The following is a 115,343-nucleotide window of genomic DNA, read 5'->3' on the forward strand; positions in this document are numbered from 1 at the left end:
GGGGGCTTGCCCTCGTGCACGATGCCGACGACCGTCTCGGTGAGCGGCATGTCGACGCCGTGCCGGCGGGCCAGATCCAGCACCGACTCGCAGGACTTGACGCCCTCGGCGGTCTGCTTGGTGACCGCGACGGTCTCCTCCAGCGTCATGCCCTTGCCGAGGTTGGTGCCGAAGGTGTGGTTGCGCGACAGCGGTGAGGAGCAGGTGGCCACCAGGTCGCCCAGGCCCGCGAGGCCGGCGAAGGTCAGCGGGTCCGCGCCGAGCGCGGCACCGAGCCGGGTGGTTTCGGCGAGCCCGCGGGTGATGAGCGAGCCCTTGGCGTTGTCGCCGAGCCCCATGCCGTCCGCGATGCCGACGGCCAGCCCGATCACGTTCTTCACGGCGCCGCCCAGTTCGCAGCCGACGACGTCGGTGTTGGTGTACGGGCGGAAGTACGGCGTGTGGCAGGCGGCCTGGAGCCGCTGGGCGACGGCCCCGTCGGTGCAGGCGACCACGGCAGCGGCCGGCATCCTGGCGGCGATCTCCCGGGCGAGGTTGGGTCCGGTGACCACGGCGATCCGGTCGGCGCCGACTCCGGCGACGTCCTCGATCACCTCGCTCATGCGCATGGCGGAGCCGAGTTCGACGCCCTTCATCAGCGACACCAGGACGGTGTCCGGGGCGAGCAGCGGCTTCCACCCGGCGAGGTTGCCGCGCAGCGTCTGGGAGGGGATCGCGAGGACGGTGAAGTCGGCGTCGCGCGCGGCCTCCGCGGCGTCCGTGGTGGCCCGCAGGTTCGCCGGGAGTTCGACTCCGGGCAGGTAGTCGGGGTTGGTGCGAGTGGAGTTGACCGCTTCGACGAGTCCCGGGCGTCGCGCCCACAGCGTCACGTCGCACCCGGCGTCGGCGAGCACCATCCCGAAGGCCGTACCCCATGATCCGGTGCCGAAGACGGCCGCCTTGACCGGCTTGCTCACGTGTTCAGCCCCTCTTCCCGCGCGGTGGCCCGTTTCCCGGCCCTCCGCTGTTCGTTCTGTCGTTCCTGGTGCCGGTCTTTCCGGTACTGCGGGTCCCCCTGCGCCCCGTCCACCGGCGAACCGTGCGCGGACGACCGGCGTTCGGGCGAACGGTCGTGTCCCCTGCGCCGGGGCTGGGCCCGGGTCTTGCGGCGCTGCTCCACGCGTTCGCGCTGCGGATCGTAGGGCTCCTTGGGGGCCCTCTCACCCCGGATCTCCTCCAGGTGGCGGGTCACCGCGGCCATGATGGCCTCGGTCGCCTCCTTGAGCAGCTCCGGGGTCATCTCCCGGCCGTAGAAACGGTCCAGGTCGACCGGCGGTCCGGCCAGCACACGGTGCGTCTTGCGCGGGAAGAGGCGGGGCCTGCCGGCGTACGGCGGCAGCACCTCGTTGGCGCCCCACTGCGCGACCGGGATCACGGGGCACCTGGTCCGCAGGGCGACCCGCGCGGCGCCGGTCTTGCCGGTCATGGGCCAGCCGTCCGGGTCACGGGTGAGAGTGCCCTCGGGATAGAAGGCGACGCATTCGCCGCGCTCCACGGCTTCGATCGCGGCCCGGAAGGCGCTGAGCGCGTCCGTGCTTTCGCGATAGACGGGGATCTGCCCGGTGCCGCGCATCATGGCGCCGACGAATCCCTTGTTGAAAAGACCGCTCTTCGCCAGGAATCGCGGAACACGACCGGTGTTGTACTGAAAGTGCCCGTAGGCGAAGGGGTCGATGTGCGAATTGTGGTTCACCGCGGTGATAAATCCACCTTCAGCCGGAATGTTCTCCATTCCGTGCCAGTCCCGTTTGAGGAGAACCACCAGCGGAGGTTTGCAGATCACCGCGGCGAAGCGGTACGCGAAGCCGATTCTGCGGCGCGGCACAGAGACACCTTCCTCTAAGTCCTGGACCCGGGGGCCAGGCGGGCCGCACAAGTGTCGCCCCCGGCTGCCGGTCTGTCGAGAACACCGTACGCCCCGCGCCCCCGGCCACCGGGTGCCGCGGGGGACAATGACGACGACGAGAGAGGGACGTAACACGCGTGCAGTGGACCTTGGTGGTACCCCTGAAACCGCTGGCCGAGGCCAAGAGCAGACTTTCCGACACCGCGGACGACACCTTGCGTCCGGGGCTCGCGCTCGCCTTCGCACAGGACACGGTCGCGGCCGCCCTGGCGTGCCGCGCGGTGCGGGAGGTGGTGGTCGTCACAGACGATGCCCTGGCCGGCCGCGAGCTGGCCGCGCTGGGTGCGGGAATCGTCGCCGACGAGCCGGGCAGCGGCCTGAACCCGGCACTGGCCCACGCGGCCGCCGCCGTGCGGTCCTCGTGGCACGCGGGTCCCGTGGCAGCTCTCAACGCCGATCTGCCGGCGCTGCGCACGGCCGAACTGGCGCGCGTACTGGAGAGAGCGGCCGCGTTCCCGCGCGCGTTCCTCCCCGATGCGGCGGGCGTCGGCACCACACTGCTCACGGCGGCGGCGACGGAGGAACTGCGGCCGTCCTTCGGCCCCGGCTCCCGGGCCCGGCACCGCGCGTGGGGAGCCGTCGAACTGCGTCTCGACTCGGTGGATTCCGTACGGCAGGACGTGGACACGGGGGACGATCTCCGGGCGGCGCTGGCGCTGGGGGTGGGGCCCCGCACGGCCGCCGCCGCCGCGCGGCTGCTGATCGCGGAGCAGTAGGCTGCGGCCATGCAGGCGACCGCGTACACCTACGACCCCGAGAGCCGCAGCGGCCAGGTGCTGCTGGACGACGGCACTCCGGTGCCCTTCGACGCGCCGGCGTTCGACGCGGGAGGCCTGAGGCTGCTGCGTCCCGGGCAGCGCGTGCGCATCGAGACCCGGGGCGAGGGCGAGGCCCGGCGGGTCACCCTGGTGACGCTCCAGACGTTCTGACCTGCGCGTTCCCACCTGCGCGTGCCGAGCGACATGTGCCGACCGGCGTGGCCATGGGCGGCCGGTCACCGGCCCCGGCACGGGATACGTGGACCGGCACACCGCGGGCCGGACTCCGTGACGGAGTCCGGCCCGGCGCGTGAGTACCGCTTCGCTGCCGCTACTTCTTGCGGGCGCTGGTCTTCTTGGCGGTGGTCTTGCGTGCGGTCGACTTCTTGGCGGGCGCCTTCGTGGCCGTCGCCTTTTTCGCCGGGGCCTTCTTGGCAGTCGTCTTCTTCGCGGCGGTGGTCTTGGCGGTCGGTGCGGCCGTCTTGCCGGTGGCCTTCTTGGCGGTCGTCTTGGCGGCGGTCGTCTTTCCCGCGGCCCGCTTCGCCGTCGTCTTCTTGGCGGTGGCCTTCTTGGCGGCGGCCGACTTCGCGGTCTTCTTGGCGGCGGCCTTCTTCACCGTCGCGGAAGCCCCGCCGGACAGGCTGCCCTTGGGCGCCTTCTTGACGGCGACCTCACCACCGCGCGGCAGCTTCTTCGAGCCGCTCACCAGGTCCTTGAAGCCCTGGCCCGCGCGGAAGCGCGGCACCGACGTCTTCTTGACCCGAACCCGCTCACCGGTCTGGGGATTGCGGGCGTAGCGGGCGGGGCGGTCGACCTTCTCGAACGAACCGAAGCCGGTGACCGAGACCCGGTCGCCCGCGACCACGGCGCGGACGATGGCGTCCAGGACCGCGTCGACGGCGTCGGCCGCCTGCTGACGACCGCCCATCTTGTCGGCAATCGCTTCTACGAGCTGCGCCTTGTTCACGTCTTCCCCTTCGGAGACATCGCCCGAACGAATCCGTTCAAGCGTTTTCGCACGCTAGGCAGATATATACCGCAAATCAAACACGAAACGGGCTTATCACCCTTGTGCCGCAACGAACTCGGCCGCCTCGAGCGGTTCAGCGTTCCTCTTCGGGAAATCGGCCCTCGTCGAGGTCCGTGATGAACCGTTCCAGCCGCTTTGCCGCACCGGCGAGATCGTGCTTGGCCGCAGCCGTAATGACCAGCAGCTTCCGGGCCAGCGCCATCCGTACGCCCTCCGGGACTTGCAGTGCGCGCACTCTTGCATGCGCTTCTTTGAGCCGGATCGCGACTTCCGTGTAGAGCTCGAGTTGGCCGTCGCGTTCCATGCACAGATTGTGCCATCTGGGGCGAGTTGTCGCCTGCGCAGGGGGCAACTGCAGCCTCGGACGGCGGTCCGAGCAGACTCCGGGGTCACGCGCACGTGACACGTGTACCCCGGCAACCACCTTCATAACGTGGGAAGTTGCACGGTCTCAAGAGGACGCGCGGGTCCGAATGGGTGCAGACACGGCCGTACCCCCGATCAGACCGATCGGGGGTACGGGAGGGGGTGAGGGTGGCCGAAAGTCGACCTGCCGCCTGGACTTCGCCTCAGGCGTTCTACGCCGAGAGCGTCCGCGGCTTGAACGACGGGCGCTTCGCCTCGTACGTGGCGATGTCCGCCTCGTTCTGGAGGGTGATGGAGATGTCGTCGAGCCCGTTCAGCAGCCGCCAGCGGGAGTTCTCGTCGAGCTCGAAAGCGGCGGTGATGCCCTCGGCGCGCACCTCGCGGGTCTCGAGGTCGACGGTGATCTCGGCCTGCGGGTCCCGCTCGGTGAGCTCCCACAGGGCGTCCACGATCTTCTGCTCGATGACGACGGTGAGCAGGCCGTTCTTCAGCGAGTTGCCACGGAAGATGTCGGCGAAACGTGAGGAGATCACGGTCTTGAAGCCGTAGTTCTGCAGCGCCCAGACGGCGTGCTCACGGGAGGAGCCGGTACCGAAGTCGGGGCCGGCGACCAGAACCGTGGCGCCCTCGCGCTCGGGGCGGTTGAGCACGAACTCCGGGTCCTTGCGCCAGGCCTCGAACAGCCCGTCCTCGAAGCCGTCCCGCGTCACCTTCTTGAGCCAGTGGGCGGGGATGATCTGGTCGGTGTCGACGTTGCTGCGGCGCAGCGGGACGGCCCGGCCGGTGTGCGTGGTGAATGCTTCCATGGTTATCGGACTCCAGCGGGCGTACGGGTGTCGGCGGCGAGGTCGGCCGGGGAGGCCAGGTGGCCGAGGACCGCGGTGGCGGCGGCCACCTGCGGGGAGACCAGGTGGGTGCGGCCCCCCTTGCCCTGCCGGCCCTCGAAGTTGCGGTTGGAGGTCGACGCGGAGCGCTCGCCGGGAGCGAGCTGGTCGGGGTTCATGCCCAGGCACATGGAACAGCCCGCGTGCCGCCACTCGGCGCCGGCCTCCTTGAAGACCACGTCCAGTCCCTCGGAGACGGCCTGCAGACCCACCCGCGCGGAGCCCGGGACGACCAGCATCCGTACTCCGTCGGCGACTTTGCGGCCCTTGACGATGTCCGCGACGGCGCGCAGGTCCTCGATCCGCCCGTTGGTGCAGGAGCCTACGAAGACGGTGTCCACACCGATGGAGCGCAGCGGCTGGCCGGCTTCCAACCCCATGTACTCCAGGGCCTTTTCGGCGGCGAAGCGCTCCGAGGCGTCTTCGTACGAAGCGGGGTCGGGGACCGCCGCGGAGAGCGGCGCGCCCTGGCCCGGGTTGGTGCCCCAGGTGACGAACGGGGACAGCTCGGTGGCGTCGATGACGACCTCGGCGTCGAACGCGGCGTCGTCGTCGGTGCGCAGCGTCTTCCAGTAGGCGACGGCCGCGTCCCAGTCCTCGCCCTTCGGGGCGTGCGGACGGCCCTTGAGGTACTCGAAGGTGGTCTCGTCGGGGGCGATCATGCCCGCGCGGGCGCCGGCCTCGATCGACATGTTGCAGATGGTCATGCGGGCCTCCATCGAGAGCTTCTCGATGGCCTCGCCGCGGTACTCCAGGATGTAGCCCTGGCCGCCGCCGGTGCCGATGCGCGCGATGACCGCCAGGATCAGGTCCTTGGCCGTGACACTGTCGGGCAGTTCGCCGTCGACGGTGATCGCCATGGTCTTCGGGCGGGCCATCGGCAGCGTCTGTGTGGCCAGGACGTGCTCGACCTGCGAGGTGCCGATACCGAAGGCCAGTCCACCGAACGCGCCGTGCGTGGAGGTGTGCGAGTCTCCGCAGACCACGGTCATGCCGGGCTGGGTCAGGCCCAGCTGGGGTCCGACGACGTGCACGACGCCCTGCTCGACGTCGCCCAGCGAGTGCAGCCGGACGCCGAACTCGGCGCAGTTCGCCCGCAGCGTCTCCAGCTGGATGCGGGAGACCGGGTCGGCGATGGGCTTGTCGATGTCGAGGGTCGGGGTGTTGTGGTCCTCGGTCGCGATGGTGAGGTCGGTACGGCGCACCCTGCGGTCGCTCTTACGGAGGCCGTCGAAGGCCTGGGGGCTGGTCACCTCGTGCAGCAGGTGCAGATCGATGAAGAGGAGGTCGGGCTCGCCCTCGGCGCGCCGGACGACATGGTCGTCCCAGACCTTCTCCGCGAGTGTCCTACCCATCGCTTTCCCTCCGGCCGGCAAAGATGCGCCGGCCCAACTAGAGATTCTTCAGGAGACGGCGCCCCACCCCCGATTCCGGGTCGTCGCCGCCGGACCCGGTGATTCACGGGCCCTTGTGTTGATGACTGTGTACGTCAAGAGTGGCGCGTTCCATGGAAAATTGAACTTGCGTTTCACAGAGTGAGACGCGAGTATCGTTGCATGGACAACAGTAGCGGCGTCGGCGTTCTGGACAAGGCGGCCCTCGTCCTGAGCGCTCTGGAGTCCGGTCCGGCCACCCTCGCGGGGTTGGTCGGCGCCACCGGACTGGCACGACCCACGGCCCACCGTCTGGCCGTGGCCCTGGAGCACCACCGGCTGGTGGCGCGCGACATGCAGGGCAGGTTCATCCTCGGCCCGCGCATGGCCGAGCTGGCCGCGGCGGCCGGTGAGGACCGGCTGCTCGCCACGGCGGGCCCGGTGCTCACGCACCTGCGCGACATCACCGGCGAGAGCGCCCAGCTCTACCGCCGGCAGGGAGACATGCGCATATGCGTGGCCGCGGCGGAGCGTCTGTCCGGCCTGCGGGACACCGTTCCGGTCGGCTCCACGCTCACGATGAAGGCCGGTTCCTCCGCGCAGATCCTGATGGCCTGGGAGGAGCCGGAGCGCCTGCACCGCGGCCTGCAGGGCGCCCGTTTCACGGCGACGGCCCTGTCGGGCGTCCGGCGCCGCGGCTGGGCGCAGTCGATCGGCGAGCGCGAGCCCGGTGTCGCCTCGGTCTCCGCGCCGGTGCGCGGCCCGTCGAACCGGGTGGTGGCCGCCGTCTCGGTCTCGGGGCCCATCGAGCGCCTGAGCCGCCACCCGGGCCGGATGCACGCCCAGGCCGTCATCGACTCCGCGACCCGCCTCTCCGAGGCACTGCGCCGCTCCTGACCACTTCTCCGTCGTCCCGTGGGGAACGGGCCCGCCCCAACGCCGCGGCAGGCCCTCCCCCGGACCCACGGAATCGCGGTGGACGTACCTGCACGAAGAAAGCCCTCCACCGAAGTGGAGGGCTTTCTTCTCTGTACCCCCGACCGGATTCGAACCGGCGCTACCGCCTTGAGAGGGCGGCGTGCTAGGCCGCTACACAACGGGGGCCTGGACACTGCGTTACCGCAGGCCCGAGCTGGTCTACCTGGACTCGAACCAAGACTAACTGAACCAGAATCAGTCGTGCTGCCAATTACACCATAGACCAATGATGGTTTAGACCAGTCGTACCCCCGACCGGATTCGAACCGGCGCTACCGCCTTGAGAGGGCGGCGTGCTAGGCCGCTACACAACGGGGGCCCTAGCGATCCTCACCCGGCCGGAGCCGGGTGGTGTCACCGTGAGGACGTGGGAGCTACCCGGTCGCCCTCGCGGGATGGATCTGTACCCCCGACCGGATTCGAACCGGCGCTACTGCCTTGAGAGGGCAGCGTGCTAGGCCGCTACACAACGGGGGCTCGCGGATGAGATCCGCGCTTTGCAGATGAGCTCTGCGAGCTGGCCTACCTGGACTCGAACCAAGACTAACTGAACCAGAATCAGTCGTGCTGCCAATTACACCATAGGCCACTGGAACGCAATCCCCTGAGGGTTCTTGTTCTAGTTGTGCGCTTGAGGGCTTTGACCTTCCGGCCCGGACCACCGCGGCGCAGGAAGAACATTACCCGATGCCGGACCCGGCTCCAAAACGGGTATCCGCGCCGAGGAGCGCGGGGAGTTCGCCGAGGGAGACGATCCTGCGCGGCCCGACGGGCGGTTCGGCGGTCGCGTACGCACCGCTTCGGTCGATCCACACGGACAGCAGCCCGGCCTCCGCGGCGCCCCGGCCGTCGATCTCCGGATGGTCACCCACGTACGCGACCTGGTCGGGCGGCAGGGCCAGGGCCTCGCAGGCCGCCAGGAACGCGCGGGCCTCGGGCTTGGACACGCCGAGCTCGGCGGCGCACAGGATGACCTCGAAGCGGTCGTGGACACCGAGGGCGCGCAGCTTGGGGTCCTGGACGTGGAGGCTGGAGTTGGAGAGCACCGCGTGGCGGTGGCTGGCGGCGAGCGCGTCGAGGACCGGCAGGACGTCCGGGAACAGGGACCAGGCGGCCTCGTAGTGCACCAGGTAACGCCCGAACCAGTCGTCGGCCTCGGCATCGGTCAGCTCACGCTCCAGGAAGACCCTGATGCGGTCGCGCCGCTGGGTCTCGAAGTCGACCTCGCCCGCGGCGAACCGGGCCCACTGCACATCGGTCACCTCCCGCCAGTGCGCCAGCGCCTCTTCCACGGAGGCGTACCGGGCGAGCAGTTCCTCGGCGAGGAGATACGCCCGCATGCCTTCGCGGTCGGCGGAGGTGTAGTCGAAGAGTGTGTCGTCCACGTCCCAGACAACTGCTCGGATCGCCATGGGACCGACGGTACCGGGGACGGCCGAGGGGCGGCACCCCGTACTTCCGGGTGCCGCCCCTCACCGTGCCGCCGCGCGAGCACGGTGCGGCCGCGCGCCGTGCTGCCGCGCAAGCACGGTGCGGCCTGCTCCGGAGGCCTGCTCCGGAGGCCCGCTGGGGGAACTACGCGGCGAGCTTCGCCAGGGCCGCGTCGATGCGGGCCAGCGTCGTCTCCTTGCCCAGGACCTCGAGGGACTCGAAGAGGGGCAGGCCGACCGTGCGGCCGGTGACGGCGACGCGGACCGGGGCCTGCGCCTTGCCGAGCTTGAGGCCGTGGGCCTCACCGGCGGCCAGGACGGCCTCCTTCAGGGACTCGGCCGACGTCCAGTCGGCGGCGTCCAGCTTCTCGCGGGCGGTGCGCAGCAGGGCGTCGGAGCCCTCCTTCATCGCCTTGGTCCAGGAGGCCTCGTCGAAGACCGGCTCCGGCAGGAACAGGAAGTCGACGTTGTCCGTGATCTCGGAGAGCACCTTGAGGCGGGTCTGCGCGTGCGGCGCGATGGCCTGCCACTTGGCCTCGTCGAAGGCTTCCGGGGCCCAGGGGGCCGCAGGGGCCTTCAGCCAGGGGCGGCAGCGCTCGGTGAAGTCCTTCACGTCGAGCAGGCGGATGTGGTCGGCGTTGATCGCCTCGCACTTCTTGAGGTCGAAGCGGGCCGGGTTGGGGTTGACGTCGCTGACGTCGAAGGCCGCGACCATCTCCTCGATGGTGAAGATGTCCTGGTCGGCGGAGAGCGACCAGCCGAGCAGGGAGAGGTAGTTGAGCAGGCCCTCGGGGAGGAAGCCGCGCTCGCGGTAGAGGTTGAGCGACGCCTGGGGGTCGCGCTTGGAGAGCTTCTTGTTGCCCTCGCCCATCACGTACGGCAGATGGCCGAAGGCCGGGGTCCGCTTCGCGATGCCGAGCTCGGTCAGCGCCTTGTACAGCGCGACCTGGCGCGGGGTGGAGGAGAGCAGGTCCTCGCCGCGCAGGACGTGGGTGATGTCCATCAGGGCGTCGTCGACCGGGTTGACCAGGGTGTACAGCGGGGCGCCGTTGGCGCGCACGATGCCGTAGTCCGGGACGTTCTCCGGGGTGAAGGTCAGCTCGCCGCGGACCAGGTCGGTGAAGGTGATCGTCTCGTCGGGCATCCGGAAGCGGACGATCGGCTCGCGGCCCTGGGCCTTGTACTCCTCGACCTGGGTGTCGGTCAGCTCGCGGCAGTGACCGTCGTACCCGGAGGGCTTGCCGGCGGCGCGGGCGGTCTCGCGGCGGGTGTCCAGCTCCTCCTGGGAGCAGTAGCAGCGGTAGGCGTGGCCGGCGTCCAGGAGCTTGCCGGCGACGTCGGCGTAGATGTCCATGCGCTGGGACTGGCGGTACGGCGCGTGCGGGCCGCCGACCTCGGGGCCCTCGTCCCAGTCGAAGCCGAGCCAGCGCATCGAGTCGAGCAGCTGGGTGTAGGACTCCTCGGAGTCGCGGGCCGCGTCGGTGTCCTCGATGCGGAAGACCAGCGTGCCCTGGTGGTGCTTGGCGAACGCCCAGTTGAACAGGGCGGTGCGGACCAGGCCCACATGAGGGTTGCCGGTGGGCGACGGACAGAAACGGACGCGTACGGGGGACGGGGAACCTGCTGCGCTAGCCACGCTTGACAACCTTGTTGGTGAGAGTGCCGATGCCTTCGATGGTGACGGCGACCTCGTCGCCGACGTTGAGGGGGCCGACGCCGGCCGGGGTGCCCGTGAGGATCACGTCGCCGGGGAGCAGCGTCATCGCCTCGGAGATGTTGACGATCAGGTCCTCGATGGAGTGGATCATCTCGCTGGTGCGGGCGAGCTGTCGCTGTTCGCCGTTGACCGTGAGCTGGAGGGTGAGGTCCGAGGCGGCGGCGAGGTCCAGGCCCGTCTCCACCCAGGGGCCGAGCGGGCAGGAGGTGTCGAAGCCCTTGGCGCGCGCCCACTGCGTCTCGCGCCGCTGGACGTCGCGGGCGGTGACGTCGTTGGCGCAGGTGTAGCCGAAGATCACGTCCTTGACGCGCTCGCGCGGGACCTCGCGGCAGAGCCGGCCGATCACCACGGCCAGTTCGGCCTCGTGGTGCACCTCCTGGGAGAAGGAGGGGTACTGGATCTCGTCGCCGGGGCCGATCACCGAGGTGGCGGGCTTGAAGAAGGCGAACGGGGTGTCGGGCACCTCGTTGCCCATCTCCTTGGCGTGCTCCGCGTAGTTGCGGCCGAAGGCGACCACCTTGTTGGGGAGCACCGGGGGCAGCATCCTGACCTTGCTCACCGGGACCTTGGTGCCGGAGAGTTCGAAGTCCGTGAACGGGATGCCCTTGATGATGTCCAGGACGAGCTCGTCCTGCTGGTCACCCTCGACCGCGCCGAAGGCGACGTTCCCGTCGATGGAGAATCTGGCGATGCGCACGGGATGCTTGGCCCCTTGACTGAGCTGGCTGGAGTCTGACGCTCCAGGCTAACGCGGCAGGGGGCGCGTGCCCCCGCGCATTGCCCCGTCCGCCGCCTCTGCGCACTCGACGCGCCTCGGCCGGGCGCGGCGACGGGGACAGCAAAGAGCGGCGCCCCCTGGGGAGGGGACGCCGCGGGGCCGATCCGGCCGCTCCGGGCCGCTGTGGACATCTCCGGGGCCTTTGAGCGTTCCGGGGCCGGTGCCCGTACCAGTCGGTGCCGGTACCGAAGGGGTGCCGGCGACAGGCCCTACTGGTTCGCGGCGCCGGCCGCGACCGGGATCTCCATGAGGATGGTGCGCCTGGGATTGGCAGTCTGGGCCGGGAGTTCGACGGTGTGCTCCTGGTGGACCGGCGTCTGCAGTTCGGCGGCGCCGTCGAGGTGCGCCAGCGTCGTGCGTCGCGGGTTGGCGATCTTGTGGAACATCGTCGTCGTCTTCACTGTTTACTCGACCCTGTCCTGTCGACGGGCGTCCGACGGGGTCCGGGGACCGCCCCTCGGGCGCGGGTTGTCTGTTGTGCCATCTCTGTAAAGCGCCAGGCTAAACATGCGATTCCCCGCCGACTGCCATCGGAGGCCGCGCCGCGCGTGTGAGTTTGCTCACGGATCAACGGTCAAACCATCTCAATCCGGGCCGGTGACCCACTCACCCGAAACGGGCATTGCCCCCTGAAGCCATCATTCCGCTCCTGATCATCGCGACTGGGGCATCGGATCGCCCCGGCGGAATCACCCCCCTTCACCCCCTTTGCTCGAGATCACTTTCTACGCCGAGTGACCTCCCCCTCACGTGGCGTCATGTAAGTCACGGCATACCCCATGGGCCTTGTTGGGAGATCCCGCACTGTGCTGGAATTCCAGCGACCGCCGCAGATTCCGATCCGGCGCACAGGGGGCGCACGAAAGCGCCATCGTGGCGGTGGACAAGGGGGAACCCGCGCCGGTCACTCACGACCACCATGGGGGCGTATTCAGGGCGCCCTTATGACGCCGACACCGTGTCCCGCCGTTCACTCGGAGGGGCGCCTGGTCCAGAGGTTGCGACGCTAGTGCAGGGACGTTTCAAGAGGGATGGCAGCGCTTCGGCGGAGCCGGAGCACGGCGGGAATGGCCCCAAGGCCGTCGGCTCCTCGCCCCAGCACGCCCAGAACCAGGGGCCGTCGGCCAACGGTGAGGGCACAGACCGGCCCGGCCGCCCCGGCGCCGCGCCCGCGGGACCGGATGGTGCTCCCTCGGCCACTCCGAAGCCCCCGAAGAACCCCACCGGCCCGGGGTCGCGCGTAGCCCTGCGCAACTGGCGGATCTCCACCCGACTGGTGTCGCTGCTCGCGCTCCCGGTGGTCGCGGCCACCTCGCTGGGCGCCCTGCGTATCAACCAGTCGATGGACGACATCCAGCAGCTCGACAACATGAAGCTGCTGACGGACATGACCCAGGAGGCCACCGAGCTCGCCGCCGCGCTCCAGGAGGAGCGCGACCAGTCGGCCGGCCCGCTGGCGCACGGGGGCAAGGCCACCGACTTCGGAGTCAAGGGCCACCGCGAGAAGACCGACCGCGCCCGGAAGAACTTCCTCGACAGTTCCGAGGAGATCAACAACGCCAGCCGGGACGGCAACCTCACCGGTGTCCGTGACAACCTGGTCCAGTTGGCAGGCAACCTGGGCGACCTCGAGAAGATCCGCAACACGGCCTATGTGTCGGAGGACAACTCCACCCAGACCGTCGAGGCGTACCACCGTCTGATCGAGAACCTGATCGGCCTCTCCCAGGACATGGCCGAGGCGACCAGCAACTCCGAGATGATCCAGCGCACCCGCGCCCTGGGGGCCTTCTCCGCCGCCAAGGAGTACGCGTCGATCCAGCGCGCGGTCCTCGCGGCGGCACTGCCCGCCAACAACACCAGCTTCGGCAAGCTCACCGAGAACGACCGGCTCTACGCCGAGTCGGCGCTGGAGAGCCAGAAGTCCGAGGTGCGCAGCTTCAAGAGCATCTACGGCGAGGACTCGGCCACCGAGCTGCTGGCGCCCATCGAGGACGGCAACGACACGATCCAGGCCACCGACAAGTACGCGGGCCGTGCCCTGGTGTCGGCCGACGGCCTGGAGTCGATGGGCAAGCGGTCCTACCGCGACTGGCTGGACGACAGCTCCACCAAGATCCAGCAGATGAAGAACGTCGAGCACACGCTGCTCGAGGAGATGGAACAGAAGGCCCGTGAGCTGCGCAGCGCCACCGAGCGCGACGCGATCATCTCCGGTGTGCTGATCCTGATCGTGCTCGGTGTCTCGCTGGTCGGCGCCTTCGTCGTGGCCCGCTCCATGATCCGCTCGCTGCGCCGCCTCGAGGACACCGCGACCAAGGTCGCCCAGGAACGTCTGCCCGAGTTGGTCAAGCAGCTGTCCGAGTCCGACCCGCAGGACGTCGACACGTCCGTGGAGTCGGTGGGTGTGCACTCCCGGGACGAGATCGGCCGTGTGGCCGCGGCCTTCGACGACGTGCACCGCGAGGCGGTCCGCCTCGCCGCCGAGCAGGCCCTGCTGCGGGGCAACGTCAACGCGATGTTCACCAACCTCTCGCGCCGCTCCCAGGGTCTGATCCAGCGCCAGCTGTCGCTGATCTCCGAACTGGAGTCCCGCGAGGCCGACCCGGACCAGCTGTCCTCGCTGTTCAAGCTGGACCACCTGGCCACGCGTATGCGCCGTAACGGTGAGAACCTGCTCGTCCTCGCGGGTGAGGAGCCCGGACGACGGTGGACCCGCCCGGTTCCGCTGGTCGACGTGCTGCGTGCCGCCGCGTCCGAGGTGGAGCAGTATGAGCGCATCGAACTGACCGCCGTGCCGACCACCGAAGTGGCCGGCCGGGTCGTCAACGACCTCGTGCACCTGCTCGCCGAGCTGCTGGAGAACGCGACCTCGTTCTCCTCCCCGCAGACCAAGGTCAAGGTCACCGGTCACGCGCTGCCCGACGGCCGGGTGCTGATCGAGATCCACGACACCGGTATCGGCCTGTCCCCGGAGGACCTGGCGGCGATCAACGAGCGGCTCGCCGCGCCGCCCACCGTGGACGTCTCCGTCTCCCGCCGCATGGGTCTGTTCGTGGTCGGCCGGCTGTCGCAGCGGCACGGCATCCGCATCCAGCTCCGCCCGTCCGACTCCGGCGGTACGACCGCGCTGGTCATGCTGCCCGTCGACGTCGCCCAGGGCAAGAAGCCCCCGGCCAAGCCCGGACAGCCGGGTGTCGGCGGCCCCGCCGCCGCGCAGGCCGCGGCCGGTGCCGCGGCGGCCCGCCGGTCCGCCGGTGGCGGTCAGCCCGGTGGCGGTGCTCTCGGTGCCGGTGCGCCCGGCGGTGGCCGGCTCCCCGCCGGCCAGGGTCCGCGGGCCGCACTGCCCGGACGGGACGGCCAGGGCCGCCCGGGTGCCCCAGGCGGGGCGCGTGGTCCGCAGGGCCAGCCGGGCAGGTCGTCCGCTCCGTCCCTGTTCGAGCATGGCGGCGCCCCCTCCGCTCCGTCGCAGGGCCGTCCGGCCCCGGCCGGCGCGGGTGCCGGATACGGCGGCCAGGCCCCGGGTGCCCCGCAGGGGATGCAGTCCGCGGGTCAGGGCGGTGCGCAGGGCCAGGACCTGTTCGGCGGCGGCCGGAGTGACGTACCCCAGCAGCGGGGCAACGCCGAGCGCGGCCGTCGTCCTCAGCTGCCGCCGCGCGGCAACGCTCCGCGCGCAGAGCTGCCCGGCGGCGACCAGCAGCAGCCGCGGGTGCCCAGCTGGAGCGACGAGAACGCCCAGCCGCCGGTATCCAGGGCTCCGCTGGACGCACCGCGCGGCCACGACGAGCCGGATGCCGCCCGGACGAACGCCATGCCGCGGTTCGACGACCAGCACGGCGCCGGCGCCACGTCCGAGATGCCCCGGTTCGACGACCGGCAGGGCCACGGCGCCCCCGGTGCCGGCCCCCCGCAGCACACCGGCCAGTACGGTGGGCCCGGCGCGAACGGCGCCCAGGACACGGGCCAGTTCCGCGGCGACCTCTACGGCGCCCCGGCGGACCGCTACAACGGGCAGGGCAACGGGCAGAACCCGTCCCACACCGGCCAGTTCCCGGCCCCGCAGGGCTACGACACCGGCTCGTACCACAACGGTTCCGCCGGTCAGTACCCGGGCCAGGGCGAAGGCGCTCCCGCGCGCTACCCCGCCCCGGAGCGGCCGAACCACGCGGACCCGGCCTCCACCGGCCAGTTCGAGCGTCCGCAGATGAACGGGGCGCAGGAACCCGGCCTCGGCAACCGGCGTCCTCCGGCTCCGCAGCAGCGGCCGGACCGTCTCCAGCCGGGCCAGTTGGGTCAGCCGGGCCAGCCGGCCGCCCCGCAGCGGCCCGACAACGGCCGCGGGCAGAGCGACGCCTGGGCACTGCCGCCGGCGTCCGGTCCCGGCGACGGGCGCACCCCGCTGTACGACACCCTGGAGACCAACTGGTTCCACGGTGCGCAGGAGGAGCAGGGCAATCCCCCGGCTCCGGCACAGCAGCCGCAGCAGCATTCACCGCAGCAGCAGCCGCAACAGCATTCACCGCAGCAGCCACAGGGGCCGACCGGTCCGCAGCGGTCCGCTGCCACCACCTGGCGCAGCTCGCCCAACGACGAACTGGTCCGGCAGGCCGAACGCGTCCGGAAGCCGGCCGCGGGCGGCGTCACCACATCCGGCCTGCCGCGCCGGGTGCCCAAGGCGAACCTCGTCCCGGGCACGGCTCAGCAGCAGTCCCACCAGAGCGGTCCGCAGGTCTCCCGTGCACCCGATGACGTGCGTGGCCGGCTGACCAATCTCCGTCGAGGTATCGCACAGGGTCGTCAGGCCGGTTCGTCATCCCAGACCGGCAGCTTCCCCCGACCCACTCACCAGCAGGAGCGTTAGTTGAGCCCGATGAGCCAGGCGGCACAGAACCTCAACTGGTTGATCACCAACTTCGTGGACAACACCCCCGGGGTGTCCCACACCGTCGTCGTGTCCGCCGACGGTCTTCTCCTGGCGATGTCGGAGGGCTTCCCGCGCGACCGCGCGGACCAGCTCGCGGCCGTGGCGTCGGGACTGACCTCCCTGACCGCCGGCGCCTCCCGCATCTTCGAAGGCGGCGACGTCGCACAGACGGTCGTCGAGATGGAGCGGGGTTTCCTCTTCCTCATGTCCGTCTCGGACGGCTCGTCCCTGGCCGTCCTCGCCCACCCCGATTGCGACATCGGTCTCGTCGGCTACGAGATGGCGCTCCTGGTCGACCGCGCGGGGGCGGTCCTCACCCCGGACCTGCGCGCCGAGCTACAGGGAAGTCTGCTCCACTGACCGGCACCGGCACCACCCGTCTCACCAAATCACCGTCCGGCCGCCACAATCCCCCCACCGGCCCCTCAGACGGCTTGACCGACCGACTTGCTGTCCCCGCCCGGAGGATCCATGACCCCGCCCAACGCTTCTCATGATCCGTACGCGGAACCGTACGAGGACGAGGGCGACCAGCCACTGGTACGTCCCTATGCGATGACCGGTGGCCGGACCAGGCCGCGCTATCAGCTGGCCATTGAGGCACTGATCAGTACGACGGCCGACCCGGCAGCGCTCATGGGGCTCCTTCCGGAGCATCAGCGCATCTGCCACCTGACCCGTGAGGTGAAGTCGGTCGCCGAGGTCTCGGCGCTCCTGAACATGCCGCTGGGCGTGGCCCGGATCCTGGTGGCGGACCTCGCGGAAGCGGGTCTCGTGGCCATCCATCAGCCGGGTGGCGACGAGACCACCGGCGCACCGGACGTGACACTGCTCGAAAGGGTGCTCAGTGGACTTCGCAAGCTCTAGCGGCGGGACGGTTTCCGAGAACCGTTCCACCACCTCCGCGAAGATCGTGGTGGCGGGCGGCTTCGGCGTGGGCAAGACCACGTTCGTCGGTGCTGTTTCGGAGATCAACCCGCTGCGTACCGAGGCCGTCATGACGTCCGCTTCGGCGGGCATCGACGACCTCACCCACACCGGGGGCAAGACCACCACCACGGTGGCCATGGACTTCGGCCGTATCACCCTGGACCAGGACCTGATCCTGTACCTCTTCGGTACACCCGGCCAGGACCGCTTCTGGTTCATGTGGGACGACCTGGTACGCGGCGCCATCGGCGCGGTCGTGCTCGTGGACACGCGGAGGCTGGCGGACTGCTTCCCGGCCGTCGACTACTTCGAGAACAGCGGACTGCCGTTCGTCGTCGCCCTCAACGGCTTCGACGGACAGCAGCCGTACCAGCCGGAAGAGGTGCGTGAGGCGCTGCAGATCGGGCCCGACGCCCCGATCATCAGCACCGACGCCCGGCACCGCTCGGACGCCAAGAGCGCGCTGATCACTCTGGTCGAACACGCCCTCATGGCACGCCTCCGGTAACCGAAGGCAACCACGGCATACAGCAGTTGTCGTAGATACACCGGGGTCGGCTGTGTCCTTGGACACGACCGACCCCGGTGTTCATAACGTTTCGGCAGAGGAATCGGCCGGGGTCGACACGCGACGCGTTCGATTGGTGCCCCTGTGCGTACGGCCGCCCCGCCTTTTGGCGGGGCTCATTCTTTTTGACCGTTTTATCTGCGGCTTACATCACGCCGGAACCTCCTCTTCCGCTGTTTGGAAGAGGACTGGTGGACATGCTGGAATGCCAGGACTGCCCATTGGTCAAAGACGCACTCAGCAGTCGTTGGCCCGCCGGGCTCTGAGACACTGCGGCACACCGTTGGTGCCGACCGCTGAGAGGTTGTTGGTCGAGTGAGGCGAAGCACGAGCAGTCCCGAGCCGTCGGCCCGGGGCAACTTCACCCCGCCGCCGCGCGCAGCGGCTCCCGCCCCCGTACACGACACGGAACCGACGGCCTCGCCCGCCCCGAGCGGCGGCCGTTTCTCCCCCCGCAACTGGCGGGTGGCCACCAGGCTGAACGCGATCCTGCTCATCCCCGTGCTGGTCGGCCTGGTCATGGGCGGCTTCCAGGTGAAGGGCTCGATCGACACCTGGCAGGAGGCCGAGGACGCGGAGAACACCGCGCGTCTGGTGCGGGCCTCCCTCAGCTACGCCAACGCCCTCTACCTCGAGCGGGACCTCACCGCCGCCCCGCTGCTGCAGGGCAATGGCCAGGACGACCCGGCCGTCGTCAAGGCGCGTGCCGCGACGGACAAGGCCGCCGACAACTTCGACGTGGCGGCCCAGTCCATGCCCGCCAAGGGGGGCCTGGAACGCCGGCTGAAGCTGCTGCGCGAGGCGGAGCCCAAACTCACGCCGCTGCGCCAGGCCGCGTACACCGCCAAGCTCAAGGGCGTGGAGACCGAAGAGGGCTACGTCCAGATAGCCAACCCGCTGATGCAGTTCGCCAACGAACTCGGCCTGGGCACCGGCAACGTCACCAGCTACGGCCGTACGGTCTACGCGATCTCGTTGAGCAAGGCGGCCCTGTCGCTCCAGCGGTCCATCGGTACGCATCTGCTGGTGAAGCCCGGCCCCACCGACAGCCAGCTCGCCAGCCAGCGGGTCGCGCTCTCGTCCTACGCCTACCTCGAGGGCATCGCCATCCAGGAGTACCTCGGCGGCGGCACCGAGGCCGACACGGCCAGGCTGAAGCAGCTCGAGCAGGAGATAAAGGCCGACGGCGCGGACCTGGCCAGGGAGAAGGCCGCCTCGGACCCGGACTACGTACCGCCGCCCGAGAACCCGATCACGTTGATCTCGGAGGTCGCGCGGCTCAGCACCACGGATCCGGCCGCCCGCACCGAGATGGCCGGCCGCGGCATCACCGTCGAGAACTACTGGGCGGTCAACACCCTCAAGTACGACGGCTACAGCGAGATCGAGTCGGACCTCGCCGACGCCGCGGTGGACGAGGCCTCCGCCATCGCCGGTGACGCCCAGCGCGACGCCTTCATCACCGGCGGCGCCGTCGTGATCGCCCTGCTCGCCGCGTTCATCCTGGCCGGCATGGTGGCCCGCCAGATGAGCCGCTCCATGCGCCAGCTGCGCAACGCCGCCTTCGGCATCGCCGAGCAGCGCCTGCCGATGCTGGTCGACCAGCTCTCCCGTACCGACCCCGGCCGGGTCGACACCCGGGTCGCCCCGATCCCGATCAACTCCACGGACGAGATCGGCGAGGTCGCCCGCGCCTTCGACCAGGTCCACCGCGAAGCCGTCCGGCTCGCCTCCGAGCAGGCCCTGCTGCGGGGCAACATCAACGCGATCTTCACCAATCTCTCGCGCCGCAACCAGTCGCTGATCGAGGGCCAGCTGACCCTGCTCACCGGCCTGGAGAACAACGAGGCCGACCCGGACCAGCTGGAGCACCTCTTCAAGCTGGACCACCTGGCCACCCGTATGCGCCGCAACGGCGAGAACCTGCTGGTCCTCGCCGGCGAGGAGCCCGGCCGCCGCTGGGACCAGCCGGTGCCACTGGTCGACGTGATCCGCGCCGCCTCCTCCGAGGTGGAGCAGTACGAGCGCGTCGAACTGTCCGGTGTCCCCGAGGCCGAGATCCACGGCCGGGCCGTGACCGACCTCGTGCACCTGCTGGCCGAGCTCCTTGAGAACGCCACCACGTTCTCCTCCCCGCAGACCAAGGTCCGGGTCACCGCGACCCGTCTTCCCGACGGCCGCGTGATGGTCGAGATCCATGACAAGGGCATCGGCCTGACCCCCGAGGACTTCGCGGACATCAACCACAAGCTGGCCAACCCGCCGACCGTGGACGCCGCGATCTCGCAGCGCATGGGCCTGTTCGTGGTCGGCCGGCTGTCCGACCGGCACGGCATCCGGGTCCAGCTGCGCCCCTCGGGCGAGCAGGCCGGTACGACCTCGCTGGTCATGCTGCCGGACGCGATCACCCGTGGTGGCGGTGGCCAGACGCAGCCCGAGCGCGACGAGTTCACGGTCTCCCAGATCATCCCTGAGCAGAACGCCTACCCGGGCGAGGACTTCAGTCAGCCGCAGCAACAGCGGCCGCTGCGCACGGCGGCGGAGCTCGGCTTCGACGACAGCCGTTACGAGGTCCCGGACGACCTCCGCGACCTGGACCCGGTCGGCCGTTCGCTGATGCGCAAGGAGCGACGGGCGGCCATGGACCCGCAGGGCCAGCTGCCCGCGCTGCCCGACCCCCAGGCACCCGGTGACCAGAACGGCTCCGACCAGGCTGCCTACCCCGACGAATTCGCCGCCGTCCCGCAGGGCTACGACGACGGCCGGGGCGCCGGTGACACCCGGAACTTCGAGGGCGCACCGGCCGGTTACCCGGAGCAGGAGCCCGTCGGTTTCGACCAGCAGGCGTACGGCAACGGGCAGCAGGCGCCGTACGAAGGACAGCAGCAATCGGCGTACGATGAGTCGTATTACGCGCCGGGCGGCCACCTGCCGCAGAACGACTCCTTCTCGTCGAACGGCGGCTACCCGGACGGCTCCTACGCGGAGCCGGCCCAGGCCGATCGGACGACGGGCGGCCCGGCCGGCCCCGGGGCGTTCCCGGGCTTCGGCGAGCAGCGTCCGCAGGACGACTGGCCGCAGCAGGACGGCTACCAGAACGGTTACCCGGCGCAGTACCCCGCAGCGCCCCCGGAGGCGGAGTCCGCACCGGCCGCTGACGCAACGGCGCAGGACAGCGTAGGCTTCGAGCGTCCGGGTCCAGGCCACTCCACCTCTCACGAGCTGACCGACGCCGGGCTTCCGCGTCGTGGAGCTTCCACGGGCGGCGCCGGTGAGAAGCAGCGTGCGAACCAGGGGCCCCCGGCTCCCGCTGCCGCTTCGGTTCCGGCCCAGCAGGGCGACGGCGACAGCTCCTGGCGTTCGGCGAACGACGAGCGCTGGCAGCAGGCGTCCTCGCTGCGGAGGCCCAAGGCGGGCGGGGTGACCTCATCCGGGCTGCCGCGGCGTGTTCCCAAGGCCAACCTGGTCGAGGGCGCCGCCGAAACCACCCCTCAGGGAGGCCCCCAGGTCTCCCGCGCCCCGGAGGACATCCGGGGCAGGCTGAGCAACCTGCGGCGCGGCGTCCAACAGGGCCGCAACGCAGGCAGTGAAACGAACGGCCAGGCCACTGGGAATCACCACAGTGGTCCTGACAGCACCTACAACCAGGAGCGTTAGTGTGAGCCCGATGAGCCAGGCGGCACAGAACCTGAACTGGTTGATCACCAACTTCGTGGACAACACCCCGGGGGTGTCCCACACGGTGGTGGTCTCCGCCGACGGACTCCTTCTGGCGATGTCCGAAGGATTTCCCCGCGACCGCGCGGACCAGCTCGCGGCCGTGGCCTCCGGGCTGACGTCGCTGACGGCAGGCGCCTCCCGGATCTTCGAGGGTGGCAGCGTGAACCAGACGGTTGTGGAGATGGAGCGGGGATTCCTGTTCCTCATGTCCATTTCCGATGGTTCCTCACTCGCCGTTCTCGCGCATCCCGATGCGGACATCGGTCTCATTGGGTACGAGATGGCCCTCCTGGTCGACCGTGCCGGTACGGTCCTGACCCCGGACCTTCGCGCGGAGCTCCAGGGGAGCCTGCTCAACTGACAAACGGACGGTGCGGTTTCGCGTCCCGGGGCCGTAAGGTCTTGGGACGCGGCTTCCACGTGAGGGATGCCAGGCACATTCGGAGGAGGAGAAAGTGGCTACACCACCAGACGGATCGTCTACGGGCAACTGGTCGTACGACCCTGCGCAGGGTCGCAACGACGGTTCCCAGAACCGGTACGGCTACTCCTCCCCGCCGAACCACGGCCAGCCGTACGTGCCGCAGGGCCCCGGTCCTTCGCCGTACGAGCAGCCGCATGCGCCGCGCATCCAGCCCGTGCAGCCGCAGCGCCGCACCCCAGAGCCGGCGCCCGCCGGGACGTCGAACAACCCCCTGGTGCGCCCGTACGCAATGACGGGCGGCCGCACCAGGCCGCGGTACCAGCTCGCCATCGAGGCACTGGTGCACACCACCGCGCAGCCGCACCAGATGCAGGGCCAGTTGCCCGAGCATCAGCGGATCTGCAACCTCTGCCGAGAGATCAAGTCGGTGGCCGAGGTCTCGGCCCTGCTGACCATCCCTCTCGGTGTGGCCAGAATTCTCGTCGCCGACTTGGCGGAGGCAGGACTGGTCGCCATCCATCAGCCCGGCGGCGACGAGAGCGCCGGCGGCCAGCCAGACGTGACACTGCTCGAAAGGGTGCTCAGTGGACTTCGCAAGCTCTAGCGGCGGTCCTTCCCGCTCCACCACCTCTGCGAAAATCGTGGTGGCGGGCGGCTTCGGCGTGGGCAAGACCACGTTCGTCGGTGCTGTCTCGGAGATCAACCCGCTGCGTACCGAGGCCGTCATGACGTCCGCTTCGGCGGGCATCGACGACCTCACCCACACCGGGGACAAGACCACCACCACGGTGGCCATGGACTTCGGCCGTATCACCCTGGACCAGGACCTGATCCTGTACCTCTTCGGTACACCCGGCCAGGACCGCTTCTGGTTCATGTGGGACGACCTGGTACGCGGCGCCATCGGCGCGATCGTGCTCGTGGACACCCGGAGGCTGGCGGACTGCTTCCCGGCCGTCGACTACTTCGAGAACAGCGGACTGCCGTTCGTCGTCGCCCTCAACGGCTTCGACGGACAGCAGCCGTACCAGCCGGAAGAGGTGCGTGAGGCGCTGCAGATCGGGCCCGACGCCCCGATCATCAGCACCGACGCCCGGCACCGCTCGGACGCCAAGAGCGCGCTGATCACTCTGGTCGAACACGCCCTCATGGCACGCCTCCGGTAACCGAGGCGGCCGGACCGTACGGTCGACGAACAGGGGAACGCCCCCTCCGGTCCGGAGGGGGCGTTCCCCTGTTCGTGGTGCCGCCCCGGCCGTGGGCGGACGTGTGAAGGGGGCCCACCCGGCGGGTGGGCCCCCTTCAGGGCGTGCTGCGGGCTCAGCGCCAGCTGTGCGGGGCGCGGAAGCCGGGCTCACGCTCGAGGCGGCGCCAGCCGGCCCTGGCGCGGCCGGGGCGGGCCGTGGCGTCGTGGGCGGGGCGGGCGGCGGCGCGGGCGAGGAGGATCGCGGTGATGGCGGCGACTTCCTCGGGCCCGGCGTGGCCCTTCTCGACGCGGATGTCAGGTGTGCTCATGGGTGTCAGTCTCCCTGGGAGAGAGGTCCGCGGGGTTGCCGCGAGGAGTCCGCCGGGTTACCGGGCGGATCGCTTCGGTCGGTCGGCTACTGCGGCGGGTTGCCGTGCTTGCGGGAGGGCAGGTCGGCGTGCTTGGTCTGCAGCATCGCCAGGGAGCGGATCAGCACCTCGCGGGTCTCGGCGGGGTCGATGACGTCGTCGACCAGACCGCGTTCGGCCGCGTAGTAGGGGTGCATCAGCTCGGACTTGTACTCCTTGACCATGCGCGCCCGCATGGCCTCCGGATCCTCCGCGTCGGCGATCTGGCGGCGGAAGATGACGTTGGCCGCGCCCTCCGCGCCCATCACGGCGATCTCGTTGGTCGGCCAGGCGTAGGTGAGGTCGGCGCCGATGGACTGGCTGTCCATGACGATGTACGCGCCGCCGTACGCCTTGCGCAGGATCAGCGAGATCCTGGGTACCGTCGCGTTGCAGTAGGCGTAGAGGAGCTTGGCGCCGTGGCGGATGATGCCACCGTGCTCCTGGTCGACGCCCGGGAGGAATCCGGGGACGTCCAGGAAGGTGAGGATCGGGATGTTGAAGGCGTCGCACATCTGGACGAAGCGGGCGGCCTTCTCGGACGCCTCGATGTCCAGCACGCCGGCCAGTGCCTGGGGCTGGTTGGCGACGATGCCGACGACCTGGCCGTCCATCCGGGCCAGTGCGCAGATGATGTTCCGCGCCCAGCGTTCGTGGACCTCGAGGTACTCGCCGTCGTCGACGATCTCCTCGATGACCTTGGCCATGTCGTACGGGCGGTTGCCGTCGGCCGGGACCAGGTCGAGCAGGACGTCGCTGCGGCGCTCGGCCTCGTCGGTGTTCTCGGCCCTCGGGGGGTTCTCACGGTTGTTCTGCGGGAGCAGCGAGAGGAGGTAGCGCACCTCGGCGATGCACGTCTCCTCGTCGTCGTAGGCGAAGTGGCAGACGCCGCTGGTCTCGGCGTGCACGTCCGCGCCGCCCAGGCCGTTCTGGCTGATCTCCTCGCCGGTGACCGCCTTGACGACGTCCGGTCCGGTGATGAACATCTGCGACGTCTCGCGGACCATGAACACGAAGTCGGTGAGGGCGGGGCTGTAGGCCGCGCCGCCCGCGCACGGGCCGAGCATCACGCTGATCTGCGGGATGACACCGGACGCGCGGGTGTTGCGCTGGAAGATGCCGCCGTAGCCGGCGAGCGCCGAGACACCCTCCTGGATCCGGGCGCCCGCACCGTCGTTGAGGGAGACCAGCGGCGCGCCCGCCGCGATGGCCATGTCCATGATCTTGTGGATCTTGGTGGCGTGGGCCTCGCCCAGCGCGCCGCCGAAGATCCGGAAGTCGTGGGCGTAGACGAAGACCGTGCGGCCGTCCACGGTGCCCCAACCGGTGATCACACCGTCGGTGTACGGCTTCTTGGTCTCCAGACCGAAACCGGTCGCGCGGTGCCGGCGCAGCTGCTCGACCTCGCGGAAGGACCCCGGGTCCAGCAGCAGTTCGATGCGCTCCCGGGCGGTCAGCTTGCCCTTGGCGTGCTGCGCCCGGGTCGCCTTCTCGCTCGGGCCGGCCAGTGCCTGCGCACGGATCTCGTGCAGTTCGGCAACACGTCCGCGCGCGTCGGTCGGCTCACCCGGTGCGTCATCCAAAACGGTCATGCTGTGACCTTACGAAGCTCACCCGGGAATGCGAGCCGTCGACTCCTCACAGTCTCGAGGCCGTTTTCCTGGTGCGACCGAACAGAACCGTGGCGGCACGCAGGCGTTCCGACTGCTCAGAGGGCGTGCGCGTTGTAGGGGTCCGACAAACTCCGAGACTGAGACGCCCCTCACAGCCACATGCCGGGCGGACTCCCCACGGGTGTCACACCCGTCGGATCCCGCGCCCGGCGTCCACCGATTTCACCGGACCGGCGACCCTTCCCCACCCCCGCATCCGGTCGATCCCAGATGTTCTCCGGGGGTTCACCCGTTCGGGTCGGTCCGCACCGCAGAGGGTAACGGTACGACCCGCGAACCCCGTGAACCCCGCAAGCCCCTCGAGGCCGATCGGGCCGCGACGGAAACGAGTCGGCACGGGGTGTGGAAGTGAGCGGCCCGGGGGACCCGCCTTCGATACGGTCGAACGAGCGAACCCTCCCGCCGGTCCCGTGCACCACTCCACGAAAGATGTTGAACTTTAAAGGGAATGCATCTACAGTGAGTCTCGTTGAAAGTGATTGAACATTCAACGGGATCATCCGATCTCCCCCGTCCCCAGGAGGAACACACCATGGGCATCTTCAGCCGCAAGAGCAACGAGACCGCCACCGCGACCGCCCCGGCCGCCGTGAACCCGGACCTGGCCGCCCTGACCGGCGACTACACGATCGACCCCTCGCACACCACCCTCGGTTTCGTCGCCCGGCATGCGATGGTCACCAACGTCAAGGGCAGCTTCCAGGAGTTCACCGGCACTCTGCACCTGGACGGCTCCGCCCCGTCCAACTCCACCGCCACCCTCGACGTGGAGATGGCCAGCATCGAGACCGGCAGCGCCGACCGTGACGGTCACCTGAAGAGCGCGGACTTCTTCAAGATCGAGGAGTTCCCGAAGATGACCTTCCGCTCCACCAAGGTGGAGGCTCTGGGCGGCGACGACTACCGCATCACCGGTGACCTGACGATCCTCGGCACCACCAAGCCCCTCGCCATCGACCTGGAGTTCAACGGCTCCGCCAAGGACCCCTTCGGCAACGAGCGCATCGGCTTCGAGGGCAAGGCCGACATCCTGCGCTCCGAGTGGGGCCTGACCTGGAACGCCGCGCTGGAGACGGGTGGCGTCCTGGTCTCCGACAAGATCAAGCTGAACTTCGACATCTCGGCGATCAAGAACGCCTGAGCCGACGGCCCAGCCCGTCCGGCACCGCTGAACGCGCGCCCGCCTCCTCCGTACCGAGGAGGGCGGGCGCTCGGCGTCCCGGCGCCGCGGGCTCACTCCCCCGGCATCAGCTTCGCGACGGCCGTCTCCGCCTGCATGGACCGGCCCCCGGCGTACGGGTCCAAAGGGCGCCGAGCATGGCGCGACACCGCTCCGTCCTGCCCAGTGCCTCGAAACGGGCCTTGTCGCGAGGCCCCCGCTCCAGCACCGCCGCGAGCTCTTCTCGGGCACCATCGGTCTCCTGCCGCGACACGCGGGCCGCCGTCCCTCACCCGTCCGCCTCGGCGGCGCCGGCCTCCGCGAGTCCGGCCGGCGGCATCCGTCCCATCCGTCCGGTGGCCGTCAGTTCCTCGACCCGCCGGACGTCGACCGGGGGATCAGAGGCTGCCGCCGGGCCTGCGGGGAATCAGCCGGAGGAAGTACGCCCCGTTCAACGCCGTGCGGGTGCCGGTGAGCCGGCCGTGGCACAGGGCGACGTCATTGACCTCGGCGGCCGTGACGGAGGGGGCGCCCGCCCTCTCCTTGCCCGCCTTCACCCAGCAGAGCCCGGCACGCGGAGCCGGGTGGGCCAACGGTCAGGCGTCCGGCTCCGCGGTGGACGGGAAGGCCTGCGGGGCAACGGGATCCGACGGCGTCGTGGAAGGAACGCAGGCCCACCGGCCCCTCGCCGTCGCGCAACGGCCGGGCGGCAGCACGTCAGAACCCGCCGCCGAAGTCCCCTCCGCCGCCGAAGCCACCGCCACCACCGAAGTCACCGCCCCCGAAACCACCGCCGAAGTCCCCGGGGTCGAAGTCGGCGCCGGAGATGTCGCCGCCGCCGTACCCACCGAAGTCGCCGTAGCCGGCGCCGTAGTCGGCCCCGTAGGCGGGGCTCGCCATCATGCTGCCCAGCATGGTGCCGACCAGCAGGCCGGGCAGCACGCCACCGCCGAAGTAGCCGCCCGCCCAGGGGCCGTAGGCCGGGCCCGCCTCCCAGTAGGGCCGTCGGCCGGAGTCGGTGTCGACCTCGCGGACGGCCGGCTCCAGGCCGTCGGTGAGGCGGGTCCGGTCCGCCGCGCAGACCGGGACCTCGCGCGCGGTGCCGCTCGGAGGCGTCCAGTGGGCGTCCGCGACCGAGGGACCGTGGCGCGGGTCGAAGAAACAGGGCGGACGGCGCTCCGGCAGCGCCCGGCCCTCGCGACGGGCGGCGAGCACGGCCAGCGCGAAGCGGCCGTCCTCCACGGCCTGGGTGACCGCCCGGACGTCCTCCGGCCGGTCCGCCCGGTCCATCAGCTGCTTGGACAGTTCGTAGGAGTCCAGCGCGCGTTCGTAGTCCGTGCGCATGGCGTCGTCGGCGCCGGGCTCGCCGGGGTGGAAGTCGAGCCGGTCGAGCTCCTCGCCGAAGGCGGTGATGTCCTCGTCGACCACGACCCGCAGCTTCTCCAGCGCGGCCCGCTGCTCCTCCTCGTGGCGCTTGCGGTTGCGGCGGACCACGGCGTAGGCACCCGCACCGCCCACCGCCACCACCGCACCGACGGTGATCAGACCGCCGAGCGGCACCTCACCGCCACCCTCGTTCCAGGAGGCCGGCGCCGAGCCGCCGATGTTGCGCAGGGCGTCGTCGACGAAGTCGTTCAGCTGGGCCTTGGCGTCGCCCGCACCCTGCGCGGCCGTGACCAGGTTCCCCACACCCTGACGGCTCAGCACGCTGCTGTCGGCACGCGCGTCGAACTCGTCACCGAGACGGACGCCGTACAGACCGGTGATCCCGGTCTCGGTGCGCAGGTTCCGGAAGAGGCCCTCCGTGGGATATCCGGCCGGGAGAACCGCGACGAAGACGGGTTTGTCCGCGTCCTCGATCTTGTCCGCGAGAGCCTTGGCGTCCGACTCGGACAGGACGCCGGTCGCCTCGGGATCGACGTAGACGGGGCTCTCGCGCAGTGCCTGCGCCACGGTCGAGAGGTCGGTGTCCGCGCGCGCGCCCGGCGCCCCGGCCATCAGGACCGCCAGAGCGGCGGCCACCGGCACGATCAGCAGGCGTACGAGGGTACGCGTCAGCGCGTCCTTCATAGGTTCGAAGCTACCCGAACCGGGGCGGAAACGGGCATCCGGTCCGGCATGGACCTCCCGTACGGCACGCGCGGCTCGCGCGTCACCACGGATCGTCCCTGCCGGACCGGTTGGGGTCAGGCCGCCGGTTCGACCCCGGCCCGCAGCAGCCCGTACGTGTACGCGTCCTCCAGGGCCTGCCAGGACGCGGCGATGACGTTGTCCGCGACACCCACGGTCGACCACTCCCCCGCACCGTCGGACGTGGAGATCAGGACCCGGGTGGTGGACTGCGTGCCGTGCTTGCCCTCGAGGATGCGGACCTTGTAGTCGACGAGCTCCAGCTTGGCGAGCTGCGGGTAGATCCGCTCCAGGGCGACGCGCAGGGACCGGTCCAGGGCGTTGACCGGGCCGTTGCCCTCGGCCGTGGCGACGATCCGCTCGCCCTTGGCCCAGAGCTTGACCGTGGCCTCGTTGGCGTGGGTGCCGTCGGGGCGGTCCTCGACGATCGCGCGCCAGGACTCGACGTCGAAGTACTTCAGCGGCCTGCCCTCGGTCTCCGCGCGCAGCAGGAGTTCGAAGCTCGCGTCGGCGGCCTCGTACGTGTAGCCCTTGAGCTCCCGTTCCTTGACCCGCTCCACGACCCGGCCGACCAGTTCGCGGTCGTCGCCGAGGTCGATGCCGAGTTCCTTGCCCTTGAGCTCGATGGAGGCGCGGCCGGCCATGTCGGACACCAGCATCCGCATGGTGTTGCCGACTTGCTCGGGGTCGATGTGCTGGTACAGGTCGGGGTCGACCTTGATGGCGGAGGCGTGCAGGCCGGCCTTGTGGGCGAAGGCGGAGACGCCGACGTAGGGCTGGTGGGTGGAAGGGGTCAGGTTGACCACTTCGGCGATGGCGTGCGAGATGCGCGTCATGTCCCGCAGCCGGCCCTCGGGCAGGACCTTCTTGGCGTACTTGAGCTCCAGCGCCGCCACCACCGGGAACAGGTTGGCGTTGCCGACGCGCTCGCCGTAGCCGTTGGCCGTGCACTGCACGTGGGTGGCGCCCGCGTCGACGGCGGCGAGGGTGTTGGCGACCGCGCACCCGGTGTCGTCCTGGGCGTGGATGCCGAGCCGGGCGCCGGTGTCGGCGAGCACCGTGGAGACGACGGCCTGGATCTGGGCGGGGAGCATGCCGCCGTTGGTGTCGCACAGGACGACGACGTCGGCGCCGGCCTCCCGGGCGGCGCGGACGACGGACTTGGCGTACTCGGGGTTGGCGCGGTAGCCGTCGAAGAAGTGCTCGCAGTCGACGAAGACCCGGCGGCCCTCGGCCTTGAGGAAGGCCACGGTGTCGCGGACCATCGCCAGGTTCTCGTCCAGGGTGGTGCGCAGGGCTAGCTCGACATGGCGGTCGTGGGACTTGGCGACCAGGGTGATGACCTGAGCGCCGGAGGCGAGGAGTCCCCTGACCTGCGGGTCCTTCTCCGCGGTCGTGCCCGCGCGGCGGGTGGCGCCGAAGGCGACCAGCTGGGCGTGGCGGAAGTCGATCTCCTGCTGGGCGCGGGCGAAGAACTCGGTGTCCCGCGGGTTCGCGCCGGGCCAGCCGCCTTCGATGAAGCCCACGCCGAAGTCGTCCAGGTGCCGTGCGATGGCCAGCTTGTCGGCGACGGTGAGGTTGATGCCCTCACGCTGGGCGCCGTCGCGCAGGGTGGTGTCGAAGACGTGGAACGAGTCGTCGGGCTCGCTGGGTGCGGTCATGGTCTGAAGGCTCCTGATGTTGGATCTCGGTCTACCGGAATGACCGGTTCCACCGTCCCCCCATGGTCCCTCGCGCCCGGTCCCCGGCTTGAGGTGGGCCAGGAAACAGAAAAACCTCTCGCGGGTGCGAGAGGTCTGCGCGCGGGTCGAGGACGACGGTGTCCGCCCGTACGTTGTCGTACGTGCGGTCACTGCGGACCGGCGCGCCTGCTGCCAATAATCGTGGCGAACGAGAGCACGGGGGAAGTCTGACACAAAGCGGTCCCGCGATCACCGTCCGTCTCAGGATGCGGGCGTTGGGTGTCCGGCCCGCGGCGACCGGAAGGCCGGGCCGGCGATGAGCGGGGTCCGGCCGCGGTGACCCGAGGCTTCCGGCCGGCGACGACCGGGTAATCCGGCCCCGGCGAACGGGTGCCCGGCAAGCGGAGAGCCGGGCCGACGGTGACCTGGGGTCCGGCCCGCGGCGACCCGAGGCATTCGGCCGGCGACGACCGGGGAATCCGGCCCCGGCGAACGGGTGACCGGCCCGCAGCGATCCGGGTGACCGGCCCACGGCGTCCGGGCGGGGCCACGCGAACGCGCGGCCCCCCACGGACCTCCGTGGGGGGCCGGCCGTACACGTCGTCGTCGGGGCCGGGCGCTCAGCCCAGCGGGTGCATCCAGCCGTGCTTGTCCTCGGCCGTGCCGCGCTGGATGTCGAGCAGGGCCCGGCGCAGGCGCTGGGTGACCTCACCGGGCTCGCCACCGCTCTGCTTCCACTCGCCGCCGGCCCGCTTGACGGTGCCGACGGGCGTGATGACGGCCGCGGTGCCGCAGGCGAAGACCTCGGTGAGGATGCCGTTCTCCGTGTCGCGCTGCCACTGCTCGACCGAGACCCGCTCCTCTACGGCCTCGTAGCCGAGGTCGCGGGCGACGCTCAGCAGGGAGTCACGGGTGACGCCCTCCAGGATGGAGCCGGTGAGAGCCGGGGTGACGATCTTGTCCCCGTAGACGAAGTACAGGTTCATGCCGCCGAGTTCCTCGACCCAGGTGTGCTCCACGGCGTCGAGATAGCAGACCTGGTCGCAGCCCTTGGCGGCGGCCTCGGCCTGGGCGAGCAGGGAGGCCGCGTAGTTGCCGCCCGTCTTGGCGTCGCCCATGCCACCGGGGACGGCACGGACGCGGTCCTCGGAGACCCAGATGGAGACCGGCTTCACACCGCCGGGGAAGTAGGCGCCGGCGGGAGAGGCGATCACCAGGAACAGGTACTCGTTGGCGGGCTTCACACCCAGGCCGACCTCGGTCGCGATCATGAACGGGCGCAGGTAGAGGGATTCCTCGCCACCGTGCGCCGGAACCCAGGCCTTGTCCTGCCCGACCAGGGCGTCGCACGCCGCGAGGAACGTCTCCACCGGCAGCTCGGGCATCGCGAGGCGGCGGGCGGAGCGCTGGAACCGCTCGGCGTTCTTCTCGGGGCGGAAGGTGGCGACGGACCCGTCGGGCCGGCGATAGGCCTTCAGGCCCTCGAAGATCTCCTGTGCGTAGTGCAGGACGTGGGTCGCCGGGTCGAGGGGGATCGGCGCGTACGGGACGAGCTGTCCGTCGTGCCAGCCCCGGCCCTCGGTCCACTTGACCGTCACCATGTGGTCGGTGAAGTGGCGTCCGAACCCCGGGTCGGCCAGGATCGCCTCGCGCTCGGCGTCGGAGAGCGGGTGGGCGGAGGGCTTGAGCTCGATCGTGGGCGTGGTCATGAATGGTTGTCCTTCACCGGTTGTAGTGACGGGCCGCGTTCACGCCCGTACGGCCGGTGGCCAGTGGTAGGACGTCCGAGTATTCCCTCATTCGGCGGCTCCGCGTTCGATTATCGCCCGGAGGCGGCGGAGGTGGGAATACGGGGTGAATGCGGCCCGGTGGTCGATGGTGGCACCCGGCGGGGACATGGGGAAGCCGCCGGGCGGTCGCGACCGGCGGCTTCGAATGGTGTCGAGTGTGCGCGCCCGGTCAGCCGGCTACGCGTACGGCGAGCGCGTCGCCGATCTCGGAGGTGCTGCGTGCGGGCAGGCCGACGCGCTCCGCGAGGTCGACGGAGACGGCGTCCTCGATGCGGGCGGCCTCGGCCTCGTGGCCGAGGTGGCGCAGGAGGAGGGCGACGGACAGGACCGTGGCGCTGGGGTCGGCCTTGCCCTGGCCCGCGATGTCCGGGGCCGAGCCGTGCACGGGCTCGAACATGGACGGGAACGCGCCGGACGGGTTGATGTTCCCGCTGGCGGCGACGCCGATGCCGCCGGAGACGGCCGCGGCGAGGTCGGTGATGATGTCGCCGAAGAGGTTGTCGGTGACGATCACGTCGAAGCGCTCGGGCTGGGTGACGAGGTAGATCGTCGCGGCGTCGACGTGGATGTAGTCGGTGGTGACCTCGGGGTACTCCTCGGCCACCTTGTTGAAGACGTTCGTCCACAGGTGGCCGGCGAAGGTCAGCACGTTGTTCTTGTGGACCAGCGTGAGCTTCTTGCGGGGGCGGGCCTGGGCGCGGGCGAAGGCGTCGCGGACGACGCGCTCGACGCCGAACGCCGTGTTCACCGAGACCTCGGTGGCGACCTCGTGTTCGGTCCCCTTGCGGATGGTGCCGCCGTTGCCGGTGTAGGGGCCCTCGGTGCCCTCGCGGACGACGACGAAGTCGATCTCCGGCTGCCCCGCGAGCGGCGTGGCCACGCCCGGCAGGAGCTTCGACGGCCGCAGGTTCACATGGTGGTCGAAGGCGAAGCGGAGCTTCAGCAGGAAGCCCCGCTCCAGGACGCCGGAGGGGACGCTCGGATCGCCGATGGCGCCGAGCAGGATGGCGTCGTGCCGCTTCAGCGCGTCGAGGTCGGCGTCGGTGAGGGTCTCACCGGTGGCGTGGTAGCGCTGGGCACCGAAGTCGTACTCCCTGGTCTCCAGCTTCACATCCTGCGGGAGGACGGCGGAGAGCACTTTCAGGCCTTCGGCCACGACTTCCTGGCCGATGCCGTCACCGGGGATCACTGCGAGATTGATGCTGCGAGACATGCGGGCACCCTACTCCTCGTCCCATGCTCTGACATGAACCGTCCGGGATACGGACATCCGCACGGGAGGGGAGGTCTCGGTCCGGTGCGCGCGGCGCGGATCAGTGGCCGGTCGAGCCGCCGTTGTCGCGGCGGTCGAGGGCGCGCTGGAGGGCGGCGGCGGCGTTCTTGCGGTCGGACTCGCTCGCGCGGGAGGTGTGACGGACGCGGCGGCGGGCGGTGGTCTCGGCCATGGGGAATCGACTCCTTCGACAAGCCGGGAATGCGGAGGGGGGAAACGCGTCACCGGAAGGGGCGGGGAACGGGGCCGCAGGGGTTGCCTGCACGGGGCCCGGCTCGCTACCGCCGTTCGCTTGATCGAGCGAGACGTTCGGCTCCTACAAAAATAAGGGGGCCCGGCGCATCTGTCTGCACAATTACTCGGACTTCCTACTATCTGAGACGGTGAACTCGGTCCCACCGCCGCGACCTGCGAAAACGCCGGACGGGCCAGGTCGTGACGACCTGGCCCGTCCGGCGGGGCTGCGGCAGCGGTACGGGGGCCCGGTGCCGGGAGGGGTCAGCCCATGTGCGGGTACGCGTAGTCGGTCGGCGCGACCAGCGTCTCCTTGATGGCACGGGTCAGGGTCCAGCGCATCAGGTTCTGCGGGGCTCCGGCCTTGTCGTTGGTGCCGGAGGCACGGCCGCCGCCGAAGGGCTGCTGGCCGACGACGGCGCCGGTCGACTTGTCGTTGATGTAGAAGTTGCCCGCCGCGTAGCGCAGCTTCTCCATCGTGTACGCGGCCGCCGCGCGGTCGCCCGAGACGACCGAGCCGGTCAGCGCGTAGTCGGACACCGACTCCATCTGGGTCAGCATCGCGTCGTACGCGTCGGCCGCGCTGTCGTCGTACACGTGCACGGCGAGGAACGGGCCGAAGTACTCGGTGCGGAAGACCTCGTTCTCCGGGTCGGAGCACTCGACGACGGTCGGGCGGACGAAATAGCCGACCGAGTCGTCGTAGGAGCCGCCAGCGACGATCGTGCAGGACGGGTCCTCCTTGGCCCGGTCGATGGCGGCCTTGTTCTTGGCGAAGGACCGCTCGTCGATGACGGCGCCGACGAAGTTCGACAGGTCGGTGACGTCACCCATGGTGAGGTAGTCGACCTCGGCGGCGAACTCCTCCTTGAAACCGTCGTTCCAGATCGACGCCGGGATGTAGGCGCGGGAGGTGGCGGAGCACTTCTGGCCCTGGTACTCGAAGGCGCCGCGGGTCAGGGCGGTCTTCAGCACGGCACGGTCGGCGCTCGGGTGGGCGACCAGGAAGTCCTTGCCGCCGGTCTCGCCGACCAGGCGCGGGTAGGTGCGGTACTTCTCGATGTTGTTGCCGACCGTCTTCCACAGGTGCTGGAAGGTCTTGGTGGAGCCGGTGAAGTGGATGCCCGCGAGATCGCGGTGCTCCAGGGCGACCTTGGAGACCTCGATGCCGTCGCCGGTGACGAGGTTGATGACGCCCTTGGGCAGGCCGGCCTCCTCCAGGAGCCGCATCAGCAGCACGGCGGCGTGGGTCTGGGTCGGGGACGGCTTCCAGAGGACCACGTTGCCCATCAGGGCCGGCGCGGTGGGCAGGTTGGCCGCGATCGCGCTGAAGTTGAAGGGCGTGATCGCGTAGACGAAGCCCTCCAGCGGGCGGTGGTCCATGCGGTTCCACACGCCCGGCGAGTTGGCCGGGGGCTGCTCGGCCAGGATGCCGCGCGCGTAGTGGACGTTGAACCGCCAGAAGTCGATCAGCTCGCAGGGGCTGTCGATCTCGGCCTGCTGCACGGTCTTGGACTGGCCCAGCATGGTGGAGGCGGCGATGGTCTCGCGCCAGGGGCCCGACAGCAGTTCGGCGGCGCGCAGGATGATCGCCGCGCGGTCGTCGAAGGACATCGCGCGCCAGGCCGGGGCGGCGGCCAGGGCTGCGTCGATCGCGTCCTGGGCGTCCTGCTGGGTGGCGTTGGCGTAGGTGCCCAGGCGCGCCTTGTGGTTGTGCGGCTGTACGACGTCGAACCGCTCGCCGCCGCCCATCCGCTTCTCGCCGCCGATGGTGCAGGGCAGGTCGACCGGGTTGTCGGCCAGTTCCTTGAGCTTGGCCTCCAGCCGGGCGCGTTCGGGCGAGCCGGGGGCGTAGCCGTACACCGGCTCGTTGACGGGCGTGGGGACCTGGGTCACAGCGTCCATTGTTTCCGTACTCCTTGACTTGAGCGGTGGGTGCTTGAGCGGTGGTGCTCGGGCTCAGCCCTTGCTGACCATCGAGCGCAGGAAGAAGCGCAGGTTCGCCGGCTTCTCCGCCAGACGGCGCATGAAGTAGCCGTACCAGTCGGTGCCGTAGGCCGTGTAGACGCGCATGCGGTGGCCTTCGGCGGCCAGCCGCAGGTGCTCGTCGCCGCGGATGCCGTAGAGCATCTGGAACTCGTACTCGTCGAGCTTGCGCCCGGCGGTGCGGGCCAGTTCCTGGGTGATGGAGATCAGACGCGGGTCGTGGGACCCGATCATCGGGTACCCCTCGCCCTCCATCAGCGTCCGCAGGACGCGCACGTACGCCTTGTCGATCTCGTGCTTGTGCTGGTGGGCGACCTCTACGGGCTCCTTGTAGGCGCCCTTCACCAACCGTACGCGACTGCCGTTCGCGGCGAGGCGGCGCGCGTCCTCCTCCGTGCGGAAGAGGTAGGCCTGGATGACGCAGCCGGTCTGGGGGAAGTCCTTCCGCAGCTCGTCGTGGATGGCGAACATCGAGTCGAGGGTGGTGTGGTCCTCGGCGTCGAGGGTGACCGTGGTGCCGATCGCGGCGGCGGCCTCGACGACCGGGCGGACGTTGGCGAGCGCCAGGTCGTGTCCGCCGGGAAGCGCCTGGCCGAACATCGACAGCTTCACCGACATCTCGGCGCGGGTGCCGAGTTCCAGCGGGCCGAGCCGGCCGATCAGTTCCAGGTAGGCGTCGCGCGCGGTGGTGGCCTGCTCGGGGGTGGTGATGTCCTCGCCGACGACGTCCATCGTCAGCTCCAGGCCGTTGCCGGTGAGCTCGTCGATGACGGGCAGGATCTCGTCCACGGTCTCACCGGGGATGAAACGGTCGACGACCTGCTTGGTCACCGGGGCCGCCGAGACGAGGCGACGCATCCGGTCGCTGCGTGAGGCGGCGAGAATCACGGGACCCAGCACGGGGACCTCCACAAGCTGCTGAATGACCGCGACCCGACGCTTCGGGTACGGCACGGGGAACCACCGTGAAACCTAAGGATTCATCCGATCGTGGGCCATCGACAGCTGTCACGCATCAGTGCCACCGATCTCAGACAGATGTATGAAGGCTTCGCGGTTCTGCGGGACAATGCGGGGGTGACGTCGGAACACAGGTCGGAACACAGGGATGACTACCAGGAGCTGGTGGACGAGATCTCGGAGCTGCTCGGCGCTCCGGCGACCCTGGAGAACCGTGACTTCGAGCTGCTCGCGTTCGGCGCGTACGACAGCGAGGGCGAGCTCGATCCGTCCGTCCTCGACCCGGTGCGCACCCGCTCGATCCTCACCCGCCGCTCGACGGCCGCCGTCCGGTCCTGGTTCGAGGGGTTCGGCATCACCCGCGCGACGGGCCCGGTCCGCATCCCGCGCACCCCCCAGGCGGGCGTTCACCGGGGCCGTGTCTGTCTGCCGGTACGTCATCGGGGCGTCGTCCTCGGCTACGTCTGGCTGCTCGACTACGACCCGGGCCCCTCCGAGGAGCAGTTGGGCGCGGCGATGGGTGTGACCGCCCGGATCGGGGCGCTGCTCGCCGACGAGGCGCAGCACGGCGCCGATCTGACCCGTGAGCTGAGGGCGGTGCTGGGCGCGGAGCGCGACGGGCAGCGGGAGTCGGCGGTCGCCGAGTTCCGCACCGCCCTCGGCAGTCGCGCCGACGGGCCGTACACGCTGGTGTGCGTGGCCCCGTGGCCCTCCGCCGACCCCGGGGACGCCCCGTCGGTGCGTACGGTGCCGGGCGCCACGGCCCTGTGCACCCTGCCGTGGGGGGCCTCGGGCGTGTCGCTGGCCCTGCTGCTGCGGCTGCGCGCCTCGGACGTCCTGACCCCGGCGACGACGGCCGCCGGCCGGCTCCTGGAGCGGGCCCGCGCGAGCGGCGCCGGGCACCGGCCCGCCGCCACCGGCACGGCCACCGCGACTTCCCCGGCCGCCGCCGGGATCGCCACGCCCCGCTTTGGGCTCGCCGGACTGGGCGCCGCCTGGGACGAGGCCTCGGCGGCGGCCCGCGCGGCCCTGGCCGAGCCCCGCCTGGGCCCGGTCGCCCGCTGGTCGTCGATCGGTCCCTACCGGCTCCTGACCGCGCTGCCCCGCCAGGCCGCCCCCGACCCCGCCGTCGGACCACTGCTCCTCCCGGCGCACCGGGAACTCGCCCGTACCGCCGAGACCTACCTCGACCACGCGGGCCAGGCCGGCCGTACGTCAGCCGAGCTGGGCATCCACCGCCAGACCCTGTACTACCGCCTGTCCCGGATCGAGCAGATCACGGGCCTGGACCTGGACGACGGCGAGGCCCGGCTGCTGCTGCACATGGCCCTGAAGGCACACCGGCTGTGAGGGACGCCCCCTGTCGGGGGCGCGCGCCGTGCGGCACCCGGGTTCGTACAGGCGTGCCCCGCTCCCCGCTGGGGACCCTTCACTGACACGAACGGGGCCGCGCCGCACGGCGGGCGACCACGATGAGGGAAGCCGTCCGGCCGAGCTCAGGGAGCGCATATGGACACGTACGACATCGTCATCCTCGGTGCCGGGGCGGGGGCGAAGCTGATCTGGGGCTCGGTGGGCGGCCGGTCCGTCGCCGTGGTCGAGGAGGCCCGGGTGGGCGGGGACTGTCCGTTCGTCGCCTGCGTCCCGAGCAAGGCGATGCCGCGTTCGGCCGATGTGTGGCGGACGACGGAGAATCCGGACTGGGCCGGTCTGCTCCCCGACCGGGTGCCGCCATCGGTCGCCTACCGGGAGTCGGTGCGCCGTCGCGACCGGATCGTGCACGGCCGCGACGACTCCGGGAGCGCGGCGGCACTCGCCGCGACCGGGGCGACCCTGCTGCGCGGCCGTGGCCGCCTGCGCGGGCCCGGCGTGCTCGAGGTCGCCGGTGACTCCGGCACGACCGCGATCGGATTCCGCGACCTCGTGCTCAACACCGGTTCGGAGCCGGTCCGGCCGCCGATTCCGGGGCTCGACGCGATTCCGGTCTGGACGAGTGACCAGGCCCTGAGCACCTCGGAGCGGCCGGGGTCGATCGCCGTGATCGGCGGTGGGCCGGTGGGCTGCGAACTCGCCTTCCTGTTCGCGGCGTTCGGCAGCCGTGTGGAGCTCGTGCAGCGCAACCCGCGCCTCGTGCCGCGCGAGGAACCCTAGGCGGGTTCCGCCCTCGCCGACACGCTGGCCGGTCAAGGAGTGGCCCTCCGTCTCGGACGCCAGGTCGTCCGCGCGGAGCCGCAGGGCTCCGGGGGGCGTCTGACCCTCGACGACGGGCAGCACCTCGACGCCGACGTGGTCGTCCTCGCCACCGGACGCCGGCCGCGGTCGGCGGATCTCGGCCTCGACGGACTCGGTGTCGCGCTCGGACCGGGCGGCGCGGTACCGGTCGATTCCCGCTGCCGGGTCGTCGGCGCCGAGAACCTGTGGGCCGTCGGCGACGTCACCGGCCTCGCGCCGTTCACCCACACCGCCCACTACCAGGGCCGCGTCGTCGCCGCGAACCTGACCGGCAGGGACACCGGGGCCGACTACCGCGCGGTGCCCCGCGCCGTCTACGTCTCCCCGACGCTGGCCTCGGTAGGTCACACCGTGGCGTCCGCGCGGGCCGACGGCCTCGAGCCGGTCGTCGCCCGCGGCTCGATCGACCAGACCGTCCGCGCGGCGACCGAGGGGTCCGACGAGGGCTGGCTCATGCTCCTCGCCGATGCCGGTTCGGGCACGCTGATCGGCGCGACCGCCCTCGGCGGACACGCCGAGGAATGGATCTCCGAGGTCTCCCTCGCCGTCCGGGCCCGGATTCCCGTGCAGGTCGCCGCGGACGTCGTGCACCCCTTCCCCACCTTCAGCGAGGTGCTGGAGAACCCGTTGTGGGAGCTCGCCGCGAAACTCACCGGCTGAGCGCACCGGACAGGGGCCCGGGAGTCACCGGCCGACGGCCTCGATCACCTGGCGCAGTCCCTCGGTGAGCCGGTCGGCGGCGGGTGCGTGCTGCCGGTCGAACGACCACTGGACCATCAAGCCCATCAGCAGCGTGAGGGAGAAACCGCCGGGTGTGTCCACGGTCTCCTCCGGGACGTCCGGTCCCCGTGCGCGAGGAGGGCCCGCCAAGGAGGCGGCGGCCGTCCGAGCCCGACGCGAAAGGCGCCGGGTGACCGGGAGGACTTCCCGGTCACCCGGCGCCTTTCGGAGCGAACGGGGTCCCGGGAGCGGGGCTCCCGGGGACGGTGGTCTCAGACCAGTTCCACCGAGCGGGCCGACGTGGCGCCGATCTCCGCCGCGAGCTCGGCCAGCACCGCGGGGGGCACCGTGTCGTCGACCGTCAGGACGGCGAGGGCCTCGCCGCCGGCCGCGGCACGCGCGACCTGCATGCCGGCGATGTTGATGCCGGCCTCGCCGAAGATCCGGCCCACGGTGCCGACGACACCCGGACGGTCCTCGTAGCGCAGTACGGCCATGTGGTCCGCGAGCGCGAGGTCCACGTCGTAGTCGCCGACCGCGACGATCTTCTGGACGTTCTTGTGACCGGCCAGCGTGCCGGAGACCGCGATCTCCTCGCCGTCGGCCAGGGTGCCGCGCACCGTGACGACGTTGCGGTGGTCGGCGGACTCGGAGCTGGTGGTCAGCCGGACCTCGACACCCCGCTCCTGCGCGAACAGCGGCGCGTTCACGTAGGACACCGTCTCGTCGACGACGTCCTCGAAGACGCCCTTGAGCGCGGAGAGCTCCAGCACCTTCACGTCGTGCTGGGTGATCTCGCCGTACACCTCGACGTCGAGACGGACCGCGACCTCGCCGGCCAGCGCGGTGAAGATCCGGCCGAGGCGCTCGGCGAGCGGCAGGCCCGGCTTGACGTCCTCGGCGATGACCCCGCCCTGCACGTTCACCGCGTCCGGGACCAGCTCGCCGGCGAGCGCGAGGCGCACCGAGCGGGCGACGGCGATACCGGCCTTCTCCTGCGCCTCGTCGGTGGACGCGCCGAGGTGCGGGGTGCAGACGACCTGGTCGAACTCGAAGAGCGGGGAGTCCGTGCAGGGCTCCTTGGCGTACACGTCGAGGCCGGCGCCGGCGACGCGGCCCTCCTTGAGCGCCGCGTACAGCGCCTCCTCGTCGACGATGCCGCCGCGCGCGGCGTTGATGACGCGCACGCTCGGCTTGACCTTGCGCAGCGCCTCGTCACCGATCAGGCCGAGCGTCTCGGGGGTCTTGGGCAGGTGGACGGTGATGAAGTCGGAGACCTCGAGCAGCTCGTCCAGCGACAGCACCTTGACGCCCATCTGTGCGGCCCGCGCGGGCTGCACGTAGGGGTCGTAAGCGACGATCTTCATCCCGAAGGCGGACATGCGCTGCGCGACGAGGGCGCCGATCCGCCCCAGACCCACGACTCCGAGGGTCTTCTCGGCGAGTTCCACGCCCGTGTACTTGCTGCGCTTCCACTCGTGGTTCTTCAACGCGGCGTTGGCCTGCGGAATGTTGCGCGCGGTGGCGATGATCAGCCCGCACGCGAGTTCCGCGGCGGTCACGATGTTCGAGGTGGGCGCGTTGACCACCATCACGCCGGCCTTGGTGGCGGCGGAGACGTCGACGTTGTCCAGGCCGACGCCGGCCCGCGCGACGACCTTGAGCTTCTTCGCGGTGGCGATGGCCTCGGCATCGACCTTGGTGGCCGAGCGGACCAGGATCGCGTCCACGTCGGCGAGGGCGGGCAGCAGATCCGCCCGGTCCGCGCCGTTGCAGTGGCGGATCTCGAAGTCCGGGCCGAGCGCGTCCACGGTCGCGGGCGACAGCTCTTCGGCGATGAGTACGACAGGTTTCGAGCTCACGTGAGTCCTCACATGTCCAATGCGGCGGCCGTCCCGACGGCCGCATGCGGTGGAGGGGAGCGGCGCCGGGGTGTGCCTGCAATTCCTCGGTGTCGCTTAGCCGCGTGGAAGACGCACGACGCTGTGGGCCTGACGCGTATGGTGCAGCAGTCTAGTGGCGCCGGGGTGTCGTCCTGCGTCACTGCGGAAGGATCATCCGGAAGTGGCCTCACCGGCCTGCCGACGAAAGATCCAGCCCCTGTGGCGATGGTGGAGCGGCGGTGGAGCGGGGTCGGGCACGGGCCCCGGCGGGGCCCCTCCGACAAGGCTCCGCGACGGTGCCGGCCTCAGCGCGCGGCACCGCCTCGGAGCGCTCGGCTCACGCCTCTTCGTCGACCCAGCTCATGAGCTTGCGCAGCTCCTTGCCGGTGGTCTCCAGCAGGTGCTCGCTGTCCTGCTTCTTGTACTCGTTGTACTTCTTCAGACCGCCGTGGTATTCGTCCATCCACTGCTGGGCGAAGGTGCCGTCCTGGATCTCGGCGAGGATCTTCTTCATTTCGGCCTTGGTGGCGTCGGTGATGATCCGCGGGCCGGTGACGTAGTCGCCCCACTCGGCGGTCTCGGAGATCGACCAGCGCATCTTCTCCAGGCCGCCCTCGTACATGAGGTCGACGATCAGCTTCAGCTCGTGCAGGCACTCGAAGTAGGCGATCTCCGGCTGGTAGCCCGCCTCGGTCAGCGTCTCGAAGCCCGCCTTGACCAGCGCCGCGGTGCCACCGCAGAGGACGGCCTGCTCACCGAACAGGTCGGTCTCGGTCTCCTCGGTGAAGGTCGTCTTGATGACGCCCGCGCGGGTGCCGCCGATGCCCTTGGAGTACGACAGGGCGAGCGCGAAGGCGTTGCCGGAGGCGTCCTGCTCGACGGCGGCGATACAGGGAACGCCGCGGCCCTCCTCGTACTGACGGCGCACCAGGTGGCCCGGGCCCTTCGGGGCGACCATGCAGACGTCGACGCCGGCCGGGGGCTTGATGAAGCCGTAGCGGATGTTCAGGCCGTGACCGAAGAACAGGGCGTCGCCGTCCTTCAGGTTGCCCTTGATGTGCTCCTCGTAGACCTGGGCCTGGATCGGGTCCGGAACCAGGATCATGATGACGTCGGCCTCGGCGGCGGCCTCGGACGGGTTCACCACGCGCAGGCCCTGCTCCTCGGCCTTGGCCTTGGACTTCGAGCCCTCGTGCAGACCGACGCGCACGTCGACGCCGGAGTCGCGCAGCGACAGGGCGTGGGCGTGGCCCTGGCTGCCGTAACCGATGACCGCGACCTTGCGGCCCTGGATGATGGACAGGTCGGCGTCGGCGTCGTAGAACAGCTCGGCCACTTTGGGTTCTCTCCTTGTGTGCAGGTGTCGCGTCCCACCGTATGACGGTGAGGGGAGGGGAAGTTTCGGAGTCTCGGAATACGGGCGGCCGGTGTGTCGCGGCCGCCCGTTTCCTGTCTTACGCCGACCGGTCGAGCGCACGCAGCGATCGGTCGGTGATCGAACGGGCACCACGTCCGATCGCGATCGTGCCGGACTGGACCAGTTCCTTGATGCCGAACGGTTCCAGCATCTTCAGCATGGCGGACAGCTTGTCGTTGCTGCCGGTGGCCTCGATGGTCACGGCCTCCGGGGAGACGTCCACGGTCTTGGCGCGGAACAGCTGGACGATCTCGACGATCTGGGAACGCGTCTCATTGTCGGCCCGCACCTTCACCAGAACGAGTTCGCGCTGGACGGCGTGCCCGGGTTCGAGCTCGACGATCTTCAGCACGTTGACGAGCTTGTTGAGCTGCTTGGTCACCTGCTCCAGCGGGAACTCCTCGACGCTCACCACGATGGTGATGCGGGAGATGTCGGGGTGCTCGGTGACGCCCACGGCGAGCGAGTCGATGTTGAAGCCGCGGCGGGAGAACAGCGCGGCGATCCGGGCCAGGATGCCGGGTGTGTTCTCCACCAGGACGGAGAGCGTGTGCTTGGACATGTCGTGTTTCCTCTTCGCTCTTCCTGGCTCAGTCGTCTTCGTTGTCGCCGAAGTCGGGGCGGACGTCGCGGGCGGCCATGACCTCGTCGTTGGAGGTGCCGGCGGCGACCATCGGCCACACCATGGCGTCCTGGTGGACGACGAAGTCCACGACGACCGGGCGGTCGTTGACCGAGTTCGCCTCCTCGATGACCTTGTCGAGGTCGGCCGGGTCCTCGCAGCGGATCGCGTAGCAGCCCATGGCCTCCGACAGCTTGACGAAGTCGGGGACGCGGGTGCCGACGCTCCTCTGCGCGCCGGGGCCCACCGCCGAACCGCCGTTCAGGTCGGTGGGGGCGCCGCCCGCCTCGATGGGGCCGGAGTGCAGCACGGTGTTGGAGTAGCGCTGGTTGTAGAACAGGGTCTGCCACTGGCGGACCATGCCGAGGGCGCCGTTGTTGATGATGGCGACCTTGATCGGGATGTTGTTCAGGGCGCAGGTGGTGAGTTCCTGGTTGGTCATCTGGAAGCAGCCGTCGCCGTCGATCGCCCAGACGGTCCGGCCGGGCTGTCCGGCCTTGGCGCCCATGGCCGCCGGGACGGCGTAGCCCATGGTTCCGGCGCCGCCGGAGTTCAGCCAGGTGGCGGGCTTCTCGTACTGGACGAAGTGCGCGGCCCACATCTGGTGCTGGCCGACACCGGCGGCGAAGATCGTGTCCTCGGGCGCCAGCTGTCCGATGCGTTCGATGACCTGCTGCGGGGAGAGCGAGCCGTCCTCGGGCTGGTCGTAGCCCAGGGGGTAGGTGTCGCGCCAGCGGCTCAGGTCCTTCCACCAGGCGGTGTAGTCGCCCCGGTGGCCCTCGGCGTGCTCCTTCTGGACGGCCTGGACGAGGTCGGCGAGGACCTCGCGGGCGTCGCCGACGATCGGCACGTCGGCGGCCCGGTTCTTGCCGATCTCGGCCGGGTCGATGTCGGCGTGGACGATCTTCGCGTAGGGGGCGAAGCTGTCCAGCTTGCCGGTGACGCGGTCGTCGAAACGGGCTCCGAGGGCGACGATCAGGTCGGCCTTCTGCAGCGCGGTGACGGCGGTGACCGCACCGTGCATGCCCGGCATTCCCACGTGCAGCGGGTGGCTGTCGGGGAATGCGCCGAGTCCCATCAGGGTGGTGGTGACGGGAGCCTCGGTGAGTTCTGCCAGGACCCTCAGCTCCGCGGTGGCGCGGGCCTTGATGACGCCGCCGCCGACGTAGAGGACCGGCCGCTTCGCGGAGGTGATGAGTTTGGCGGCCTCGCGGATCTGCTTGGCGTGCGGCTTGGTGACAGGCCGGTAGCCGGGCAGGTCCATGGTGGGCGGCCAGGAGAAGGTGGTCCTCGCCTGGAGGGCGTCCTTGGCGATGTCCACGAGCACCGGGCCGGGGCGGCCGGTGGCGGCGATGTGGAAGGCCTGCGCGATCACCCGCGGGATGTCCTCGGCCTTGGTGACCAGGAAGTTGTGCTTGGTGATCGGCATGGTGATGCCGACGATGTCCGCCTCCTGGAAGGCGTCCGTACCGATCGCCTTGGAGGCGACCTGCCCGGTGATCGCGACCATCGGCACGGAGTCCATGTGCGCGTCGGCGATCGGGGTGACCAGGTTGGTGGCGCCGGGTCCCGAGGTCGCCATGCAGACGCCGACCTTGCCGGTGGCCTGCGCGTACCCGGTGGCCGCGTGGCCCGCGCCCTGCTCGTGCCGGACCAGGACGTGACGCACCCGGGTGGAGTCCATCAGCGGGTCGTAGGCGGGAAGGATCGCACCGCCGGGAATGCCGAATACCGTGTCGGCGCCGACCTCCTCGAGCGAGCGGATGAGGGACTGCGCGCCCGTGACGCTCTCGGGGGCGGACTGCTGTCCTCCGGATCGGGGCCGCGGATGCGGGTGGGCCCCGGTGGCCTGCTCGGTCATCGGCTTCTCTTCTCGATGCTGAGGGTTTTTGCGAGGTTCGCGCGGTGTGCGTGGACGGTGCGACAGGTGTGAGTGCAACAAAAAACCCCTCGTGCCATGAGGCAAGCGAGGGGAGCGCGTCGGGCGGGGGCGGTGAGCAGACAATGCTCAACGTCAGCCGACGCGCTGTCCAAGTACGAGAATTCGGGTGCGCATGGCATTGACCCTCCCCCCGGCGCACACCGACTGTCAAGTGGGTGGGACGGGAGTCTCATCATGTGAGCGCAGGACCGCGCCGCTTCGGAGCATCGAGGCCACCCCCGACGCATACCCGCCGGCACCGCCGCAACCACCCGGACCGCCACCCGCGTACACGGGTTCGACCGGTCCGCTCGGCACCGGATAGCGACCGGTGCAGAGCGCCCTGCGCAGCCGGTACTCGTCCAGCGGCCCGGAGAAGGCCATGCCCTGCCCGTGCGTGCACCCCATCGCGCGCAGGGCGACGACCTGCTCGGGCAGGTCCACCCCGTCGGCCACGGACTGCATGCCCAGGTCGCCGGCGATCCGCAGCAGCCCACTGGTGATCTTGTGCAGCCGCGCGGACTCGACCACGCCCTCGACCAGGCTGCGGTCGAGTTTCAGTACGTCGACGGGGAGCCGTCGAAGGGCGGTGATCGCCGCGTAGCCGCTGCCGAAGCCGTCCAGTGCGATCCGGACGCCGACCCGCTTGAGCGCGGTCAGCCGTCGCTCCAGCTCGTCCAGGCAGACCCGCGGGTCCGTCTCGGCCACCTCGACGACCAGTGAGCCGAAGGGCAGTCCGTGCCGGGTGAGCAGTGCCTCGATCGAGCCGAGCGGCAGCGACCGGTCCAGCAGCCGGCGCGCGCCGATCCGGACCGCCACGGGCACCGACACCCCCGTCGCCTGCCGTTCGGCGGCCTGTTCCACGGCCTCTTCGAGGAGCCAGCGGCCCAGCTCGGCCGTCTTCTCACTGTCCTCGGCGACCCGCAGGAACTCGGCGGGGGTGAAGAGCACGCCCTGCGAGGAACGCCAGCGCGCCTGGGCGCAGACCGAGGTGATCCTGCCGTCCTGGAGGGACACCACCGGCTGGTGCAGCAGTGCGAATTCGCCGTTGTGCAGCGCGGCGCGCAGCCGGGTGGCCAGCTCCGCCCTGCGGGCGACGTCCTGCTGCATCTGCGGCCGGTACAGCTCCACCCGGCCCTTGCCGGCGGCCTTGGCCCGGTACATGGCGAGGTCCGCGTTGCGCAGCAGCTCACCCGCTCCGAGGGCCGGTTCGGCGAAGGCGACACCGATGGAGGCGTTGACCCGGACATCGTTGCCGTCGATGAGGTAGGGCTGGGAGAGGGTCGCCCGGAGGCGGTCGGCGAGCTCCAGGATGTGCCGCTCGCGGGCCTCCCGGTCGCGGGCGCCGTCACCCACGATCAGGGCGGCGAACTCGTCTCCGCCGAGCCGGGAGGCGGTGTCGCCCTTGCGGACCGCGTCCCGCAGTCTGCGGGCGGCGTGGATCAGCAGTTCGTCACCGGCCTGGTGACCGATGGTGTCGTTGACGGCCTTGAAGCCGTCGAGGTCGATGAAGAGCACGGCCGTGCCCCTGAGGGCGGCGCCCCGGTCGGAGGCCCGGCGGCCGGACAGGGCCTGCTGGACGCGCCGGGTGAACAGGGCGCGGTTGGGCAGGTCGGTGAGCGGGTCGTGCTCGGCGTTGTGCTGGAGTTGTGCCTGGAGCCGCACGCGCTCGGTGACGTCCCGGCTGTTGAAGATGAGGCCGCCGTGGTGCCGGTTGACGGTCGATTCCACGTTCAGCCAGCCTCCCCCACTCTCGGCTTCGCTCGAGCGGGAGGTGCCCCCACCGCCGGAGCGGAAGCGGCACTCGATGCGTGTGGTGGGCTCCTCGGCCGGGCCGGCGGCGAGGAACCGGCGCACCTCGTGCACGACGCAGTCCAGGTCCTCGGGGTGGATGAGCTGCGCCAGTTCCGTCCCCACCAGGTCCTCCGCGGGCCGGCCGTACACTCCGGCGGCGGCCGGGGAGACGTAACGGAGGATGCCGCTCGGCGCGGCGATCATGATGACGTCGCTCGAGCCCTGCACCAGGGAGCGGAAGTGGTTCTCCTTGTGGGCCAGTTCCTGGGTGAGGGTGATGTTGTCGCGCAGCATGATGCCCTGGCGTACGACGAGCGCGAGCACCACGGTGCCCCCGGTGAGCAGGACCACACGGTCGACGCTGCGGCCGTTGAGGACGGTGTAGAGGATCCCCAGGGTGCACACCGCCGCGGCGAGGTACGGCGCGAGCGCGCCGAGGGAGCCGGCGATGGGCCGGGAGACCGGATACCGGCCGCGCTCAGGACCGGGCACGGCCGGATGCTGGAGGTACGGGGGGTGGAGGTACGAGGGGTGGACCGGGCCGTGGGTCGCGTGGGGGGCCGGGCCGTTCGCGTGGGGGGCCGGGCCGTTCGCGTGGGGGGCCGGGTGGCCGTTCGCCCAGGGGTTCGGTCCGCCGTACTGTCCGGGCAGGTGCTCGCGCACCACGCGCGTGTGCGCCTCGTCCTCGGGCCGAACGCCCCGGGGCCGGGTCCAGGGCGCGTACGCCAGGAGCAGCGAGCCGGCGAACCAGCCCGCGTCGAGCAGTTGTCCCGACCGGTAGGTGTCGTGCAGCAGCGGGGAGGTGAACACGGCGTCGCACATCACGGTGAGCGCGAGCGCGCCGATCGCGGTGTTGACCGCGGAGCGGGTGACCGCCGACCGCCGGAAGTGCAGGGCGAGCACCATGCTGACCAGGGCGATGTCGAGCAGCGGATACGCCAGGGACAGCGCGGTGTGCGCCACGTCCTCGCCCCCTGCCTGCGCGGTCTGGGCGAGCGCGAGGCTCCACGCGAGCGTGAGCAGGGAGCCACCGATCAGCCAGGCGTCCAGGCCCAGGCAGACCCAGCCGGCCCTGTTCACGGGCCGTCTGGCGAGCACCAGCAGCCCCACGATGGCGGGCGGCGCGAAGCACAGGAAGAACAGGTCGGCGTAGCTGGGGCTGGGCACAGGGAGCCCGAGGACGACCTCGTACCACCCCCAGACCAGGTTGCCCAGGGACGCCATGGTGGAGGAGATGCCGAACAGCAACCAGGCGGGCCGGAAACGGATGCGACGGCTGCGCGCGTACAGGAAGCAGGACACGGCGGCCGCGGCCGCCGCAGCGCTCAATCCGAAGTCACCCATGATCAGCGCGAGTTGGTCCGATCCCCAGCCGAAGGCGGCGCCGATCGCGTAGGCCGCGCAGACGACGGCGAGGACGAGCTGCGGCACCAGGACCCGCCGGCGCTCCACGGCCGGTGGGCGGGGCGGCAGTGCTTCCGGGGCGGGGTGGGCCCGCACCGCTCCGTCGAGCGTGGTCGTGGGGGCCGGCGCGCTCACCGGTCCCTCCCGGTACACGCCGGTCCGGCCAGGTGGGCCGGCCTCCCGCGGCTGCCGTACCCGCGGTGGTGAGGACAGGGGTCGCCGGAGCGGCCACTGCTCCGGACGTGGTGACCGAGGGTGTGGTGACCGCGGGCGCGGTGACCGCTGCGGTGTCCCCGGCTGTGCGTGGCCGTGCGCCAGGGTTGCCGACGGCGGCTCAATCGCGTCGGATCGCTCGTCCATAGGCCGTGCATCGCCCGTCGCCCCCCTCACAGTCTGCAATGTCAATCCCCCGCGCCGACCGGTCAGCGGCGCAGCCCCTGTCGGGACGATACACCAATTCCGTCACTCAGGGACATAGCTTCTCTACGCTCCGTAACGATCACTTGATGTATGAGTACCCAACGCGTCCGGAAAAACGCGGACGGTACCCGAAGCGGACTACATGCTTACCGCCTCCGTCACCAGGATCACGTTCCGGAGCTCCTCCCGGTTCACGAATCGGTTCAACTGGTCCACCAGCAGCCGCTCGGCACGTGGCCGGAAAGCGGAGGTGGGTCCGCCCACGTGCGGGCTGATGAGAACGCCCGGGGCCCGCCACAGCGGATGGTCCGAGGGCAGCGGCTCGGGGTCGGTCACGTCGAGGGCCGCGGTGATACGGCCGCTCTCCACCTCGGTGAGCAGGGCCGAGGTGTCGACGACGGGCCCCCGGGCCACGTTGACGAGCAGCGCGCCGTCCTTCATCCGGGTAAGGAAGCCGGCGTCCACGAGGTGGTGGGTGGCGTCGGTGAGCGGGGTGGAGAGAATGACGACATCCGCCTCCGGCAGCAGGGCGGGCAGTTCGGTGAACGGATGCACCGGACCGCGCGCCACGGTGCGTGCGGAGCGCGCGACGCGCGCCACCCGCGCGAGCTCGAACGGAACGAGCCGGTCCTCGATGGCCGTGCCGATCGCCCCGTACCCCACGATGAGCACGTTCCGGTCGGCGAGCGCGGGCCTGAATCCACCGAGCCACTCCCCCTTGTCCTGCGCCCGCACGAAGTCGGGCAGGCCGCGCAGTGAGGCCAGGACGAGAGTGAGCGCCAGCTCGGCCGTGCTCGCCTCGTGCACGCCGCGCGCGTTGCAGAGCCGCACACCGGGGCCCAGGTGGCGCAGGCCGGGCTGTACATGGTCGACGCCGGCGGACAGGGTCTGCACGACCTCGACCGAGCTCATCAGCGGCAGTGGGCGCACCCCGACGTCACCGGCCTTCATGTACGGCACGACGTAGAACGCGCAGTCGGCAGGGTCGGCCGGGTACTCCCGCGCGCCGTCCCAGAAGTAGTACCGCGGCCCCTTCGGAAGACCCTCGATCTCGTCCGGCGGGATGGGAAGCCATACGTCAGGAGTCATGGTCCGGAGGCTATGTCAGGGGCCCACGGCGCCAAAGGTTAGGTTGGGGTCCGGGAAAGGGAGGGTCACGACCAGGTGGAGCGCAGGACGATCGGCGCGGCGGTGCTCGCGGTGGGGGCCGTCGGACTCGGGTGCATGCCGATGAGCTGGGCCTACAGAACCTCGCGGCAGCGCGGCGAGCATTCGCTCAGGGCGGTGCACCGGGCGCTCGACCTGGGGTCGACGCTGCTGGACACGGCCGACATGTACGGCCCGTTCACCAACGAGCTGTTGCTGGGGCGGGTACTGAAGGAGCGTCGCGGCGACGCCTTCGTGTCGACGAAGGTCGGTCTGCTGGTGGGCGATCAGCACATCGTGGCCAACGGCCGCCCCGGGTACGTGAGAAGGGCCTGCGACGCCTCACTGCGCCGGCTGCAGACCGACGTCATCGACCTGTACCAGCTGCACCGCGCGGACCCGGAGATCCCCGTCGAGGAGACCTGGGGCGCGATGGCGGAGCTCGTACGGGCCGGAAAGGTAAGGGCGTTGGGGCTCTGCGCGGTCGGTGCGCGATCCGCGCGGCGGCCCGGGGCGCGGCTGCACGACGCGACGGTCCGGCAACTGGAGCGGGTGCAGCAGGTCTTCCCGGTGAGCGCGGTGGAGGCGGAGCTGTCGGTCTGGTCGCCCCAGGCGCGGGAGGCGCTGCTGCCGTGGTGCGCCGCGCGCGGTGTGGGTTTCCTGGCCGCGATGCCACTGGGCAACGGCTTCCTGACCGGCACGCTGACGCCGGGTGAGGGTTTCGAGGCAGACGATCTGCGGGCCCGGCACCCCCGTTTCACCGCCGAGATGATGGCTGCGAACCAGCCGATCGTGGCCGGGCTGCGCCGTGTCGCCCGCCGGCACGGCGAGGACGTCACCCCGGCGCAGGTGGCCCTGGCCTGGGTGCTGGCGCAGGGTGGGCAGGTGATCCCGGTGCCGGGCACCAAGCAGGAGCGATGGGTCACCGAGAACGCGGGGGCGGCGGACCTGCGTCTGACGGAGGCCGACCTGGCGGAGATCGCGGAACTGCCCGCGGCCCAGGAGTCGTGGGACTGAGACGGAGGATCGCGGGAGCGGGACCGGACGTCACGGGCCGTCGGGCCGGGATCGTGGACCGGAACCGGGGCGCAGCCGGTCGGGTCGGCCGTGACGGGCGGGCCCCGGGGACGCGGGCCGTCGGGACGAAGCCGTGGGAGCAGGCCCCGGGACCATGGGCCGTCGGGCCACGATCGTGGAATCCTGGCCGGGATCGGCCGGTGATCGACGGTTCGCGCTCGCGTGATCGGGAACTTGTGGGGCGCGGGCGGTGTATGACAGGGAGGACCCGCCTCGTCGAAGGGACGACATCGTGCACCATCGAGCCGTTACGGCCGTGCTGGCCACCGCCGCGCTCCTGCTGACGGCCGGCTGTTCCTCCGACGACGGAGGACCGCCGGGTGGAGACGACAGCTCCTCCCCGGGCAGTTCGGCGGGGCGGTCCTCGTCCCCGGAGCCCGGCACCGAGGAGACACCCCCCGCGAAGGGCTCGGCGAAGGTGCTCCGTACGGTCGCTACGGACCTGCGCTCCCCGTGGGGGCTCGCACCCCTGGCCGACGGCGATCTGCTGGTGTCGTCACGGGACGAGGCCACGATCAGCCGGGTCGACGCCGACACGGGCGAGACGTCCGAGCTGGGCGAGGTGCCGGGGGTGTCGCCGGCCGGCGAGGGCGGCCTGCTCGGCATCGCGCTCTCCCCCGAGTACGCCTCGGACCGCATGATCTACGCCTACTTCACCTCGGCCTCGGACAATCGCGTCGTCCGCATGATCTACGACGAGAAGAAGCCCGAGGGTGAGCGGTTGGGCGCACCGGACACGGTGTTCCGGGGCATCCCCAAGGGTGTGGTTCACAACGGCGGCCGGATCGCGTTCGGCCCGGACCGGATGCTGTACGTGGGTACGGGCGAGAGCGGCGACACCGGCCTCTCCCAGGACGAGAAGTCGCTGGGCGGCAAGATCCTGCGGCTGACCCCGGAGGGCGAGCCGGCGCCGGGCAATCCGTTCCCCGACTCCGCGGTGTACTCGCTGGGTCACCGCAATGTGCAGGGCCTGGCCTGGGACTCCAAGCAGCGGCTGTTCGCCTCGGAGTTCGGCCAGGACACCTGGGACGAGCTCAACGCGATCGAGCCCGGTGCCAACTACGGCTGGCCCGAGGCGGAGGGCACGTCCGACGACGACGGCTTCCGTGACCCGATCGCCCAGTGGAACACGGACGAGGCCTCCCCCAGCGGCATCGCGTACGCGGAGGGGTCGATCTGGATGGCGGGTCTGCTCGGCGAGCGCCTGTGGCGGATCCCGCTCAAGGGCACGGAGGTCTCGGCGGACCCGCAGGCCTTCCTGGAGGGTGAGTACGGGCGGCTGCGCACGGTGGCGGCGGCGGGCGGCGACAAGCTGTGGCTGGTCACCAGCAACACGGACGGCCGCGGCGACCCGGGCGGCGAGGACGACCGCATCCTGGAGGTCCGGGTGAGCTAGGGGCTTTCGTCCGGTTCCGGTTCGGGCTCGCCGGGTTCCGGTGACGGGCGTATGACGACCTTTCCGGACGCGAGGTCTATCGGTCCGTGTCCGGGATCGGCGTCGCCGACGTCCTCCCGGGTCAGTGCGAGGCGGTTCTGCTCGTCCCGGGTGTGTTTGCGGCCGGGAGCGAACAGTTCCTCGAAGGCGTTGAACACCGCTCCCCCTTCCAGGGCCGCGTGGGCGTGCCGCCCATTATCCCGCCGCGGACCGGTTTCCGGCCGGGGCCGCGAACAGCCCCAGGCGGTGGGCGAGCGCCGCCGCCTCGCCGCGTCCGGAGACTCCGAGCTTGCCGAGGATGTTGGACACGTGGACGCTGGCCGTCTTCGGTGAGATGAACAGCTCCTCGGCGATACGGCGGTTGGTGTGGCCGGCCGCCACCAGCCGCAGCACGTCGCGTTCCCGGCCGGTGAGGCCGAGGGCGTCGGCCGGATCGGCGGGGGCCGGGGCGCGCTGTCGCGTACCGGGGTCGAGGGCGAGGCGGGCGCGCTGGGCCAGCTGGGTGGCCGACCGGGCCAGTGGGGCTGCCCCGAGACGCTCGGCGACGGCTCTGGACAGCCGGAGCAGTTCCGTGGCGCGGGCACGCTCGTCCTCCCCCGTTCCCGAGGCGAGCAGTGCCTCGGCGAGCCGGAAGCGGACCCGGGCGAGGTCGTAGGGCCGCTCCAGCTGTTCCAGCGCGGCGACGGCCGCGGCCCACTCCTCCGGTTCCGGCCGGCCCTCGGCGCGCAGCAGCTCGGCGCGCAGCCACATCTCGTATGCCCGCCACAGCGGGACCCCGGTGGTCAGGGTCTTGGCCGCGGTCCGGAGGTGGCCGAGGATCCGCGGGCGGTCCGGTTCGGTGGCCGGGTCGCCGTACGCGTCGCCCTCGGCGGTCGCGGCGGCGAGCAGCAGCGGCCAGCAGTAGCGCTGGGTGCCGGGTGGGAGGCCGGAGTCGAAGGCCCCGAGGGCGGTGAGCAGTTCGGTCCTGGCGTCGGTCAGGCGGCCTTCGGCGGCGGCGGCCCCGATGGCGACCCGGGCCAGTGGCAGGAAGTACTGCGGCATGGAGTCGTGGGTGCCGAAGGAGGCTCGAGCCGCGCCGAGATGGCGGCCGGCGTCGGTCATCTCGCCCCGGTCGAGGGCGAGATGGGCCAACCGCACCCAGGCTCCGGCGCGTGGCTTGGCGCTCTGCTCCAGGTGCTGGGCACCGGCCGCGGCCTCGGCCGCCTCGTCCCAGCGGCCGAGGGAGTGGAGGGTCTCGGCGAGGTTGCCCCACACCCAGCCCTCCGATTCCAGCAGGCCGAGCCTTCGGGTGACCCGCAGCCCCTCCCGCAGGAGTGCTGTCGCCTCCTGCGAGCGGCCGATGCCTTCGAGGGCGGACGGCAGGTTGACGTGGCTGCGGCCCACCACCGTGTCCACGCCCAGTTCGGTCGCCCGGTCCTTGACCTCGTACATCTCGGCGAGTCCGGTGTCGATGTCGCCGGCGTCGACCTTGAGGCCGCCGAGCGTGAGCCGGGCGTTGAGCTCGATGTCGTGGGCACCGACCATGCGCGCGTACTCGACGGCCCGTTCGGCGGCGGCCATGGCGTCGGGGCCCGGTTCGTGCAGCATGGACCAGCCGGCGGCGGAGGCGAGGACCTCGGCGTGCACCTCGGACGGCGGCAGGCCGCGCACCAGGTCCTGTGCGGTGCCCAGTTCGCTCCAGCCGTCACCGCGGGCGAGGGACTGGGTGAGCCGGGAGCGCTGGACCCAGAACCAGGCGGCGCGCAGCGGGTCCGGTTCCTCCTCCAGGACGCGCAGCGCCCGCTTGGTGATCTTCATGGCGCGTTCGCGTTCCCCGCAGAGCCGCCCGGCGACGGCGGCCTCGGCCATCAGGTCGAGGTAGCGCAGGGGGACTGCCTCGGCCGCGTCGGGGTCACCGCCCGGGGGCGCGCCGGGCGGCGTACCGCGTCGCTGTGGCAGTGGGGGCGGGTAGGCCTCGGTGTAGTCGACCGGGCGCAGGGTGGCCCGTACGGCGTCGGGGACGGCGTCCCACAGTTCCATCGCCCTTTCCAGCAGGCCCAGTTGCTCGGAGTAGGCGTGGCGGCGTCGGGCCTCGGCGGAGGCGTCGAGGACGGCGGGCAGGGCCTTGGCGGCGTCGTGGGCGTGGTACCAGTAGCTGGCCAGGCGGGTCACCCGCTCGTCGGCGGGGACGGGGGTGGGGTCGGCCTCCAGGGCTTCGGCGTAGCGGCGGTTGAGGCGGGAGCGTTCGCCGGGCAGCAGGTCGTCGCTGACGGCCTCGCGGACCAGGGAATGGCGGAAGCGGTAGCCGTCGCGGTCGGGCACGGGCGTGAGGATGCCGGCGTTCACCGTGGAGCGCAGGGCACCGAGGAGGTCGTCCTCGGCGAGCCGGGCGACGGCGGCCAGCAGCCGGTGCTCGACCGTGGAGCCGCCCTCGGCGACGCAACGGGCCACCTGCTGGGCGCTCTCGGGCAGGCCCTCGACCCTGACCAGGAGCAGGTCACGCAGGGTGTCGGTGAGTCCGGTGCGGCAGCCCTCGTGGGAGGCGGCGGCGAGTTCCTCGATGAAGAAGGCGTTGCCGTCGGAGCGTTCGAAGATTTCGTCGACGTGGTCCGGTTCGGGTTCCCGGGCGAGGATGCCGGCGAGCTGGCGGCCGGCCTCCTCGCGGTTGAAGCGGCCGATTTCGACGCGGTGGACCGTGCGGAGCCGGTCGAGTTCGGCGAGCAGGGGGCGCAGCGGGTGACGGCGGTGGATGTCGTCGGAGCGGTAGGTGGCGAGGACGACGAGGCGGCCGGTGCGCAGGGTGCGGAAGAGATAGGCGAGCAGGTGGCGGGTGGAGGCGTCGGCCCAGTGCAGGTCCTCCAGGGCGAGGACGACGGTGTGTTCGGCGGCGACGCGTTCCAGCAGGCGGGCGGTGAGGGCGAAGAGGCGGGCCATGCCGTGTTCGTCGCGCCGGGTCTCGGGGGCGGCGGTGCCGAGTTCGGGCAGCAGGCGGGCTAGTTCCTCCTCCTGGCCGGCGGCCGCGGCGGCGAGCCGGGCGGGGAGTTCGCGGCGCAGCTGGCGCAGGGCGGTGGAGAAGGGGGCGAAGGGCAGGCCGTCGGCGCCGATCTCGACGCAGCCGCCGAGGGCGACGACCGCGCCCCGGCGACGGGCCGCAGCAGCGAACTCCTCGACGAGCCGGGTCTTCCCGACACCGGCCTCGCCCCCGACGAGCAGCGCCTGCGGCTCGCCCGCGCCGGTGGCGGCGCGGGCGAGCGCGGTGTTCAGAACGTCGAGTTCAGCCGCACGGCCGACGAACACGGGGCTGACAGATCTGGTCTCCACGGCCCCGAGCATGGCACGCGGGTCCGTCGGCCCGGCACCGGTTTTCGCCGCCCAAGACGCCACGGGGCGGCGCCCGTTCTGGGCCGAAACCGGCTGGACGCCTCCCCTCCCGGGTTCTGCGCGACGCTCCGGCGCCGGTTTCGCGCCGACGGAACGACGGCCGACCCCCGTACGGCCGCCGTTCCGCGCGCGCCCGCTCGTCCCCGTGCGGCCGCTCGTCCCCGTGCGGCCGCCGCGGCCGGCGCTCCCCGTTCCCGCGTCGGGGCTCATACGGCTCGGGCGAACCGGGGGCGGTGTGGGCGGCGACTATGGCTCTCGTGTTCGGCGCTGCGTGCCTCGGCTTCACGGCGGGCGGCACGTGCGAGGCGGACGGCCTCGCGGGCCCTGCGCTCGTCGTCGGCCCGGCGGATGAGGTCGGCGGAGCGGTTCTTGGCGATCTCGTACTCGTACACGGTGTGTTCCCTCCGGTAGCCGGTGTCCGGCATCGCCTTTTGCGATGCCTCCACCTTCGTCTCCCGGGCGGGCCGGCCACATCGGGAAAGTTCCGCATCTTCGGCGGCCCCCGGGGCCTTAGCTACGTGTGAGGGGCCTCTGTCCGGCCATAAGGCGCTCATGGCCGGACTAAGACCCCTCAGAAACCGCGCGGATTCGCCCCGTGTCCGCCGGGGGCCCGCGGTGGCTCAACCGGTCGCGGGCAGCCCCAGCAGTACGTCGGTGTACTTGAGTACGGCGAGCAGCAGCCCGATGGCGCCGAGTGCGACACCGGCCCAGGCGACCGACTTGATCCAGGGCGCCTGTGTGGCGCCGGGCGTCCCGAACGCGGGCCGGACGAGCACCGCCACGCCGACGATCAGCGCGGTGAGCGCGAACAGGCCGCCCCACAGCGCGCTGGTCTGCCAGGCGTCGCCGTAGATCTCCTTGACCTGGGTGGCGACGGTCGAGTCCGCGGCCGTCTCCAGTTGGCCGACGAGGGTTTCGCGTGCGGCGGCCACCGTGCCGAGCCAGCTGCCGGTGAGCGAGACGATGCCGAGCCCGGCGGAGACGATCGCCGCGGTGCCCTGACCGACGCCGGGGGCGCCCCGGGTCTCCGGCTCCGCCGCGGTCTCCGGCTCCGACTCCGACTCCGACTCCGACTCCGTTGCCGTCTCCGGCTCCGTTGCCGACTCCGTGGTGCTGCCGTCGGCCGCGGCGGCGTCAACTGCCGTCCCGGCTTCGGTCCCGCTCCTGCCCGCGCTGTCATCGGCGCTGTTGTCCTCGGCCTTGGCCGCCTTCTCGGTCTCGGTCTTGGTTCCCATGGGTCGCACCGTACGGACGCTCTCTGAGAAGTCCCTTAATGCTCGCTGTGCGCCGCGCGTGCCTGCCGCCATTCGGGAGCCAGGACCGACCACACCTCCAGGTCGTGCCGTACGCCGTGGTGGAGATGGGACTGGCGCCGTACCCCGTCGCGGGTCATGCCGAGCCGGCGGGCGATGTTGAGGCTGGGCTCGTTGCCGGCGGCGGCGACCCACTCCACACGGTGGATGCCCCGCTGGTCGATCACCCAGTCGATCAGCACCCGCATGGCGCGGGTGACCAGCCCGCGCCCGGTGGCGGCCGGCTCCAGCCAGCAGCCGATCTCGCAGGTTCCGTTGACGGCGTCGAAGTTCAGCGTGAGCACCCCGCCCACGAGGGTGCCGTCCAGCCACAGGCCGTGCAGCGCGGCCGTGTCGGCGGCGCGGAGGTCGGCGTACCGCTGGAGGGCTTCCCGCGCGGTGGGCACGTCGACGGCCTTGGAGCCGAAGGGGATGTACTGGTTGATGAATTCCCGGCCCCGCTCCAGATGGGCGAGGAACTCCTGCGCGTGCCAGGGCTCCAGGGGGCGCAGTTCGGCTCCGTCGTCACCCAGTCGTATGGCGTACATCCGTCTGCCGTTCCTCCTTGGCGAGCGCGTCCTCCACCTCGGCGTCGGTGGCGGCGGCCAGCCTCTCATGGGCGGCACGGCTCTCGGGCGGCTCGATGCTGATGCGCGGCAGGATCCGGTCCAGCCGGCGCGGCAGCCACCAGTTGGCGCCGCCGAGCAGATGCATGAGGGCGGGGACGAGCAGGGTCCGCAGCACGAAGGCGTCGAGGGCGACGGCGGCGGCGAGCGCGATGCCGAACATCGCTATCACGCGGTCACCGGTCAGGACGAAGGCGAGGAAGACCGAGATCATGATCACGGCCGCGGAGTTGATCACCCGGCCGGTCTCGGCGAGGCCGACCCGTACCGCGCGCCGGTTGTCGCCGGTCTCCAGCCATTCCTCGTACATCCGGCTGACCAGGAAGACCTGGTAGTCCATGGAGAGCCCGAAGAGGACCGACACCATGATCACGGGCAGGAACGGTTCTATGGGGCCCGCGCTGCCCAGGCCCAGCAGTTCGCTGCCCCAGCCCCATTGGAAGATCGCCACGACCACGCCGAAGGCGGCGGCGACGGCGGCCACGTTCATCGCGGCGGCCTTCAGCGGAATGGCTATGGACCGGAAGGCGAGCAGGAGCAGCAGACAGCCCAAACCGATGACGACGCCGACGAAGAGGGGCAGCTTGCCGATGATGACGTCGGCGAAGTCGTCGTAGCCGGCGGTCACGCCACCGACCCGCACGTCGAGGGCGGTGCCGGCCTCGGCGCGCGGCAGTACGTCCTCGCGCAGCCGGTCGACCAGGTCGCTGGTCCGCTTCGACTGCGGGGAGGACTCCGGTACGACGGAGAGGTACGCGGTGCCGCCGTCCGCGCTGTGGACCACCGGCCCGACGGACGCGACGCCCTCGGTCTCGCTCAGGACGGGACCGATCCGGTCCAGGGCGAGCCGGTCGGCGGCGCCGTCGACCTCGGTCACGAGGGTGAGCGGGCCGTTGACGCCGGGGCCGAATCCGTCGGCGAGGAGGTCGTAGGCCTGGCGGGTGGTGGAGGTCTTCGGATCGTTTCCCTGGTCGGACGTGCCGAGGTGCAGGGAGGAGGTGGGCAGCGCCAGTACCGCCATGACGGCCAGGGCGAGCACACCGAGCAGCTTGGGCCTGCGCTCCACGAACGCCGCCCAGCGGGCGGCGAAGCCGGTCGGCAGTTCCGGCTGCGGGCCGGCCTGAGCGAGCCGGCGCCGTTCGCGGCGGTTGAGCGCGCGCATGCCGATGAGCGACAGCAGGGCGGGCAGCAGGGTGACGGAGGCGGCGACGGTCAGCACCACGGTGAGCGAGGCCGCGACGGCGACGCCGTTGAGGAAGTTCAGCCGGAGGATCAGCATGCCCAGCAGGGCGATGCACACGGTGGCCCCCGCGAACACGACCGCGCGTCCGGTGGTGGCGACGGCGTCCGTGGCGGCCTCCGCGACGGACAGCCCGCGCTTCAGCCCGCGCCGGTGCCTGGTCACGATGAACAGCGCGTAGTCGATGCCGACGCCGAGTCCGATCAGCATGCCCAGCATCGGCGCGAAGTCGGCGACGGTCATGACGTGTCCGAGCAGCACGATCGAGGCGTACGCGGTGCCGACGCCGACCAGCGCGGTGGCGATGGGCAGCAGCGAGGCGGCGAGCGAGCCGAAGGCGAGGAAGAGGACCACGGCGGCGACGGCCACTCCGACGATCTCGGCGAGGTGCCCCTCGGGTGCCCCGGTCAGTGCGGCGGCGCTGCCGCCCAGCTCCACCTGGAGGCCGTCGGTCTCCGCGGCCTCGGCCGCCTCGAGCACGGCCGCCGCCTCGCCCTCGTCGATGTCCTTGGCCAGGTCGTCGAAGATGACGGTGGCGTAGGCGGTGCGGCCGTCCGCGCTGATCCCGCCGGTGCCGTCGTCCCCGTACGGGCCGGTCACGGCGGCGATGCCGGGCAGGTCCTCCATCCGGTCCAGGGCATGGGTCATGCTCTGTTCGACATCGGAGTCCAGGACGCTGCCGGAGGGGGTGTGCCAGACGACGGTGTCGCTGTCGCCCGAGAGGGCCGGGAACCCCTCGCGCAGCAGTTCGGTGGCGTACCCGGACTCGGTACCGGGCACCTCGTAGTCGTTCGAGTACGCGCTCCCGGTCGCGAAGGCTCCGGCAGCGACCCCGCCGAGGGCGAGGAGCCACAGCAGAACGGTGACCAGACGGCGTCGGACACACCAGCGTGCGAGTGCTGTCACGAATCATGCTCCAGAGTGACTGTCGGTGGATCTTTGACCGGGAACAGCAGCTTGTGAACCGAACAGCCCGCAAAGAACGCATGAGCAAGGAATTTGCACTATTTCAGCCCAGAATGATCGATTGTTACTTTCGTGTTCTTATTCACAATGTGCAGGATGTACACATTTCATGACCCTCACCCTGGATCCGTCTCCGGACGTGAGGCCGCTCACCCGTACCGGGGTCAGTCGAACTGATCCCCCAGTGCCATCACCATCAGCCCCGCGATCAACAGCCACAGCGCCCTGCGGGTCCGTCCGCGTGAGCCCAGCACGGCGGCGAGCGCGCAGACGCCGGCGCCGCAGGCGTAGGCCACCGGGACGAGGGCCGGGGCGGATCCGGTGAGGCGGAGCAGCGCCGCGGCCACCCCGGCCAGGGCGAGTACGGCCCCGGCGCCGACCGCGGCCCGCCGGGCCCGCCGGGCCCGCCGCAGGGCGTCGTCGCCCTGGACGCCGTACTCCCCGGGCCCCCCGTTCCCGGTGTCTTCAGCATCATCGCCGTGCCTGGCCTCGTCGGCGTCGCCGCCGTGCCCGGCCTCTTCGGGGTCGTCGCCATGCCCGGCGTCGTCGTCGCCGTCTTCGGCGCGAGTGTCCGGGGACAGGTCGGAATCAGCGCGTCCGCTCATGGCGCGGGAGCGTATCGCCCCCGGCCCGGGAACCGGGATGCGGGGGTGCGGCTCACCTGCCGGCGTCCGTCGGTCCGACGTTCCGCGGCAGCTCGCCGCTCCGGCCGAAGCAGGTGCTTTGATGACGGTCCGCCCGATCTCCGACGCAATCCTTTCCCCCTGCACGGACCCAAGGAGCCCGTTCACCTATGTCGGACATCACACCGCACACCCCGCACGACGACCTCACCAGCCGCCTCACCCTGCCCCGGTACCCGCGCAGCAGCGCCTACGACGCCCGCTGGACCGTCGAGAACACGATGGGCCCGCACCCGCTGTGGCTGCTGGAGTGGCTCGCCCCGGCCCTCGGCCTCGACACCCTGCGCCCCGGCGCACGCGTGCTCGACCTGGGCTGCGGACGCGCCATGACGTCCGTCTTCCTGGCCAGGGAGTACGACGTCCAGGTCACCGCGGCCGACCTGTGGATCAAGCCCGAGGAGAACGCGCGCCGCATCGCCGAGGCGGGTATCACCGACCGGGTGCTGCCGGTCCTCGCCGAGGCACATGCCCTGCCCTTCGGCGACGAGAGCTTCGACGCGATCGTCTCCATCGACGCATACCAGCACTTCGGCACCGACGATCTGTACCTGCCGTCGCTGACCCGGCTGCTGAAGCCGGGCGGGCGGATCGGTGTCGTCGTCCCGGCGATGCGCGAGGAGATCGAGGGCAGCGAGCCGCCGGAGCAGCTGAAGCCCTTCTGGGACCCCGCGTTCTGGTGCTTCCACACGCCCGAGTGGTGGCGGCGGCACTGGACCCGCAGCGGGGCCGTGGAGATCGAGGCGGCCGACTGGCAGCCGGACGGCTGGCGGGACTGGCTGCTCTGGTGCGACGTCGTCGCCGAGGAGAGCACGGAGGAGTTCCACGTGCGGTCGAGCCGTGAGAGCGCGCGGATGCTGCGCGTGGACGAGGGCCGCACGCTCGGCTTCGCCCGCGTGGTGGGGCGCCGGCCCTCGACCGTGGCTCGGTCCTGACCTCGTGAAGCTCCGGCGCCGACCGTGCCACGGAGCCGATCGCACGGGAGAGGGGGACGCATCGAACCCGATGCGTCCCCCTCTCCACTGTCCCCGCTCCCGTGCGATGCCCGGGGTCAGCCCTCGGCGACACCCAGCTGCTGAAGGATCAGCTCCTTGACGCGGGCCGCGTCCGCCTGGCCGCGGGTGGCCTTCATGACCGCGCCGACCAGCGCGCCGGCCGCCGCCACCTTGCCGCCGCGGATCTTGTCCGCGACGCCCGGGTTGCCGGCGATGGCCTCCTCCACTGCGGTGGTGAGCGCCCCGTCGTCGGAGACGACCTTCAGGCCGCGCTTCTCGACCACCTCGTCCGGCGTGCCCTCGCCCGCGAGGACGCCCTCGATGACCTGACGGGCCAGCTTGTCGTTCAGGTCGCCGGAGGTCACCAGCGCGGTGACGCGGGCGACCTGCTCCGGCGTGATCGCCAGCTCGTCGAGCGCCTTCGCGGACTCGTTGGCGCTGCGGGCGAGTTCGCCCATCCACCGCTTGCGGGCGGAGGCCGCGTCCGCGCCGGCGTCGATCGTGGCGACGATCAGGTCCAGCGCACCGGCGTTGAGGATCGACTGCATGTCGGTGCCGGAGATCCCCCACTCCTCGCGGAGCCGGTTGCGGCGCACCAGCGGCAGCTCGGGCAGCCCGGCGCGCAGCTCCTCGACCCATTCGCGGGACGGGGCGACGGGGACCAGGTCGGGCTCCGGGAAGTACCGGTAGTCCTCGGCCTCCTCCTTCACGCGGCCGGAGGTCGTCGACCCCGTGTCCTCGTGGAAGTGCCGGGTCTCCTGGATGATCGTCCCGCCGTCGTTCAGCACGGCGGCGTGCCGCTGGATCTCGAAGCGGGCCGCGCGTTCCACGGACCTCAGTGAGTTGACGTTCTTCGTCTCCGAGCGGGTGCCGAACTTCTCCCGGCCGTGCGGGCGCAGCGACAGGTTGACGTCGCAGCGCATCTGGCCCATCTCCATCCGGGCCTCGGACACGCCGAGCGCCCGGATGAGCTCGCGCAGTTCACGCACGTAGGCGCGCGCGATCTCGGGGGCACGCTCGCCCGCTCCCTCGATCGGCTTGGTGACGATCTCGATGAGCGGGATGCCGGCGCGGTTGTAGTCGAGCAGGGAGTGGGACGCGCCGTGGATACGGCCGGTGGCGCCGCCGACGTGCGTCGACTTGCCGGTGTCCTCCTCCATGTGGGCGCGCTCGATGTCCACCCGGAAGGTCTCGCCGTCCTCCAGCTGCACGTCGAGGTAGCCGTTGAAGGCGATCGGCTCGTCGTACTGGGAGGTCTGGAAGTTCTTCGGCATGTCCGGATAGAAGTAGTTCTTCCGGGCGAAGCGGCACCACTCGGCGATCTCGCAGTTCAGCGCGAGACCGATCTTGACGGCGGACTCGATGCCGATCGCGTTGACGACCGGGAGCGCGCCCGGCATGCCGAGGCAGGTGGGGCAGGTCTGGGTGTTCGGGTCGGCGCCGAGCGTGGTCGAGCAGCCGCAGAACATCTTGGTCCTGGTGCCGAGTTCGACATGGACCTCGAGGCCCATGACGGGGTCGTACGACGCGAGTGCGTCCTCGTACGACACCAGGTCGGTCGTGGTGGTCACGGTGTAACTTCCCTCTCAGCCCAGCAGGACGTCGTCGTCGCCCAGCCGCTTCAGCTCGCGGTACAGGATGGCGAGGCTCGTGACGATCGCGACGGCGGACACGGTGGCGTCGATCAGGACCAGGGTGTCCTTCTCGTGCCGCGCCTTCTTGACGCGCTTGGCGACACCGAGCGCGCCGAAGGCGGTGGCGGCCATGGACAGATACGTACCGGACCTGGACTTCTTGAAGCCCTTGGCCTTGGTCAGTGCGCTCACAGCGACGGAGCCTCCTCGATCAGCGGGTGGCCCCACTTTTCCACGAAGGCCGCCTCGACGGCTGCGCCCACCTTGTAGAGGCGGTCGTCCTTCATGACCGGGGCGATGATCTGCAGTCCGACCGGCAGGTTGTCCTCGGGCGCGAGGCCGCAGGGCAGCGACATGGCCGCGTTGCCGGCCAGGTTGGTCGGGATGGTGCACAGGTCGGCGAGGTACATCGCCATCGGGTCGTCGGCGCGCTCGCCGATCGCGAAGGCGGTGGTCGGGGTCGTCGGGGAGACGATCACGTCGACCTGCTCGAACGCCGTGTCGAAGTCCTGCTTGATCAGCGTACGGACCTTCTGGGCGCTGCCGTAGTACGCGTCGTAGTAGCCGGAGCTGAGCGCGTACGTGCCGAGCATGATGCGGCGCTTGACCTCGGGGCCGAAGCCGGCCTCGCGGGTCAGCGAGGTGACCTCCTCGGCGGAGTGCGTGCCGTCGTCGCCGGTCCGCAGGCCGTAGCGCAGGCCGTCGAAGCGGGCGAGGTTGGAGGAGCACTCGGACGGGGCGATCAGGTAGTACGCCGACAGGGCGAGGTCGAAGGACGGGCAGTCCAGTTCGACGATCTCGGCGCCGAGTTCCTTGAGCAGCTCGACACTCTCGTCGAAGCGCTGGATGACGCCGGCCTGGTAGCCCTCGCCGCGGAACTGCTTGACCACGCCGACCCGCATGCCCTCGACCGAACCGCTGCGGGCGGCCTCGACGACCGGGGGGACCGGGGCGTCGATGGAGGTGGAGTCGAGCGGGTCGTGCCCGGCGATGACCTCGTGCAGCAGGGCCGCGTCCAGGACCGTGCGGGCACAGGGGCCGCCCTGGTCGAGGGAGGAGGAGAACGCCACCATGCCGTAGCGGGAGACCGCGCCGTAGGTCGGCTTCACGCCGACCGTGCCGGTGACGGAGGCCGGCTGGCGGATGGAGCCGCCGGTGTCGGTGCCGATGGCGAGGGGGGCCTGGTAGGAGGCGAGCGCGGCGCTCGACCCGCCGCCGGAGCCGCCGGGGATCTTGGTCAGGTCCCAGGGGTTGCCGGTCGGGCCGTAGGCGCTGTTCTCGGTGGACGACCCCATGGCGAACTCGTCCATGTTGGTCTTGCCGAGGATGACGACGTCGGCGGCCTTGAGCCGCTTGGTGAGCGTCGCGTCGTACGGCGGGATCCAGCCCTCGAGGAGCTTGGAGCCGACGGTGGTCGGGATGCCCTCGGTGGTGAAGATGTCCTTGAGCGCGAGCGGGACGCCGGCCAGCGGGCCGAGCTTCTCGCCCTTGGCGCGCTTCTCGTCGACGGCACGGGCCTGGGCGAGGGCGCCCTCGCGGTCGACGTGCAGGAAGGCGTGCACCTTCTCGTCGACGGCCTCGATCCGGGTCAGGTGTGCCTCGGTGACCTGAACGGCCGTGAGTTCGCCGGAGGCGATCTTCGCGGCGGTCTCGGCGGCGGTGAGCTTGATGATGTCCGTCATGGGATTCAGTCCTCCCCCAGGATCTGCGGCACCTTGAAACGCTGCTGCTCCTGGGCCGGGGCGCCGGAGAGCGCCTGCTCGGGGGTGAGCGAGGGACGGACCTCGTCCGGACGCATGACGTTCGTCAGCGGCAGCGGGTGCGAGGTCGGCGGTACGTCTTGGTCGGCGACCTCGCTGACGCGGGCCACCGCGCCGATGATGTCGTCGAGCTGGCCTGCGAAGTGGTCGAGCTCTTCGGGCTTCAGCTCCAGACGCGCCAGCCGGGCGAGGTGGGCGACCTCCTCGCGCGTAATGCCAGGCATGCAGCGTTCCTCTGGGGTGAGTGTGCGGTTCGGGCTAGGGCCTGTCGTCGCGTCCCGGGCCGGGCGTGGCGCGGCAGGCGGGAAGGTGACGACAGGCCCCAATCCTATGGGGCGCGGCCCCGTACCCGTGAAACGGTTTCCCCGCGCCCCCCGAAAGCGGGACGCCCCAAGGGTTCAGGCCGGGTGGCCGGAGTCGTCGGCGGCCGCTGCCGGGAGGACGGCCGCCGGGCGCTGCCAGCCGCGGGAGCCGCGGGCGAGGAGCCAGGCCGTGGCTTCGTCGGGCGGCATCGCGGCCGCGACCAGCCAGCCCTGGACGGCGTCGCAGCCGAGGTCGCGCAGGCGTTCCCAGGTCTCGTCGTCCTCGACGCCCTCGGCGACGACGAGCAGTCCGAGCGAGTGGGCGAGGTCGACGGTGCAGCGCACGATCTCGGCGTCCTCGGTGTCGACGGCCAGCCGGGCCACGAACGAGCGGTCGATCTTCAGCTCGCTGACGGGCAGCCGCCGCAGGTGCACGAGGGAGGAGTAGCCGGTGCCGAAGTCGTCGAGGGACATCTTCACGCCGTGCCCGGTCAGGGCGTTCAGGGTGTCGGCGGCGCGCTGCGGGTCCTCCAGGAGGACGTGCTCGGTGATCTCCAGCTGGAGGGCCCCCGCCGGAACGCCGTGCCGGGCCAGCCGGGCCGCGACGGAGCCGGCGAAGCCGGGAATGTGGACGTCGCGCGGGGAGACGTTGACCGCGACCGGCACGAACAGGCCCTGCGCACGCCACTCGGCGACCTGGCCGAGCGCGGTCTCCAGCACGTACTCGGTGAGCTGCGGCATCAGCCCGGAGGACTCGGCGATCGCTATGAACTCGTCCGGCGGCACCCTGCCGCGCTCCGGGTGCACCCAGCGGACCAGGGCCTCCAGGCCCGCGACCTGTCCGTCGAAGCGGACCTTGGGCTGGTAGTGGAGCTGGACCTCGTGGGCGTCCAGGGCCCGGCGCAGATCTCCCAGGAGTCCCAACCGGTCGGGGGTGTTGGAGTCCCGCTTGGACTCGTAGACCTCGACGCCCGTACGGTCCCGCTTGGCCTGGTACATCGCCACGTCCGCGCGCCGCAGCAGGCCCTCCGCGTCGAGGGCGTGGTCGGGGAAGACGGCGACGCCCGCGCTGGCCTCCAGCACGAGGGTGAGGCCGTCGAGGTCGAGGGGCGAGCTGAGGGCGGACACCAGGCTGCGGGCGACCCGGGTCGCGGACGTGGTCGAGTCGACGACCGGCAGTAAGACGGCGAACTCGTCGCCACCGAGCCGCGCGGCCTCCGCCCCGCGCGGCAGGGCCAGTCTCAGCCGGTCGGCGATCTGGAGCAGCAGCCGGTCACCGGCGAGGTGCCCGAGAGTGTCGTTGACCGATCTGAACCGGTCGAGGTCGATCAGCATGAGGGTGGCGCGGGCGCCCGCGCGCTCGGCGTCGTCCAGCGCGGTCCAGATACGCTCGAGGAGCCACTGGCGGTTGGGCAGTCCGGTCAGCGGATCGCGCAACTGCTCCTCCGCGCGGGCCCTGGCCATCCACAGCATGGAGTCGAGCGCGATCAGCGGGATGGCGAACAGCGGCAGCACGATCGGCCGGGCGTCGGCGACCACGCAGATCAGCGGCGCTATGCCGAGCAGCGCCACCGCGACCAGGCCCTGCCTGACCAGGGCGGTGCGGGCGACCGTGGGCAGCCCGCCCCGCGGGACGTGCAGGTACCACTGGAGGGTGCGGGCGACCGCGAGATACGCGGCGGCGACCAGCACCACCTCGAAGGCGGTGTGCAGCCCCCAGTTGTCCGGGGTCGAGGGGGACTCGACGGACGGTACGGTCCCGCACAGGGCCAGCACCAGCGCGCCGGCGCCGGTGCCGAGCAGGTCCACCGCGCCGTGCAGGACGCCCTGCCGCCAGCGGCCCCGCCGGGCCACGCCGACCAGCACGACCACGGTGAGGCTGACCATGCCCGCCGGGACCCAGCCGTAGAGCAGCAGCACGGCGAGGGTGACCGCGGCGCCCGAGCCGGTGCCGCCCCACCAGCGGGAGCGGCCCAACATCACCAGGTGGCCGACGACGATTCCGGTCAGTACGGCCAGGGACCAGCCGACGCGGCCGGACGGGAAGAGCGCGTGACCGCCGGTGAACGCTCCCAGGACACCGGCGCCGAGCACGAACGCGGCCGCCGAGACGACCACCGTGGGCAGCGCGGGCCAGGGGAGGTGCCGTTCCGCGTGCGCTTCGGACAGCCCGGGACCGTCCGAGGACAGTCCGGTGGAGAGCGGGGGCGCTCCGGGGCCCCGCCCGACTCCCGGCCGTCCTGCCGCCGGCTGCCCCGCGGGCCCGGTGCGCGCACCGGGGCGTCCCGGTGCGCCCGCAGGCCCCGTGGGCCGTCCTGTCCCACGTCCGCGTCGCCGTACGGCCGCCATGCGGCGCAGGCCCTGGCGCAGCCGTGAGCCCGGGGCGGCGCTCTCGGTGGGTTCCATTCCCGTCCCTCTCACAGCCGGCGGTGCCCACGCCACACGGCTCGATGCCTGACAACCCTCGGCGACTCCGTGACAGAAAGCCCTTCCACGGTGCCGCCACGAACACGGGGATGCCCCGACCGCAGCTGGGCACGGCGGGCGCACCTCCCAACAGTAGGCCGCGGAGGGCTTCCAGGGGCACCGGTCGCCGACGGTTGCCCGAATGCGCCCCGGCCACCCGTATCCATCTGGTATGCGCCGATCGAGTGACCTTTCCCCTGCTATTGCTCGGCTGTTGCCCTGCTGTTCCTCGGCTACTCCTCGACGGGCAGCGCCACGGCGGCCGCCGCCTGAGGCCCCTCGTCGAGCAGGACGGTGAAGCCCTCCTCGTTCAGAACCGGCACCTTGAGCTGCATCGCCTTGTCGTGCTTCGACCCCGGGTTGTCGCCCACGACGACGAAGGACGTCTTCTTGGAGACCGAACCGGTCACCTTCGCTCCCCGGGTCTGCAGCGCCTCCTTCGCGCCGTCCCGGGTGAAATGCTCCAGGGTGCCGGTCACCACGACCGTCAGCCCCGCCAGCGGACGCGGGCCCTCCTCCTCGCCGGCCCCCTCGTCCTCCATGCGGACACCGGCCGCCCGCCATTTGCGGATGATCTCGCGGTGCCACTCCTCGGCGAACCACTGCTTGACCGAGGCGGCGATGATGCCGCCGACGCCCTCGGTGGCGGCCAGTTCCTCCTCGGTGGCCTGCTCGATCCGGTCGACGGACCGGAACTCCCGGGCCAGCGCCTCCGCCGCGACCGGGCCGACGTGCCGGATCGACAGACCGGTGAGGATCCGGGCGAGCGGGCGTTCCTTGGCCGCCGCGATGTTCGCCAGCATCGCGACCGCGTTCTTGCGCGGCTCGCCCTCCTGGTTGGCGAAGACGGTGGCGGTCTTCTCCTCGCCCGTCTTCGGGTCCCGCTTGGGCAGCCCGCTGTCCTGGTCGAGGACGTACGCCCTGATGGGCAGCAACTGCTCGATGGTGAGGTCGAACAGGTCGCCCTCGTCCTTCAGCGGCGGGTCCGCGGGCTCCAGCGGCCCGGTGAGCGCCGCGGCGGCGACATAGCCGAAGTGCTCGATGTCCAGCGCCTTGCGGCCCGCGAGATAGAACAGGCGCTCCCTCAACTGGGCCGGGCAGGCACGGGCGTTGGGGCAGCGTAGGTCGATGTCGCCCTCCTTCATCGGCCGCAGCGGCGTACCGCACTCGGGGCACTCGGCCGGCATGACGAAGGCGCGCTCGCTGCCGTCGCGCAGGTCGGCGACCGGGCCGAGGATCTCCGGGATGACGTCCCCGGCCTTGCGCAGCACCACCGTGTCCCCGATGAGGACGCCCTTGGCCTTGACCACGTCCTGGTTGTGCAGCGTGGCGAACTCCACCTCGGAACCGGCCACGGTGACCGGCTCGACCTGTGCGTACGGCGTGACCCTGCCCGTACGGCCCACGCCCACACGGATGTTGACGAGCCTGGTGTTGACCTCCTCGGGCGCGTACTTGTACGCGATGGCCCAGCGCGGTGCGCGCGAGGTGGAGCCGAGGCGGCCCTGGAGCGGGATCTCGTCGAGCTTGACCACCGTGCCGTCGATCTCGTGCGCCACGGAGTGCCGGTTCTCGCCGTAGTACGCGATGAACTCCCTTACACCGGCGAGGTCTTCGACGACCCTGTTGTGCGGGGAGGTGGGCAGGCCCCAGGTCTTCAGCAGGTCGTACGCCGCGGAGAGGCGGGCGAGGCCCTCGAAGCCCTCCAGGGCGCCGATGCCGTGGACGACCATGTGCAGCGGGCGGGTGGCGGTGACGCGCGGGTCCTTCTGGCGCAGCGAACCGGCCGCCGCGTTGCGCGGGTTGGCGAAGGGCTTGTCGCCGGCCTCCACCAGGCGGGCGTTGAGGCCCTGGAACTCCTCCATCGGGAAGAAGACCTCGCCGCGGATCTCCACGAGGGCGGGCACCCCGTCGCCCTTCAGACGGTCCGGGATCTCGGCGATGGTCCGCACGTTGGGGGTGATGTCCTCGCCGGTGCGGCCGTCGCCGCGGGTCGCCGCGCGGACCAGGCGCCCGTACTCGTAGGTGAGGTTGACGGCGAGGCCGTCGACCTTGAGCTCGCACAGGAAGTGGAATTCCTGTGCGCCCAGCTCCCGGTGGATGCGCTCGGCCCAGGCGGCGAGGTCGTCGTCGTTGAAGGTGTTGTCGAGGGAGAGCATCCGGGAGCGGTGCTGGACGGAGGTGAACTCCGTCGCGTACGCCCCGGAGACCTTCTGGGTCGGGGAGTCGGGGGTGCGCAGTTCGGGGAACTGCTCCTCCAGCGACTCCAGTTCGCGCAGCAGCCGGTCGAACTCGGCGTCGCTGACGACGGGCGCGTCGTTCACGTAGTACCGGAAGCGGTGCTCCTCGATCTGCTCGGCGAGCCGGGCGTGCTGCTCCCGCGCCTTCGCCGGCACGCTCGTCGTCTCCGCCTGCTGGTCACCCGCCACCGTGTCTTCTCCCGTCACCGTGTCTTTTTCCGTCACTCCGGGTTGTCCGCGAGGGATCTCGCCGCCCGGACGCAGTGTGCGTAGGCGGTGCGCGCGTACTCCGGGGAGGCTCCCGCGAGTCCGCACACCGGGGTGACCGTGACCGCCTCCGCGAGAAGGCCCGGCCGCAGCCCCAGCCTGCGCCACAGCGTTCTGACCCCCATGACGCTACCGGCAGGGTCCGACAACGGGCCGTCCGTCCCCGGCACGACACCGGTGAACAGCCGGGTGCCGCTCTCGACCGCCTCCCCGATCGTTTCTTCGTCACGTTCGGTGAGAAGCGAGAAGTCGAAGGAGACCGCCTGCGCTCCCGCCCGCCGCAGCAGGGCGAACGGGACGTCCGGCGCGCACGAGTGGACCACGACCGGGCCCTCGCCGTGCACCTCGAACACGTCCCTCAGGCCGGACTCGACGAGCTGCCGGTCCACCGCGCGGTGGGTGCGGTAGCCGCTGGCGCTGCGCACCCGGCCGCGCAGGACGTCGGTGAGGGAGGGCTCGTCGAGCTGGAGGACGAGCCGCGCGCCGGGCACGCGCCGGCTCACCTCGGCGAGGTGCAGGCGCAGTCCCTCGGCGAGCGAGGCGGCGAGGTCCCGGCAGGCGCCGGGGTCGGAGAGGGCCACCTCGCCGTTGCGCAGTTCCAGCTGGGCGGCGAGTGTCCAGGGGCCGACGGCCTGCACCTTCAGCGGGCCCTCGTACCCCTGGGTGTGCTCCTCCAGCGCGTCGAGGTCCTCGCCGAGCCAGGAGCGGGCCCGCTTGGTGTCGCGCCCGGGCCGGTCACCGATCCGCCAGCCGCTGGGCTCCACCCGCGCGTACAGCTCGACGAGCATCCCGGCGGTCCGGCCGATCATGTCCGCGCCGGGTCCCCGGGCGGGCAGTTCGGGCAGGAAGGGAAAGTCCTCGAAGCTTCCGGTGACGGTTTTGACGGCCTCTCGGACGTCCCCGCCCGGCATCGACCCGACCCCGGTCGCGGCCCCGAACCTGAACTGGCTGTTTTCGCTCACCTCAGAAGCGTACGGAACGTGGGCGGGCGGCCGGCGCCCCGGCCGTGTCGGCGGGGCGTGCGCCCGGCCGGGAGGCCGGCACCCGGTCAGTGCCCCGGCCGCACCGTCAGGTCGTTGACCTCCGCGTCCCGGGGCAGGTCGAGGGCCGTGAGGAGGGTGGTGGCGACCGACTCGGGGTCGATCCACCGGCCGGGGTCGTAGTCCTTGCCCTCCTGCTGGTGCACCTTGGCCTGCATGGGACTGGCGGTGCGGCCGGGGTAGACCGAGGTGACCCGGACGCCGTTGCCGTGCTCCTCCTCGCGCAGGGAATCGGCGAGTGCCTTCAGGCCGTGCTTGGAGGCCGCGTAGGCGCCCCACTGGGCGTGGGCGCTCAGGCCCGCACCGGAGTTGACGAAGACCACGTGTCCGCGGCTCGCGCGCAGCTGGGGCAGGAAGTGCCGGGTGAGTTCGGCGGGGGCGACGAGGTTGACGTCGAGCTGGTGCCGCCAGGTCTTCGGGGTCAGCTCGCCGATCTCGCCGAGGTCGACGACGCCGGCGATGTGCAGCAGGGAGTCCACCCGGTCCGGGAGGGACTGGTGGGAGAGGGCCCAGCTGAGCCGGTCGGGGTCGGCCAGGTCACCGACGAGGGTCCGCGCGCCGGGGAACTCGGCCGCCAGTTCCTTCGCGCGCCCCGCCGAACGTGCGTGCAGGACGAGTTCGTCCCCGCGCGCGTGCAGCCGGCGGGCGACGGCCGCACCGATGCCGGAGCCTGCTCCGGTGATCACATGTGTAGGCATGCCCGCCATGCTCGCATCACCGCCTGGTCAGGGCCTGGCCAGGGTTCTCCCGTGGAAGGACCTGAGCCGGCTCACTCGATGCCCTGGCTCTCCTCCAGGTACGCCAGCGCCCCGACGGGCTCCTCGGCGAAGAACACCAGGTCGGTGAGGGCGCGGGGCAGGAAGCCCTCGTCCTCCATCCGCCGGAACTGCGTCTTGAGGCCGTCGTAGAAGCCCGCACTGTTCAGCAGGACCACCGGCTTGTCCGTGTGCCCGTGCTTCTTCAGCTCGAGGATCTCGGTGGCCTCGTCGAGGGTGCCGGTACCGCCCACCATGATCACCACTGCGTCGGCCTTCTCCAGGAGCAGGCGCTTGCGCTCCGCCAGGTCCCGGGCGACGATCATCTCGTCGGCGCCCTCGCGCGCCTTCGCCGCGAGGAACTCCACGGAGACGCCGAGGAGCCGGCCGCCCGCCTCCTGCACCCCGTCGGCGACGACTTTCATCAGGCCGACGTCGGAGCCGCCCCACACCAGGGTGTGGCCGCCCTTGCCGAGCAGCTCGGCGAACTCCCGCGCGGGGCGCGTGTACCGCTCGTCCAGATCGGCGGCGGAGAGGAAGACACAGATATTCACGTCCTCAGGGTACGGGCCCGGTCCGGCGGGGAGGGGAAGAATTCGGCCTCGGCGAACGCTGCACCCGTCGGTGGCCGGACCGGCCGGCGTTCGGCCCCTCCGAATGCCGGCTGACCCCATGACCCTGCTGACCGAGGAGCGTGGACCATGACCAGAGGACACCGCATCACCGTCGAACGGAGCGAGCGGCACGTGCGCGTGGTGCACGGCGGGGAGGTCCTGGCCGAGAGCGACCGGGCGCTGGTGCTGCGCGAGACGGGCCTGCCCGCGCGGTACTACATCCCGCCGGAGGACGTGCGGCTCGACCTGCTGACCTCGTCCGAGACCCATACCCACTGCCCCTTCAAGGGCACCGCGTCCTACTGGTCGCGCCCGGACGCGCCCGATCTCGTATGGGCCTACCCGGACCCGAAGCCGGACGTCTCCGGCATCAAGGACCACCTGTGCTTCTACGACGTGGACGTCCAAGGAGACGCGGAAGCCCGATGATCGGATAGAAGGGTTGCGATCGACGGACGCGCCGCCCGCCTCACCGACGATCGGGCCTCAGTGCGGCAGTCTGCGGTGACATGGACAAGAACATCGTTTCGCGTGACGGCACCCACATCGCCCACGAGAGCGCCGGACGGGGTTCCGTGGTCGTCCTCGTCAGCGGCGCGATGTCGACGGGCGCCACGGTGGCACCGCTGGCCGCCCCGCTCTCGGAGCGGTTGCGGGTCGTCGTGTACGACCGCCGGGGCCGCGGCGCGAGCGGGGACCTGCTGCCGTACACGGTGGAACGCGAGGTCGAGGACCTGGCAGCGCTGATCCAGGCGGTGGGCGGGGAGGCGTCCCTGTACGGCGTCTCCTCGGGCGGCGCGCTGGCGCTGCGTGCGGCGGCGAGCGGCCTGCCGGTGCGGCATGTCGCCGTGTACGAGACGCCTTACGCGACGTCCGAGGAGGACCTGAGGGAGCGTGCCCGGTACACCGAGCGCCTGACGGAGGCACTGGGCGAGGGGCGCCGCGGGGACGCGGTGGAGCTCTTCCTTCGTCTCACCGGCCTGAGCGAGGCGGTGATCGGGGGAGCCCGGCAGTCCCCCCTGTGGGCCGGCATGGAGTCGATCGCGCCGAGCCTCGCGTACGACGACGCGGTCATGGGCGACGGCGGTGTCCCGGTGAAGCTGCTGGCGTCGATCCCCGTACCGGTGCTGTCCATCGCGGGCGATGCGAGCCCGGCCTGGATGCGCGAGGCCGCCCGGGCGATCGCGGACGCCGTCCCCCTCGGCACTTGCCGCACCCTGCCCGGCCAGACCCACATGGTCGAACCGGACGTCCTGGCCCCGGTGCTGGCGGAGTTCTTCGCACGGTGAGGACGCGGGTGCGCGAGCCCCCGCGGCTCCCGCGGCTCCCGCGGAAACGGTGTGGCAGCGCGACGTGGCGGGTCGGTATGGTCCGGTCTTTCGGCCGGCCGTTTCCGCAGCTTTCGACGTTCAGGAGCGATTTCGATGACCAGCCGACGGGCAACGACGACTCTGTGGCGTCCGACCGGGCCGAAGGAGCTGGAGCTGGTCCGGAAGTCGGGGTGGCGGGCCTGGCCGCCCCGGTTGCCCGAGCAGCCGATCTTCTATCCGGTCCTCAACGAGGACTACGCGATCAGGATCGCCCGGGACTGGAACGTGAAGCACGACGGTGCCGGGTTCGTCACCCGCTTCGAGGTCGAGTCGGAGTTCCTCGCCCGGTATCCCGTCCAGCAGGCGGGCGGGCGGACCATCCTCGAGCTGTGGGTGCCGGCCGGGGAACTCGACGAGTTCAACGCCCGCATCGTCGGTGAGATCCAACTCGTCCACGAGTTCCCCGCACAGCCGCAGGACCATCGACGGGGCGAGGAAGCCGTGACGGGTGTGCAGGCGTCGGCACCCGCCCGCCGTTTCCGGGACCGTGACGATCACCCGCGTCCAGAGGGGACACTCCCCTTCCGAAAAGCGTGAGCACTCCGGGCCCCACTGTCACTTTGACGCTCGTTCGAGCGTCAAAGTGACAGTCGCCCGCCATCTGCTCACGGTTTTCGACAAGCTCATCGTGCCGACCCCGTCGGACGCCCCGGTGTCAGACCGCCGTGGGGTTCTTCGCCGTGCGGGACGTCGACGCGATCGTGGCCGAGCCGACCACGCGGGTGCCGGCGTAGAGGACGACGGCCTGGCCCGGGGCCACGCCGCGGACCGGTTCCTTGAACGACACCTCCAGGGTGCCGTCGATGAGCTCGGCGGTGACCTCGGTCTCGTCGCCGTGGGCGCGGAGCTGGGCGGTGTAGGTGCCGGGGCCGGTGGGGGCGGTGCCGCACCAGCGGGGCTCGATCGCGGTGAGCGCGCCGACGTCGAGGGAGTCCGCGGGGCCGACGGTGACCGTGTTGGTCACCGGGGAGATGTCGAGGACGTAGCGGGGCTTGCCGTCGGGGGCGGGGGTGCCGATCCGCAGGCCCTTGCGCTGGCCGATGGTGAAGCCGTGGGCGCCCTCGTGCGTGCCGACCTTGGCGCCGGACTCGTCGACGATGTCGCCCTCGGCCCGGCCCAGCCGGTTCGCGAGGAAGCCCTGGGTGTCGCCGTCGGCGATGAAGCAGATGTCGTGCGAGTCGGGCTTCTTGGCCACCGCCAGCCCCCTGCGCTCAGCCTCCGCGCGGATCTCGTCCTTGGTGGTGACCGTGTCGCCGAGCGGGAACATCGCGTGGGCGAGCTGCCGGTCGTCCAGCACGCCGAGGACGTACGACTGGTCCTTGGCCATGTCGGAGGCGCGGTGCAGTTCGCGCGTGCCGTCGGACAGGGTGACCACGCGCGCGTAGTGGCCGGTGGCCACGGCGTCGAAGCCGAGGGCCAGGGCCTTGTCCAGCAGCGCGGCGAACTTGATCTTCTCGTTGCAGCGCAGGCACGGGTTGGGGGTGCGGCCGGCCTCGTACTCGGCGACGAAGTTCTCCACGACGTCCTCGCGGAAGCGGTCGGCGAGGTCCCACACGTAGAACGGGATGCCGATGACGTCCGCGGCACGGCGGGCGTCGCGCGAGTCCTCGATGGTGCAGCAGCCCCGCGCGCCCGTGCGGAAGGACTGGGGGTTCGCGGAGAGCGCGAGGTGGACGCCGGTCACGTCGTGCCCCGCTTCGGCGGCACGGGCCGCGGCCACGGCGGAGTCGACGCCGCCGGACATGGCGGCCAGTACCCGGAGGGGGCGGGGGCGGGAGGGCTGCGGGATCTCAGTCATAACCGTTCCAGGGTACGGGGAACGGGAACCGGAGCCACCGGGTATCCGTTGTTGCTCGCATGGGGGAAAGAAGAGCTTCCACGGACCGGGCCGGCAAGGACGGGGACCGTCGCATCGGGCGGCGCGCCCTGATCGTCGGCGGGGTGGCCGCCGCCGCGGGTACGGCCGTGCTGGCGCGGGACGAGCTGGGCCGCCTGTGGTGGAGGATGCCCGGGGTCGAGAAGCCGCGCAAGCAGGGCGTGGTCGACTTCGCGGGCGCCCGCTGGGTGGCGGCCTCGGACGCCAACTGGCGGCGCGCGGACCGGCCCGACGACTTCGATATAGACATGGTGATCGTCCATGTCACGCAGGGCAGTTTCGACAGCGCGGTACGGGCCTTCCAGGACCCGGGGCACCAGGCGTCCACGCACTACATCGTCGGGCAGGACGGGCGCATCACGCAGATGATCCGCGAGCTGGACGTGGCCTACCAGGCGGGCAACCGCGCATACAACGAGCGCAGTATCGGCATCGAGCACGAGGGCTTCGTGGACCGGCCGCAGGACCTGACGGACGAGATGTACGAGGCCTCGGCCCGGCTCACGGCCCGGATATGCGCGCGCTACGACATACCCGTCGACCGCAAGCACATCATCGGCCACATCGAGGTGCCGGGGACGGATCACACCGACCCGGGCCCGCACTGGGACTGGGAGCGCTATATGAAGCTCGTACGTCAGGCGCTCACGGCGACGGCCTGACCCCGCCACCCGAAAACCGGAAAAAACCTCAACCTATCCCTTTCCGTCCAGAAATGGGCGTTCTATCATAAGAACAGGCCTACGGGATGAGTGAGGGAGTTCGACCGGAGTAGCCGACTTCAGCGCGAGGTTTCGGCTTCCGCTGGTGCCGACGTCGACGGTCGGGCTGAGAGGCCGGAAGGTCGCAGGACAGGACCGGAAGGCGACCCCTAGTCACCTGATCCGGGTCATACCGGCGAAGGGAACCCGTCTCGTAGGTCGTAGTCGTGCCCGGGGGAAGCCAGCGCCCCGGCGGGCAATGTTCGCCCCGTCGCGACGCCCGGCACGCTCCCCCAAGCTCTTCGAGCAGGGGGACCCCCCACTCGCCGCACCGGACGCCGCTCCTCGACGGGCGAACGCTGCCCGCCGGGGCGCTAGGTCAGCCCCGCCGCCCGCGCACGTTCCACCGCTGGCCCAATGGCCTTCGCCAGGGCCTCGACGTCGGCCCCGGTGGAGGTGTGGCCGAGGGAGAAGCGCAGGGTGCCGCGGGCCAGGTCCGGGTCGGTGCCGGTGGCCAGGAGGACATGGCTGGGCTGGGCGACGCCGGCGGTGCAGGCGGAGCCGGTGGAGCACTCGATGCCCTGGGCGTCGAGCAGGAGCAGCAGGGAGTCGCCCTCGCAGCCGGGGAACGTGAAGTGGGCGTTGGCCGGAAGCCGTCCCCCGGGCGCGGGGTCGCCGCCCAGGACGGCGTCCGGGACGGCCTCGCGGACCGCGGCGACCAGGTCGTCGCGGAGCGCGCCGATCTCGCGGGCGAACCATTCCCGCTGCTCGGCGGCGAGCCGGCCGGCGACGGCGAAGGAGGCGACGGCGGGCACGTCAAGCGTGCCGGAGCGGACGTGCCGCTCCTGACCGCCGCCGTGCAGCACCGGCACGGGGGTGTGCTCACGGCCCAGGACCAGCGCTCCGATGCCGTACGGGCCGCCGATCTTGTGGCCCGAGACGGTCATCGCGGCGAGCCCGGAGGAGGCGAAGTCCACAGGCACCTGGCCGAAGGCCTGGACGGCGTCGGAGTGCAGCGGGACACCGAACTCGGCTGCGGTCTCGGCGAGTTCACGGACCGGCAGGATCGTCCCGATCTCGTTGTTGGCCCACATCACGGTGGCCAGGGCCACGTCGTCGGGGTTGCGGGCGATCGCCTCGCGCAGGGCGTCCGGATGGACCCGGCCGTGGGAGTCGACCGGCAGGTACTCGACGACGGCGCCCTCGTGCTCGCCGAGCCAGTGGACGGCGTCCAGGACGGCATGGTGTTCGACGGGGCTGGCGAGGACCCGGGTGCGGGCCGGGTCGGCGTCGCGCCGGGCCCAGTACAGGCCCTTCACGGCGAGGTTGTCGGCCTCGGTCCCGCCGGAGGTGAAGACCACCTCGCTGGGACGGGCACCGAGGGCTTCGGCGAGGGCTTCGCGGGCTTCCTCGACACTGCGGCGGGCACGTCGGCCGGCGGCGTGGAGGGAGGAGGCGTTGCCGGTGACGCCGAGGTGCGCGGTGAGTACCTCGATCGCCTCGGGAAGCATCGGGGTGGTCGCGGCGTGGTCGAGGTAAGCCATGGTGGGGCCGATTCTACGGGCCTCGCCCGGCGAGCCCGGGGCGCGGTCGGCCGGGAACCGGCACGCCTGTTCAAATGCCCCCAGCCGGCCGCACCGCGAAGGGCCGCGAAGGACCGCTCAGCCCAGGCGCACCCGGGCGAGCTGACGGGACTGGGCGACCAGTCGGTCCGTGCTGTCCCAGACCTCGGCGTCCTCCTCGAGGAAGCCGCCGGCGAGGTTGCGGGTGGTGATCGACACCCGCAGCGGGCCGGGCGCCGGGCGGGAGCGGACGTGCACCGTCAGCTCGACCGTGGGGACCCAGCCCTTGAGTCCGAGCTCGAAGGCGGTGGGAGGCAGCGCGTCCACCGCGAGGAGCAGGGAGAGCGGATCGTGGTCCCGGCCGTCGGCGAGCCCGAACCAGGCACGCATCTCTCCCTTGCCGGAGGGCTCCCCTAGGGCCCAGCCGAGGGTCGACGGGTCGAGCTTGAGCATCAGCCGGTCCGTGATGGCGGAGCTGCCGTCGACGGGAGCCGGACCGTCCTCGGGGCCGAAGCACTGGTCCATGGGCGGTATCGCGGGCGGCACGGCCGACGTGCGGACGTCGTCGGGGAGGGCGTCCAGGTCGCCGTAGGAGGCCAGGAGACGGATGCGCTCGACCTCGCGCCCCTGGTCGTCGGTCTGGAAGAGGGACGCCTGACCGGTCGAAAGGGTGCGTCCGGTGCGTACGGTCTGGGTACGGACGACCGCCGGGCCCGGCTGGGAGGCGGTCAGGTAGTGCGCGGAGAGGGTGAACGGGTCCGCGTGCGGCAGGGCGTCGGCGAGGGCGCGGCCCAGTACGGCCAGCAGATAGCCGCCGTTGACGGCGCTGATGATCGTCCAGCCGGCGGAGAGATCGATGTCGTAGACGCCCGGTTCACGGGGCGTGACCGCGGTGTCGCGGTCGAACTCGCTGTCGCCGATGGTGGCCCGGAGGGCCGGGGCGGAGGCTGCTTCTGGCATGGGTGAACAGTACAAGAGTCACCTACTAAGCGGTAGCTTTGGATCCTGGCCCACCCCTCACCCCCTCCTCTACTCCTCCTCGCGGGCCGTCGAGCGCCGCTGCCACGCGCGGGGCGCCCGCCAGTGGTACCGCAGCGCCAGCAGTCGCAGCATGAACGCCGTGATCACGGCGAGGCTGCTGGTGAGCGCGTTCAGCACGTCGAAGTGGATGCACAGGGCCACCATCGTGGCGCCGACCATCGCCGGTACCGCGTAGAGATCGCGGTCCCAGCGCAGCAGCGAGGGCACCTCGTTGGCGAGCACGTCCCGCAGCACACCGCCGCCCACCGCGGTGACCAGGCCCAGGCAGGCGGAGGCGGTCAGGCTGAGCCCGTAGTCGTAGGCCTTGGCGGTGCCGACGACACAGAACAGGCCGAGCCCCGCGGCGTCGAAGAAGTTGACGGCGTTCTGGATGCGCTCGACGTGCGGGTGGAGGAAGAAGACCAGCACCACGGCCAGCAGCGGGGTCACGAAGTACCCGAGGTCCGTGAAGGCGGCGGGCGGCACGGCGCCGATGACCACATCGCGGAAGAGCCCGCCGCCCAGGGCTGTGGCCTCGGCGAGGACCGCGATGCCGAAGACGTCGAGGTTCTTGCGAACGGCCAGCAGGGAGCCCGAGATCGCGAAGACGAAGATGCCGATCAGGTCGAGCGCATGCAGGAGGGACGGGCTGAAGAGTTGCTGAAGCACCTTGACATTCTTACTCAGCAAGAACCCCTCGCCTTACAAAGCAAGGCGAGGGGTGGGACGAACTTGCTGTCCGTGGACCGAGCAGCGGGACCGGCCGAGGCCTGTGCGGGACAGGCGCTTCACTGGTCGATCGCCGCTGGAGCACACGTGTGGTCCAGTCGTTCGATGATCATCGAGCTGCCCGCGAAGGTGTGAACCGATTCGAGCGGGTACCGGACGGACGGCCGAAGAGTTCTCGGAGCACCGGACGATTCCGCTCCGTCCGGTGCTCCGAGGAGTACGGCGGTCCGTCAGGCGGTCCCGGCCGAACCCTTACCGGATGCGTCCGGCCCCGTGGCGTCGTGGTCCTTCGCGATGGCATCGGCCGTCGGGTCGCTCGGGACCTCGACCGCTGCGGGTACCTTTTCCTTGACCACCGCGGCGTCCGGCTTGGTCGTCGAGTCGGCCGGCAGGAGCGCGGCGGGAATCTCCGCTTCGCCCTCGGCCCGCTCCACCAGCGCGTCCTCGGTCTCCGTGACGGCCTCGATGCCCGTCGGCCGGGTCGGCGCCAGCTCTCCCGACGCGATCTCGGCGGCGTAGTGGCAGGCCACCCGGTGACCGCCGCCGACGTCCTTCAGCTCCGGCCGTTCGGTCGCGCACTTCTCGGCCTGCGCCCAGGGGCAGCGGGTGTGGAAGCGGCAGCCGCTGGGCGGGTTCGCCGGGGAGGGCAGGTCGCCGGTGAGCAGGATGCGCTCGCGGCGGTCCTCCACCTCCGGGTCGGGCACCGGCACGGCCGACATCAGGGCCTTGGTGTACGGGTGCTTGGGCTCGGCGTACAGCGTGTCGCTCGGCGCCTCCTCGACCAGCGAGCCCAGGTACATCACGCCGATCACGTCGGAGATGTGCCGGACGACCGCGAGGTCGTGGGCGATGACCAGGTAGGTCAGGCCGAGTTCCTCCTGGAGTTCCTCCAGCAGGTTGACGACCTGGGCCTGGATCGACACGTCGAGCGCGGAGACCGGCTCGTCGCAGATGATCACGTCCGGCTCGAGGACCAGCGCGCGGGCGATGCCGATGCGCTGGCGCTGGCCGCCGGAGAACTCGTGCGGGTAGCGGGCGAGGGCGTTGGAGGGCAGGCCGACCCGCTCCAGGATCGCCTTGATCTTCTCGCGGCGCTCCTCCTGGTTCTTGCCGATGCCGTGGGCGACCATGCCCTCGGACAGGATCGACTCGATGTTCTGCCGGGGGTTGAGCGAGCCCAGCGGGTCCTGGAAGACCATCTGGAGCCGGCGCCGGAAGCGGCGCATCTCCTCGCTCGGCAGCTTCGCCAGGTCGGTGCCGTCGAGGACGACCGACCCCTCGGTGATGTCCACGAGCCGCAGCACCGACCGCCCGAGGGTGGTCTTGCCGCAGCCGGACTCGCCGACCAGGCCGTAGGTCTCGCCGGCCTCGACCTTCAGGGACACCCCGTCCACGGCGTAGACGTGCCCGACCGTACGGTCGAACAGCACGCCCTTCTTGATGGGGAAGTGGACCTTGACGCCGTCCAGTTCGAGCAGGCTCATGCGGGGACCTCCTCGGCCTTCGCGTCGTCGAGTACGGGGTTGACGCACCGCACCCGGTGATCGGCGGCACGCGGCTCGGCGAGCTGCGGGGTGCCGGTCAGGCAGCCCATCTCGTACCGGTCGCAGCGCGGCGCGAAGGCACAGCCGTCGACCCAGGCGACGCGGTCGTTGATGGAGCCGCGGATGGGCTTGAGGGACTCGCCCCGGGGAGCGTCCAGGCGCGGGATGGAGCCCAGCAGTCCGTGTGTGTAGGGGTGGGTGGGGTGGGCGAACAGCTCGCGGCGCCCGGCGGACTCCACGGCCTTGCCCGCGTAGAGCACGTTGACCTGGTCGCAGATACCGGCGACCACACCGAGGTCGTGGGTGATCATCAGCAGGGCGGTGCCCTCCTGGTCCACGAGTTCCTTGAGCAGTTCCAGGATCTGGGCCTGGATGGTCACGTCGAGGGCCGTGGTGGGCTCGTCGGCGATGAGCAGGCTCGGGGCGCAGGCCACCGCCATGGCGATCAGCGCGCGCTGGCGCATACCGCCGGAGAGCTGGTGCGGGTACTCCTTGAGCCGCCGGGTCGGGTCGGGGATGCCGACCCGGTCCAGCAGGTGGGCGGCCTCCTTGCGGGCGGCCTCCCCCTTCATCCCGCGGTGGCGTTCCAGGATCTCGGTGACCTGCACGCCGATCGGCACGACCGGGTTGAGCGAGGACAGCGGGTCCTGGAAGATCATCGCCATCTTGCTGCCGCGCAGGTCGCGACGGGCGGACGTGCTCATGGTGAACAGGTCCGTGCCGTCGAATTCGGCGCGGCCGCCGACCGTGACGCCCTTGGGGGGCAACAGGCCCATCAGGGCCAGGGAGGTGACGGACTTTCCGCAGCCGGACTCGCCGACCAGGCCCACGACCTGGCCCTGGTCGACGGTGAAGGAGACGCCGTCGACCGCTCGGGACTCCTTGCGGCCGCGGCCGCCGAAGGTGACGGTCAGTTCGTCGACAGTGAGCAGAGACATGGTGGTTCAGCCTCTCAGCTTCGGGTCGAGGGCTTCCCGCATGGCCTCGCCGAGGAGGGTGAAGCCGAGGGCGGTGATGACGATGCCGACGGCGGGGTAGACCGACATCATCGGCGCGTTGTCGAAGAAGCGCTGTGCCTGGGCGAGCATGACGCCCCACTCGGGGATGGCCGGGTCGGGGTTGCCCAGGCCCAGGTAGGACAGGGCGGAGGCCTCGATGATCGCGGTGGCCAGGGAGAGCGTGGCCTGCACGATCACCGGGCTGAGCGAGTTGGGGATGATCTGCGAGACCACGATGCGCCGCTTGCGCACGCCCAGGGACTTGGCCGCGAGCACGTAGTCCGCGCCGCCCTGCGCCAGCATGGAGCCGCGCAGCAGCCGGGCGAACACCGGTATCTGGACGACACCCACGGCGATCATCACGGTGGTCAGTGACTGGCCCATAACGGCAGCGATGGAGACGGCCAGCAGCAGCGAGGGCATCGCCAGCATCATGTCGATGAAGCGCATGATGACGGAGTCGACGCGCTTTCCGGTGTCGCCGCCGAGGGTGGCGGCGGCTCCGGAGAGGCCGCCGATCAGGAAGCCGATGACCAGGCCGATGAGCGTGGCGACGACGCCGACGAGCAGCGTCTGGCGGGCGCCGACCATCATGCGGGAGAACAGGTCCCGGCCGAGGTGGTCGATTCCGAACCAGTTCTCGCCGCGCGGGCCGACGAACTCGCCCCGGTTGGGGAAGACCTCGCCCCGCCAGGTCTGGGCCGTCGGGGCGTACGGGGTGAGGTAGGGCCCGACGATCGCGACGAGGACGAACAGGGCGATGACGGCCGCGCCGATGATCGCCATCTTGCTGCGCCGGAGACGGCGGAAGGCTTCCCGCCACAGGCTCGCGCCGGTGCTGGTCTCCTTGGTCGCGGTCAGTTCCGCGAGCCGCTGGATCTTTTCGGTCTTGGTTGCGACGCTCACGCTAGTGCACCCGCACTCTCGGGTCGATGAGGCTGTACGCCACGTCCACCAGCAGGTTGATCAGGACGTACACCATCGCGATGAACATGATGAACCCGACGAGAACGGGGTAGTCGCGGCCGTCGATCGCGGTCCGGATGAAGGAGCCGATGCCGCCGAAGTCGAACACCGACTCGGTCAGGACCGCGCCGGAGAGCAGGGAGCCCGTGAGGAGGCCGACCGCGGTCACCACGGGGAGCATCGCGTTGCGCAGCACGTGCCGGCCGCGGACGACGCTCCGCTTGAGGCCCTTGGCCTCGGCGGTACGGACGTAGTCCTCGTCCTGCACCTCCAGGACACTGGCACGGGTCATGCGCACGATGACCGCGAGCGGGATGGACGCCAGGGCGATGGAGGGCAGGATCAGGTGATGGAGCGCGTTCCCGGCGGCGTCCAACTCCCCGGTGAGGATGCCGTCCAGGACGGCGAAGCCGGTCACGCTCGTGGCGTCGAGGCCGGTCTCCAGGCGCCCGGAGACGGGGAAGAGCCCGAGCCGGACGGCGAAGACGCTCTTGAGGATCAGGGCCAGGAAGAAGACCGGGATGCAGATGCCGATGAGCGAGCCGGAGACCGCGGTGACGTCGAGCCAGCCACCGCGGTTGCGGGCGGCGAAGTAACCGAGCGGGATACCGATGGCCACGGCGAGGAGGATCGCGAGGAGGGACAGCTCCACGGTCGCGGGGAAGCGCAGGACGAACTCGTCCCACACCGGCTGTCCGGTCTGGGTGGAGGTGCCCAGGTCGAGTTCGGCGATGCGCTTGAGGAAGCGCCAGTACTGGACGTAGACGGGCTGGTCCAGCCCGAGTGCGCGGTTGATGCGGATTACTTCGGCCTCGGTGGCCTTCTCCCCCAGGATCGCTGAGGCGGGTCCGCCGGGCAGCCGGTCGAGCCACAGAAAGAGCAGTACCGACAGGCCGAGCAGCGTGGGTATGAGCTGGAGCAGTCTTCGTACGACGAGACGCAGCACCCCGCATGCCCCTTTCTTACGTGATGTGTTCCATGAATGGCCCCGCCCGGCCGTGAGTTTCGACGGCCGGGCGGACCCTTTGTGCTTGGGTGGCTACTGCTCGCTTACTTGAAAGAAGCCTCGGAGAAGACTTCCTGCGTCAGCGGGGAGACGTTCGGCGGGTTCACGTTCTTGCCGAAGGCGATGGCCGGCGGGGAGGACGAGACCGGGACACCCGGCAGGTACTCCATGACGACCTCGTTGGCGTTCTTGTACGCGGCGATGCGCTCGTCGTGCTTGCCGAGCTTCGAGCCGGCGTTCACGGCGTCGAAGACCTTCTTGTCCTTGAAGCCCCACTGCTTGTCGTACCCGGAGAACCAGGTGCCGATGAAGTTGAAGCCGTCGTTGAAGTCACCGGTCCAGCCGAGCATGTGCAGGTCGCAGGAGCCCGACTCGGTGGCGTCCAGGTAGTCCGGGGCCCACTTCATCGCCTTCGGCGTGACCGTGATGCCGGACTTCTCCAGGTCGTCCTTCATCAGCTCGAACAGGTCCTGCGGGGCAGGCATGTACGGGCGGGTGACCTCGGTCGGGTAGCAGAAGTCGACCTTCAGCTTCTCCTGGCCGGCCTTCTTGAGGAGCTTCTTGGCCTCGCCCGTGTCGTACGCGTACTGCTTGACGTCCCCGGAGTAGCCCTCGATCGTGTCGGGCATGAACTGGTCGGCGACCTTGCCGCCCTCGGGCAGCTGGGTCTTGACCAGGTTCTCGCGGTCGATGGAGTGCGCGATGGCCTGGCGGACTTCCTTCTTCTTGAGCGCGGGGTTGGCCTCCTGGCTCATGCCCACGTAGAAGAGGTTGAAGACGCCACGGGTCGGAACGCCGTAACCCTGGTCCTCGAGGGTCTTGACGTCGGCCGGCGCGACGAGGTCGTAGCCGTCGATGTCACCGGCCTGGAGCGCCTGACGGCGCGTCTGCTCATCGGAGATCGTACGGAAGACCAGGTTCTTGATCTTCGCCTTCTCGCCCCAGTAGCCGTCGAAGCGCTCAAGGGAGACTTCCTTGTTGCCCTTGTTCCACTTCGTGATCTTGTACGGGCCGGTACCGGCGACCGTGCCGGCCTCCTGGCTGTACTTGGGGTACGTGATGGCGTCGCCCTTGGCGGAGGCGTCCTGCTTCTTGTACTCCTCGATCGCCTTCGGCGAGTGGATCGCCAGGGCGTTGAGGGAGAAGCCGCCGGGGAGGTTGGCGGAGGGCTCCTTGACCTCGATGACGGCGGTGTTCTCGTCCTTCGCGGTGCAGGACTTGTAGTTCGCCTCGGGCGTTTCCTTGTCCTCGTTCTTCGCGAAGCCGCCCATGATGGTCTGCCAGTAGTAGGAGACCGCGCTGGACTGGTAGGTGCCCGTCCAGTTGAACCAGTGGTCGTAGTTGGCGCAGACGGCCGCGGCGTTGAACGCCTCGCCGTCGTGGAACTTCACGTTCTTGCGGAGGTCGAAGGTCCAGACGGTGCCCTCGTCGTTGCTCGACCACTTGTCGGCGAGGCCGCCGACCATTTCGCTGCCGCCGGACTCGTGCTCGATGAGAGCCTCGAACGCCTGTCGCGTCACGCGGAAGGTTTCACCGTCGCTCGCGAGGGCAGGGTCCAGGGAGCCCGGGTCACCGGCGCCGGCGAAGACGAAGGTGTCCTTCTTGCCGTCGCTCTTGTTGTCGCTGTCCCGTTCGCTGGAGCAGCCCGTGGCGATCAGAGCGACCGCCACCGCGGCCGTGATCGCCCGAGCGGCTCGGGACTTGGATATGCGCATATTGGGGCCACTCCGGGTCCGCTATGTGGATGCATCTTGACCGGCCGAACACTACAGATGTTCACAGCGAGTCGAGAACAGTCCGGATAGCGGTGATACCCACCTGAGATCTGAACAGTTGACATAAGGGACTCTTCAGGCGTCCCTCCCTCAGGAATTAACCGTCCCGAGACATTCGGCTCCCCCCGCGCCCCCCTGAGGAGAGCACCGGACCGCGTGAAGAACGGGTGAAACCGCAGGTGACGGGCGGTCAACCGGTGACAGCGGAGCGCACATGGCTGAAAACCTGTCACGAAACCAGCGCTCGACGGCAGCGTGGGTCGCCTCCGCCGACGCTCGCGTCCACTCCGTGGACACCGTCACGCTGAGTCAGCACAGGAGGGTGCGGCCGCACCCGTCTCCCCCGCATACGGCCCGGTCAGCGCTGGTGCGCGGGCGGATGGCCGGAGCCCGCGGCGGGGGGCACCACGGCGCCGTGGGCCTCGCGGTCGTAGAAGGGGCGGGCGTTGGCCCGCAACCACATCGCGACCGGATCGTGCTCGTCGGACATCGCGACGGTCGACACCGGGAGCCCGTCCGGGATCGCGCCGAGGGACTGCTGCATCATGGCGCGCACCGCGTCCACGGCCGGTGGCGACGTGTCGTACACGTCCAGGCCGATGGCGAGGTACGGGGCGCCCAGCGCAGGCTGCACCCAGGCGCGGCGCAGCGAGCGGACGGCGGGGGTGCGGTGCGCGTTCTGCGCGAGCAGGGCGTAGAACTGCGGGATCTCGATGGCGGGTTCGGACAGCCGCAGGGGCCCGGCCGGCTGGCGGTCGAGGCCGGTGGCGAGTCTGCGCAGATCGAGCCAGGGGATGCCGAGGCCGCCGCCGGGGGCGTGCGGATTGAGCCAGAGTCCGTAGCGGTCGGGGTAGAGGGCGCGGGCGGCCTCGATGCCGTCGACGACCTCGTAGGACCGGTTCCAGCCACTGGCGGACAGTTCCTGGGCGGAGGTCACGCAGGGCGCGTAGCCGAAGCCGTCGACCTCCATGTTCCCGTACTGGGCGTCCGGGGAGCCCGCCTGGCCCTGCCACAGCAGCATCCAGACGTGACCGGAGGAGGGGGTCGCGAGCGCGCGCAGCAACGCCTCGTAGGCGTCGTAACGCCCCGGTGCCACCTGGCGCAGCATGTGCTCGACCTGCCCGGCCGCCGCGGTGCCTGCGCTCACTTTGTATCGCCCCTCCGTACCACCCGTACAACACCCTCGCCCGAACCGATGAACCTAGCTTAAGCGCCTCTCGGCCCCAGGGAGCTCCGCCGGTCCGCGGCCGGCCTCCGGCGGCGCCGCATCCCCCTCACCGCGGCCGGCCGCCTCCCCCTCACCGCGCCCACTGGTAGAAGGGGCGGACGCGGTCGCGCATCCACTGGCCGACCGGATCCTGGGCCACGTCCAGGAGGACCAGGTTGACGGGCCACTTCACCGGCTCGCGGCCCAGCGCGCGGCCCAGCGCGTCCATCGGCGCGGCCCGCAGGTCGCCCTCCGCGCGGGCCAGTTCGGCGGGGGACAGTTCGACGCCGACGAACAGCACCGGTCCGGCCGTCTCGATCTCGGCGAGGCAGCGGCGGGCGGTGGAGACGACGCCGAGAGCCTCGAACTCCGTGGAGGCGGCGGCGAGGAAGCCCACCGGGTCGTCCTGCCAGTCGGGTTCGAACAGCTTGACCCGGCCGCCGCTCGCGGGGCCGTCCAGCGGTCCGCGTCCGGCACGGCACAGGGCGGCGACGGCGGGCGGCGGCAGCGGGACGCCGACCACTCCCCCGGGGTTCACGGCGATCCCGGCCTGCGGTGGCAGACCACGCGCGAACTCCACCGCGGGCGCGACGGTGAACGACATGTGGGAGCCGACGACCTGACGGAACTGTTCCTCGGAGCTGAAGACCGGGACGTACGCCTGGCCTTCGATCTCCGTCGTGGGCAGGTCCAGCGGGCCGCTGTCCGGCCCACCGCCGTTGGGCAGGGGAACCCACAGGAAGCTCCGGCCCAGTACCTCGACGATCCGGCCGTCGGCCGAGGGGACGCCGAGGGAGGCGGAGAGCACCTCCTCCAGCTCGTTGCCGGGCCATCCGCCGTGCGAATGGGGGTGAGTCTGTGCCGGGAAGTCCGCGGAGAAGCCCGCCGGGAAGTCCATCTGCCTACCGCCTGCCTGGAACCACTGCTGTGGCTGAAAGGCTAACCGCTGCCGCGCCCGGCGGTCGGCGGTCGGCCCGTACGGCCGCCGGTCCGTCCACCGGTCGGCCCGTCCACCGGTCGGCCCGTGCACCGGTCGGCCCGTCCACCGGTCGGCCCGTGCACCGGTCGGCCGGGCGGCCGTCAGTCCGTGAAGTCGATGCGGTGCAGCGCGTTCGCCGCGTCGCGGTCGGCCAGGACGGCCGAGCCGCAGCCCGCGGGCAGGTCGCCTCCCATCACGGACGTCAGCAGCCGGTCGATGGCGGTGCGGTGGCGCCGGAAGGCGTACCGGGAGACTCCGCGGCCGCGCTCGCGCTGGCCGTCCAGGGCCTGCTCCGGGGAGACGTCGAGCAGCAGCAGATGCAGGTCCGCGCCCCGACGGCGGGCCTCGCGGGCCAGCCAGCGGCGCACCCAGGCCTGCGTGCCGCAGTCGTGGACGACGACTCCCTCGCCGGCGCGCAGGGCGCGCCGCAGTCCGGCGTAGTGGGCGAGGCGGACCAGGGGCCGGTACACCGCGTACGGCAGGAGGCGCGGCATGCCGCGGTCCCAGCGGTCACGGGTGTCCTGCGAGTCGATACGGGTGCCGCGCGCCGCGCGCCGCATGAGGGTGGACTTGCCGCTGCCGGGCAGTCCGGTGACCACGACGAGGTCACGGGGGCCGAAGAGCAGGGCGTGCGGGCTGCGGCCGGCGCGCTCGCGCAGGTCGCGGACGACAGGCGCGGGCAGGACGCCGCACGCCTCCCCGGCCGAGCCGGCCTGCGGCTCGGGCAGCGCGACGCCCGTGGTGGCGGCGTACGCCGTGGCCTTGTTCACCGTGAGTCCTCCCCTGGGGGCTGTCCGGCCCTGTGCCCAGGTACCGGAGCCGCTCCCCGCCGAGTGTAAAGAGACGGTAACGCCGGACGCCTCTGCTTTCCGTCCCTTTCCCGATACAGACCCGTCACAGCCGTGCGTGAGCATCCGAGTACCCTGCGCTCCTCCCAGAAGGGTCCCCCTGCCGCGGCCCCGCGATGCGTGCAATGATGAACGCGCCAACTGCATACCGGCCGTTCGAATCCGCGCGGGAGAGTCCCCGGCACCAGTTGCCGCCGGGGCGCCGAAGGAGCAAGTCCCTCCCTTGAATCTCTCAGGCACCGTTACCGCGTGGGCGAGGCACATCTGAAAAGCGGGCCCCGCGCGAGTCGCCGGTGCTCCACCCAAGGTGCAAGCCATGGTCGTCCCCTGTGCGGGCGGTCATGGCGAACCTCTCAGGTTCCGATGACAGATGGGGAGGAAAGACCTCGCCTGTCCTGCCCTGGGAGACCGACCGATGAGCAGTACCGAACTCCGCCGGACCGCGCTCGACGCCCTGCATCGTTCGCTCGGTGCCACGATGACCGATTTCGCCGGCTGGGACATGCCCCTGCGTTACGGCTCCGAACGCGACGAGCACAACGCCGTGCGGACGGGGGCCGGTCTTTTCGACCTCTCCCACATGGGCGAGATCACCGTCACCGGCCCGCAGGCGTCCCAGTTCCTCGACCACGCGCTGGTCGGCAACATCGGGACCGTCAAGCCCGGCCGCGCCCGCTACACCATGATCTGCCGCGAGGACGGCGGCATCCTGGACGACCTGATCGTCTACCGGCTCGACGACACCGGGGCCGGGGCCGCCCACGCCGGATCCCCTCACACCGGATCCCCTCACACTGGATCCCCTCACTACATGGTCGTCGCGAACGCCTCCAACGCCCAGGTGGTGCTGGACGCGCTCGTGGAGCGGTCGGCCGGCTTCGACACCGAGGTCCGTGACGACCGCGACGCGTACGCGCTGCTCGCGGTGCAGGGCCCCGAGTCCTCCGGCATCCTGCAGTCCCTCACCGACGCCGACACCGACGTCGAGGGCATGAAGTACTACGCCGGGCAGCCCGGCACGGTCGCGGGCGTCCCCGCCCTCATCGCCCGTACCGGCTACACCGGCGAGGACGGCTTCGAGCTGTTCGTGAAGCCGGAGCACGCGGTGGAGCTGTGGCAGGCGCTGACGAAGGCGGGCGAGGGCGTCGGCCTGATCCCGTGCGGGCTGTCCTGCCGGGACACGCTGCGTCTGGAGGCCGGCATGCCGCTGTACGGCAATGAGCTGAGCGCCTCCCTGACACCGTTCGACGCCGGGTTCGGCCGGGTGGTGAAGTTCGAGAAGGAGGGCGACTTCGTGGGCCGCGCCGCCCTGACCGAGGCCGCCGCCCGCGCCGAGCGAACCCCGCCCCGCGCCCTGGTCGGCCTGATCGCCGAGGGCCGCCGGGTCCCGCGCGCCGGGTACGCGGTGGTCGTCGGCGGCGAGGTGATCGGCGAGGTCACCTCCGGCGCGCCCTCCCCGACGCTGGGCCGGCCGATCGCGATGGCGTACGTCGATGTGGCGTACGCGGTGCCGGGCACGGCGGGCGTGGGGGTGGACATCCGCGGCAGCCACGAGCCTTACGAGGTCGTGGCGCTGCCGTTCTACAAGCGGCAGAAGTAGCACCGCCGCAGACGGCCACGGACGGCCTCAGAACGCCCCTCGGGACGGCTTTCCAGGCCCTCGCACGTCGACGTAAGGGCCTCCCAGGGCCTCCCAAGGGCCCCGCACGGGTGAACGGGGCAGGTCGTGCCCGCTCACGCGCATGTCCCGCACTTCCCGTAGTTTCCGAGTCATCAGCAAGTCCCCCGCGTACAGGAGAATCCAGGTCATGAGCAACCCCCAGCAGCTGCGTTACAGCAAGGAGCACGAGTGGCTGTCGGCCGCCGAGGACGGTGCGTCGACCATCGGCATCACCGAGCACGCGGCCAACGCGCTCGGCGACGTCGTGTTCGTCCAGCTCCCCGAGGTCGGTGACACCGTGACCGCGGGCGAGACCTGTGGCGAACTGGAGTCGACCAAGTCGGTCAGCGACCTGTACTGCCCGGTCACCGGCGAGGTCACCGAGGTCAACGAGGACGTGGTCAGCGACCCCTCGCTGGTGAACTCGGCCCCCTTCGAGGGTGGCTGGCTGTTCAAGGTGCGGGTCACCGACGAGCCGGCCGACCTGCTTTCCGCCGCCGAGTACGACGCCTTCATCCAGGGCTGAGGAGGCCGTAGTCCCATGTCGCATCTGAACACCCCGCTGCACGAGCTCGACCCGGACGTCGCCGCGGCGATCGACGCCGAACTCCACCGCCAGCAGTCCACCCTCGAGATGATCGCCTCGGAGAACTTCGCCCCGGTCGCGGTCATGGAGGCCCAGGGCACGGTCCTCACCAACAAGTACGCCGAGGGCTACCCCGGCCGCCGCTACTACGGCGGCTGCGAGCACGTCGACGTGATCGAGCAGATCGCCATCGACCGGGTCAAGGAGCTGTTCGGCGCCGAGCACGCCAACGTGCAGCCGCACTCGGGCGCGCAGGCCAACGCCGCCGCGATGTTCGCGCTGCTCAAGCCCGGTGACACGATCATGGGCCTGAACCTCGCGCACGGCGGGCACCTGACCCACGGCATGAAGATCAACTTCTCGGGCAAGCTCTACGACGTGGTCGCCTACCACGTCGGCGACGACGGCCGGGTCGACATGGCCGAGGTCGAGCGGCTGGCCAAGGAGAGCAGGCCGAAGCTGATCGTCGCCGGCTGGTCGGCGTACCCGCGGCAGCTGGACTTCGCCGAGTTCCGCCGGATCGCGGACGAGGTCGGCGCGTACCTGATGGTCGACATGGCGCACTTCGCCGGTCTGGTCGCGGCGGGCCTGCACCCGAACCCGGTCCCGCACGCCCACGTCGTCACCACGACCACGCACAAGACGCTCGGCGGCCCGCGCGGCGGTGTGATCCTCTCCACGGCCGAGCTGGCCAAGAAGATCAACTCCGCGGTCTTCCCCGGCCAGCAGGGCGGCCCGCTGGAGCATGTGGTCGCGGCCAAGGCGGTGGCTTTCAAGGTCGCCGCGTCCGAGGAGTTCAAGGACCGCCAGCGCCGTACCCTGGAGGGCGCCCGCATCCTGGCCGAACGCCTGACGAAGGACGACGCCAAGGCGGTGGGCGTGGACGTGCTCTCCGGCGGTACGGACGTGCACCTGGTCCTGGTCGACCTGCGCGCGTCCGAGCTGGACGGGCAGCAGGCGGAGGACCGGCTCCACGAGGTCGGCATCACCGTCAACCGCAACGCGGTACCGAACGACCCGCGGCCGCCGATGGTCACCTCGGGTCTGCGGATCGGCACGCCCGCCCTGGCCACCCGCGGCTTCGACGCCGAGGACTTCGCCGAGGTGGCGGACGTGATCGCCGAGGCGCTGAAGGCGCCCTCCCCCTTCGGGGCCGCCGACGCCGAGGCGCTCCGGGCCCGGGTGACGGCCCTCGCGGAGAAGCATCCGCTGTACCCCGGTCTGAAGTAATTTCGTACGCTTTGATTCGTACGACCGTCCGGGGCATCGCGCACACTGGGTCAGTGGGCGCGATGCCCCGCATCGTGCGCCCCCTGTGAACACCCCCTGTGAACACCGTCCCGTTCCCCGCATCCGTACCACCGCGAACCACCCCCGGCGGACAGCGGCGTCCGCCGAACCCCTAGGAGTCCTTCCGTGGCCCTCTCGGTCTTCGACCTGTTCTCGATCGGCATCGGGCCGTCCAGCTCGCACACGGTCGGCCCGATGCGGGCCGCCCGCATGTTCGCCCGGCGGCTGCGCAACGAGGACCTGCTGGACTCGGTCGCCTCGGTCCGCGCGGAGCTGTACGGCTCGCTCGGCGCCACCGGCCACGGGCACGGCACGCCCAAGGCGGTGCTGCTCGGCCTGGAGGGCGACTCGCCCCGCACGGTGGACGTGGAGACGGCCGACGAACGGGCGGAGAAGATCAAGGACTCGGGCCGGCTGAGGCTGCTCGACACGCACGAGATCACGTTCTCCTTCGACGACGACCTCGTACTGCACCGCCGCAAGACACTCCCGTACCACGCGAACGGCATGACCCTGTGGGCGTACGACGCGTCCGGCGCCGAGGTGCTGTCGAAGACGTACTACTCGGTGGGCGGCGGCTTCGTCGTCGACGAGGAGGCGGTGGGCGCGGACCGCATCAAACTCAACGACACCGTCCTGAAGTACCCGTTCCGCACGGGCGACGAGCTGCTGCGCCTGACCCGGGAGACGGGCCTGTCCATCTCCGCGCTGATGCTGGAGAACGAGTGCGCCTGGCGGACCGAGGAGGAGGTCCGCGAGGGCTTGCTGGAGATCTGGCGGGTGATGCAGACGTGCGTGGCGCGCGGCATGTCCCGCGAGGGCATCCTGCCGGGCGGCCTGAAGGTGCGCCGGCGTTCCGCGAACACGGCACGCAAGCTGCGCGCGGAGGGCGACCCGAAGGCCCTCGCCATGGAGTGGATCACCCTCTACGCGATGGCCGTGAACGAGGAGAACGCGGGGGGCGGCCGGGTCGTCACCGCCCCGACCAACGGCGCGGCCGGCATCATCCCCGCCGTCCTGCACTACTACATGAACTTCGTCCCCGGTGCCGACGACGACGGCGTGGTCCGCTTCCTGCTGGCGGCCGGTGCGATCGGCATGCTGTTCAAGGAGAACGCGTCCATCTCCGGCGCCGAGGTCGGCTGCCAGGGCGAGGTCGGCTCCGCCTGCTCCATGGCGGCGGGCGCCCTCGCCGAGGTGATGGGCGGCTCACCGGAGCAGGTCGAGAACGCCGCCGAGATCGGCATGGAGCACAACCTCGGCCTGACCTGCGACCCGGTCGGTGGTCTGGTCCAGATCCCGTGCATCGAGCGCAACGGCATGGCCGCGGTGAAGGCGGTCACCGCCGCGCGGATGGCGATGCGCGGCGACGGCTCGCACAAGGTGTCCCTGGACAAGGTCATCAAGACCATGAAGGAGACCGGCGCCGACATGTCCGTCAAGTACAAGGAGACCGCGCGGGGCGGGCTCGCGGTGAACATCATCGAGTGCTGAGGGTACGGGCGCGACGGACGGCGTATGTTGGCCTGGCTGGTCGGGTTCCGTTCCGGACATGGGGTCCGGGCCCGGGGTCCGGTGTTCTGTTGGGGGTTGGAAACAATGGTTGCTGGTCGTGTGGTGCGGTTCGACGCCGTACGGGGTTACGGGTTCATCGCTCCGGAGCACGGTGGGGAGGACGTCTTCCTCCACGTCAACGACGTGCGGATTCCGGAGCACCAACTGCGTCCCGGGGTCACCGTGGAGTTCGAGATCGAGGAGGGCGACCGGGGGCTGAAGGCCTCGGGCGTGCGGCTGGCCCAGGGGGCCGGCCCGGTGTCCTCCGCCGGTGCGGGCAGGCAGGCGGACGGCGAGGACCCGCTGTGCGACGTGCTCACCGCCGAGGAGTACCTCCAGGAGGTCACGGAGGTCCTGCTGTCCGCCGCGCCGACGCTGACCGGTGAGCAGATCCTCCAGGCGCGCCGCGGGCTGCTGCAGTTCAGCAAGACCCACGGCTGGTGCGACGGGTGAGCCGGACTCGGTGAGCCGGGCCCCGGTGCGGCCGGGTCAGTACCCGGACGCGAGTCCCGGGTCCCGGGTCCCGGGTCCCGCCGGAGCCGAGCCGCCAGGCGGACGACCGTACGGAGGTCCGCTCCCGCCTCCGGCAGCTCGTGGACGATCCGGCGCACCGCGGCGCGGTACTCCTCCGCCGCGTACCGGGAGTCCGCCAGTACCGGGTACTCCTCCGCAGAGAGCACCAGGCCGATGGCGGTGTCCCACACCCAGGTCGCGTTCGGTGCCGGGGCGGCGTTCGCGGAGTCCTCGGACGCCGCGTGCCACAACCGCCGCGCCACCGTGGTCGCCATGGCGTCGAGCTCCGATGGCCACGGTCCCGGTCGCACCATCAAAAGCTGCATCTGTTCGAGCGGTCGCAGCCCGCTGTCGCCGACCTTGATGCTGCCTCCGTGTCGGCGACGTCCAGGGGCCGCGGTTCGGTGTGGTCCGCCGCGCCCCGGGCCGGCGCGCGGCGCGCAGTTCGCCGGTACCCCCCAACAGGTTCCGCTCAACGCCCGGAGGCACTGCGTCCCGGGCGTCGCTGTGCGTCGACCCACGTCGTCCTTCGGGTAGTTCGCCCGTGTCGGGTGACCAGCACATGACGGACAGAAAACATCAAAGGTGCTCCGGACACCGGTGTGGCGTGTGAGGTCGGGCCGCCGGTCCCCCACAACGGTGAGAAGTCGATATGTGCACCATGTTCGCGAGCGTCCCGTGTCACGGTGGGGCAGTGATGCACAAGAGGAAGGATCCGTTCGACTCCTCCGGTACCTCCGACTCCTCCGGTTCCCCCTCCCGCCACCGGCACTTCAGGGAGACCTCATGCTGCGCGGCATCGATGTGAGTTCGTATCAGTCCTCGTCCTACGACACGGACGGGTTGTCCTTCGCCTTCGTCAAAGCGACGGAGGGCAGTTCGTACGTCAGCCCCAAGCTGTCCGCCCAGACGGAGCGGGCCCGCGGGGCCGGACTGGTCGTCGGCTTCTACCACTTCCTGTGGCCGGGTCACCTGACGGCACAGGCGGAGCACTTCGTCTCCGAGGCACCCGAGCGGCAGGGCGACATCCTCGCCGTCGACTGGGAGGCGACCGGCGAAGGCACCCGCGCGAGCGCCGCGGAGAAGGACGGGTTCATCCGGAAGGTCAAGGAGCTGCGCCCGGAGCACCGGGTGATCCTGTACTGCAACCGGGACTTCTGGCTGAACGTCGACACGACGTCCTACGCGGGCGACGGGCTGTGGATCGCCGACTACGTCACCGCGGGCGAGCCCCGCATCAAGGCGAAGTGGCGCTTCCACCAGTACACCGACGATCCCGTGGACACCAACCTCGCCGACTTCCCCGACCAAACGGCCCTGAAGGAGTGGGCGGGCGGCGCCTGAGAGCCCGGCGGCCGGCCGGCCCGCGCCCCGGCTCAGCGGTCGGTGATGCGCATGTCGAACCAGGTCGTCTTGCCCCGGGGCAGAAGATCGACGCCCCAGCGGTCGGCGAGGGTGTCGACGAGGAAGAGGCCGCGGCCGCTGACGTCCAGTTCCTGGACCGGCATGAGGCAGGGCAGGCTGCGGGACGGGTCACGGACCTCTACGCGGATCCAGCGGGGGCGGCGGCGCAGCCGGAGGCCGAAGACGCGGGCGCCGGTGTGGCGCACCGCGTTGCCGACGAGCTCGGAGACGAGGAGGACGGCGTCCTCGGTGATCGCCGCCCCGAGGCCCCAGTGGCGCAGGACCACGACCTGGGTGAGCCGGCGGGCGGTGGCCGCGGACTCCGGACGGGACGGCAGCGGTACCTCCGCCTGTGACGGATCACCGAACAACTCCAGTACCTTCTGGGCGTGTTCGTCCTCGACCGTCGGCGACCAGCGCGACGCGGTCGCACGTCCGTCTCCCCGCGGCTGTTCCCTGCCATCCAGCCCCGCCATGCCCCCATCATGGACGTCCGGCGGGACGTCCGGGGCCGTTCCGCCGGAATGCGCCCCCCGTACGCCCCCGCCGCAGGGCAGGCCACCGGCATATGCCCCTGACGCCTCGGGAGTACCGGTGACCCGTACGACCTGCGGGAACGGCTCGCTGTGCGGCAATCGACAGGCTCCCTCGACACGGCAGGCTTAAGGGTGCATTAAGGCTCCCATAAACCGCCCCATCGAGGGACTCGGATCAGACATCGTGTCAATTGCAACCCCTCGGAAGGAAGTTCAGAGGAACTTCGCCTTGCCGGGGCCGTCCTCCACGAAGCTGCGCATCCCCCGCTCACGGTCCTCGGTGGCGAACAGGCCCGCGAACCAGTTGCGCTCGACGGCGAGGCCGGTGTCGATGTCGGTCTCCAGACCGGTGTCGACCGCCTCCTTGGCCGCGCGCAGGGCGATCGCAGGACCCTTGGCGAGCTTCGCGGCCCACGCGTGTGCCTGCTCGTAGACCTCGGCGGCGGGCACCACACGGTCCACCAGGCCCAGCGCCAGCGCCTCGTCGGCCTTCACCTGACGGCCCGTGAAGATGAGGTCCTTCGCCCTGGACGGGCCGATCAGCCGGGCCAGGCGCTGAGTGCCGCCGGCCCCCGGGATCAGTCCGAGCAGGATCTCGGGCTGGCCCAGCTTGGCGTTCTCCCCGGCGATACGGAAGTCCGCGCAGAGCGCGAGCTCGCAGCCGCCGCCCAGCGCGTAACCGGTCACCGCCGCCACCACCGGCTTGGGGATGCGGGCCACCGCCGTGAAGGAGTCCTGCAGGGCGCGGGCGCGCAGGACCATCGCGGTGTGGTCCATGGCCTGCATCTCCTTGATGTCCGCGCCCGCCGCGAACACCTTCTCGCCGCCGAAGATCACCACGGCGCGCACGTCCTCGCGGCGCGTGATCTCCTCGGCGAGTTCCTTCAGCCGGTCCTGCGTGGCGACGTCCAGCGCGTTCATGGGCGGGCGGTCCAGGCGCAGCGTGCCGACGCCCTCGGCGACTTCGAGATGTACGGTCATGACAGCAGGTTAACGGCGACTAACGGCAAGGGGGCCAGTGCGGTCGCTCACACTCGGCCGGGGAGCCGGGGGTCGCCCCCGGGCAGACACAGCACGGCGACTAACGGCAAGGGGGCCAGTGCGGTCGCTCACACTCGGCCGGGGAGCCGGGGGTCGCCCCCGGGCAGACACAGCACGGCGACCAACGACTGCGGCCCCGGTGCCGTACCTCACACCGGGGCCGCGTACCTCGTACGTCTCCCGCGGGTCGTGCGGTTACGCCTTCCACTTCTCCCAGGACATGTTCCAGCCGTTGAGGCCGTTGTCCGGGGCGATGGTGGCGTCGTTGGAGTTCTTCACGACGACCACGTCGCCGATCATGGTGTTCTCGAAGAACCAGGCGCCCGGTGCCTTCTTGTCCCAGCCGCCGCGGGTGTCGCGCAGGCCGATGCAGCCGTGGCTGGCGTTGTAGTTGCCGAAGGCGCCGCCGCCCCAGTAGTTGCCGTGGATGAAGGTTCCCGACGTGCTCAGGCGCATGGCGTGCGGGACGTCCTTGATGTCGTACTCGCCGCCGAACCCGACCGTCTCGCCGTTCATGCGGGTGACCTTGAGCCGCTCGCTGACGACCATCCGGCCGTTCCAGGTCTCGGTGCCGGGGGCGCCGGCGGTGATCGGGATCGTCTTGATGACCTTGCCGTCCCGCTCGACCTTCATGGTGTGCTTCTTGGCGTCGACGACGGAGACCTGACTGCGGCCGATGGTGAAGGAGACGGTCTTGGTCTGTTCGCCGTAGACGCCGTCGCGGCCCTCGACGCCGTCGAGGTTGAGGTCGACGGTGACCTTGGTGCCGGGCTTCCAGTACTTCTCCGGCCGGAAGTCGAGGCGGTCGTTGCCGAACCAGTGCCCCTCGACCTCGACGGCCGGCTCGGTCGTGATGCGGATGGCCTTCTCGACGTCCTCGGCCTTGGTGATGCCCCGGGTGAAGCGGAGCGAGAAAGGCATTCCGACGCCGACCTTGGAGCCGTCCTCGGGGGTGAAGGTGCCGACGAAGGTGTTCTTCGGGGTCAGCGTGGTGAAGCTGGAGTCCTCGGCGGCGGTGCGGCCGGCGGAGTCCTTGGCGACCGCGTGCACGGTGTACTTGGTGGAGGCGGCCAGGTGGGTCGACGGCGTCCAGTGGGCGCCGTCGCCGGATATCTCCCCGTCGATCTTCTCCCCGTCCGGGTTCTTGACGACGACCTCGGTCAGCTTGCCCTTGGCCGCGTCGACCTTGAGCGCGCCGCTGGTCTTCACGGACTCGGCACCGTCCTTGGGCGCTATGCCGATGACCGCCTCGGACTGCTTGCTCTGCGCCGCGGTGGAGTCCTTGGGCCTGCCGTCGTCCGAGCCGTCCCCGGAGCCCGAGCCGGCCCCCCCGCCGCCGCACGCCGTGACCGCCAGCACCACCCCGAGTGCCAGCGCGGCGAGCTTCCTGCCGCCACGCCTCCGCGCGTCACTCGACGCCCCCGATATCGGCCCCACGTTCACTTGTTTTCTCCCCTCGGCGGGCCTGGCCCGGCCCGCGCCCCGCACGCCCCACGCGCGCTTGGGCGCATAGTAACCACAGGCCAGGAGGGTTGGAGGCGGCCGGTGTGTCACCGTTCCGTTCCAAACTTCAATGGCCCACGGAGCACAACCGGAGAGCCCTTTCGGCCATCCGCGCGTGAGGGCGTTCGGGGGCGTCGGGGTTCACTCCACGGCGCTGCCCTTCATCCACTTCTCCCAGGACATGTTCCAGCCGCCGAGACCGTTGTCCGGGGCGACCGTCCGGTCCTTGCTGTTGACCACCTCGACGACGTCGCCGACGAGACTACGGTCGAAGAACCAGCCCGCCGGGGTGCCCGCGCCGCCGCCCTTCACATCGCGCAGGCCCACGCACCCGTGGCTGACGTTGGTGTCGCCGAAGACGTCCTCGTCGGCCCAGTAGTTGCCGTGCAGGAAGGTGCCGGAGTCGGTCAGGCGGATGGCGTGCGGGACGTCGGGGATGTCGTACTCGCCCTTGCCGTCGTCGTCGGTGAAGCCGACGGTCGCGCCGTTCATCCGGGTGACCTCGAGCATCTCGGTGATCACCATCTTCCCGTTGTACGTGGGGGTCTTCGGCGCCCCGGCCGTGACCGGCACCGTGGCGAGCACCTCGCCGTCCCGCCGCACCTCCATGGTGTGCCGGGACGCGTCGACCACCGAGACCTGGCCGCGGCCGACGGTGAACGAGAACGTGCGGTGCTGGAGCCCGTAGACGCCGTGCGCGCCCTCGACGTCCCGCAGGTCCAGGTCGACGGTGACCTCGGTGCCGGGCTTCCAGTACTCCTCGGGCCGGAAGTCGAGGCGCTCCTTGCCGAACCAGTGCGGGCGGATGTCGGCGGCCGGGCGGGAGGTGACGCGGACGGCTCGTTCGACCGCCGCGCGGTGGACGATCTCGCGGTTGAACGCCAGGGAGACGATCATCCCCGTGCCGACGACGGAACGGTCCTCCGGGGCGACGTAGCCGATGAAGCGCTGCTCGGGAACGTACGTCGTGAAGGTGGTGCGGCGGGCCGAGCGGCGCCCGTCGTCGTCCAGGGCGACGGCGTCGACCGTGTACTTCGCGGCCAGCGCGAGCCGTTCGTCGTCGGGTTTCCAGCTCTGTCCGTCAGCGGAGATCCGGCCGGGGACCGGGGTCTCCCGCGCGTCCTGGGACCGGACGACCTTCACCGACTCCAGCCGGCCCTCGGACGCCCGCACCCGCAGCACCCGGCCGGGGCGCACCTCCTTGCTCGCGTCGGCGGGCACGACCTTGATCACCTCCTCGGATCCCGGGGGGCCGGACGCCCCCGCGACGGGGCCGTCCGAAGTGCAGCCGACGGCCCCGGCCAACAGTCCTGCCCATGTCACTACGGCGGCCAGTGCGGCCCTCGCGCGCCGTGCGCGCCCTTGTACGTGGCTCACGCGCTGCCCAACGACAGTGCGCGCCCTGGGGAAACGACTATGCGTCCCCTCGAGGAACAGTCATCCCCACCCGGCCGTATCCCCTGCGCCCTGGAGGGACGCGCTCATGTCCCGGCGGCACCCTCGCGTTGCCCCGGCGGGACGCGCGTGTGCCCCCGGAGGGACACGCGTGCGCGCCCTCGCCCCGGGGCGACGCAAGGGTGCGCCCCGGAGAACGTCAGGGTGCACCCCGAGGACACGTGAGTGCGAGGCATGCTCTGGGCAGAACTGAGGGGAGGACGACACGCCGGGGAGCCGCGGCCGGAGCCGAGGAACGCCCAGGGGACTGGGCGGCCGCACTCTCCTGCCCGCCGTCGTCCCATGATGAGCCGCGGGAGGCTGACAGGTGTCCAGCGCAGCCGGGCAGGAGGCGGTGGCCGGGCAGGAGGCGGTGGCCGGGCAGGAGGCGGTGGCCGGGCGGGAGGCGGTGGCCGGGAACCGGGTCGCCGGCGACGGGCGCCCGGCCGTCGCCGTGAACGGCGTGCGGGCGGCTACGCCCTTGCCGGCGACGGTGCCGGTGCGGCCCGGCCCGGCCGTCCCCCTGGGCGCCCACTTCCACACCGGCCCGGACGGGGCGGCGGGGACCGGCTTCGCTCTGTGGGCGGGGGGCGCCGAGGGCGTCGAGCTGTGCCTGTTCGACGAGCTCGGCGGGGAGAGCCGCGCCCGGCTCACCGAACTGACGGAGGGGGTCTGGCACGGCTTCGTGCCGGGCGTCCTGCCCGGCACGCGCTACGGCTACCGGGTGCACGGCCGCTGGGATCCGTGGACCGGCGCCCGCTGGAACCCGGCGAAGCTGCTGCTCGACCCGTACGCCCGCGCGGTGGACGGCGACTACGGCACGTCCGGCCTGCCGCCCCAGGTGTACGGGCATGTCCGGGACTGGCCGGAGCAGCATGTCGCGGACACTGTGCGCGACGACCGGGACTCCGCCCCGTACGTGCCGAAGGGCGTCGTCGTCCACGATGACGACGACCGGGCCGACGACCGCCGGCCCGGGACGCCGTGGGCGGACACGGTCCTGTACGAACTCCATGTCAAGGGCTTCACGCAGCGGCATCCCGGCATCCCCGGGGAACTGCGCGGCACGTACGCCGGGCTGGCTCATCCTGCCGCGATCGAGCATCTGGTGCGGCTCGGGGTGACGGCCGTGGAACTGCTGCCGGTGCACCAGTTCGCCCACGAGGACCATCTGCTGCGGCGGGGGCTGCGCAACCACTGGGGCTACAACTCCGTCGGCTGGTTCGCCCCGCACGCAGGCTACGCGTCCTCCGGGACGGGCGGGCAGCAGGTCGGCGAGTTCAAGCGAATGGTGCGCGCGCTGCACGCGGCGGGCATCGAGGTCGTCCTCGACGTGGTGTACAACCACACCGCCGAGGCGAACGAACTGGGCCCCACCCTGTCCCTGAAGGGCATCGACAACCGCAGCCACTACCGGCTCCGGGCCGACGCCCGCCGGTACGCCGACTACACCGGCTGCGGCAACACCCTGGACGTCGTCCAGCCGCAGGTGCTGCGCCTGATCACGGACTCGCTGCGCTACTGGGTGACCGAGATGGGCGTCGACGGCTTCCGCTTCGATCTGGCGGCGGCGCTGGCCCGCACCGCGGACGGGGACGACGTCGACATGCGCGCCCCCTTCCTCTCGGTGATCGCCCAGGACCCGGTGCTGCGCGGGGTGAAACTGATCGCCGAGCCGTGGGACGTGGGCCCCGGCGGCTACCGGGTGGGGGCGTTCCCGCCGCTGTGGTCGGAGTGGAACGACCGGTACCGCGACGCCGTACGGGACTTCTGGCGGCCCGAGGACGCGGATCTGCGGGAGATCGGCTACCGGCTCTCCGGTTCCAGTGACCTCTACGACTGGGGCGGGCGGCGCCCGTACGCCTCGGTCAACTTCGTCACCGCGCACGACGGATTCACCCTGCGCGACCTCGTGTCGTACGAGCGCAAGCACAACGAGGCCAACGGCGAGGGCAACCGGGACGGCACGGATGACAACCGCTCCTGGAACTGCGGCGCCGAGGGCGAGACCGGCGACCCGGACGTCCTGGCCCTGCGACGGCGGCAGCTGCGCAACCTGCTGACCACGCTGCTGCTGTCCACGGGTGTGCCGATGCTGGTCGCCGGGGACGAGATGGGGCGCACCCAGCGCGGCAACAACAACGCCTACTGCCAGGACAACGAGACCGGCTGGGTGGACTGGGAACTGCTGGACCGGCCGGGCTGGCGGGCGCTGTTCGACCTCACGTCCCGGCTGATCGCCCTGCGCCGCCGCCATCCGGTGCTGCGCCGCCGGACCTTCTACTCCGGGCGCGCCCACCGAACCGACGGACTGCGCGACCTGGCCTGGTTCACCGCGCGGGGCACCGAGATGACCGAGGAGGACTGGTACGCGCCCACCGCCACCCTCAGCATGTACCTCTCCGGCCGGGACATCCCGGAGCGGGACGAGCACGGGGAACCCGTCCTCGACGACAGCTTCCTCGCGATCCTCCACGCCGGTGACGAACCGACGGACGTCCTCCTCCCGGGCCCGCCGTGGGCCCGGCACTACGAGGTGGTCGTCGACACCGGCCGGGAGGACCAGGAGTGCCCGCCGGCCACGACCCACCCGGCGGACACGACGATCACGGTTGCGGGGCGGACGGTGCTGCTGCTGCGGGCCGTCGGCTGACGTGAGGCGGCTCCGGGCCGGCGCCGGCCCGTCGCTCAGCCGGCGTCCGGCCCGCCGAGGATGCCGCGCTCGTAGGCGACCGCCACGGCCGCGGCCCGGTCCCTGACGCCGAGTTTGGCGTACAGATGGGTCAGGTGGGTCTTCACGGTCGCCTCGCTGATGAAGAGTTCGCGGGCGGTCTCACGGTTGGAGGTGCCCCTGGCGACCAGGGCGAGGACCTCACGTTCCCGCGCGGACAGGGGCGCGGACCGCGATTCGGCGGCGGGGGCGCGGACCGCGGAGACCAGGCGGGAGGCCACCGCCGGGGAGAGGACCGTACGGCCCTCGGCGGCCGCCCGTACGGCCGCGAACAGTTCCTCGCGGGGCGCGTCCTTCAGCAGGTAGCCGGTCGCGCCCGCCTCGATCGCGGGCAGGGTGTCGGAGTCGGTGTCGTAGGTGGTGAGGACGAGCACCTTGGCCCGCGCGCCCCGGCGGGACAGTTCCCGGATGGCGTCCACACCCGAACCGCCCGGCATGCGCAGGTCCATGAGGACGACGTCCGGGTCGAGGGCGGCGGCCCGCTCCAGCGCCTCGACGCCGTCCGCCGCCTCGCCGAGGACGCGGAAGCCGGGCACGGACTCGAACATGCCGCGCAGGCCGTCCCGTACAACGGGATGGTCGTCGACGATGAGGAGGGAGATGGCCGGGTCGTCAGTCATGGCGCACCAACGGTACGCGAGCCGAGACCGCCGTCCCGTGTCCGGGTTCGGACTCCACGGTAAGGGAGCCCGCGATGCGTTCCGCGCGGGCGCGCATGCCGTCGAGGCCGAAGCCGCCGCTGCCGGTGCGGGCGGGGCGCACGCGCGGGTCGAAGCCGCGGCCGTCGTCGCGGATGTCGAGGGTGACCTCGTCGCCGATGTAGGAGAGCGTGACGCCGACCCGGGTGGCCGCGGCGTGCCGGGAGGCGTTGGACAGGGCCTCCTGGGCGATCCGCAGCAGCGTCGCCGCGACCTCCTCGTGCAGGGGTTCGGCTGTGCCGGTGACGGTGCAGCCGGCGCGGGCGCCGGTGCGTTCGCCCCATTCGGCGACCGTCTTCTCCAGGGCCTGCGGCAGCCCGTCCCCGTCGAGGGCGACCGGGGCGAGGTTGTGCACGGAGCGGCGGGCCTCGCCGAGGCTCTCGCGGGCCAGGTCGGTGGCCCGCCCCGCGTGGACGCGGACCAGGTCGGGGTTGCTCGTGCCCGCCACCACCTGGAGCTGGGCGATGATGCCGGTGAGGCCCTGGGCGAGGGTGTCGTGGATCTCGACGGCCAGCCGCCGCCGTTCGTCGGCGACACCCGCCTCCCGTGCCTGGACGAGGAGTTGGGTGTGCAGGGCGGCGTTCTCGTCGAGGGCCTGCTGCAACGCGGCGTTGGTGCGCTCCAGTTCGGCGATGGTCTCGGCCTGCGTCCGGGCGCGCTCCTCCTCCAGTTCGCCGAAGTGGGCGAAGAGAGCCACCAGCAGGGCGTTGACCAAGAGGATCGCGCCGAAGAGCGCCCAGCCCAGGCTGTCGCCCGGGGGCAGTCCGCCCGCCTGCGAGCCCGCCAGTGTCACCGCGGTGGCGATCAGGCCGGGCTTGACCAGATGCCTGGGGAGTTGGTGGGCGACGCCGAAGTAGCCGATGACCGCGGAGAAGGCGAACAGCGGGTTCGTCCAGGTGAGCGCGAACCCGACGGCCCAGCGGGCGGCGTAGTAGCAGGCGCTCTCGGTGGTCGGTCCGGGACGTCTGCGCTCCGCCCTGCCCCAGGCCAGTTGGAGGACGACGGCCACGACGACCAGCACACCGCTCAGCCGGCGCTCGCCGTCCGTCATGCCGATCGCGTCGGCGGCCGACAGCGAGAGGGCGGTGCCGACGGCGAGCAGGAGGTACGGCCCCCAGCGGTGGAACACCGCCCACCGCCGCTCGACCACGCCGTCCGCCGCCGTGCCGTCCACCACCATGCCGTCATTCTCGTACGTGCTCGCCCCGGCGCCGGCCTGCGCACTCGCCGGCCCGGTCTCCTCTGTGCCCACCCGCGCGCTCACTCCCAGCGGAACCAGCGCGCGGCGGCGGCCGTCAGCAGCACCGTCCAGGCCGCCAGGACGGCCAGGTGGAGCCGGCCGGGCCAGTCACCGGCGGCGGCCTGGTTCAGGGCTTCGGCGGCGGCGCCGAACGGGGTCCAGCCGACGATGCCGGCGAGCAGGTCCGGCATGGCCTGCACCGGCAGCCACACACCCGCGCAGAACATCGCCGGGAACAGCGCGGCGGAGCCCACCGCTCCCGCGATCTTCGCCGTGCGGGACAGCGCGGAGAGCACGGCGCCCAGGGCTAGGGCGGCGGCCACGGCCAGGAGCAGTGCGAGGAGGTAGCCGAAGGGCTGACGCGGCAGCGGTACGCCGAAGGCGATCCGGCCGACGGCGAGCGAGAGCAGCGCCGAGAGCAGGGCGGCCCCGCCGTACACCAGCATCTGCGCGCCGAGCAGCGCGGTGGCCCGTACGGGGGTGGTGGCCATCCGGCGCAGGATGCCGTGCTCGCGGTAGGCGGTGAGGGTCTGCGGCATGCCCTGCACCCCGCCGACGATCAGGCCGAGCAGCACGGCGACCGGGACGTACGCGTCCACCGGGCGCAGTCCGCCGAAGGACGGGTCGGCCTCGCGGAAGGAGGGGACGGAGCCGAGGATCGCCAGCAGGAGGGTGGGGAACAGCAGGATCCAGAAGATTCCGCCGGGTTCACGGCGGAAGAGGCGGATCTCGGTCCGCAGGACGGCGGCGTTCAGGACGGCGGCGCGGGGGACGGGGCTGGTCACGCCGGTACCTCCTCGGTGGTGTCGGGGCGGTCGGTGGTGTTCGCCCGCTCGGTCGCGCCCGTCGGGCCGGCCCCGCCGTTCTCCTCCGTCAGGTCCAGGAACGCGTCGTCCAGGGTGGCGTCGGTGACCCGGAGCTGGTGGGCGGTGACGCGGGTGCGGGCGAGGAGGGTGATGACGGCGTTGACGGTCTCGTCCGTGCCGGACAGGGTGACGCGGCCGTCCCGGTGCTCGATCGAGACGAGGGCGGGCAGGCCGTTCAGGTCGCGGTCGTCCAGGGGGGCGGAGGGCGTGAAGCTGATGACGGTGGCGCCCGCCGAGCGGCGGATCAGACCGGCCGGGGTGTCCAGGGCGGCCACCCGGCCCTTGTCGATCACCGCGATCCGGTCGCAGAGCCGCTGGGCCTCCTCCATGAAGTGGGTGACGAGCAGAACGGTGACGCCGTTCGCGCGGATGTCCTCGATGAGTTCCCAGGTGTCGCGGCGGGCGCGCGGGTCCAGTCCGGTGGTGAGTTCGTCGAGGACGACGATCCGGGGGTCGCCGATGAGGGCGAGCGCGATCGACAGGCGCTGCTTCTGCCCGCCGGAGAGCTTGCCGAAGCGGCTGTCCAGGTGCGGGGCGAGCCCGAGACGTTCGGCCAGGGGCCGCCAGTCGGCGGGACGCGGGTAGAACGCGGCGTACAGCTCGAGGGCCTCGCGGACGGTGAGCTTGGCCTGGAGTTCGCTCCGCTGGAGCTGGGCGCCGAGAACCTGGGCGACCCGTTCGTGGTCGGCGACCGGGTCGAGGCCGGTGACGCGGACCCGGCCGGAGTCGGGGACGCGCAGGCCCTCGACGCATTCGACGGTGGTCGTCTTGCCGGCGCCGTTGGGGCCGAGGACGCCGAAGATCTCGCCCTCCTCGACGGCGAAGGAGACACCGTCCACGACGGGCCGCCCCCCGTAGGACTTGCGCAGGTCGGTGACTTCGATGACAGGCATGGCACCAAGCCTCCCGGGGGCGGGGTGCCCGCACATCGGCCGTCGCGCTCGACACCGCATCAACCGATCGGCCGATGGAGTGGTACGACTTCGGGGGAGAGGGGCACGGCGCAGGTCGCGTGCGGGCCCGTTGACGGGGTCGGACGTCGGTCGTAGGTCCTGCGGACCAGCGGAGTCCGGCCAAAACTCGGTGGGCAGTGTCAGTGGCGATCCGTAGGCTCGCTGCTGATGGCCACCACACTCCTACCCGCGCCCCCGTCCCCGCCCCTCGAACCGCGCGAAGCGTCCTCCACAGTCCGCACGTTGCTGCGTCTGTGGCCGTACGTGCGGCCCGTACGGGCACGGTTGCTGACCGCCGCCGTCGTCGCGATCCTCGCCTCGTGCATCGGCCTGGTCATCCCACTGGTCCTGAAGTGGATGGTGGACGGCCCCATCGCCGGCCGGGACCCGGCGGGTGTGTGGCTCGGCGCGCTGTACCTGCTGCTGCTCGGGCTCGCGGAGGCGCTGCTGTTCGGGCTCCGGCGGTGGCTGGTGGCGCGTCCGCTGGCGGGTGTCGAGGCGGGAATGCGGGCGGGTCTCTACCGGCATCTGCAGCGGCTGCCGGTGGCGTTCCACGACCGGTGGCCATCGGGGCAGTTGCTGTCCCGGGGGACCACGGATCTGATGCTGCTGCGGATGTTCCTGGCCTTCCCGTTGACGTTTCTGCTGGTCAACGGGGTGACGATCCTTGTCGGCGTGATCATCATGCTGGTCCAGGACCGGTCTCTGGGACTGGTGGTCCTGGTTCCCGCCGTGCCGGTGATGGTCACCTGCCTGCTCTTCGAGAAGCGGTACTCCAGGGCGTCGCGGCTCGGGCAGGACCAGGTCGGCGATCTGACGACGGTCGTCGAGGAGAGCGTGCTCGGCATCCGCGTCATCAAGGGGTTCGGACGGCACCGCAGCCAGGCGCGGGCGTTCCGGAAGCTGTCCGAGGATCTGCGCGGGACGGAGCTGCGCAAGGCCCGGCTGCTGGGCGCCATCATGAGCGTCATCGTGACGCTCCCTGAGCTGGCCATCGGCGCGACACTGGTGCTGGGGACCGTACGGGTGGCCGACGGGGACCTGTCCGCGGGCACTTTGGTGGCGTTCCTGACGACGGCCCTGGCGCTGCGCTGGCCCGTGGACTCGATCGGCTTCCTGCTGGCGATGAGCCAGGAGGCGGCGACCGCGACCGAGCGGTACTTCGAGGTGATGGACGCCGAGGAGGAGCAGCCGGGCCCCGACGGCGCATCGACGCCGGCCGCCCCCGCGGGCGGCGACGGGCTGCGCTTCCACGACGTCACCTTCCGCTATCCCGACGCCCCTTCCGGGTCCCTGCCCGTCCTGGACCGCGTCGACCTGCACATCCGGCCTGGTGAGTCGATGGCCCTGGTCGGCGCGACCGGCAGCGGCAAGACCACGCTCACCGCCCTGGTCCCCCGGCTGCACGAGGCGACCTCGGGGCGGATCACCCTGGACGGCACGGACATCACCGCGCTCTCCCGCGAGGAGCTGCGGCGCAGGGTCTCCGTCGCCTTCGAGGAGCCCACCCTGTTCTCGGCCGCGGTCGGGGAGAACGTGCTGATGGGCGCGGGGGCCAGGGCCGGGAGGGCCGAGTTGGAGCGGGCGCTGGGCGTGGCGCAGGCCGGCTTCGTGAACGCGTTGCCGCAGGGCGCCGACACCCAGGTCGGCGAGCAGGGGCTCAGCCTCTCCGGCGGGCAGCGGCAGCGTCTCGCGCTGGCCCGCGCGGTGGTCGGGCGGCCCGACTTCCTTGTGCTGGACGATCCGCTGTCCGCGCTCGACGTGCACACGGAGGCCGCGGTCGAGGCCGCCCTGCGCCGGGTGCTCGCCGACACCACGGCCCTGATCGTGGCGCACCGCCCGTCCACGGTCCTGCTGGCCGACCGCGTCGCCCTCCTCTCCGGCGGCCGGATCACGGCGGTCGGCACCCACCACGAACTGCTGCGCACCAACGCCGAGTACGCCCACCTCATGGCCGGCGACCCGGTGGCGGAGCAGTCGGACCAGGCGGAACAGGAGAACCAGCGATGACGGCGGCTCCCACCGCACCCACCCGCGACGAGGACGACAAGGACGGCAGGGACGACGAGCCACGGACCCCGGAGGCCGGCGACCCCTTCGACCGGGACGTCCTGCCCACTCCCCCGGATGCCAGCGGCGTCCTGCTGCGCTCCCTGCTGGCGCCGATGCCCGGCCGGGTCGCCCTGACGGCGCTTCTGCTGCTGCTCCAGCAGGCGGCGGTGCAGGCGGGCCCGCTGCTGGTGGCGTACGCGATCGACCGGGGCGTACCCGCGTTCCGGTCCGCCGACCACGGGCCGCTGATCGCGGTGGCGGTGGGCTATCTGCTGTGCGCGGCGTCGGGCGGCGTGCTGCAGTACGCGTTCATCGCCACCGCCGCCCGGGTCAGTCAGGACGTGCTGCTGGATCTGCGCGGCCGGATCTTCCGGCACGCGCAGGCGCTCAGCGTCGACTTCCACGAGCGCTACACCTCGGGCCGGCTCATCTCCCGCTCCACCACGGACGTCGAGTCGCTGCGGGAGCTGCTGGAGGAGGGCCTGCAGGAACTGGTGACGGTCATCGTGTCCTGCGTCTACATCGCGGTGCTGCTGCTCTGGCTGGACCTCGGGCTCGGCGCGGTGGCGGTGGCGTCCTTCGTCCCGCTGTACGCACTCGTACGGTCGTACCGGCGGCGGGTCTCCGAGGTGTACCGGCTGCGGTCCACGGCGATCGCCTCGGTGATCGTGAAGTTCGTCGAGACGATGAACGGTATCCGCGCGGTGCGCGCCTTCCGCCGCGAGTCCGTCAACGACGCCGCGTTCCGGGAGCTGAACCGGCGGCACGAGCGGACCAACGGCGACGCGCTGCTGGAGATGGCCCGCTATGTCGTCGGCTCGCGGGTGACCGCCAACACGACGGTCGCGCTGGCCGTGCTGTGGGGCGCCTACCGGGTGGCGGACGGGACGCTCGCGCTCGGTGTGCTGGCGGCTGCGGTGCTGTATCTGCGACGCCTGTACGACCCGATCGACCGGCTGGGCATGTTCCTCAACGCGTACCAGTCGGCGGCGGCCTCGCTGGAGAAGATCGCCGGTCTGCTGGCCCAGGTCCCGTCCGTGCCGGAGCCGGTGTCCCCCCGTGAGCTGCCCGGGCGGCGGTCGGAGCATCCGGGGCGCGAGGTCGCCTTCGAGGGGGTCCGGTTCGCGTACCGCACCGGTGGCGAGGTACTGCCCCGTTTCGACCTGACGCTCCCCGCCGGGCAGACCGTCGCGGTGGTCGGCTCGACCGGGGCGGGCAAGTCGACGCTGGCGAAGCTGCTCGCCCGCTTCTACGACCCCACCGACGGCCGGGTCCTGCTCGACGGCGTCGACCTGCGTGACCTGCCGGGGCCCGAACTGCGGCGCGGGGTGGTCATGGTGACGCAGGAGGCGTTCCTGTTCTCCGGCACGGTCGCCGAGAACATCGCCCTCGGCCGTCCGGAGGCCGGCCGCGTGGAGATCGAGCAGGCGGCGAAGGAGATCGGCGCGCACGATTTCATCAGTGCCCTCCCGGACGGCTACGACACCGACGTACGCAAGCGGGGCGGCCGCATCTCGGCCGGTCAGCGCCAGCTCGTGGCGTTCGCGAGGGCGTTGCTCGCCGATCCCGCCGTGCTGATCCTGGACGAGGCGACCAGTTCGCTGGACGTCCCCGGGGAGCGGGCGGTGCAGCGCGCGATGGCGACGGTGCTGCGGGGCCGTACGGCGGTGGTGATCGCCCACCGCCTGTCCACCGTGGAGATCGCGGACCGCGTCCTGGTGATGGAACACGGCCGGATCGTGGAGGACGGCACTCCGGCCGAACTCGTCGCGGGCACGGGCCGCTTCGCGGACCTGCACCGGGCGTGGCGGGACAGTCTGGCGTAGGCGCGGCAGCGCGGAGGGGGATGAGTGGATGATCGACGCGTACGGGGACCCCGGCACGCCCGACGGCCGGGGCGGAGCCCGCTATCTGTGGTGGCTGGTCCTGCGGCAGCCGGGCCGGTGTGCGGCGGGGGCGGTGTTCGGCAGCGTGTGGATGGTGCTGCTGGCGGCGACGCCGTATCTGATGTCCCGGGCGGTGGACGAGGGACTCGAACCGGGTGACATGGGGGCCCTGGCTCTCTGGACGGGGGCCCTGTTCGCGGTGAACGGGGTCAACTCCTGGCTCAGCATCATGCGGCACCGCACGATGACCCGGGTGCGGATGGACGCCCACTTCCGCACGGTGAAGGTGGTCGTCGGGCAGACGGTGCGGCTCGGTGCCTCGCTGTCGCGCGCCACCGGGGCCGGAGAGGTCGTCACCATCGGGGTCGGTGACGTGCAGATGATCAGCCAGTCGCTCACCGCCGTCGGGCCCGGGGTGGGCGCGGTCGTGGCCTATGGGGCGGTGGCCGGACTGCTGCTGTCGGTGTCGCCGCTGCTGGCGCTGGTCGTGCTGCTCGGGGTGCCGGTGATCGCCCTCGTGGTGGGGCCGTTGGCGGGGCGGTTGCAGGGGACGGAGACGGAGTACCGGGAGCGGCAGGGCGTGCTGACCGCGCGGATCGGGGATCTGGCGGGCGGTCTGCGGGTGCTGAGCGGGCTCGGCGGCAAGGGCCTGATGGCGGAGGCGTTCCGGCGGGACTCGCAGCGGTTGAGCGAACAGGGCTACCGGGTCGGTGCGGTGACCAGCTGGATGCAGGCGCTCGGCGTCGGCCTGCCGACGCTGTTTCTGGCGGGGGTGACCTGGATCGCCGCCCGGCTGGCCGCCCAGGGGCAGATCAGCGTGGGCGAGCTGGTGTCGGTGTACGGCTATGTGGCCGTGCTGGTGTGGCCGGTGATGTTCCTGATCGAGTGCGGCTACCAGCTGAGCCGGGGTGTGGTGGCCGCCCGGCGGGTGACGGCGTTCCTCCGGCTGGAACCGCCGGCCGACACCGGCGAGGCCGCCGCGCCCGCCGAACCGTCGGTGCTGTACGACCCCGAGTCCGGGGCGCGGGTGCTGCCGGGCCGGCTGACCGCGCTCACCGCGGCGCGCCCGGCCGACGCGGTCGGCGTGGTGGACCGGCTCGGCCGGTATGTGCCGTCGTCGGCCACCTGGGGCGGGCGGCGGCTGGACGCGATCGCGCTCGCCGAGGTCCGGGAACGGATTCTGGTCGCCGACCACGAGGCCGATCTGTTCGCCGGCCCGCTGCGTGAGGTGGTGGCCGGCCGCCGTGCGGCGCAGGACGCGGACGTCCTGCGCGCCCTGCACGCGGCCGCCGCCGACGACATCGTGCGGGGCCTGCCCGACGGTCTGGGCTCGGCGGTGTCCGCCCAGGGCCGCAGTCTCTCCGGAGGGCAGCGGCAACGCGTCCGGCTGGCCCGTGCGTTGCTGTCCGACCCCGAGGTGCTGCTGGCCGTCGAGCCCACCTCGGCGCTCGACGCGCACACCGAGGCCGCGGTCGCCGAAGGGCTGCGCGCGGAGCGCCGGGGCCGTACGACGGTGGTGACGTCCACTTCGCCGCTGATGCTGGACCGCGTCGACCAGGTGCACTTCCTGGTGGACGGCAAGGTGGCCGCCACCGGCAGCCACCGCGAACTCCTCGACCGTGAGCCCGGATACCGGGCGTTGATGGCCAGGGACACCGCCGGGGAATCAGCCGGGGAATCGGCCGGGGAATCGGCCTGGCGATCCGCCGAGGAAACCGGTGAGGAGGTCGTGCGGTGAGCCGAGGACGACTGCCGGTCGCCGAGCCCGCCGAGGTGCGCCGGGCGGCCGTGGAGCTGGTGAGGGCGGACGGACGGGCCTTCGCCGCGGTGCTGGCCCTGAACGCGCTGGCCGCGCTGGCGGGGCTGACCGGACCGTGGCTGCTGGGGCGGATCATCGACGGGGTGCGCGACGGGGGCGGTGTGAGCGTGGTGGACCGGCTGGCGCCGGTCATCCTGCTGTGCGCGGTCGGGCAGTTGCTGCTGGCCCGCTGGGCCCGTTACGTGGGGCACCGCTTCGGGGAGCGGACGCTGGCGCGGGTCCGGGAGGGCTTCGTGGACCGGGCGCTGGCGCTGCCCTCGTCGGTGGTGGAGCGGGCCGGCACCGGGGATCTGACGGCGCGGGGCACGGCCGATGTGACTGCCGTGGGCACCACCCTGCGCGACGCCGGGCCGTCGCTGCTGGTCAACGGGGTGCAGTCGGTGTTCGTCATGGCGGCGGTCTTCCTGGTGGACCCCTTGCTGGGCGCCCTTGGCGTGCTGGGACTTGCCCCGATCGGGTTTGTGCTGCGCTGGTATCTGCGCCGGGCCCGCGCCGGATACCTCGCCGAGGGAGCGGCCGTCTCGGATGTGGCGGAGATCGTCGCGGCGACGGCGGCGGGGGCGCGCACGGTGGAGGCGTTCGGGCTCCGGCAGCAGCGGGTCCGGGCGAGCCGGGAGGCGCTGGAGACCACCCGGCGAGCCCGGTTCCACACCCTGTTCCTGCGGACGGTGTTCTTCCCGGTGGTGGAGGTCTCGTACGCCGTCCCGGTGGCCGGCGTACTCCTGATCGGCGGGGCGCTGCACGGACGGGGCGCGGTGAGCCTGGGCGCGGTGGTGAGCGCCGCCCTGTATCTGCTGCAGTTGAGCGGACCACTGGACGAGGTGCTGATGCGGATCGAGCAACTGCAGAGCAGTGGTGCCTCGTTCGCCCGGGTGGAGGGGTTGGCAAGGGTGCTGCCCGTGGCGGGGCGCGGCGGTGTTCCGGATCCGGCCGGTGACCGCATCGACGTGACCGGTGTGCGCTACGCCTACGACGGGGGCGCCGAGGTGCTGCACGGGGTCGATCTGACGGTGCGGCCGGGTGAGCGGCTGGCCGTGGTGGGGCCGTCCGGCGCGGGCAAGACCACGCTGAGCCGGCTCCTCGCGGGCGTGGACGCGCCGACCGCCGGGACGGTGACGGTGGGCGGAGCGCCCGTGGCCCGGCTGGACCCGGATCTGCTGCGCCGGCAGGTCGTGCTGGTCACTCAGGAGCACCACGTGTTCCTCGGTTCGGTGCGCGACAATCTGCGCATCGCCGAACCGGGCGCGGGGGACGGCGAGTTGTGGGCCGCGCTGACCGTGGTGGGCGCCGACACATGGGTGCGGGAGCTGCCGGAGGGTCTGGACACCGGGCTGGGGCAGGGCGGTTGTGTCCCGGACGGCTCCCAGGCCCAGCAACTGGCTCTGGCCCGGGTGGTGCTGGCGGATCCGCACACGCTGATCCTCGACGAGGCGACCGCCCTTCTCGACCCGACGACCGCACGCCACACCGAGCGCGCGCTGGCCGCCGTCCTCGCGGGACGCACCGTCATCGCGATCGCGCACCGGCTGCACACCGCGCACGACGCGGACCGCGTGGCGGTGATGGAGGACGGCTGGCTGACCGAACTCGGCACACACGAGACCCTGGTGGCGGCGGACGGGGCGTACGCGGCGCTCTGGCACTCGTGGCACGGGGACCGGCCGGACCGACCGTAGCCCGGCGGCCGGCGGTGGGGCGGTGGGGCGGCCGACAGCCGGCGGTGGGGCGGTACACCTCCTCGCCCGCGCCGGCGGGGTCGTCACCCACTGGGGAGCCCGGTCCTGACCTGCGGGATCGGCGCGTACTGGGCCCCGGCCGACGGGCAGGACACCCCGTCCCTGTTCCGCGGCGGGCTGTTCCTCCACGCCCTGGCCGCCGCCCTGCCCATCGGCTGCCCCGCGCACGCACCGCACAGCCCGCCGGGCCGGGGGCCGGCCACCCCGTGCCGCACCGGCTCGGACGTCTTTCGTGCAGCCTCCGCCTGTGGCACTGGCCGGTCCACCTGCTGCTCGACGAGGGCCGTCTCGGCCTGGCGGGCCCGCCCCGTACGGCCGTCGTTCTCGCCATGTCCGTCATGGCGGCCTGGCTCACCAAGGTCCTGGTGGAGGATCCGGTCCGGTTCCGGGCCCGCTGGGCCGCCGGCCGTGCCGGCGCGCTCGCGGTCCTCGCCACGTTCGTCGCGCCGGCGGTCCTTTGGCCCTCGTCCCCGAGCCGCGGACCGAAGAGGGATCCGTCGATGTCACGCGCCTCCTGTCCGCCGGCGGTTGATGCCTGCGCCGCGCCCCCGGCCCACCCCGCGCGCCCCACGCCCCGCACACCAACCCGTTCGTATACCGAACCCGGACTCCCGCACAACGAACGGTTTCCGGCCAAATTTCTGACG

Annotated in this window: 94 protein-coding genes, 5 tRNA genes, 2 pseudogenes and 2 riboswitches (1 of these 103 running past the window's edge); of the genes and pseudogenes, 33 read left to right on the plus strand and 68 right to left on the minus strand. The window is 71.3% G+C overall.

All coding sequences use genetic code 11. The features are described from left to right. Positions 1-956: the 5' portion of an NAD(P)H-dependent glycerol-3-phosphate dehydrogenase gene (locus ACFYQA_RS09310; protein ID WP_386406957.1), read on the minus strand. The gene continues 55 nt to the left of window position 1, outside the view; only the first 956 of its 1,011 coding nucleotides appear in the window; its start codon is at positions 954-956; the stop codon falls past the left edge of the window. Next, complete coding sequence (locus tag ACFYQA_RS09315) at positions 953-1,864, minus strand: lysophospholipid acyltransferase family protein (protein WP_388913853.1); 912 nt, start codon at positions 1,862-1,864, stop codon at positions 953-955. The genes ACFYQA_RS09310 and ACFYQA_RS09315 overlap by 4 nt, the downstream gene beginning before the upstream one ends. Before the next feature lie 158 nt (positions 1,865-2,022). On the opposite strand from ACFYQA_RS09315, the gene cofC reads away from it, so the two are divergent. Together cofC and ACFYQA_RS09325 are read left to right on the plus strand one after the other, a co-directional pair. Beyond that, positions 2,023-2,661, plus strand: a complete 639-nt coding sequence (gene cofC, locus ACFYQA_RS09320; protein WP_388913856.1) for a 2-phospho-L-lactate guanylyltransferase — start codon at positions 2,023-2,025, stop codon at positions 2,659-2,661. Positions 2,662-2,670: 9 nt separating this feature from the next. After that, positions 2,671-2,874: a hypothetical protein gene (locus ACFYQA_RS09325; protein ID WP_332430837.1), complete on the plus strand. Its 204-nt coding sequence runs from the start codon at positions 2,671-2,673 to the stop codon at positions 2,872-2,874. A gap of 160 nt (positions 2,875-3,034) precedes the next feature. Here the strand turns inward: ACFYQA_RS09325 and ACFYQA_RS09330 are convergent, their stop codons facing one another. The 4 genes from ACFYQA_RS09330 to leuC all read right to left on the minus strand — a co-directional run bounded on the left by ACFYQA_RS09330 (position 3,035) and on the right by leuC (position 6,338). Next, positions 3,035-3,670 carry an HU family DNA-binding protein gene (locus ACFYQA_RS09330; protein ID WP_388913861.1) on the minus strand — a complete coding sequence of 212 codons (636 nt, stop codon included), beginning with the start codon at positions 3,668-3,670 and terminating at the stop codon, positions 3,035-3,037. Positions 3,671-3,806: 136 nt separating this feature from the next. Further along, positions 3,807-4,037, minus strand: coding sequence for a hypothetical protein (locus ACFYQA_RS09335; RefSeq protein WP_388913864.1), 231 nt, complete (start codon positions 4,035-4,037; stop codon positions 3,807-3,809). Positions 4,038-4,311: 274 nt separating this feature from the next. Then, the gene (leuD, locus tag ACFYQA_RS09340; protein ID WP_386406945.1) at positions 4,312-4,905 is read right to left on the minus strand and encodes a 3-isopropylmalate dehydratase small subunit; all 594 of its coding nucleotides are present in this window, start codon (positions 4,903-4,905) and stop codon (positions 4,312-4,314) included. Between the two features lie 2 nt (positions 4,906-4,907). Then, positions 4,908-6,338, minus strand: a complete 1,431-nt coding sequence (leuC, locus tag ACFYQA_RS09345; RefSeq protein WP_388913867.1) for a 3-isopropylmalate dehydratase large subunit — start codon at positions 6,336-6,338, stop codon at positions 4,908-4,910. Between the two features lie 201 nt (positions 6,339-6,539). Between leuC and ndgR the strand changes: the two genes are divergently transcribed. Next, complete coding sequence (gene ndgR / locus ACFYQA_RS09350) at positions 6,540-7,253, plus strand: IclR family transcriptional regulator NdgR (RefSeq protein ID WP_332430831.1); 714 nt, start codon at positions 6,540-6,542, stop codon at positions 7,251-7,253. A gap of 134 nt (positions 7,254-7,387) precedes the next feature. Here ndgR and ACFYQA_RS09355 read toward each other — a convergent pair. The 9 genes from ACFYQA_RS09355 to ACFYQA_RS09395 all read right to left on the minus strand — a co-directional run bounded on the left by ACFYQA_RS09355 (position 7,388) and on the right by ACFYQA_RS09395 (position 11,660). Next, a tRNA-Glu gene (locus ACFYQA_RS09355) sits at positions 7,388-7,460 on the minus strand. 28 nt (positions 7,461-7,488) lie between these two features. Continuing rightward, positions 7,489-7,560, minus strand: a tRNA-Gln gene (locus ACFYQA_RS09360). Positions 7,561-7,580: 20 nt separating this feature from the next. Further along, positions 7,581-7,653 (minus strand) — tRNA-Glu (locus tag ACFYQA_RS09365). A gap of 85 nt (positions 7,654-7,738) precedes the next feature. Further along, positions 7,739-7,811: transfer RNA gene (locus tag ACFYQA_RS09370), tRNA-Glu, on the minus strand. Between the two features lie 40 nt (positions 7,812-7,851). Beyond that, positions 7,852-7,923: transfer RNA gene (locus ACFYQA_RS09375), tRNA-Gln, on the minus strand. Between the two features lie 91 nt (positions 7,924-8,014). Further along, the gene (locus ACFYQA_RS09380; protein WP_388913871.1) at positions 8,015-8,746 is read right to left on the minus strand and encodes an HAD family hydrolase; all 732 of its coding nucleotides are present in this window, start codon (positions 8,744-8,746) and stop codon (positions 8,015-8,017) included. Between the two features lie 163 nt (positions 8,747-8,909). Further along, positions 8,910-10,400, minus strand: coding sequence for a glutamate--tRNA ligase (gene gltX, locus ACFYQA_RS09385; RefSeq protein ID WP_388913874.1), 1,491 nt, complete (start codon positions 10,398-10,400; stop codon positions 8,910-8,912). Further along, entirely contained in the window at positions 10,393-11,178 is a 786-nt protein-coding gene (locus ACFYQA_RS09390) for a fumarylacetoacetate hydrolase family protein (RefSeq protein WP_386406918.1), read from the minus strand. The genes gltX and ACFYQA_RS09390 overlap by 8 nt, the downstream gene beginning before the upstream one ends. 290 nt (positions 11,179-11,468) lie before the next feature. Further along, on the minus strand, positions 11,469-11,660 hold the full coding sequence (locus ACFYQA_RS09395) for a hypothetical protein (protein ID WP_386406915.1): 192 nt from the start codon (positions 11,658-11,660) through the stop codon (positions 11,469-11,471). Between the two features lie 608 nt (positions 11,661-12,268). On the opposite strand from ACFYQA_RS09395, the gene ACFYQA_RS09400 reads away from it, so the two are divergent. The 8 genes from ACFYQA_RS09400 (at position 12,269) to ACFYQA_RS09435 (ending at position 22,991) form a co-directional block, all read left to right on the plus strand. Beyond that, the gene (locus ACFYQA_RS09400; RefSeq protein ID WP_388913878.1) at positions 12,269-16,120 is read left to right on the plus strand and encodes a nitrate- and nitrite sensing domain-containing protein; all 3,852 of its coding nucleotides are present in this window, start codon (positions 12,269-12,271) and stop codon (positions 16,118-16,120) included. 9 nt (positions 16,121-16,129) lie between these two features. Beyond that, positions 16,130-16,543, plus strand: coding sequence for a roadblock/LC7 domain-containing protein (locus ACFYQA_RS09405; protein WP_030667329.1), 414 nt, complete (start codon positions 16,130-16,132; stop codon positions 16,541-16,543). 111 nt (positions 16,544-16,654) lie between these two features. Next, entirely contained in the window at positions 16,655-17,050 is a 396-nt protein-coding gene (locus ACFYQA_RS09410; RefSeq protein ID WP_055594897.1) for a DUF742 domain-containing protein, read from the plus strand. After that, positions 17,031-17,621, plus strand: coding sequence for an ATP/GTP-binding protein (locus tag ACFYQA_RS09415; RefSeq protein ID WP_332430825.1), 591 nt, complete (start codon positions 17,031-17,033; stop codon positions 17,619-17,621). The genes ACFYQA_RS09410 and ACFYQA_RS09415 overlap by 20 nt, the downstream gene beginning before the upstream one ends. 375 nt (positions 17,622-17,996) lie before the next feature. Further along, on the plus strand, positions 17,997-21,338 hold the full coding sequence (locus tag ACFYQA_RS09420) for a nitrate- and nitrite sensing domain-containing protein (RefSeq protein ID WP_388913881.1): 3,342 nt from the start codon (positions 17,997-17,999) through the stop codon (positions 21,336-21,338). Positions 21,339-21,348: 10 nt separating this feature from the next. Next, complete coding sequence (locus ACFYQA_RS09425; RefSeq protein ID WP_042168317.1) at positions 21,349-21,762, plus strand: roadblock/LC7 domain-containing protein; 414 nt, start codon at positions 21,349-21,351, stop codon at positions 21,760-21,762. A gap of 94 nt (positions 21,763-21,856) precedes the next feature. Further along, positions 21,857-22,429, plus strand: coding sequence for a DUF742 domain-containing protein (locus ACFYQA_RS09430; RefSeq protein ID WP_388913884.1), 573 nt, complete (start codon positions 21,857-21,859; stop codon positions 22,427-22,429). Beyond that, positions 22,410-22,991, plus strand: a complete 582-nt coding sequence (locus ACFYQA_RS09435; protein WP_388436577.1) for an ATP/GTP-binding protein — start codon at positions 22,410-22,412, stop codon at positions 22,989-22,991. The genes ACFYQA_RS09430 and ACFYQA_RS09435 overlap by 20 nt, the downstream gene beginning before the upstream one ends. A 154-nt stretch (positions 22,992-23,145) precedes the next feature. On the opposite strand, the gene ACFYQA_RS09440 is transcribed toward ACFYQA_RS09435, so the two are convergent. Both ACFYQA_RS09440 and ACFYQA_RS09445 read right to left on the minus strand, forming a co-directional pair. Next, positions 23,146-23,340: an acyl-CoA carboxylase subunit epsilon gene (locus ACFYQA_RS09440; RefSeq protein ID WP_332430820.1), complete on the minus strand. Its 195-nt coding sequence runs from the start codon at positions 23,338-23,340 to the stop codon at positions 23,146-23,148. 86 nt (positions 23,341-23,426) lie between these two features. Further along, positions 23,427-25,010, minus strand: a complete 1,584-nt coding sequence (locus ACFYQA_RS09445) for an acyl-CoA carboxylase subunit beta (RefSeq protein ID WP_388913889.1) — start codon at positions 25,008-25,010, stop codon at positions 23,427-23,429. A 613-nt stretch (positions 25,011-25,623) separates the two neighbouring features. On the opposite strand from ACFYQA_RS09445, the gene ACFYQA_RS09450 reads away from it, so the two are divergent. Then, a complete protein-coding gene (locus ACFYQA_RS09450; protein ID WP_388913892.1) occupies positions 25,624-26,232 on the plus strand; it encodes a YceI family protein in 609 nt (202 codons plus the stop codon). 416 nt (positions 26,233-26,648) lie between these two features. Here the strand turns inward: ACFYQA_RS09450 and ACFYQA_RS09455 are convergent, their stop codons facing one another. The 8 genes from ACFYQA_RS09455 to ACFYQA_RS09490 all read right to left on the minus strand — a co-directional run bounded on the left by ACFYQA_RS09455 (position 26,649) and on the right by ACFYQA_RS09490 (position 36,245). Further along, complete coding sequence (locus ACFYQA_RS09455; protein WP_388913895.1) at positions 26,649-26,843, minus strand: hypothetical protein; 195 nt, start codon at positions 26,841-26,843, stop codon at positions 26,649-26,651. A gap of 124 nt (positions 26,844-26,967) precedes the next feature. After that, on the minus strand, positions 26,968-28,320 hold the full coding sequence (locus ACFYQA_RS09460) for a hypothetical protein (RefSeq protein ID WP_388913898.1): 1,353 nt from the start codon (positions 28,318-28,320) through the stop codon (positions 26,968-26,970). Between the two features lie 116 nt (positions 28,321-28,436). After that, a complete protein-coding gene (cimA, locus tag ACFYQA_RS09465; RefSeq protein ID WP_388913901.1) occupies positions 28,437-30,041 on the minus strand; it encodes a citramalate synthase in 1,605 nt (534 codons plus the stop codon). 641 nt (positions 30,042-30,682) lie between these two features. After that, positions 30,683-31,771 (minus strand): branched-chain amino acid aminotransferase, encoded by a 1,089-nt coding sequence (locus ACFYQA_RS09470; protein WP_388913904.1) that lies wholly within the window; start codon positions 31,769-31,771, stop codon positions 30,683-30,685. A 250-nt stretch (positions 31,772-32,021) separates the two neighbouring features. Next, positions 32,022-33,065 carry a 3-isopropylmalate dehydrogenase gene (locus ACFYQA_RS09475; protein ID WP_386394697.1) on the minus strand — a complete coding sequence of 348 codons (1,044 nt, stop codon included), beginning with the start codon at positions 33,063-33,065 and terminating at the stop codon, positions 32,022-32,024. A 100-nt stretch (positions 33,066-33,165) separates the two neighbouring features. Further along, positions 33,166-33,297: a hypothetical protein gene (locus ACFYQA_RS09480; RefSeq protein ID WP_388913908.1), complete on the minus strand. Its 132-nt coding sequence runs from the start codon at positions 33,295-33,297 to the stop codon at positions 33,166-33,168. A gap of 326 nt (positions 33,298-33,623) precedes the next feature. Next, positions 33,624-35,264, minus strand: a complete 1,641-nt coding sequence (pruA, locus tag ACFYQA_RS09485; RefSeq protein WP_386394695.1) for an L-glutamate gamma-semialdehyde dehydrogenase — start codon at positions 35,262-35,264, stop codon at positions 33,624-33,626. 54 nt (positions 35,265-35,318) lie between these two features. Next, a complete protein-coding gene (locus ACFYQA_RS09490) occupies positions 35,319-36,245 on the minus strand; it encodes a proline dehydrogenase family protein (RefSeq protein ID WP_388913912.1) in 927 nt (308 codons plus the stop codon). 138 nt (positions 36,246-36,383) lie between these two features. Between ACFYQA_RS09490 and ACFYQA_RS09495 the strand changes: the two genes are divergently transcribed. The 3 genes and pseudogenes from ACFYQA_RS09495 to ACFYQA_RS09505 all read left to right on the plus strand — a co-directional run bounded on the left by ACFYQA_RS09495 (position 36,384) and on the right by ACFYQA_RS09505 (position 39,197). After that, positions 36,384-37,655 carry a PucR family transcriptional regulator gene (locus ACFYQA_RS09495; protein ID WP_388914092.1) on the plus strand — a complete coding sequence of 424 codons (1,272 nt, stop codon included), beginning with the start codon at positions 36,384-36,386 and terminating at the stop codon, positions 37,653-37,655. Positions 37,656-37,814: 159 nt separating this feature from the next. Beyond that, positions 37,815-38,771: pseudogene (locus ACFYQA_RS09500) on the plus strand (FAD-dependent oxidoreductase); the annotation flags it as partial. A 66-nt stretch (positions 38,772-38,837) separates the two neighbouring features. Beyond that, positions 38,838-39,197: a hypothetical protein gene (locus ACFYQA_RS09505; protein WP_388914095.1), complete on the plus strand. Its 360-nt coding sequence runs from the start codon at positions 38,838-38,840 to the stop codon at positions 39,195-39,197. A 24-nt stretch (positions 39,198-39,221) separates the two neighbouring features. Here the strand turns inward: ACFYQA_RS09505 and ACFYQA_RS09510 are convergent, their stop codons facing one another. The 7 genes from ACFYQA_RS09510 to ACFYQA_RS09540 all read right to left on the minus strand — a co-directional run bounded on the left by ACFYQA_RS09510 (position 39,222) and on the right by ACFYQA_RS09540 (position 49,807). Beyond that, positions 39,222-39,359, minus strand: a complete 138-nt coding sequence (locus ACFYQA_RS09510; RefSeq protein WP_388913914.1) for a hypothetical protein — start codon at positions 39,357-39,359, stop codon at positions 39,222-39,224. Between the two features lie 170 nt (positions 39,360-39,529). After that, positions 39,530-41,119 carry a phosphoglycerate dehydrogenase gene (gene serA / locus ACFYQA_RS09515; protein WP_388913917.1) on the minus strand — a complete coding sequence of 530 codons (1,590 nt, stop codon included), beginning with the start codon at positions 41,117-41,119 and terminating at the stop codon, positions 39,530-39,532. 358 nt (positions 41,120-41,477) lie between these two features. Then, positions 41,478-42,476: a ketol-acid reductoisomerase gene (gene ilvC, locus ACFYQA_RS09520; RefSeq protein ID WP_326754894.1), complete on the minus strand. Its 999-nt coding sequence runs from the start codon at positions 42,474-42,476 to the stop codon at positions 41,478-41,480. Positions 42,477-42,594: 118 nt separating this feature from the next. Further along, positions 42,595-43,119 carry an acetolactate synthase small subunit gene (ilvN, locus tag ACFYQA_RS09525; protein ID WP_386394687.1) on the minus strand — a complete coding sequence of 175 codons (525 nt, stop codon included), beginning with the start codon at positions 43,117-43,119 and terminating at the stop codon, positions 42,595-42,597. Positions 43,120-43,147: 28 nt separating this feature from the next. Then, on the minus strand, positions 43,148-45,040 hold the full coding sequence (locus tag ACFYQA_RS09530; protein WP_388913922.1) for an acetolactate synthase large subunit: 1,893 nt from the start codon (positions 45,038-45,040) through the stop codon (positions 43,148-43,150). A 228-nt stretch (positions 45,041-45,268) separates the two neighbouring features. Then, on the minus strand, positions 45,269-48,433 hold the full coding sequence (locus ACFYQA_RS09535; protein WP_388913925.1) for an EAL domain-containing protein: 3,165 nt from the start codon (positions 48,431-48,433) through the stop codon (positions 45,269-45,271). 423 nt (positions 48,434-48,856) lie between these two features. Further along, the gene (locus ACFYQA_RS09540; protein WP_388913928.1) at positions 48,857-49,807 is read right to left on the minus strand and encodes a 2-hydroxyacid dehydrogenase; all 951 of its coding nucleotides are present in this window, start codon (positions 49,805-49,807) and stop codon (positions 48,857-48,859) included. A gap of 75 nt (positions 49,808-49,882) precedes the next feature. Between ACFYQA_RS09540 and ACFYQA_RS09545 the strand changes: the two genes are divergently transcribed. Beyond that, positions 49,883-50,881 (plus strand): aldo/keto reductase, encoded by a 999-nt coding sequence (locus ACFYQA_RS09545; RefSeq protein WP_388913931.1) that lies wholly within the window; start codon positions 49,883-49,885, stop codon positions 50,879-50,881. A gap of 292 nt (positions 50,882-51,173) precedes the next feature. Continuing rightward, the gene (locus tag ACFYQA_RS09550; RefSeq protein ID WP_388913935.1) at positions 51,174-52,337 is read left to right on the plus strand and encodes a PQQ-dependent sugar dehydrogenase; all 1,164 of its coding nucleotides are present in this window, start codon (positions 51,174-51,176) and stop codon (positions 52,335-52,337) included. On the opposite strand, the gene ACFYQA_RS09555 is transcribed toward ACFYQA_RS09550, so the two are convergent. The 7 genes from ACFYQA_RS09555 to ACFYQA_RS09585 all read right to left on the minus strand — a co-directional run bounded on the left by ACFYQA_RS09555 (position 52,334) and on the right by ACFYQA_RS09585 (position 60,465). Further along, a complete protein-coding gene (locus tag ACFYQA_RS09555; RefSeq protein ID WP_388913938.1) occupies positions 52,334-52,534 on the minus strand; it encodes a DUF6191 domain-containing protein in 201 nt (66 codons plus the stop codon). The two genes, ACFYQA_RS09550 and ACFYQA_RS09555, sit on opposite strands and share 4 nt — an antisense overlap. A 37-nt stretch (positions 52,535-52,571) precedes the next feature. Beyond that, positions 52,572-55,688 carry an AAA family ATPase gene (locus ACFYQA_RS09560; RefSeq protein ID WP_388913941.1) on the minus strand — a complete coding sequence of 1,039 codons (3,117 nt, stop codon included), beginning with the start codon at positions 55,686-55,688 and terminating at the stop codon, positions 52,572-52,574. A 254-nt stretch (positions 55,689-55,942) separates the two neighbouring features. Continuing rightward, entirely contained in the window at positions 55,943-56,182 is a 240-nt protein-coding gene (locus ACFYQA_RS09565; protein WP_388913943.1) for a hypothetical protein, read from the minus strand. 174 nt (positions 56,183-56,356) lie between these two features. Beyond that, complete coding sequence (locus tag ACFYQA_RS09570; protein WP_388913946.1) at positions 56,357-56,971, minus strand: hypothetical protein; 615 nt, start codon at positions 56,969-56,971, stop codon at positions 56,357-56,359. A 35-nt stretch (positions 56,972-57,006) separates the two neighbouring features. Next, positions 57,007-57,576 (minus strand): GNAT family N-acetyltransferase, encoded by a 570-nt coding sequence (locus tag ACFYQA_RS09575; RefSeq protein WP_388913949.1) that lies wholly within the window; start codon positions 57,574-57,576, stop codon positions 57,007-57,009. Beyond that, positions 57,554-59,800 carry an MMPL family transporter gene (locus ACFYQA_RS09580; protein ID WP_388913952.1) on the minus strand — a complete coding sequence of 749 codons (2,247 nt, stop codon included), beginning with the start codon at positions 59,798-59,800 and terminating at the stop codon, positions 57,554-57,556. Before ACFYQA_RS09580 ends, ACFYQA_RS09575 begins: the two co-directional genes overlap by 23 nt. 224 nt (positions 59,801-60,024) lie before the next feature. Continuing rightward, the gene (locus ACFYQA_RS09585) at positions 60,025-60,465 is read right to left on the minus strand and encodes a hypothetical protein (protein WP_388913955.1); all 441 of its coding nucleotides are present in this window, start codon (positions 60,463-60,465) and stop codon (positions 60,025-60,027) included. Between the two features lie 188 nt (positions 60,466-60,653). Between ACFYQA_RS09585 and ACFYQA_RS09590 the strand changes: the two genes are divergently transcribed. Then, positions 60,654-61,475, plus strand: a complete 822-nt coding sequence (locus ACFYQA_RS09590; protein ID WP_388913958.1) for a methyltransferase domain-containing protein — start codon at positions 60,654-60,656, stop codon at positions 61,473-61,475. 116 nt (positions 61,476-61,591) lie between these two features. Here ACFYQA_RS09590 and gatB read toward each other — a convergent pair whose 3' ends face one another. The 9 genes from gatB to ACFYQA_RS09635 all read right to left on the minus strand — a co-directional run bounded on the left by gatB (position 61,592) and on the right by ACFYQA_RS09635 (position 72,553). Further along, complete coding sequence (gatB, locus tag ACFYQA_RS09595) at positions 61,592-63,106, minus strand: Asp-tRNA(Asn)/Glu-tRNA(Gln) amidotransferase subunit GatB (protein WP_388913961.1); 1,515 nt, start codon at positions 63,104-63,106, stop codon at positions 61,592-61,594. Positions 63,107-63,121: 15 nt separating this feature from the next. Continuing rightward, the gene (locus ACFYQA_RS09600; protein ID WP_055573565.1) at positions 63,122-63,361 is read right to left on the minus strand and encodes a hypothetical protein; all 240 of its coding nucleotides are present in this window, start codon (positions 63,359-63,361) and stop codon (positions 63,122-63,124) included. Beyond that, positions 63,358-64,851: an Asp-tRNA(Asn)/Glu-tRNA(Gln) amidotransferase subunit GatA gene (gene gatA / locus ACFYQA_RS09605; protein WP_388913964.1), complete on the minus strand. Its 1,494-nt coding sequence runs from the start codon at positions 64,849-64,851 to the stop codon at positions 63,358-63,360. Before gatA ends, ACFYQA_RS09600 begins: the two co-directional genes overlap by 4 nt. A gap of 5 nt (positions 64,852-64,856) precedes the next feature. Then, complete coding sequence (gene gatC, locus ACFYQA_RS09610) at positions 64,857-65,153, minus strand: Asp-tRNA(Asn)/Glu-tRNA(Gln) amidotransferase subunit GatC (protein WP_031117542.1); 297 nt, start codon at positions 65,151-65,153, stop codon at positions 64,857-64,859. 174 nt (positions 65,154-65,327) lie between these two features. Next, positions 65,328-67,637 (minus strand): putative bifunctional diguanylate cyclase/phosphodiesterase, encoded by a 2,310-nt coding sequence (locus ACFYQA_RS09615; protein ID WP_388913967.1) that lies wholly within the window; start codon positions 67,635-67,637, stop codon positions 65,328-65,330. A gap of 293 nt (positions 67,638-67,930) precedes the next feature. Next, positions 67,931-70,126: an NAD-dependent DNA ligase LigA gene (gene ligA, locus ACFYQA_RS09620; RefSeq protein ID WP_388914098.1), complete on the minus strand. Its 2,196-nt coding sequence runs from the start codon at positions 70,124-70,126 to the stop codon at positions 67,931-67,933. Between the two features lie 32 nt (positions 70,127-70,158). Then, positions 70,159-71,166 carry a methionine synthase gene (locus ACFYQA_RS09625; RefSeq protein ID WP_388913970.1) on the minus strand — a complete coding sequence of 336 codons (1,008 nt, stop codon included), beginning with the start codon at positions 71,164-71,166 and terminating at the stop codon, positions 70,159-70,161. Between the two features lie 86 nt (positions 71,167-71,252). After that, positions 71,253-71,951 (minus strand): SDR family oxidoreductase, encoded by a 699-nt coding sequence (locus ACFYQA_RS09630; protein WP_388913973.1) that lies wholly within the window; start codon positions 71,949-71,951, stop codon positions 71,253-71,255. A gap of 62 nt (positions 71,952-72,013) precedes the next feature. Then, a complete protein-coding gene (locus tag ACFYQA_RS09635; RefSeq protein WP_388913976.1) occupies positions 72,014-72,553 on the minus strand; it encodes a TIGR00730 family Rossman fold protein in 540 nt (179 codons plus the stop codon). 147 nt (positions 72,554-72,700) lie between these two features. Here ACFYQA_RS09635 and ACFYQA_RS09640 point away from each other — a divergent pair, with 147 nt between their 5' ends. The 3 genes and pseudogenes from ACFYQA_RS09640 to ACFYQA_RS09650 all read left to right on the plus strand — a co-directional run. Further along, positions 72,701-73,042 (plus strand): DUF427 domain-containing protein, encoded by a 342-nt coding sequence (locus ACFYQA_RS09640; protein ID WP_388913979.1) that lies wholly within the window; start codon positions 72,701-72,703, stop codon positions 73,040-73,042. 80 nt (positions 73,043-73,122) lie between these two features. Next, a complete protein-coding gene (locus ACFYQA_RS09645; protein WP_388913982.1) occupies positions 73,123-73,902 on the plus strand; it encodes an alpha/beta fold hydrolase in 780 nt (259 codons plus the stop codon). A 135-nt stretch (positions 73,903-74,037) separates the two neighbouring features. Beyond that, positions 74,038-74,385: pseudogene (locus tag ACFYQA_RS09650) on the plus strand (hypothetical protein); the annotation flags it as partial. A 253-nt stretch (positions 74,386-74,638) separates the two neighbouring features. Here ACFYQA_RS09650 and mnmA read toward each other — a convergent pair. Beyond that, the gene (gene mnmA / locus ACFYQA_RS09655) at positions 74,639-75,781 is read right to left on the minus strand and encodes a tRNA 2-thiouridine(34) synthase MnmA (RefSeq protein WP_388913985.1); all 1,143 of its coding nucleotides are present in this window, start codon (positions 75,779-75,781) and stop codon (positions 74,639-74,641) included. A 59-nt stretch (positions 75,782-75,840) separates the two neighbouring features. Here mnmA and ACFYQA_RS09660 point away from each other — a divergent pair, with 59 nt between their 5' ends. After that, positions 75,841-76,521 carry an N-acetylmuramoyl-L-alanine amidase gene (locus ACFYQA_RS09660; RefSeq protein ID WP_388913988.1) on the plus strand — a complete coding sequence of 227 codons (681 nt, stop codon included), beginning with the start codon at positions 75,841-75,843 and terminating at the stop codon, positions 76,519-76,521. A gap of 82 nt (positions 76,522-76,603) precedes the next feature. Beyond that, positions 76,604-76,782, plus strand: a riboswitch (TPP riboswitch). A 152-nt stretch (positions 76,783-76,934) separates the two neighbouring features. Here ACFYQA_RS09660 and ACFYQA_RS09665 read toward each other — a convergent pair. The 11 genes from ACFYQA_RS09665 to ACFYQA_RS09715 all read right to left on the minus strand — a co-directional run bounded on the left by ACFYQA_RS09665 (position 76,935) and on the right by ACFYQA_RS09715 (position 89,116). Further along, positions 76,935-78,104 carry a cysteine desulfurase family protein gene (locus tag ACFYQA_RS09665; protein WP_388913991.1) on the minus strand — a complete coding sequence of 390 codons (1,170 nt, stop codon included), beginning with the start codon at positions 78,102-78,104 and terminating at the stop codon, positions 76,935-76,937. Positions 78,105-78,221: 117 nt separating this feature from the next. After that, positions 78,222-79,082, minus strand: coding sequence for a thioesterase family protein (locus ACFYQA_RS09670; protein WP_388913994.1), 861 nt, complete (start codon positions 79,080-79,082; stop codon positions 78,222-78,224). A gap of 69 nt (positions 79,083-79,151) precedes the next feature. After that, positions 79,152-79,811, minus strand: a complete 660-nt coding sequence (locus tag ACFYQA_RS09675; protein WP_388914101.1) for a trimeric intracellular cation channel family protein — start codon at positions 79,809-79,811, stop codon at positions 79,152-79,154. Positions 79,812-80,101: 290 nt separating this feature from the next. Continuing rightward, positions 80,102-81,355, minus strand: a complete 1,254-nt coding sequence (locus tag ACFYQA_RS09680) for an oligopeptide/dipeptide ABC transporter ATP-binding protein (protein ID WP_388913997.1) — start codon at positions 81,353-81,355, stop codon at positions 80,102-80,104. Next, complete coding sequence (locus tag ACFYQA_RS09685; RefSeq protein WP_388914000.1) at positions 81,352-82,353, minus strand: ABC transporter ATP-binding protein; 1,002 nt, start codon at positions 82,351-82,353, stop codon at positions 81,352-81,354. Before ACFYQA_RS09685 ends, ACFYQA_RS09680 begins: the two co-directional genes overlap by 4 nt. Before the next feature lie 6 nt (positions 82,354-82,359). Then, entirely contained in the window at positions 82,360-83,319 is a 960-nt protein-coding gene (locus ACFYQA_RS09690; RefSeq protein ID WP_388914003.1) for an ABC transporter permease, read from the minus strand. Position 83,320: 1 nt separating this feature from the next. After that, entirely contained in the window at positions 83,321-84,325 is a 1,005-nt protein-coding gene (locus ACFYQA_RS09695; RefSeq protein ID WP_388914006.1) for an ABC transporter permease, read from the minus strand. A 104-nt stretch (positions 84,326-84,429) separates the two neighbouring features. Continuing rightward, complete coding sequence (locus tag ACFYQA_RS09700; protein ID WP_388914009.1) at positions 84,430-86,100, minus strand: ABC transporter substrate-binding protein; 1,671 nt, start codon at positions 86,098-86,100, stop codon at positions 84,430-84,432. A gap of 418 nt (positions 86,101-86,518) precedes the next feature. Beyond that, the gene (locus tag ACFYQA_RS09705; RefSeq protein ID WP_388914104.1) at positions 86,519-87,268 is read right to left on the minus strand and encodes an enhanced serine sensitivity protein SseB C-terminal domain-containing protein; all 750 of its coding nucleotides are present in this window, start codon (positions 87,266-87,268) and stop codon (positions 86,519-86,521) included. Between the two features lie 190 nt (positions 87,269-87,458). Then, positions 87,459-88,265 (minus strand): enhanced serine sensitivity protein SseB, encoded by an 807-nt coding sequence (locus ACFYQA_RS09710; RefSeq protein WP_388914012.1) that lies wholly within the window; start codon positions 88,263-88,265, stop codon positions 87,459-87,461. A gap of 182 nt (positions 88,266-88,447) precedes the next feature. After that, entirely contained in the window at positions 88,448-89,116 is a 669-nt protein-coding gene (locus ACFYQA_RS09715) for an AAA family ATPase (protein WP_388914015.1), read from the minus strand. Positions 89,117-89,351: 235 nt separating this feature from the next. Beyond that, a riboswitch (glycine riboswitch) is annotated at positions 89,352-89,452 on the plus strand. A 157-nt stretch (positions 89,453-89,609) separates the two neighbouring features. Here ACFYQA_RS09715 and gcvT point away from each other — a divergent pair. The 6 genes from gcvT to ACFYQA_RS09745 all read left to right on the plus strand — a co-directional run bounded on the left by gcvT (position 89,610) and on the right by ACFYQA_RS09745 (position 96,141). After that, a complete protein-coding gene (gene gcvT, locus ACFYQA_RS09720; RefSeq protein WP_388914018.1) occupies positions 89,610-90,794 on the plus strand; it encodes a glycine cleavage system aminomethyltransferase GcvT in 1,185 nt (394 codons plus the stop codon). Between the two features lie 208 nt (positions 90,795-91,002). Then, positions 91,003-91,380, plus strand: a complete 378-nt coding sequence (gene gcvH, locus ACFYQA_RS09725; protein WP_386394611.1) for a glycine cleavage system protein GcvH — start codon at positions 91,003-91,005, stop codon at positions 91,378-91,380. Positions 91,381-91,395: 15 nt separating this feature from the next. Next, entirely contained in the window at positions 91,396-92,670 is a 1,275-nt protein-coding gene (gene glyA, locus ACFYQA_RS09730) for a serine hydroxymethyltransferase (RefSeq protein ID WP_388914021.1), read from the plus strand. A gap of 186 nt (positions 92,671-92,856) precedes the next feature. Then, a complete protein-coding gene (locus ACFYQA_RS09735) occupies positions 92,857-94,224 on the plus strand; it encodes an L-serine ammonia-lyase (RefSeq protein ID WP_388914024.1) in 1,368 nt (455 codons plus the stop codon). 105 nt (positions 94,225-94,329) lie between these two features. Continuing rightward, positions 94,330-94,737 carry a cold-shock protein gene (locus tag ACFYQA_RS09740; RefSeq protein ID WP_388914027.1) on the plus strand — a complete coding sequence of 136 codons (408 nt, stop codon included), beginning with the start codon at positions 94,330-94,332 and terminating at the stop codon, positions 94,735-94,737. An 846-nt stretch (positions 94,738-95,583) separates the two neighbouring features. Continuing rightward, positions 95,584-96,141, plus strand: a complete 558-nt coding sequence (locus tag ACFYQA_RS09745; protein WP_388914030.1) for a glycoside hydrolase family 25 protein — start codon at positions 95,584-95,586, stop codon at positions 96,139-96,141. 32 nt (positions 96,142-96,173) lie between these two features. Here the strand turns inward: ACFYQA_RS09745 and ACFYQA_RS09750 are convergent, their stop codons facing one another. The 4 genes from ACFYQA_RS09750 to ACFYQA_RS09765 all read right to left on the minus strand — a co-directional run bounded on the left by ACFYQA_RS09750 (position 96,174) and on the right by ACFYQA_RS09765 (position 100,658). Continuing rightward, positions 96,174-96,677 carry an ATP-binding protein gene (locus ACFYQA_RS09750; protein WP_332430759.1) on the minus strand — a complete coding sequence of 168 codons (504 nt, stop codon included), beginning with the start codon at positions 96,675-96,677 and terminating at the stop codon, positions 96,174-96,176. A gap of 273 nt (positions 96,678-96,950) precedes the next feature. Beyond that, a complete protein-coding gene (locus ACFYQA_RS09755) occupies positions 96,951-97,718 on the minus strand; it encodes an enoyl-CoA hydratase/isomerase family protein (protein WP_055572275.1) in 768 nt (255 codons plus the stop codon). 255 nt (positions 97,719-97,973) lie between these two features. Then, entirely contained in the window at positions 97,974-99,221 is a 1,248-nt protein-coding gene (locus ACFYQA_RS09760) for an Ig-like domain-containing protein (RefSeq protein WP_388914034.1), read from the minus strand. Between the two features lie 201 nt (positions 99,222-99,422). Next, a complete protein-coding gene (locus tag ACFYQA_RS09765) occupies positions 99,423-100,658 on the minus strand; it encodes an Ig-like domain-containing protein (RefSeq protein ID WP_388914037.1) in 1,236 nt (411 codons plus the stop codon). A 466-nt stretch (positions 100,659-101,124) separates the two neighbouring features. On the opposite strand from ACFYQA_RS09765, the gene glgX reads away from it, so the two are divergent. Next, positions 101,125-103,368, plus strand: a complete 2,244-nt coding sequence (gene glgX, locus ACFYQA_RS09770; protein ID WP_388914107.1) for a glycogen debranching protein GlgX — start codon at positions 101,125-101,127, stop codon at positions 103,366-103,368. 35 nt (positions 103,369-103,403) lie between these two features. Here the strand turns inward: glgX and ACFYQA_RS09775 are convergent, their stop codons facing one another. From ACFYQA_RS09775 to ACFYQA_RS09790, 4 genes are all read right to left on the minus strand, one after another. Beyond that, positions 103,404-104,066 (minus strand): response regulator, encoded by a 663-nt coding sequence (locus tag ACFYQA_RS09775; protein ID WP_388914040.1) that lies wholly within the window; start codon positions 104,064-104,066, stop codon positions 103,404-103,406. Further along, the gene (locus ACFYQA_RS09780) at positions 104,059-105,324 is read right to left on the minus strand and encodes a sensor histidine kinase (RefSeq protein ID WP_388914111.1); all 1,266 of its coding nucleotides are present in this window, start codon (positions 105,322-105,324) and stop codon (positions 104,059-104,061) included. Before ACFYQA_RS09780 ends, ACFYQA_RS09775 begins: the two co-directional genes overlap by 8 nt. 80 nt (positions 105,325-105,404) lie before the next feature. Continuing rightward, complete coding sequence (locus ACFYQA_RS09785; protein ID WP_388914114.1) at positions 105,405-106,139, minus strand: ABC transporter permease; 735 nt, start codon at positions 106,137-106,139, stop codon at positions 105,405-105,407. A gap of 26 nt (positions 106,140-106,165) precedes the next feature. Beyond that, positions 106,166-107,143 (minus strand): ABC transporter ATP-binding protein, encoded by a 978-nt coding sequence (locus ACFYQA_RS09790; protein WP_388914043.1) that lies wholly within the window; start codon positions 107,141-107,143, stop codon positions 106,166-106,168. A 228-nt stretch (positions 107,144-107,371) separates the two neighbouring features. On the opposite strand from ACFYQA_RS09790, the gene ACFYQA_RS09795 reads away from it, so the two are divergent. Genes ACFYQA_RS09795 through ACFYQA_RS09810 form a run of 4 tightly spaced genes read left to right on the plus strand, consistent with a single transcriptional unit; the run spans position 107,372 to position 114,636 of the window. Beyond that, complete coding sequence (locus tag ACFYQA_RS09795; protein WP_388914046.1) at positions 107,372-109,213, plus strand: ABC transporter ATP-binding protein; 1,842 nt, start codon at positions 107,372-107,374, stop codon at positions 109,211-109,213. Then, positions 109,210-111,081 (plus strand): ABC transporter ATP-binding protein, encoded by a 1,872-nt coding sequence (locus tag ACFYQA_RS09800; RefSeq protein ID WP_388914049.1) that lies wholly within the window; start codon positions 109,210-109,212, stop codon positions 111,079-111,081. Before ACFYQA_RS09795 ends, ACFYQA_RS09800 begins: the two co-directional genes overlap by 4 nt. A gap of 28 nt (positions 111,082-111,109) precedes the next feature. Next, positions 111,110-112,879: an ABC transporter ATP-binding protein gene (locus ACFYQA_RS09805; RefSeq protein ID WP_388914052.1), complete on the plus strand. Its 1,770-nt coding sequence runs from the start codon at positions 111,110-111,112 to the stop codon at positions 112,877-112,879. Further along, positions 112,876-114,636 carry an ABC transporter ATP-binding protein gene (locus ACFYQA_RS09810; RefSeq protein ID WP_388914055.1) on the plus strand — a complete coding sequence of 587 codons (1,761 nt, stop codon included), beginning with the start codon at positions 112,876-112,878 and terminating at the stop codon, positions 114,634-114,636. The genes ACFYQA_RS09805 and ACFYQA_RS09810 overlap by 4 nt, the downstream gene beginning before the upstream one ends. Positions 114,637-115,343: the final 707 nt, after the last annotated feature.

This window comes from Streptomyces sp. NPDC005774 (genome assembly GCF_042871645.1).
Taxonomy (GTDB): domain Bacteria; phylum Actinomycetota; class Actinomycetes; order Streptomycetales; family Streptomycetaceae; genus Streptomyces; species Streptomyces pratens.

Bases quoted from the DNA above. Each gene is read 5' to 3' on its own strand.
- ACFYQA_RS09640 (WP_388913979.1), top strand. From the start codon at position 72,701: ATGACCAGAGGACACCGCATCACCGTCGAACGGAGCGAGCGGCACGTG.
- ACFYQA_RS09530 (WP_388913922.1), bottom strand. From the start codon at position 45,040: ATGACCGAGCAGGCCACCGGGGCCCACCCGCATCCGCGGCCCCGATCC.
- ACFYQA_RS09740 (WP_388914027.1), top strand. From the start codon at position 94,330: ATGGTTGCTGGTCGTGTGGTGCGGTTCGACGCCGTACGGGGTTACGGG.
- ACFYQA_RS09335 (WP_388913864.1), bottom strand. From the start codon at position 4,037: ATGGAACGCGACGGCCAACTCGAGCTCTACACGGAAGTCGCGATCCGG.
- ACFYQA_RS09795 (WP_388914046.1), top strand. From the start codon at position 107,372: ATGGCCACCACACTCCTACCCGCGCCCCCGTCCCCGCCCCTCGAACCG.
- ACFYQA_RS09775 (WP_388914040.1), bottom strand. From the start codon at position 104,066: ATGACTGACGACCCGGCCATCTCCCTCCTCATCGTCGACGACCATCCC.
- pruA (WP_386394695.1), bottom strand. From the start codon at position 35,264: ATGGACGCTGTGACCCAGGTCCCCACGCCCGTCAACGAGCCGGTGTAC.
- glyA (WP_388914021.1), top strand. From the start codon at position 91,396: ATGTCGCATCTGAACACCCCGCTGCACGAGCTCGACCCGGACGTCGCC.
- ACFYQA_RS09585 (WP_388913955.1), bottom strand. From the start codon at position 60,465: ATGAGCGGACGCGCTGATTCCGACCTGTCCCCGGACACTCGCGCCGAA.
- ACFYQA_RS09805 (WP_388914052.1), top strand. From the start codon at position 111,110: ATGATCGACGCGTACGGGGACCCCGGCACGCCCGACGGCCGGGGCGGA.
- ACFYQA_RS09590 (WP_388913958.1), top strand. From the start codon at position 60,654: ATGTCGGACATCACACCGCACACCCCGCACGACGACCTCACCAGCCGC.
- ACFYQA_RS09800 (WP_388914049.1), top strand. From the start codon at position 109,210: ATGACGGCGGCTCCCACCGCACCCACCCGCGACGAGGACGACAAGGAC.
- ACFYQA_RS09380 (WP_388913871.1), bottom strand. From the start codon at position 8,746: ATGGCGATCCGAGCAGTTGTCTGGGACGTGGACGACACACTCTTCGAC.
- cimA (WP_388913901.1), bottom strand. From the start codon at position 30,041: ATGACCGCACCCAGCGAGCCCGACGACTCGTTCCACGTCTTCGACACC.
- ACFYQA_RS09630 (WP_388913973.1), bottom strand. From the start codon at position 71,951: ATGGCGGGCATGCCTACACATGTGATCACCGGAGCAGGCTCCGGCATC.
- ACFYQA_RS09470 (WP_388913904.1), bottom strand. From the start codon at position 31,771: ATGACCACGCCCACGATCGAGCTCAAGCCCTCCGCCCACCCGCTCTCC.
- ACFYQA_RS09425 (WP_042168317.1), top strand. From the start codon at position 21,349: ATGAGCCAGGCGGCACAGAACCTGAACTGGTTGATCACCAACTTCGTG.
- ACFYQA_RS09780 (WP_388914111.1), bottom strand. From the start codon at position 105,324: ATGGTGGTGGACGGCACGGCGGCGGACGGCGTGGTCGAGCGGCGGTGG.
- ACFYQA_RS09685 (WP_388914000.1), bottom strand. From the start codon at position 82,353: ATGTCTCTGCTCACTGTCGACGAACTGACCGTCACCTTCGGCGGCCGC.
- ACFYQA_RS09680 (WP_388913997.1), bottom strand. From the start codon at position 81,355: ATGAGCCTGCTCGAACTGGACGGCGTCAAGGTCCACTTCCCCATCAAG.
- ACFYQA_RS09700 (WP_388914009.1), bottom strand. From the start codon at position 86,100: ATGCGCATATCCAAGTCCCGAGCCGCTCGGGCGATCACGGCCGCGGTG.
- ACFYQA_RS09450 (WP_388913892.1), top strand. From the start codon at position 25,624: ATGGGCATCTTCAGCCGCAAGAGCAACGAGACCGCCACCGCGACCGCC.
- ACFYQA_RS09710 (WP_388914012.1), bottom strand. From the start codon at position 88,265: ATGGACTTCCCGGCGGGCTTCTCCGCGGACTTCCCGGCACAGACTCAC.
- ACFYQA_RS09790 (WP_388914043.1), bottom strand. From the start codon at position 107,143: ATGCCTGTCATCGAAGTCACCGACCTGCGCAAGTCCTACGGGGGGCGG.
- ACFYQA_RS09325 (WP_332430837.1), top strand. From the start codon at position 2,671: ATGCAGGCGACCGCGTACACCTACGACCCCGAGAGCCGCAGCGGCCAG.
- ACFYQA_RS09575 (WP_388913949.1), bottom strand. From the start codon at position 57,576: ATGTACGCCATACGACTGGGTGACGACGGAGCCGAACTGCGCCCCCTG.
- ndgR (WP_332430831.1), top strand. From the start codon at position 6,540: ATGGACAACAGTAGCGGCGTCGGCGTTCTGGACAAGGCGGCCCTCGTC.
- ACFYQA_RS09405 (WP_030667329.1), top strand. From the start codon at position 16,130: ATGAGCCAGGCGGCACAGAACCTCAACTGGTTGATCACCAACTTCGTG.
- ACFYQA_RS09750 (WP_332430759.1), bottom strand. From the start codon at position 96,677: ATGGCGGGGCTGGATGGCAGGGAACAGCCGCGGGGAGACGGACGTGCG.
- ACFYQA_RS09645 (WP_388913982.1), top strand. From the start codon at position 73,123: ATGGACAAGAACATCGTTTCGCGTGACGGCACCCACATCGCCCACGAG.
- ACFYQA_RS09440 (WP_332430820.1), bottom strand. From the start codon at position 23,340: ATGAGCACACCTGACATCCGCGTCGAGAAGGGCCACGCCGGGCCCGAG.
- ilvN (WP_386394687.1), bottom strand. From the start codon at position 43,119: ATGTCCAAGCACACGCTCTCCGTCCTGGTGGAGAACACACCCGGCATC.
- gcvH (WP_386394611.1), top strand. From the start codon at position 91,003: ATGAGCAACCCCCAGCAGCTGCGTTACAGCAAGGAGCACGAGTGGCTG.
- ACFYQA_RS09445 (WP_388913889.1), bottom strand. From the start codon at position 25,010: ATGACCGTTTTGGATGACGCACCGGGTGAGCCGACCGACGCGCGCGGA.
- mnmA (WP_388913985.1), bottom strand. From the start codon at position 75,781: ATGACTGAGATCCCGCAGCCCTCCCGCCCCCGCCCCCTCCGGGTACTG.
- ACFYQA_RS09460 (WP_388913898.1), bottom strand. From the start codon at position 28,320: ATGAAGGACGCGCTGACGCGTACCCTCGTACGCCTGCTGATCGTGCCG.
- ACFYQA_RS09410 (WP_055594897.1), top strand. From the start codon at position 16,655: ATGACCCCGCCCAACGCTTCTCATGATCCGTACGCGGAACCGTACGAG.
- ACFYQA_RS09670 (WP_388913994.1), bottom strand. From the start codon at position 79,082: ATGCCAGAAGCAGCCTCCGCCCCGGCCCTCCGGGCCACCATCGGCGAC.
- ACFYQA_RS09755 (WP_055572275.1), bottom strand. From the start codon at position 97,718: ATGACCGTACATCTCGAAGTCGCCGAGGGCGTCGGCACGCTGCGCCTG.
- ACFYQA_RS09495 (WP_388914092.1), top strand. From the start codon at position 36,384: ATGTATGAAGGCTTCGCGGTTCTGCGGGACAATGCGGGGGTGACGTCG.
- ACFYQA_RS09475 (WP_386394697.1), bottom strand. From the start codon at position 33,065: ATGTCTCGCAGCATCAATCTCGCAGTGATCCCCGGTGACGGCATCGGC.
- gcvT (WP_388914018.1), top strand. From the start codon at position 89,610: ATGAGCAGTACCGAACTCCGCCGGACCGCGCTCGACGCCCTGCATCGT.
- gatA (WP_388913964.1), bottom strand. From the start codon at position 64,851: ATGACGGACATCATCAAGCTCACCGCCGCCGAGACCGCCGCGAAGATC.
- gatC (WP_031117542.1), bottom strand. From the start codon at position 65,153: ATGCCTGGCATTACGCGCGAGGAGGTCGCCCACCTCGCCCGGCTGGCG.
- ACFYQA_RS09705 (WP_388914104.1), bottom strand. From the start codon at position 87,268: ATGCTGCGCCAGGTGGCACCGGGGCGTTACGACGCCTACGAGGCGTTG.
- ACFYQA_RS09540 (WP_388913928.1), bottom strand. From the start codon at position 49,807: ATGACTCCTGACGTATGGCTTCCCATCCCGCCGGACGAGATCGAGGGT.
- ACFYQA_RS09615 (WP_388913967.1), bottom strand. From the start codon at position 67,637: ATGGAACCCACCGAGAGCGCCGCCCCGGGCTCACGGCTGCGCCAGGGC.
- leuC (WP_388913867.1), bottom strand. From the start codon at position 6,338: ATGGGTAGGACACTCGCGGAGAAGGTCTGGGACGACCATGTCGTCCGG.
- ACFYQA_RS09570 (WP_388913946.1), bottom strand. From the start codon at position 56,971: ATGGGAACCAAGACCGAGACCGAGAAGGCGGCCAAGGCCGAGGACAAC.
- ACFYQA_RS09665 (WP_388913991.1), bottom strand. From the start codon at position 78,104: ATGGCTTACCTCGACCACGCCGCGACCACCCCGATGCTTCCCGAGGCG.
- leuD (WP_386406945.1), bottom strand. From the start codon at position 4,905: ATGGAAGCATTCACCACGCACACCGGCCGGGCCGTCCCGCTGCGCCGC.
- ACFYQA_RS09745 (WP_388914030.1), top strand. From the start codon at position 95,584: ATGCTGCGCGGCATCGATGTGAGTTCGTATCAGTCCTCGTCCTACGAC.
- ACFYQA_RS09660 (WP_388913988.1), top strand. From the start codon at position 75,841: ATGGGGGAAAGAAGAGCTTCCACGGACCGGGCCGGCAAGGACGGGGAC.
- ACFYQA_RS09480 (WP_388913908.1), bottom strand. From the start codon at position 33,297: ATGGCCGAGACCACCGCCCGCCGCCGCGTCCGTCACACCTCCCGCGCG.
- ACFYQA_RS09560 (WP_388913941.1), bottom strand. From the start codon at position 55,688: ATGCTCGGGGCCGTGGAGACCAGATCTGTCAGCCCCGTGTTCGTCGGC.